Below are 94,339 nucleotides of genomic sequence, written 5' to 3'. Positions count from 1 at the left end.
CATGAGAGGATCCTTTTTAGTGGATTTTGGACAGTAACTACCTGACCATTCCATTATAAAGGATTTTTTTTGTTGTCTCTTAAATCTCAATATTCTGAATTTATTTATGCAACGCTAGTGATAGTGATATAGGAAACGACGACAACCTCCCGCTTCACCGGCTATAGCCGGGGAGCGGGAGGTTTTTTGGTCATATATAACAAGTTATATCTCGCCAGGGCTCGATCCCGTAATCATACCCATTCCCTCACCGCGCCCCAACGTATGGGCTGGCACGCAGAGATCTTAAAGGACGCGGACGGGCGTTTTTCTTATGTCCTGTGGAAGGCGTCGCGGAGGAAGGGGCTCCCTGCGGCGGGCCATGCCGGGCGTGACGCTGCCGCGATCCGCTCAATATTCCGTCGTAATCACCGGCGTACCGAGCGTCAGCCGGCGTTCGCCGGTCTCCGAGCTGCGGTGCACCGCGGCCTGCAGGTTCAGCCGCCGGCCGCCGCTCTGAACCGAAGCCTCGATCAGCGGCGAAGCATAGGATACGCTGACGCTTGCGCCGTCGTCATAGCGCTCTACTTCCTGGGCTTCGAGCTGCTCCCGCAGCCAGACGTTCACCTTCTCCGCCGATGCGTAGCTCTCCTTCAGCTTGCCTTGGAGTATCACGTTCCAGTGCGGCTTGACGCCCATGCCTTCGAGTACGCGGGACAGCTTCGTCTGCGCTTCCTCTATACGGGAGGCGGTGTCTTCGCCGCCAGCAGCGGACTCCGGCGTCTCGGCGGAGACGATCAGCTCGGTCGAGCCGTCAGGGAACAGGACCCAGAGCAGCGTGCGCCGGATGCCGCCGGAATCGGGACCGGACGCCTTGTAGAGGATATGGTCGCCGCCGCTGCGCAGTTCTGCGGGAGGAAGCCCGAAGCGCTCGCTGAGCTGGCGGCCGGTCGCAAGGAACGCCTCTTCGCCGGCGTGGGGCTTGTAAGGGCTGATATGTTTGACGACGACCCGGACGGGGCCGTCGATGACTTCGGAGGAGAGAGGCAGCAGCCGCTCCAGGTCGCGGTTCGCGCCGGCGCCGGACGCCAGGGCTCCCCAGAGGCAGAGCAGGGTAACGGTAAGCAGAAGGAAAAAGGACGCGGTACGTTTCATAAGATAAGCCCCCTCGAATCTATCAATCTGACAACTACTACAAAGCATAGTCAGAGAGCGGGGGAAATATACCTGCGGTATTTTGTGCAGAGAGAAAAGGGGGAGAGAAAGAGGAAGAGAGGGAGAGAGAGAAGAGGAAGAGAGGAAGAGAGAGAAGAGGAAGAGAGGAAGAGAGAGAAGAGGAAGAGAGGAAGAGAGGAAGAGAGGAAGAGAGAGTTGGGAGGATAGCGTGGCGGACTGAAGGGAGGTTACAAGCGGCGCAGAGCGAGCGAAGGAGACACCAGAGAGCACCATGGAGCACCATGGAACAGCGGTGCGGGGAAAAGAGTGCCAGCCCCTTGTCCTCGGCAAGAAGGAGAGGTACAGCCGGACTCCCCCGGTCTTCCTCCAAAAACACCTAAAAAAATTACAAAAGATCCTAAAACCAACCTCGTTCAAGGGCGTTCAGAAATCGCTTACAATAAAACTATAAAACGCTTACAAGTAAGCTGCAAAGAAGAGGTGACTCCCATGCTGCACCAATTGAAGCGCGCCGCCCTATGGCTCGACTCCCTTCTGGAGACGCTGGCGCAGATTGCGCTGCTGTCCATGATCGTGATCGTTACCGTACAGGTGATGACGCGCAAGCTGTTCAACTACGTACTGCCCTGGTCCGAGGAGGTCACGCTGCTGCTGCTCGTCTGGTTCGCTTTCATCGGTATTGCCATCGGGTTCCGGGAGAAGCTGCACCTGGCGATCGATTCCTTCACGACGAAGCTGCCTCCTGTCGCCAATAAGGTGCTCGACAAAGTGATCTATGCGGTCACGCTGGCCTTCGGCTTCTACCTGGTCGTCTCGGGATCCGAATTCACGCAGCTCATGCACGAGAGCAGGCTGGCGGCTACCGGTCTGCCGAACTCGGTGATTTATGTGATCATGCCGATCACCGGCGTGCTCATCTGCATCTACTCCTTCCTGCAGCTCATCGGGGTCGATACGGTAAGGCACAAGGGCATGGACGAAGGAGGGGGCCACTAACATGGAAGAAACCACAATCGCCGTACTCGTGCTTTCCATCTCATTCGTTGTCATGCTGCTGCTCCGCTTCCCGGTCTCGCTGACGCTCGCGGTATCCACGCTGCTCACCGTGATGTATCTCGAGATTCCGCTCGCGGTCGTAGGCCAGCGGATGATCCAGGGGATGTCGTCGTACTCGCTGCTCACGATCCCGTTCTTCATCCTCGCCGGGCACATCATGAGCGAGGGGAACCTCGCGCTGCGGATCGTCAACCTCGCCCAGCTGTTCGTCGGGCGGATTCGCGGGGGACTGGCCATGGTGAACTCGGTAGCCTGCATGTTCTTCGGCAACATCTCGGGCTCCGCGGTCGCCGACGTCTCGTCGATCGGTTCGGTCATGATCCCGATGATGAAGAAGAAAGGCTACGACACCGACTACGCCGTAGGTGTCACCGTGTCCTCCGCCATCCAGGGCGTCGTCGTACCGCCGAGCCACAATCTCGTGCTGTACTCGCTGGCCGCCGGCGGTGGGATCTCCATCACGTCGCTGTTCCTTGCAGGTATCGTGCCGGGCATCATCCTGTGTCTGTCGCTCATGCTGACGAGCTACGTGTTCGCGGTGAAGCGGGGCTACGCCAAGGGCGATCCCATCGACCGCAAGGATGTGCCGAAGATTCTGCTCGACGGCTTCATGTCGATCCTGACGGCCGTCATTATTCTCGGCGGGATTTTCTCCGGCTGGTTCACGGCTACGGAATCCGGCGCGCTGGCCTGCTTGTACGCTTTTATCCTGACGTTCGTGATCTACAAGGATATTCCGTACAGCCGCATGTGGCTCATCTTGAAGAAAACGTTCCGCACCGTCTCCATGGTCCTGTTCCTCATCGCCGCTTCCGACGCGTTCTCCTGGCTGCTGGCATTCCTGAAGATTCCGGCGATGGTGACCGATGCGATGATCTCGATCTCGGACAGCCCGTTCGTGATTCTGCTTATCATTAATGTGCTGCTCCTGCTGCTTGGGGCTCCGATGGATATGGCGCCGCTCATTCTGATCATGACGCCGATCCTGCTCCCCGTCGTCACCCATCTCGGGATGGACCCCGTGCACTTCGGCATTATCATGATGCTCAACCTCGGGATCGGGCTGCTGACGCCGCCGGTGGGTACCGTCCTCTTCGTCGGCTGTGCGATAGGCAAGATCTCGATCAGCGAAGGGACGAAGGCCATGATGCCGTTCTTCTACGTGCTCTGCCTGGTGCTGCTCGTGCTTACCTACCTGCCGGGACTTGTGATGTGGCTGCCGCATCTGGTGCAGGGCACCGGATAGACAATAGATGGCAGTGGATCGAAGGGAAGGCCGGAAGTACAATATCCATAAGAAGAAAAGGGGTAGTTCTCACATGAAAACACTCAAGAAAACGGTTACGGTACTCTCCACCCTGGCGATTGCCGGCGGGCTGCTTGCAGGCTGCGGAGCGAAGGAGACGGCGGGCGGGGCCGACGGCGAGAAGAAGGCGGAGGGCAAGAAATACACGTTCCGCCTCGCGGATACCCATCCGGCGGATTACCCGACGGTCATCGGCGACAAAAAGTTCGCGGAGCTCGTCAGCGAGCGCACGAACGGCCGCATCAAGATCGACGTGTTCCCGGGCGCCCAGCTCGGGGAGGAGAAGGCGGTGCTCGAGCAGGTGCAGCTCGGCGCCATTGAGTTCACCCGTGTGTCCTCCGGACCGCTGGGCGAGTTCTCGAAGGGCTTCGGCGTCTTCTCGCTGCCTTATGTCTTTGACAGCGACCAGCATCTGTGGAAGTTCCTCGAGAGCGACGCCGGGAACAAGATGCTCGACAGCCTCGAAGGGGCGAAGATGAAAGGGCTTGCCTACTACAGCTCCGGTGCCCGCAGCTTCTATTCGCGGAAGCCGCTGACCGGCCTTGCGGACCTCAAGGGACAGAAGATCCGCGTCATCCAGAACAAAATCAACATCGACCTCGTGGCGGCCCTTGGGGCAAGCGCGACACCGATGCCGTACGGCGAGGTGTTCTCCTCCCTGCAGACAGGGGTCATTGATGCGGCGGAGAACAACTTCCCGAGCTACCAGTCGTCGAACCACTTCGAAGTGGCGAAGAACATGATCCTCGACGGCCACCAGCGTGTGCCGGAAGTGCTGCTCATCTCCCAGAATGCATGGAACAAGCTCGGCGAAGAGGACCGCAAGCTGCTGAAGCAGGCAGCGCTCGACTCAGTGAAGACACAGCGCGAGGCGTGGGATAAGTATGAGAAGGAAGCGGAAGCTAAGGTCCGTGCGGCTGGCGCCACGATCACGGAAGTGAAGGACCTGAAGCCTTGGCAGGACGCAGTGAAGCCGGTCATCGACAAGTATCGTACAGAGTATAAGGAAGCGCTGGACGCGATCGACGCGGCGCGCAAGTAAGCTAGAAGGGCCTGCGTGCTCTCCGTTCGTCGGAGGGCACGCTTCTTGCGCTTGCGGCCTGTGAAGTTCATCTGGAGTTCCGGTATGCCTGTGGGGACGTACAGCCCTCCCGGGGCGGCAGGCCAGTAGCGGGGTACAGCGCTCCTCGATTGGCCATGAGTTAGCCATGAAGCAGCCCTCTTGATATCGCTTTCATGGTACAATGAGGACAGAGTTGTATATTACGGAAAGGAGGGAAGCGCATGAGGATGCGAATCGAGCTGTGGATGGACCGCCTGCAGCAGTATGCGCTCCTGCGGGATAAGCCGCTGACCCTCCGGTTGTTCATCTTCTCGGCCCTGCTCGTGGCCGTGCCGCTGATTCTGGTCGGTCTGATCTCTTATCAGCGGTCCGCGGATGTCTTGGAGAGCGAGGGACGCAAGTCCAGCCTGCAGATCATCGAGCAGGTCAAAAGCCACATCGAGTATTACGTACGCGACTTCGAGATTACGACGCTCAGCATCGTGAATCATCCCGATGTCACCCGGCTTCTGCGGATGCGGACAGCGGAGGAGATCCAATCGAGCGGCATCCGGTCCGCCGTGGTGCAGATGCTGAAGAATGCGTCCTACTCGCGGTCCGATATCTCGAACATTACGCTCGTGCTCGACGGCAGGCAGACGTTCGATACGGCAGGCGTCCGCAGCCCGTATCCGGCCGATGAGCTTCGTAAGGAATACTGGTACGCGGACGTTCCGACGGACGGTACGCCGAAGCTGATCTCGCGGGTCATCCGCTGGCCGGACGGCCGGCAGGAGCAGGTCTTCTCCATCGTCCGCAGGCTGGTATCCCCGCAGACGCTGCTGCCCGCCGGCATGCTCATCATGGATGTGAACTTCAAGCGGATCCAGGAGATATCGGAGATGGTGTCGATCGGCCGCACAGGCTTCCTGTACGTGGTGGACGGCCAGAACCACTATGTGTATCATCCCGACCTGACGCTGGTCGGTACGCCTGCGGACCCGGAGCGAAGCGGACGGATGACGGAGGACAGCGGGGCGCTGCTCTCCAGCGATAAGCCGAAGCTGTTCCTCACCTACAGCCTCTCGCACTACCTCGGCTGGCGGCTGGTCACGGTGCTGCCGTACAAGGAGCTGACTGGCGGCACCGACTATATCGGCCGGACGATTCTCTGGACACTGGCCATTGCGCTGACGGCTGCTTACCTGCTCGGCATCGGCTTCGCGGCATCCCTTGTGGGGCCGATCCGGCGCCTGCAGGCGTACATGCGCCGGGTGGAGGTCGGTGACTTCAGCGTGAAGCTGGAGGTGCGTTCCAAGGACGAGATCGGCCTGCTCACCCATGGCTTCAACAAGATGGTGGAGCGGCTGGAGAGCCTGCTCGAGGAGATCTACTTCAGCAGACTCAAAGAAACGGAGGCTTCGCTGCGGCAGAAGGAGAGCGAGCTGAAGGTGCTGCAGTCGCAGATGAACCCGCATTTTCTCTATAACTCGCTCGAGACGATCCGGGGGATGGCGCTCGATCAGGATATGGACGACATCGCTTCGATGTCGGGGGCGCTCGCCAAGCTGCTGCGCTACAACCTCAAGAACGACCGGCCGGTCGTTACGCTGCGCGAGGAGCTGCTCTTCTGCCGGATGTATCTGCGGGTGCAGCAGTACCGGTTCGAAGAACGTCTTCACTATGAGTTCGACGTTCCGGAGTGGGCGATGGAGCTCCCTGTCGTGAAGTTCGCGCTGCAGCCCCTCGTGGAGAACGGCATCATTCACGGCATGGAGCCGGGAGCGGCGCCGATGCGGATCCGGGTCAGTGCGCAGCGGGAGAGCGAGCAGGCCTTCACCGTGACCGTGGAGGATACGGGCATCGGGATGCCGAGCGGGGTGCTCGAAGGCATCCGCCGGGATCTGGAGATGAAGGATGTGCTGGCCGGGGGCGACCATATCGGCGTGGCCAACGTGCACCGGCGCATCGTGTATGTCTACGGGGCAGCTTACGGGGCGCGGATTAGGTCCCGCGAAGGGGAAGGCACCACGGTAGAACTCAGGTTTCCTTTGGGCGCGGCTGCCGGCGCGGGGCAGGGGGTAGAAGCAGAGCCGCCGGCCCTGCAGGGAGGTGCGGCCCAGCCCCATCATCAATCGGACAAGGGAGGAAGAGACCGTGTACAGCGTGCTGTTGGTGGATGACGAGAAGTGGGTGCGGACTTCGCTGCGCAAAGTGATTGAGCGTACGGGCCTGCCCTTCGAGGTGGCCCGGGAAGCATCCCACGGCCTGGAAGCGCTCGATGCGCTGAAGGAACACCCGGTTGATATGGTGCTGACCGATGTGCGGATGCCGGTCATGAACGGCATGAGCTTCGTTCAGCAGCTGCGCCAGGCGAACCGGGAACAGAGTGTCGTCGTGGTCAGCGGACATGACGACTTCTCCTATGTGCAGCAGGCGCTGCGGATGGGCGTGACCGACTATCTGCTGAAGCCCGTCGAGGTGGAGGAGATGCACGCCTGCCTCACGGGCTGGCTGCAGGCCCAGGCGGCCCGCGGGCAGGAGGCTGCTTCGCCGGCCGCTTCCTGCGATCCGGCAGACCGCTCGCCGGTAGAGCAGGTGCTGGTGTATATCCGCGAACGCCTCGGCGGTGAGCTGACCCTGACCGAAGCCGCTGCCCGGGTGCATCTCAACCCGAGCTACCTCAGCCAGCTGTTCAAGCAGCAGCTTGGACGGGGCTTCGTCGAGCATATCGTGGAGATGCGCATGGAGGAAGCGAAGCGGCTGCTCGCCGCAACATCCCTGCGGATCAGCGAAGTGGCGTCCAGGGTCGGTTATACCGATGTCGCTTACTTCAGCAATACCTTCAAGCGGAGCGCCGGCTGCACGCCGACGGAATACCGGCGTTGCCCTCCGGTATAGAGTGGCAGGCGGGGAGGGGCGCTGCAGCTCCGGTCCGCAGGCCGGCAAGGAATGAAGGCGCCCGGGATGCCGGGCGTCTTCGTCTTTGTTGTGCGGGAAGGGGATACCGCCGTGATCCAGCCTCCAAGCGAGAACACGACGAACCAAGAGATCCGGGATTCTGGCAGACCCCAATTCCTGAATTTAACAGGATGGGTTTCAGTATACGCCGTATGTAAGGTATACTTGAAGGATACAACCGCATCTTAGAACAGCACAATGGGCAGGTTCCGGTTTCCGGAGGGAGGGCAAGGAAGGATGCATACAGGCTTCACCGAGCACCGTATCCAAGCCGCATCGGCGTGCGAGGTACTGATCGTCGAGGATGATAACATCAGCCGGCGGGTGTTGAGTACGATTCTGGCGCAGCTTGGCTTCAGCCGTATCGATATGGAAGAGAACGGGGAAGCCGCAGCGCAGGCGGCCGCAGGCAAGAGGTACGATCTCATCTTCATGGACCTCCGGCTGCCGGTTATGGATGGATTAACCGCCGCCCGGCAGATCATGAAGGTCCGTGCGGACGACCCGCCTGTGATGATCGCCGTTACCACCAATACGCTGCCCGAGATCAAAGAGCAGTGTCTGGCGGCAGGGATGGCGGGCTACATTGTCAAGCCTTATTACAAAGCCACTCTTGTCGAAGAATTACAACCCTTTTTGCCGGTAACCATGTAAGAACCAACGGGGGAGGCTGCTGCCTGATGCAGCCTTTCCTGCGTGTTACGCTTATATAGTCTATTTCTATGAGAAACGGCGTGCTGCGGAAGCGGCACTGTACTTGAGCGTTCTATGGCGGTTCACCTGGGGGGAGAGACCATGTCAGTCCATCCGAATGCCGGCCAGCAGCTGCTGGACGAAGCGGAACGGCTCTCGTAGCGAGTGACCGAGAGACAGTACCGTCTGCAGCCGGAGCTTATCTCGCGTTTCGGTCCTGCAGGCTGGGAGCGGACGAAGCAGGATACGCTGTACACGCTGAGGTATTTGGCCGAGAGCCTGATGATGGACAGTCCTTCGCTCTTCGTGCACTACATGACCTGGCTCAAGGCGCTGCTCGAGGGATACCGGGTCACCGCGGAGGAGATCAGAATTAATCTGGCCTGTCTGCGGGAAGAAGTGGGCCGTACGTTCCCCGGAGAGAGCGGCGAGCGGATGGCGATGTTCTTGGACTTGGGGCTTCATCAGCTGTCGCAGCCCGCTGAAGTGCCTACCTTCCTGCCCGCGGATGCGCCATACGCTGCCGAGGCGGGGGAGTATCTGCGCATCCTGCTGGAGGGCAAGCGCCAGGAGGCAAGCCGGCTGATCATGGGGCTGGTGGAGCGGCAGACGCCGCTGGCGCAGATCTACCTTCACATCTTCCAGCCGGTGCAGTACGAGATCGGCCGGCTCTGGCAGACCGGAGGGATCAACGTGGCGCAAGAGCACTTCTGTACCGCGGTCACGCAGCTGATTATGTCCCAGCTGTATCCCTACTTGTTCGGTACGGAGCGCAAGGAACGCCGTCTGGTCGCTACCTGTGTCGGGGAAGAGATTCATGAAGTGGGCCTGCGGATGGTATCCGATCTGCTCGAAGCCGAAGGGTGGGACACGTACTATCTCGGCGCCAATGTGCCGAGCCGCAGCATTATCCAGACGATCGTCTCGCATCAGGCCCATGTGGTGGCGATCTCGGCCACGATGACGTATCACGTTCACTTGGTCCAAGAGCTGATCGGGCAGATCCGGGCCGAGGAGGCCTGCCGGGGGGTCAAAATCCTCGTCGGCGGTATGCCCTTCAACATCGACCCGCAGCTGTGGATTCAGGTAGGCGCAGACGGATACAGCAGGGATGCGGGCGATGCGATCCGCAAGGCCGGAGAGCTCACAGGGTCTGTGCCCACATCTTAAGGAGGCTATGGGAACCGATGATAACTGGAAGCGGGCCGGATCCCTCCCACGGGCCCGGGGAAACCGAGCGGCTCCGGGAGACGATCGCCGGGCTGTCGGACGAGCTCATCCGTTACAAGCAGCGGGAAGATGCGGCGCTCACCGAATTCTCCGCGATGAATAATGAGCTGATCACGCTGCAGCGGCTGCTGGCGAAGACGAACAGCCGGCTCCAGGCCGCCAAAGAAGAAGCGGAGAGGGCGAATGCGGCGAAGAGCGATCTGCTCGCCATGATCTCCCACGAAATCCGTACGCCGCTGAGCGGCATTATGGGCATGTCGGAGCTGCTCTCGCTGTCCGGCAAGGCGGAGGATGTGCAGCAGGAGCTGGGACTGATCCGATCGTCGGCTGCGCTGCTGCTCACGATCGCCCACGATCTGCTCGATCTCTCGCGGATGGAAGCGGGCAAGCTGGCCCTGGTGTCCCGTCCCTTCAGGGTGCGGGAAGTGCTGGCCCATGTCGTAGAGCTGCTGAACCCGTCCGCCGTCTCGAACGGGACCGCCCTGCTCCTGCGGGTGGACAGCGGTGTGGCTCCGGTCCTGACGGGAGATGCCGACCGGATCCGCCAGGTTCTGATCAACCTGGCGGGCAACGCCGTCAAGTTCACGCCGGGCGGCACGGTCGTGATCCAAGTGGAACGGGCTGGAGAGGAGTCCGGCATCCAGCGGGTCGCCATGCAAATCCGGGATACCGGCAGAGGGATTCCGCAGGACAAGCTGGCGGAACTATTCCAGCCGTTCTACCAGGCCCATGATCCGTCCTCGGCTGATACCCCCAAAGGCACCGGGCTCGGCCTCTCCATTACCCGCATGCTGGTGGAGCTTATGGGCGGAACCATTGCCGTGCAGAGTGCGATCGGCGAAGGATCGACGTTTCGTGTAGAGCTGCCCCTCGCCCCGGCGGAGGAGGGGGGAGGGGCAGGAGAGGAAGGAGAGGAAGCGTTCCGCCACGGAGGGACTTGGTTCCCTACGGCGGGGAGGCCGGACACCGCTGTCCTCCTGGTAGAGGACGATGCGATATCCCGCCAGGTGATCCTGATGCAGCTGCAGAAGCTGGGTCTTACCCGCATCACGGCCGCTGTCAGCGGGGCGGAGGCCGTGGAGGCCTGCGCCCGCCAAAGGTTCGATCTCATCCTCATGGACCATCATATGCCGGGAATGAACGGAAGCGGGGCCGTCCGTGCGATCCACCGCCATGAAGCGGCGGCCGGCGCCGCCCGGACCCCGATCCTGTCGCTGTCGGGTTCCTCGCTCGGCAGATCCGGGGAAGACCGGATGCTCGGCACGGAGCTCGACGGCGTCCTGAACAAGCCGTTCACGCTGAGGGCGCTCCGGGAGGCGCTCCAGAAATGGCTGCCGTCCTTCCGTCCGTATGAACTGCAGGGACTCACCGAGCAGGAGGAGATGGCGGAGCTGATTGCGCTCGATCCGTCCCGGACTCTGCTCTATCAGCTCGTCGCGGATTATTTGAACAACACGCCGATCCACCTCGAGCGTCTCCGGGCCGCGGCGGCGCGCGGCGGCCGGATGGATATGGCCGAGCTCGCCCACGGGCTCAAATCCAGCAGCGTGACCTTGGGCCTGCGTCCTCTGGCCGCTCTGCTGCACACGCTGGAGGAAGAGGCCCGGGAGGGACGGCCGGCAGAGCGGCTGGCCTCTCTCGTAGGCGGGATCCTCGACGAATACGAGAGGACGAGCGCTGCCCTTCGGCAGCTCGAATAGCCGCCACGGATCCGATGCGGCTTGTGGCTCTCCTCTATAAGAACCCCCCCGAAAGTAGTGAGCCCGAAAGAAAGAAAGTAAGAAAGTAAGAAAGAAACAGCCCGCGGAGCAAGGGGCTCCGCGGGCTGCTTGGCATGGGAATGACGGGCATTGCGTACGAAGAACCTAGTACTTCGTGTTGCCGGATTGGGACGTGTTGCCGGAAGAGAACCCTTTGAACAGCGTCGGCACATTGTGGTAGCGGGTGTTGGTGATTCTACCTGTCGAGGTCGAGCTGTCCGTACGCAGGATGGAATCCTTCACGTTGGAGATATCGCTCGAGTCTACGTTCATGACCACTTTATAGGACGTACCGCCATTCTGGCGCAGGAGCTTGCCGATATCGTCGGCACGGAAGTTCTTGATGTTGAACGTACCCGCGGCATTGGCTTGGAACACTTTATCGTAAGCTTTGAAAGCGGAACCGCCCGTAATGTTGACGGTACCGGATTTCTTCAAGGTCAGGGCGTCTTCGCCCACGTCTTTCCAGTTCACGTTCGTGATGTTGCAGCTGCCGTAGCAGTGTACGCCGTCGGCTGCGGGAGCGCCGAGGGTCACGTTCTTGAGCGTGCCGCCCGCTTCTACGCGGAAGACGGGCTTCTGGTTCTCGGCCTGGCTGCCGTCTCCGAGCGTGCTGGAGTTAGCTACGTATGTGTTGCCGCCGCCGTCGAAGGTTTTACCGGCCTCTACAATAATCGTAGAGTTAACGGTAACCGTAGCCGCTTGTGCGGGAAGAGCCGCGAATACCGAAGAAATCAAACCGAACGACAGCATCAGGCTTCCGACTTTTTTCATCTTCATCAAATAACGCCTCCATTTTGTTGTGAATTGGTTTACACAAGTTTGTGGCTTGCACCTGTAGGTGTTTCGCACCTCCTCGTCTTGTGCCCCTCACTAACCTACCAGAATTTCCTGATACCGGAAATAATCAGAAGCTTAGCTTGAATGCGTTTTCAAATAAAGGTTGAGAACAGCGCATGAAATTGATTGGAGCATACCGTGGGGGAGCGGGAAGTTGAAATTGCGCTATGGATGAAACGGGGCGGAAGGGGGTTCAGCGGAGGTGGCCCGGGGATGCGGGAGACCGGGAGCATGGCGTGTCTCCCGCTGCTGCCGCTGAAACCGCGTAAGCTAAGAGCAGCCCTTGGGAGACGGCGGGGGAACCCCGGATATGCCGGATTCAAGAACTGTGCCTATCGGATGAATCCGGCGGATCAGGGGAGGAAAGCCCCCTGTTGTCAGGCGATCATCCATGGGAGGGCTTTGTGCGGACGAAGCGGTTGTTTGACGCTCTCCCCAAACAGGTAAATAAGAGTATCCACACATGGGAAGGGAGAGTGCGATCCATGGAACCCCCGAAGAATACGGAACGCCTGCGGGAGCGGGTGAACCGCGACCATCCGGAGCAGTATCCGACGGACAAGCCGAGCTTGTTCGATCTCTATGAGAGCGAGCAGACCGTAGACGCGATTCCAGTGGAGGATTTGACCTTGGAGCAGCAGGAAGAGAAGAATGGGGAAGAGACGAAGCACCGCTCATCGAGCGAACGCAAGTATCATCCGTAACTGCGCGGCAGCGGAAGAGGCATAAGCAGCAGAAGGGGACGCCGGAGATGATCCGGCGTTCTTTTTTGCCGCGTTGCCCGCCAAGTCTCTCTGGCTCGGTTAGCTGTGATCTGGTTCACATCCTCCCCTGCGGGGATGGTGCTATAGTAAAGACATGAAAGAGAGCAGCAGTGCACAACAGCAGGAGGACAGCCAAAACGAAGCGCTCCAGGAAGGGATGAGAAAGTGATGAGTCCGCCGCAGAGTAGCAAACCGCCGAACAGCGTTCCGGATATTCGATATAGCTAGCAGCTTTGTGCAGACTATATTGTGAATAGTTTCACATGAATGAATGACAGCAGCCGCATGGCATGCAGGTCTCAACCTTACCTATTATGAAGGAGATGTTCTCTCATGATGACCCGATTCTTAAAAGAAAATGTGTATGGAGCAGCACTGATGCTCGTGCTTCGTCTGGTTCTCGGTTATGCGTGGCTCACGGCCGGAATTCACAAGCTGACCGGCGGATTCGACGCGGCGGGATTCCTGAAGGGTGCCTTGGCGAAGCCGGTGATGGACAAAGCGACGAATGAACTGGTGTATCCGACCTTTACGGCGTTCCTGCAGCACTTCGCGCTGCCGAACGTGAAGCTGATTAACTTCATGGTCCCGGTCGGTGAAACGCTGATCGGCCTGGGGCTGATCCTCGGGGCGCTGACGACAGCCGCGGCTTTCTTCGGCCTCCTGATGAACTTCATGTTCCTCTTCGCCGGTACCGTAAGCACGAACCCGTGGCTGCTGCTGCTCGGCTTCGTCGTCTTCACGGCAGCAGGGAATGCAGGCCGGTTCGGCGTCGATGCCTACCTGCTGCCGGCTCTCCGCAAGCTTCGCCGCCAAGGCCGGGATGCCGCTGCCCGGCGTAAGGGAACGGCTGCGAAGGTATAATAGCCGCAGCGCGTGCGCAGCCGTCTTCATAAGAAAAAGACCGGGAAGCTTTGGCTTCCCCGGTCTTTTTGGCATTCCGCATGCGGGGCGAGGGGAACGGATTCCCTTAGCCTGTCTGCGGATGGTGGCCGCCCTGCTTCTTCTTGGCGGCATAGCCGGCCAACAGGACAAGGGCGATGATGGCGATGATGATGCCCCACTTCAGGACGTCGTTGCCGCCGATGAACCCTTTGAGCATCGGTTCGTCGGTAATCATCTTGCCGGCCGTCATGGCGAGTACGGCGGTACCGAAATAGATGATGACCGGGAAGCGCTCGATGAGTCTCAAGATGACCGTGCTGCCCCATACCACGATCGGAACGGAGATCAGCAGGCCGAGGACGACGAGGAGAAAATCCCCATGGGCTGCGCCGGCTACGGCGAGCACGTTGTCGATACCCATCACGGCATCGGCGATAATAATCGTACGGATGGCTTCTTTGAGCGACGTAGTGGCTTTAATCCCATCATGCTTCTTATCGTCGGCGAGCAGCTTGTACGCAATCCATACGAGCAGTACGCCGCCGATCAGCATCAGGCCCGGAATCTTGAGCAGCCATACCGCGACGAGAGTGAAGAGAATCCGGATGATGATGGCACCGGCTGTCCCCCAGTAGATCGCTTTCTTCTGATGCTCCTTAGGCAAATCCTTGGAGGCCAAACCGATCACGATCGCATTATCCCCTGCCAGTACCAGATCGATAATGATGATGGCGCCCAGCGCGGACCAGAATTCAGGTGTGAACAGTTCCATAATTAAAGCATCTCCCCTTTACTCTGTAATCATGTAAATCCGTTTCGCGAGCAACGGCAAGCGTATACCCGATGGGTCGTAACGCTTTGCTTATACGAAGCACGAACCGAATCGTTTCATTTCATTTTGCATAGTATCTCCCGGTTCCCGATCATTCGACATCTAGTATTGCCCGAATTCGAGGGAGACACAGATACGATTCGTTTCCCCCTCCGGCACATGTTGCTGCCTCTGGCTGTACATATCGTTTCAGTGCACCGGGTGCAGGGTAAATACATTGGATATGGACATAGATCAATGGGAACGGGAGACCACGGAAGATGGGGACGGAGAAGGAAGCGGGTTTGTATCAAAGCTTGGACGAGGCGGCGGACAGTATTCTACGGATGATCAGCGAACTGATTCAAGTGGATACCTTTTTTGTCGCGAGCAATGATAAGTTATCCAATACGATTGTCAAAGCATTCAACCGGCATGAGCCGCTAATTGAAGAGGGCGTGTCCCTGCCGTACGAGCAGACTTACTGCTCGCTCGTGATCGAGGCAGAGGCGCGGGCTCTGGTCATTGAGGACACCGCCGCTCACCCCGTAACGTGCGGGATGGGCGTCACGGCTGCGCTCGGCGGATGCTCGTTCATCGGCGTGCCGATTTCGCTCAGGGGCGGCCGGATCTACGGAACGATCTGCGCGATGAACCGGGAGCCGTACCGGTACAGCGAGCGGGATATCCATCTTTTGAGTTCGATGGCGGCTTTCCTGACCTATGTGATCGAACTGGAGAATTCGGTCGAAGCGCTGAAGCGGTCCAAGGAGGAGACGCTCCAGGCCAAGGAGGCCGCCGAGCGGGCCACGAAGACCAAAGCCGAATTCTTAGCGATGATGAGCCACGAAATCCGCACACCGATGAATGGAATTATGGGGATGACCTCGCTTCTGCAGACGACCGAGCTGACGGACGAGCAGCAGGAGTATACGGAAGTCATCCGCTCCAGCAATGAGTCCTTGCTCTCGATTCTCAACGATATCCTCGATTTCTCCAAGATGGAATCCGGCAAAATGATGCTCGACAACCAGCCCTTCGACCTCCGCTCCTGCGTCGAGGATATCCTCGATCTGTTCGCTTCCCGAACTCTGGAGAAAGAGATTGAGCTCGTCTCGTATGTCGACCCGGAGATCCCGCCCTTTATCGTGGGGGATGCGACGCGGACCCGCCAGGTATTGGCCAATCTTGTCGGCAATGCCGTGAAGTTCACGTCCTGCGGCGAAATCTTCGTCTCGGTTACGAAGCAGTCCTCCGAGGATCCCGGCATGCTGAAGCTGTATGTGACGGTGCAGGATACGGGGATCGGGATTGCTCCGGGCAATATGGGTGCGCTGTTCCAATCGTTCTCGCAGGCCCATACGCCGGAGACGAACCGCCAATACGGAGGGACAGGCCTCGGACTTGCGATCTGCAAGCAGCTCGTCGAACTGATGGGCGGCGAGATCTGGGTCGACAGTACGGAAGGGGAAGGAACGACCTTCCACTTCACGATGGTCACCGGATGCAGCGGGCTGTTCTTCGACAACGCGTGCCACGAGCAGCTTCTGCGCCACAAGCGCGTCCTTGTCGTCGATGATTCGAGTACGAATCTGCGCATTCTGAAGACGACGCTAGAGAAGAAGGGGATGTTCGTCCGGGCTACCGTGTCCGCTTACGAGGCCCTTCACTGGCTGCGGCAGGGCGAGATCTTCGACCTGGCCGTGATTGATATGCGCATGCGGGAAATGAACGGCGTGCAGCTCGGACGCCAGATCCGCAAGCACCGCACGGTGGAGAGCCTGCCGATGATTATGCTGTCCTCGGTCGGCATGGATCAGCGGGAGACGGTGCCCCATCTGCTGTTCCATGCCGTCATCACGAAGCCGGTCCGGGAGAACCAGCTCCTCGAAGTCGTCAAGGCCTGCCTGCTCGAAGTGCCGCCTGCCCCGGCCCGAGCCAAGCTCCAGCCGGTACTGGACGACTCGATGGCGGACCGCTATCCGCTTCGAATTCTGGTGGCGGAGGATAACGCGATCAACCAGAAGCTCTTCCTCCGGATTCTGGAGAAGATGGGCTACGACGCCGATGTGGTGGCGAACGGGATGGAAGCGGTCGGCGCCCTCTCCCGCCTGCACTACGACATCGTCTTCATGGATGTTCAGATGCCGGTGATGGACGGATTGGAAGCGGCGAAGTGGATCGCCGGACATGTGGACGCCGCCAGGAAGCCGGTGGTCATCGCCGTCACCGCCAATGCGCGGCAGGAGGACCGGGAGCAGTGCCTGGCCTCCGGGATGGACGATTACCTGAGCAAGCCGCTGCGGATCGACGAAGTGCGGCGGATGCTGGAATTCTGGGCGAAGGGGATCCGCAGCGGCAAGCATGCGGCCGGGCCGAACAGGGATGGAATCATCGACCGGGACATGATCGAGGAGGTCCGGGGGCTCGGGGACGGAAGTCCGGCCTTCCTGGATGAAGTGTTCGAGATGTTCGTCTCGGATGCGGACACATACATCACGGAGATCCGCCAGTTGTGGGAGCGCAGAGAGCTGTCCCAGATCGCGTCGAAGCTTCATATGCTCAAGGGGATCTGCCTGAACATCGGCGCCGCCCGGCTGGCAGAGGTATGCGTTCAGCTCGAAGGGGAGCTGAAGCAGCTCGATGCCTTGGAAGCCCGGATGGAGGACCTCGCCCACGTGTTCGAAGAGACGAAGCATCGCCTCGGGGAGCTGGCGGGAGCCGAGGCGAACCCAAGGCCGGGCAGATAAAGCCGGCTCCCTTGTCTTGGCCGGCCGCCGGATAGCGGAGCTTCTCCCGCCTAGTTATCATTGGACGAGCTTGCAAGCCAAAAAGGCGCTTTCCCTCTGCCGTGCAGAGAGAAAGCGCCTTTTTGGCTGTTCATGAGAAGAGCGGATGGCATGCGGCTTAATAGCTCGTCTTCAGCCAGTTGTCCTTGGACCAGGTCAGCGTGCCGGCTCCGGAACCGTTCGATGCCGTTAAGCGGGCTTTCAGTGTGGCCGGGTCTTCGGCGCTGTAGCTGTAAGGCAGCGAAGAGAAGCCGTTCCACGAGAAGGCGATCACCGGAGCAGGTACTGGCGCGAGCGGCGAGCCGGACGTGTCGCTGCCGCCGCGGAAGGAGGTGCCGTTCAGCGAGTAGAGCGTATCGAGCACACGGATCTTGCCGGTGTAGCTGCTGTCGGCGGGATCCGTCTGGTTGTTGCGGACCGGACTTGCGACGTCGATGATCTGCGACTTCTCGAGGAGCACGGCGCCGCCTTCGGTAGAGATCGCCCCGTTGCTGGTCACGCCGAACTTGTAGCCCTTGCCCTTCAGGGCAGTCTCCATCGCCGGAGTGATCTTCTTCTTGGCGCTCCAGGCGGAGGCGTTGTCCATTACGATGTTGTAGGCATGGGCATTCCCGCCACGCAGCCTTGGCATCCGGTCCTGGATGTCCTTGTAATAGTTGTGGTGCAGCGTCACCTGCAGGTTCGGGTTCTTGGAGTCGAACTCCGTGGCGCCGACGAGATGGCCCTTCTTCTGCGAGGCCGCGACGGCGATGATGTCTTCCTTGGTCAGGCCGATCGCGCTGCTGCGCAGGTAGTTGTACATCGGGTAAGCGGAGGGGTTCGCCTCGAGGGCATCCACCTGTTTGCGCACCCAGCTGTTCGCACTGCCGTCATCCCCCTTGAAGGTGGACCAGGAGATCGTGACGCCGCTGCTGCCTTTCTTCACGTCGACGAGCCCGTCATAAGCCTTATGGAAGGTACAATGGTCGATCCACACCTTGCTGTCTTCCTCCAGGGTGACATAGTCCCAGTCGTTTTTGTCGTAATCGCCTTTGCTCGATTCGTCCCACTCCCACAGCTCATCGAATTCCAGATTGCGGATGATGACATTCGAGCTGCGTTTGAAGGTGAAGGCGGCATGCTTGATCTTCGCGCCATTCGCGGAGAAGATGGTCAGGCCGTTGAAGCCGTCGACATTGAGTTTGCTGACGCCGGTCGTCTTGAGTACCGGGTGGGTCAGCGGCGTATTATGGGCAGAAAAAGGAGATACCTTGGCCGCCGCGGGAAGCTCATTCCAGCCGAGATTCAGGTCATTCATGATCTCGATGACCTTGACGCCGGAGCCCTTCTTCAGAGCCAAGGCAAGATCGGCCCCGGTATATACTTTTTTATAGCGGGCGGTATCGGTCTCCGGTATGCTTCCGCCTCCCGTGTTGCCGGCGGAGAAGCCGGTCAGGTTGTAGGGGGCGAGAGACGGATCTGCCGCGCTGGCCGTCAAGGCCGGCAGGGCGGAGACGATGAGCGATGCGGCAGCGAGTACGTTCAGTAAGCGTTTGCTTTTCATTATGAGAGTTCCTCCATTCGAATTGGACCCGGGGGTCGATCAGGATTAAGGTGCGGCGCTCAGAGCGCTTGCGGACTTATCGGGCATCGCCTCCCTTCTTCGGATGCCACCAAGCGTAGCACCGGCAGAGCATTACAGCAATGCGCCGATTTCAACCTGATGATTGCTGCCGATGTGGAGCGGATTGTGAACAAAGAGAACATTAGGAATAAATGGATCATCATTCCAATATCTAATCGGCGGATTATTGCCGTTATTCCCCGGCTCTTCCATACTGGGGCTACACCCGGAGGCGGCAGCCCCAAGTCCGGGGACGTTCCGAAGGAAAGGCAGGTGAGGGGAAGTACCGCTGATGTGCATATCGTTCCCGGAGGACGAAAGCTCCGGGGGCACGAAGGACCTATCCTAATCCCATCTCCAAGGAGGAGTAACGTAACGTGAAAACCAAATCCGGATCCAAACGCATGAACAAGCCTGCAGCACTTCTGTTGTCTTCCGCCCTGGCCCTCTCCGTGCTGGGTGCAGCGCCGGCCGCTGCCGCTCCCGAGCCGATCTACGCCGCACCGAACGGGTCCGCGAGCAATCCGGGAACGCTGAGCTCGCCAACTACGCTGGCCGCCGCACTCACCAAGGTCGCTTCCGGCGGCACCATCTATCTGCGGGGCGGTACGTACAGCTTCAGCTCTACGGTGACGATCGACCGCACGAACAGCGGCGCCTCGGGCGCACGCAAGAATATCGTCGCTTACGGCACCGAGAAGCCGGTGCTCGACTTCTCCGCCCAGACGTTCGACTCCGCGAACCGGGGGCTGCAGATCAACGGCCACTATTGGCTGGTGAAGGGGCTCGAAGTCAAAGGAGCCGGGGACAACGGCATCTATATCGCCGGCAATTACAACCGTCTCGAGAACGTCGAGGCGCATCATAACCGTGATACGGGCATCCAGCTCGGCCGGTATGCCTCTACCGCAGCGAAGAGCGAGTGGCCGAGCTACAACGAGGTCGTGAATTCGTACTCCCACGACAACTTCGACCCAGATAACGGCGAGGATGCGGACGGCTTCGCAGCCAAGCTGACGGTCGGGCCGGGCAACGTCTTCGACGGCTGCATCGCGTCCTACAATGTGGATGACGGCTGGGATCTCTACACGAAGACGGACACGGGGGCCATCTCCCCGGTGACGATCCGCAACAGCGTCGCCCACCATAACGGCAGCACGTCGGACGGCACCTCCACGAGCAGCAGCGACGGCAACGGCTTCAAGCTCGGGGGCGATAAGATTGCCGTGAACCATATCGTGGAGAACTCGGTGGCTTACCAGAACAAGAAGCACGGCTTCACCTACAACAGCAATCCGGGCTCGATCCAGTTCAAGAACAATACGTCCTGGAGCAACGGACAGAGCAACTTTGCCTTCGATACCGGCACGCATGTGTTCACGAATAACCTGAGTTACAAAGGCAGCTCGAGCGACAAGACGAGCGGGACCGACGTATCGAGCACCAATGTATGGTGGAAGGACAAGAAGACGGTCAATGCCAAGGGGCTTGCGGCCAGCGATGCTGACTTCGTCTCCTTGACGCCGTCGATCTCCCGCAACGCGGACGGCTCGCCGAACCTCGGCAATTTCCTGAAGCTCGCCACGGGGAGCGATCTCAAGGGAGCCGGCACGCCAAGCGGCACGGATATCGGATACCGTCGGTAAGATCAGGATAGGAAGGGCGCCTAGCGATAGGCGTTCTTTTGTTCGTGTATGCGGGGATAGGCGACGACATGGCGTCCCGGAGAAGGGGCGACGATGGTGAGAATTGGTTCGGAACACGTGAACAATCTCTGGTATAATAGGGAGCAAAGACACGGATCGGGAAAAGGGGAAAATGCGATGCTCCGTATCATCTTGTTCTACGTGCCGATGGGAACCTCGGCCCTGCTGGCGGCCTTGACCCACGTCATCATCAATGGCGTGCTGGCCCGTTCGGCGAATGCCGACGTGACGATCTCCGCCTACGCCGTGGCGCTCAGTCTGTCCTTCCTGCTCGATCTGCCGATGAACATCATCCGCCAGACATCCAGCAAGTATGCACGGGACCGGATCTCCTTCCGCTCCGTAGCCCGGCTGACAGCGGTCATCGCCGGCGCGCTGCTGGCTATCAGCGTGCTCATCGGCTGGACGCCGCTCGGTGCGCTGCTGTTCCGGTATGTGTTCGGCGTGAAGGAGTCGCTCGTCGGAGCGACGGTGGGCGTGTACCAAGTGCTGGCCTTCATGTACCTGTTCACAGCCTTCCGCAGTCTGTTCCAAGGCGTCATCATCAACCAGCTGCGTACCGGGTGGATGACGGCTGGGATGGCGGTCCGGGTAGCGGTCATGTTCGGCATGTCCTGGTTCTTCATCCGCCAGGGCTGGACGGATGACGGCCGGATCGGAGCCTGGATCTTCGTCGTCGGACTCGTCATCGAGTGCATCGTCGCCGTGTGGGAGGGGCTGGCGCTCCGCCGGAGCCTGCCGCCGGAGCGGGAAGAGCAGACGGTGCAGCGGGTGGACCAGCTGCTGCCGTTCTACCTCCCGCTCTTATATTCCTCGATGGTGCTCGTGCTGCTGAGCCCGGCGGTCCAGGCCGCGCTGAACCTGAGCACGAACCCCACGCTCGCCGTGGCCGCCTATGCCGTGGCGATCCAGCTGGCGAATACCGTCGCCTGGTTCTGCGCCTCCGTGCACCAGATCGTTATCCAGTTCTACGAGAGCGAACGCCGGAGTGTGCTCATTGTCGTCGCCTGTCTCTCAGTCCTCTCGCCGTCTCTGCTGCTCGCCGTATCGTCGCCGCTCGGGAGCGGGCTGCTCGAAGGCTTGCTCGGTCTGCACGGCCCGCTGCTGGCGGAAGTGCGTCACCTGCTCCTCTTCCTGTCCGTCCAGGCGCTGCTCTTCCCGTGGATCGACTTCGTAGCAGGCAAGTGCATGCTGCTCGGCAGGACGAAGGCCATCATGACGAGCAAGATGGTCTCCGTTGGGCTGTCCCTCGGGCTCTTGGTCCTGCTCGTCTACGCGGCACCGGGGCTCAACGGCATGCTGGCGGGCCTGGTGACCGCCATCGCCGCGCCGCTGGAGCTGCTGGCGATCTGGACGGTGCTGAAGCGGATGGAGCGCCTGAACGCCGCCGTGCCGCTGCAGGAGACGAAGCCGGCCTAAGGTTGCAAGGGCAGCGGGGGCGGGTTATGATGAAGGAGGGATATCCATAAAAAGGAATTTTGCAAAAGGATATGGGTATTGTCCACCGCTCTTCCCGTGGTGACTCATGCCGCGGTGTGGAGGGGATCTGTATAAGTAAATGGACGGGGCTGCCCGTATGGCTGCCCTATCTCCATGAACGGGGGTAGCTGCCGTGTATTGCCACTGGCTGCGGCAGCGCTGCAGAGATGGAAGGCGTCGGAGGAGGCCCTTTCCAAGACTTCTTAGTGACCGTGCATCCCGGGTGCAGCGGTCCTTTTATTTGGGGATGATGAGGTGGGTTATGAATACATCTTACGTACTGCGTCAGGCCATTCAGGAGATGTCCGAGCAGGAGGCCAAATCGATGTTATCGCTGCTGCTGGCTCACGACGATGATCTGGCAGAGACACACGAGAGCTTGAAGAAGTCTCTGCTGGAGATGGCGAAGCGGCGTTCGGAGACAGACTACGGGACGATCCGGCATGTACATATTGCCTTGGGTGACTCGCCGGGGGGATCGCTGAGGATGGCGCTGCGGCCACCGGAGGGGAGCGAGCCGGAGCACCGGGTGCTGGTTCTCCGTGACGCGATTCCGTTCTCCGTCGGCCCCTTATGGAAGCTGGAGAAGGAAGAGGGGCGGGAAGAGCGGCGGCGGTGGTGCATGCTCCACATCAACATGGATGACAGGGATGAATACCTGTTCCGTGGCGAGGAATATTTTCGGGAGATGAAGGGCGGACTGGAGGGTGTACCTCCATCACTGCCGATCACGATCTGGGCCGGCGCCAATGCACATGAACAGGCGGGGCTGCGCTTCGCCTTGTATCTGCTCAGGGGGAGGGGCAGTCCGGTTTCCGTTATCGATACGACCGCAGCTTATGCCAGGCTGTATCACTCGGCCCCCGGGTGCGGAAGGCGGCGGACCGGAGAAATCAATTCCGAGGACCTGAAGGCAATCTGGAACGCCCAGACAGCCGGCAGAGAGCTCACCGCTGAGGAGAAGAACAGGATGGCGTCCGAGTGGCTGGAGCTCTCCGGGCGGAAGACGGCGCTGCGCATTTGGCAGGAGGGCCGCATGATGGAGGTGCGGGAGGATTACTACGATCGTGTGCTGACCGCCGTGGTAGAGTCTATCCACAGGGACCGGGGGAATCAGGATTGGATCAAGTCGGCCCGGGTGGTTGGAGAGATGATAGGCCACCTGGAGCAGGATATCGGCGATGACTACCCCGAATACCGGCTGCGGCATCTGATCTATAACGGCACGCTGGAGATCGAAGGGGTGCCTCGGGGCATGCGTTATTATAGTGTGAGGTTGAAAGAACCGTTTGAATATGGGGAGCAGCGAGGGGGAGCCGGAGAAATTGAAAAATATGCTTAAGATTGAGAACGACCCGAAGGGAGAGGCCTACCGGAGGCTGATCGACTATGCGATGGAACATGCGGCTATGTTCGCGCTGGCCGATGGACGCATCCCGCCGGACGAAGACGAACCGGTGGTCCCGGGGGGAGGACGGACCGGGGCGCTGCTGCGCAGGCTGCAGCCGTATCTACTCCGGACTTATACTATGGATGAAGTCCGGCGCAGGAATGCCATCGGGTATGGCATGGAGGGAACCGTCTATGTGTACCGCTGCTGCACGGAAGCGGCGGAAGTGCTCAAGAAGGCTGCCTCTTCCATGTATGCCTGGCAGTGCCCCGATCTGCCGGAGGACCTGAGCTTCTGGGATGCGGATGAGGAGGACTTCCTCTCGAATACGGCGCACGAGGAGATGCTGTATATCCGGCTCTCCGAAGAAGAAGGCCGGGCACTCGCGGAAGCCATCCCGGGGGTCTTCGTCCGGGGGACATTCAACCGGGAGCTGGACGCCTACTTGGACGATGCTCTCCGGCATGGAGCCGAGAAGGTGTACCTGATGAGGAACGGACTGCAGGAGATTCCGGAGAAGCTGCTGGCGATCCGGACGCTGACCCACCTGACGATCTTCGAGCAGGACATCCGGCGGCTGCCTCCGGGGTTATTCGAGCTTCACCGCTTGGAGAGTCTTACGGTCAATACCGCGGACCTGGAGGCGATCCCTCCGGAGATCGGCAGGCTGGAGAACCTCGAGTACCTGTCGATCGGCTGCTGCAGCTATGACCGCCCCGATCAGGCGGAGCATATGATCGGTATCGGGGAGGTGACGCTCCGCGAACTGCCGCCGGAGATCGGGCAGTTGACGAAGCTGCAGTGTCTGCATATTAACGCCACGGGTCTTCGGCAGATCCCTGCGGAGCTGGCCCAGCTGAAGGAGCTGCAGGTGCTCGATCTGAGCCGCAACCGGCTGGAGGAGGTGCCGGGCAGGCTGCTGAAGAAGCTGCCTAACCTGAAGTACAGCACCTTCGAGGGCAATCCGCTGGCGGGTCCCTAACGGGGCCGGAGGCCAATTCACCGTAGTAGAAAGGGGATGATGGAACGGATGGTACAACGAAGCGCAGCACGTCCCGTGTTGTTCCTGGTCTTGGCTGCATTGATTCTGCTGGTAGACGGCACCCTCTCCAGGCTGCCCGATACGTCTTCGGAGGACCGGCTGCTGGCCTATGCGGTATTGTTCGACTTGATGCTGGCGGTGCCCCTCCTGTACTGGCTGCTGGTGGCCCGTCCGGCAGGGAAGCCGGTCTTCAAGGTTCTTTCGCTCGCTGCTCTGGGGGCGCTCGTGGCCTGGCTCGTGCTGCCCGCCGCTCTGAAGGCGACGGCGTGGAGGGCCTTCTGGCCCCTGGAGCTGCTGCTCATCGCGGCGGAGGCGTTCGTTCTCTTCTACGAGGCGAGGCTGTTGTACCGGGCAGCCCGGCGCTTCCGCGAACTGTCCGGGGAGGAGCCGGACACGGGAGAGAGACTCCGCAGAGCCATCAGGGATGTGCTGGGCGAGGGGATGCTGTCCTCGGTTCTGCAGCATGACGCTGCGATGCTGTATTATGCCTTCTTCTCTTGGAAGGGGAAGAGGGAGACGGTACAACCGGGTGCCCCCGGCTGGTTCACCTATCATCGGAGCAGCAACCAGATCCTGTATGCCGCCATGCTGACCAAGATCCTCCTGATCGAGACCGCCGCCGTTCATCTGCTTGTACAGCAGTGGTCTTCCATCGCTGCCTGGCTCCTGACGGCGGCGGATCTCTGGCTGCTGCTGCTGGTCTGGGCGGACTGCCGGGCAGCGGTCCTGCAGCCGGTCCGGCTGGATGCGGCGGGGCTCCGTCTCCGGTACGGACTGCGGATCCAGGCGGATCTGCCGCTGCACCGCATTGATTCTGTCACAAGCGTGCAGGGGGATGAGCTCTCCGCGGAAGAGAGGAAGACGTCGGCCATGCCGGTGGTCGGGACGCCGAACGTATGCCTGAAGCTGAGGAGCCCGGTCCGGGTACAAGGGCTGCTGTTCCTGCCCCGGGAGGTCACGGCGGTCTATCTGGCGCTGGATGAGCCGGAAGCCTTCATACGGCAATGGAGCCGGGCCGCCTGCCGCCACGGAGATGAACCGGCGTGATTTGCCTCTGGCTGCGGCGACGCGTATCCCATAGCAAAGGGGCTGTCCCACAAGGTCTACTGTATTGTGACCTTGAGGGACAGCCCCTTTTGTACCTTACTCTTATGCTACCGTCAAAATGACGGGCGCCCCCCCGAGTAATCAGGATCGTATGCTCATGCTGCGCGGCGAAGCTGCCGTCCGGCAGACTCAGCGTCCATCCGTCCGCTTCCTCCATTACTTAGTCCGCGCCCGTGGACAGGAACGCCTCAATGGGAGAGCCGGAGTACGGCAGGGCATATGAAGCCAGGCCGCAGAGCCGGAGGGTTCCCCCGTTACCGGACGTGTCGCAGCTTCTCCGGGTTGATGACGATATAGATCGCATGGATTTGGCCGCCTGCGGCATCGAAGGAAACGACCGAGGATGGCTGCCCGTGCACGTAGGTCACGAGGCCAGGGCCGCCGCCCACCAGGGCAGGTCGGAACGTGAAGCCTGCGGGCGACTTCTGCTGCAGCCCGGCGAGGAAGCGCACGATCCGGTCCGCGCCGAGAATAGGCCGGATGGCTGCCGTGACCCTGCCGCCCCCGTCGGAGAAGAGGGAGGCGTCTTCGGCGAGGGCCGAGAGCAGCGCCGCCACGTCTCCGCGGGCCAGGGCCTGGGAGAATCCCTCGATAAGCATCCGCGTCTCCCGGCATGCCGCAGGCCGGGAGGCGGCAAGACATGGCGCGCTGCCGCTGCCTGCCGCAGCGGGTCTTCCGATGCTGCGCTTCGCCCGGTGGAAGATCTGCCGGCAGTTGGTCGGGCTCTTGCCTACGATGGAAGCAATCTCGTCGTAGTCGTAGAGCAGCACCTCCCGGAGCAGGAACACGGCCCGCTCCGTCGAGGAGAGCTGCTGCAGCAGCAGCAGGTAAGCCGTGGACACCGACTCCTGCTGAATATAGACCTCGGCGGGATTGCCGGCGGGGTCCCCCTCGGTAAGCAGAGGCTCGGGCAGCCAAGGCCCTACATAGACCTCGCGCTGCTTCTGGGATGAGCGGAGCCGGTCGATGCAGCGGTTCGTGACGACCCGGCACAGGTAGGCTTTCGGGCTGCGGATCGGTTCGGATCCTGCCGCGCCGAGTGAGAGGAATGCATCCTGGACGATGTCCTCCGCGTCCATGACGCTTCCCAGCATGCGGTAAGCGAGGGAGAACAACAGCGGTTTATAAGACGTATATGCCTGTTCGGCGACCATGCCGTTTTCCATGCGACACCCCTTTCCTGTTCCGGGCCGCGAGCCAAGCTGCGGTGCCCGGTATGCCTATCACAGATGTGCTGATTAGCCGCCAATCCCCCTATGGCGATTGCGGCCAGGCTTCAGACGAGTGCGCTGGCGGGTACGCCAGCTATGCGGCTGCGGTCCTGCAGCAGCCGGCTTACGGCCCGCCCCGCGCTGGCTGCTGCCGCATCGGCGAGCATCTCTCCATGGCTGACCCAATCGCCGGCGACGTACAGCCCGCAGAGCCCGGGTACGTCAGGACCGGGGTAAGGGCCGGTCTGTCCGAGATGCACGGCATCGTGAACCACCGTGATGTTCGGCAGGAACTGCCGGGCGGCCGTTTCGCTTTGCCAACCGGGATGGAGGAGGCTCATGGTATTCTCCAGCAGCTCCTCGTCCGCCTGGGGATCGCTCTCTTCCGGGCCGCCGTATTTAATGAGATGTACCACCAGTGTACCATTACTGCTCAGTTTTGCCACCCTGGTATGGTGGGAGAAGAAGACGGGCTGATCGAGCCCCAGGGCAAAATGGCGGTCCGGTACGGGCAGCCGGCGCAGCGCGAGGTCGAGACATGCAGCCTTGACCGGACGGGCTTCCGCCTTCCAGCGGCGAAGGACTGTCTCTTCCGCTCCGTCCACCAGATGGAACAGGGAGGCGGGGGACGTCGTCGCTATCACGCTCGGGGCATGGATCGTCTCGCCGTCCTTAAGCCGCAGTCCCCGCACCTGTCCCTCGCTGTGCAGAATGGCGGCCGCGCTGCGGTTCTCGGCGATCGTAACGCCGGCCTTCAACGCCAGGGCGCGGAGCTGGTCGATGATCGTCTGCCAGCCGCCGTCGAGGTACAGGACGCCTCCCTTCAGAGCCCGCTGCAGCTGCCGCAGGGCGATACCGGCTGGCTGATGGTCGAGATCCCTGGAGTAGGTGGAGGTGCGGCACAGCGCATAGAAGATGTGGCGGACCATTGGGTCCTTCACTTCCTGCTCCGCCCACTCCCGCAGGGAGAGGCGGGGGAGCGAAAGGGCATCGATCTTACCGAGGCCCGTCATCAGCCGAGCCAGCTCTATCTTGCCGGACCAGGACAGCAGCCCCGTGGAGAGCAGCCTCAGTGGACTGCCGGGCAGCGGCACCACTTCGCCCTGCCAGAGCGCCGATCCGCCGGTCGGCGGCGAGCCTCCCGGCAGGCGGAGGCCCAGCTCCTGCAGCATCGCGTAGGCTTCGCCGCTCCGGTACAGCGCATGCCCGCCGAGATTGAGCAAGGCCCCGCTGCGCTCCATGCTCATCGCGCGCCCCCCAAGCCTCGTCGATTGTTCGAGCAGGATGACCTTCTGCCCTGCTTGAGCCAGCTTTACGGCCGACAGCAGCCCGGACAGCCCTCCTCCGATTACGGCTGTATCGTACTTGATTTTCTTCTCCATTCTCCATCATCCCTTCGCAGTAATCTTCCTTCTGCTGATATGACGGGGAGAGGCGAGGTTCTGTGACAAGGATATGCAGGAAAGGTCCAGGATATGGACGGGTATGCAAGATTTTATAATGAACCCCGGGAATATAGAAAAAAGGACCCGTCATGGATCCTTTCAGGCAGGTTTGAATCGTTTCCCGTGTACACCGGCCCGCTCTCATCCACATACATATCTCCCGGCATGTGATCATAGAGCTTCCGTGCGTCCTGCTGTGGCTCGCCCATTCCGAACAAATCGCTGAAAGCCCTGACCCACAGCCTTCCGTTCCGGCTCTTCAGCACCTCAATATTTGGGGCCACAGCTCTACATAGACAAAAAAGAAAACCGCCCCCCAATCGGCGGTTTTTTATTTTCACTCCACATTTTAGGAGAAGCGCCCGAGGCAGAAGGAGAGAGACCTAAGACAGCCCACGGCTGTTTTTTCTTGCTCCGTGGGTGAATAACAGGGGGAGAGGAAGGTTAATGGATAGAAACTGACATGGAGGATGTAGAATGCGCTTTTTACACCCGTAATGGAGGATTGGGGAGCTTTTCCCTCCTTTTCCGCCGTTTACACCCATGCCGGGAAACCGTAGTATTTAGTCTTGCAAGCCATGATATTTCTATCATGATATTTCAATCGCTGAACTTTCCTTAGGGAAAGCCGGGGGAACCAGCGTGAGCAGCGGATCGCATGACGGCCCGTCGAACTCGCATGGGGTGAATCTGTGCGCCTTCAGGCGGCAGTAGGGTGACTCTCACCACCCGAATCCGACAGCTAACCTCGTAAGCGTTGATGGAGAGAGGATGATGAACCCGTGGTAACGTAGAACTTTTGGCGGAACCTGCGCTTTTTGTGCGAGACAGAACCGAACAGCTCGCTTTCCTTTTATTTATCGAACGAGGAGATAGGTGTAACTTGAATAGAGTGTCTTCCAAGGAATCTTTATATGGTAAAAAAAGCAATTTCATAGGAGAGAAAAGGAGTGGAGCAGGCATGATGTCCGCCGTCAAACGGTTTTTGATTGGGCGTCCCTTAAAATCCGAAGGCATTGCCGACGAAAAGCTAAGCAAATTCAAGGCGCTTGCGATTCTCTCCTCCGATGCGCTGTCCTCCGTGGCTTACGGGACGGAGCAAATTCTTCTGGTGCTCATGACGATCGGCGCTGTCGCCTTATGGTATTCCATCCCCATATCGATCGCCGTGCTGGGGCTGCTGACGGTATTGATCCTCTCCTACCGGCAGACGATCTTCGCTTATCCGACCGGAGGCGGGGCTTACATCGTATCCAAGGAGAATCTGGGCGTGCCTATGGGGCTGCTGGCCGGAGGCTCCCTGCTGGTGGATTATATCTTGACCGTAGCCGTAAGCGTCTCGGCCGGCACGGAAGCCATCACCTCAGCCTTCCCCGAGCTGCATGATCACCGTGTGCTTCTGGGGACGGTCATGATCCTGTTCCTGACGATCATGAATCTGCGCGGCATCACGGAGAGTGCGACTTTTCTTGCCTATCCGGTCTATATCTTTGTCGGATTCATGTTTATTCTGATTGTCTGCGGCCTGTACAAATGGGCAGTCGGAGGCATTCCCCCGGAGCCTACGGTTCACCAGGGGGCGATGACGGGCATCTCGCTCTTCCTGCTGCTTCGGGCGTTCAGCTCAGGGTGCTCCGCGCTCACCGGCGTGGAGGCCGTATCCAATGCGATCCCGAACTTCAAGGCGCCTGCGGAGAAGAATGCGGCTCACACGCTGATGATGATGGGGATCATTCTCGGCAGCTTGTTTATGGGCACGAGCTTCCTGGCTTATCTCTACGGGATCGTTCCGAATGCGGAGGAGACCGTCGTCTCGCAGATCGCAGAGTCGACCTTCGGGCGCGGGCTGCTCTATTATGCGATTCAAGCCTCTACGGCGCTCATCTTGTTCCTTGCCGCCAATACGGCTTATGCGGCGTTCCCTCTGCTGGCTTCCATGATGTCCAAGGACAAATACATGCCGCGCATGTTCAACGTCCGGGGAGACCGGCTTGGTTTCTCTAACGGGATCATTGTGCTCGGAGTGCTGTCCGCTGTGCTTATCATGATCTTCCAGGGGGATACGGAAGGGTTAATCCCGTTATACGCGCTCGGGGTGTTCGTTCCCTTCACCTTGTCCCAGACGGGGATGATGCGGCGCTGGGTCAGGCTGAAGCCAAGAGGGTGGATGATCAGCTTCTCCATCAATACGGTGGGGATGCTGACGACGCTCTCGATCTGCCTCATCTTTCTGTTCACGAAGTTCTCGCAGGTATGGATGATCTTCCTCTTCCTTCCGGTTGTGATGTATATCTTTATTCGGATTCATCGTCATTACACGGCGATCGCGGATGAACTGAGGATCGATCCACTGGCCGATGTGCCGGTGACCAAAGGCAACGTAATCGTTGTTCCGGTCGCAGGGGTGAACCGGGTCGTTCTCAATACGATCAGTTATGCCAAGTCGATATCCGAGAATGTGCTTGCCGTATATGTGGCTTTCGACGATGCAGATGCGGAGCGGATGGAGCAGAAGTGGGAGGAGTGGAACTCGGGCGTCCGGCTCGTGGTGCTGAGGTCCAGATACCGGAGTTTGCTCAGGCCTTTGATTAAGTTTATTGAGACGGTGGAATGGAAGACAGCTGCCACGGATTATGTCACTGTGATGATCCCCCAGTTCATTACCAAGAGCTGGTGGCACAACCTGCTGCACAATCAGTCCAGTCTGCTCATCCGGGCCTATTTGTTCAAGCAGAAAGACGTGACGATCTCGACGGTTCCCTATCATTTGAAGCATTAACGGAATCTTATCGGGAGAACCGCTGTATTTCATCTGGGGATGCTGGTATGATAAATGCAGGTTTATCGTGGAGGTGTTACCCGTGGGCGCTCTGTCCCCTATGCACTTGATTTTGATTGTCGTGGCGATCTTACTGCTGTTCGGACCGAGCAAGCTGCCTGAACTTGGACGCAGCTTCGGGAGAATGCTCCGTGAGTTCAAGGATTCGACCAAAGGTTCCGGTTCGGGAGAGGCCGATTCTCTGGAGAAGGAAGCTTCGAGAAGAGATGAGCCGGACTCCAAAAAATAAGGGCTGCGGGATGTATTCCTGCCTGCGTCCGGTGCCGCGTCCATAAAATGGAGCAATAGCCTTCCTCCCTGTACGGGGGGAAGGCTATTGGCGCTTCAAGCGAGATACCGTCTCCCTGTTAGAGGACCCACTTCACGACACTGTCTTGGCTCTGCCGCGTTTTGGGGCGCGGCTCGTTCTTGCGGTAGCCGAAGGCGGCCATGACGGAGAGGGCGAAGCGCCCGTCTTCCAGGATTCCTTCTTCCGCGAGAATCTGGCTCACGGCTTCCGGATCGAAGCCTTCGATCGGACAGGAGTCGATGCCGATCTGGGCGGCGGCTGTCATCATGTTGCCGAGGGCAATATACGTTTGTTTGCCCGCCCAGTCCAAGAGATAGCGCTCGTCGTCCAGAAGTTTGCAGGTATTCTCCTGGAAGTTCTTGTAGAAGCCGGTCAGCATGGCGACGACGTCGTCCGGCATCTGGTGTACATTCTCCATGAGGTTCTGCAGGTAAGCGGAATTCGCAAGCAGATCTTCCTTCGTGCGGGTGAGCAGCAGCACAAAATGGCTGGCCGTCGGAAGCTGGCCTTGGGCGCCCCAGGAGACCGGAAGCAGCTTCCCGCGCAGCTCGGGATTCTGAACCACGACGAACCTCCATGGCTCGAAACCAAATGAGCTTGGCGACAGGCGTCCGGTCTCCAGGATGAACTCGAAGTCCTCATCGGCAATCTTGCGGGAAGCGTCGAACTCCTTGCAGGCGTGACGGAATTGATAAGCCTTCAGAATCTCTTCTTTCACGTTGGCTTGAACGGTCATATGTATCATTCCTTCCCAGGATATAAAGGCTGGGCATGTATGCAGGATAACGGGATCTTAGATGTGCCTTTTGTAATTATTTAGTTACAGTTATGGGCTTTGTCAAGCCCTTCCCGGGAAGGGCCCAGAGGTTAGGCGGTCGGGTTCGGTCCAGGGAAGTGCGGCCCGCTCTTGGCTGTTTTGGCCAGCTTCCTGCGGCGCAGGCCCCGGGCGATGATCGGCTGCAAGTAATGATCAATGCCGAAGCGGCCCGCATTGGCACCGGCGAGGATGATCACAGAGCCGAGCAGGATGAACCAGGGATTGGAGCTCACGGAGCCCGAGAGCAGGAACATGAAATTCATGAGGACGGCGAAGAAAGCGGCGGAGGTGGTAAGTGCGCCGAGAATGAGTCCGAGGCCGACGAGCGTTTCGCCAGCGGGAATCAGGAAGTTGATCAGCTTCACATTCGGCAGGGCCCCATGCTGGATGAATGCCGTATAAGTAGGATAGAGGAGTTCCCCGGAGGCCTTGTCCGTCAGCGGCTTGGTGACGGCATTGGTCAGGAAGCCCGAGGCATCGAACCCGCCCGTCAGCTTGTGGATTCCTGCCGAGATCCATTGGTAGCCCAGGTAGAGGCGGAGCAGCAGCAGCGCACCGGCGGCATAGACATTATCTTGAAGCAGTCGGATCATCGTGGAACATCTCCTTTGGTGTGGTGGGATGGATAAGTGCGTTAGAGCGGTACCCGGATGACGTCACAGCCGGGAGCACCCCCGCCGGGCCTGTGAATCACAGCCCGGCATCGGGAGCGGCTATATCAGTTCCTTACTTTACTTGAGGCTCCACAGAGCGGGGACATTGGAAGGCTCCCAGCCCTGCAGGGAGGTATGGTTCTGGCGGCATACATACACGGACCCGCCATAGGTTACTTCGTCGCCGGGCTTGTAGGCCACGCCAGCGGCCCAGGCCTTGGCGCCTGCAGCATCGGTGGATGCGGTGACGGTGGAGGCTGCCGATACGTTGCCGGCGGCATCCTTGGCTGTGACCGAGAACGTATAGGAGGTGCCGGCGGCGAGGCCGCTCACCGTCGCGGAAGTGCCCGTTACGTCTACCTTCGAGGCGCCGTAAGCTACGGTATAGCCGGTGACGCCCACGTTGTCGGTCGATGCGCTCCAGCTCAGGGAGACGGAGGAAGAGGTCTTCGCTGTAACTTGAAGGCTTCCCGGAGCGGAAGGCGCGGTCTGATCCGAGGTGCCGTCCGGCGTCGTTACGCTGAGCGTATTGCTGGCGGCGGAGAGATTGCCTGCGGCGTCCTTCGCCTTGACGGTGAACGTGTAAGCGGTCTTCGGCTGCAGGCCCGCTGCCGTGAACGAAGTGCCTGCGGCCGTTCCTACCTTGGCCGTCCCCTGGTACACTTCATAGCCGGTCACGCCGACGTTATCCGTAGAAGCGTTCCAGGCCAGGGCGGCGCTGGAAGCCGTGACGGCCGTTGTCCGCAGCGAGGCGGGGGCGGATGGGGCCGTGGTGTCCGGCTGCGGCGTCGCGAAGCTGTCGAGGAACGCGCGGTGCTTCGACGAGAATTCGAAGTTATTGAATTGGTCCCAGTTGACCGACCAGGTCATGAGGCCGCCGAGGCCCGGATAGCCTGCCGCATTACGCAGCTTGTAACGGCCGCCGAAGGACTGGCCTTTCATCAGGTAGTTCAGCGCCTTCTGCACCTCCGCTACGGGTGTGAAGCCTCCGCCTGCATTGGCGTTGGCCGGGAGGCCGACCAGCACTTGATCCGGACGCAGGCCCGGGAAGAAGTGGTTCGGGTTCTTCGCGACGGGGAAGCCCGCGAGCACCATATCGGCCATGGCCACGTGGAAGTCGGCGTCGCCCATGTTGTAGTAGGTGTCGTCGAGCGCGGTGATCGGGCCCGAGTTATACTGCTGCACCTGCAGCCAGTCGAGAATGTCGCGCAGACCGTGGATGACCGGCAGATAAGCGCCGGCCCGGTTATCGCTGCCGTTGCCGTTATCGCCGTAGAACGTATAGCCGAGCTGTACGAAGAACGTCTCGGGTGCCATCGTGACCATGAATTTGTCGCCGAAGGCGCTGTGCAGCGTCCGTACGGCGGAGATCAGGTTGGTGACGACGGGGGTTTTCGGATTGCGGAAGTCCGAGTCGCCTTTGTCGAGGTAGAGGGAGTGCCCTTCGAAGTCGATATCGAGTCCGTCGAAGCCGTAGGTGGAGATAATCCCTTGGAGGGAGCTTACGAACAGGTCTCGGGCGCTCGTGCTCACGAGCTGGACTTGCCCGTTGGCGCCGCCGATCGAGATCAGGACCTTCTTGCCTTTGCTCTGCAGGTAAGCGACATCGGCTTTGAAGTCGGCTTCCGTGTAGTTGTACGGCTTGAAGCCGATCGTGCCGTTCTGCGGGCCGCTGACCGGCTCGGCGAAGGAGACGTTGATCACGTCGAAGTTCGGCGATACGTCGCGCAGGCGGATGAAGCCGGAACCGTTGTCGAAGTTGTGCCAGTAACCGACGATGATCTTGCTTCCGGCGGCCGAAGCAGAGGGCACGCGGGATGCGAGCAGCGGCAGCAGCGAGAGCAGCAGGGTCAGGATCAGGATCAGGACGAGCGGGCGCTGCAGGGGCGGTCGCGGGGTACGGGATGATGGCATCACAATGAATCCTCCTCAATGGGTGATGGGTTGCCGTGCGGGACCCCAGCGGCACGGGAAGTGCCTGCAGGGAAAAGGCAGGTCGGAAGAATGAAGGGCGAATCACCTCCAGATGAGATTGGGCTTCCTCCGGCCGGGAGGATAGCGGATATGGGGCATAGGGCGGCATAAGGCAGGAACGGGGCGCCGAAGCGGTTCCTTGGCGGCGAGGGTGCTCCGCGTCCAGGTGGATGGAGCCGGACCGAGGATCACGGCCGGTTCCGGGCCGCTTCTTCTTTCTCATTATGTTGGAGTGCGGGATATTGCAAAAGGGGAAATTTCCCATCATTTGGGGAGAACTTTCTCTTTCTTCCATGAGGGAGGGAGGAAGGGGCGGAGCGGGTTATTCATAATCCGGCAGCGTTTTCATAGGAATCCATATCCGGTTAAGCCCTGTGGTATACTGAAGGGGAGCAGGCCGAGTAAAGCATTCATGGCGAAAGAGCCGCAAGCGGATGAGGAGGAAAGCGAATGCAGTACCACCGGATTACCGATATCAACGATGAACATTTTCGGGCGATGCACGGCCTGATGGGACGGGTGTTCCCGCCGGAGGAAGTACTGGAATACGATCTATGGGCCGAACCGCTTCAGGACCCGGGCATCCGGGTATTCGTCGCTGTACTGGGCGGCGAAGTAGTGGGGGCAACGGAGTACCGGTATTATGAAGATCTCGGCGTGGCGATGACCGACTTTACGATCATCGGGCGGGATGGCCTGGGCATAGGCCCCTTCCTGGCGGAACGCCGGATGGAGGATCTGCGCGCCGTGGTGGCGGAGAAGGGCGGGGAGCTGCGGGGCATGTTCGCGGAGATCTATAACCCCGGTCTCGCGGAGAATCTGGCATTCGGCGGCGTCAAGGCGATGAACCCGTTCGTGCGCCGCGAAGTGCTGGCGCATCTCGGCTACCGCAAGCTGGATTTGGACTATGTCCATCCTTCTTGGCACAATGACGGGGAAGCAGTGCATGGACTCGATCTCTGCTTCATGCCGCTGGCGGACGGGAAGCCGTCCGCCGTGCCGTCCTCGCTCGTCAGCACGTTCCTGGAGCGGTACTATGCTGTGCTTCCGCAGAAGCCGGGTGCCTGGTATGACATGGTGAAGGGGCTGAAGGGACGGGAAACCGTCGAACTGAAGGCGATCTGACCTCCGTGAACGGACGAAGAGCCTCAGGTGCGAAAGGCGGCTTGCTGCTCTTTCGCACCTGAGGCTCTTCGTCATATAAGGGAGCAATGGAATGAGGGACTTCCCCCCTCAGCCCCTCTGCCGGATGGTCCTGGGATGTCCGTTAGGGGGACATCGGGGCAGCTTCTCATCCCCGGGACGGGATACCGCCGCTCCTCACCGGATGTTATTCCTGCGCGTTCAACCGCAGGAATTCGGCTTCTTCCAGCTCATCCAGCGCCTTCTCCAGGCCATAATTCAACAGCAGCGTCTTGAAGCCTTTGCCGCGGTTCTCCGAGACGGCTTCAAGACGTTCTTTGAGGTCCCTGCGGAGGAAGACGCGGTCCTTCTCGTGCGTTTCCCTGCGCTCCTTCTTCTTGAGCCGGGACTCGAGCATCTGCAGCAGGGCTTCCGGCGCCTCCGTGACGCCGCCGGCCGAGGCGATCAGCGCGGCGGTCTCCGCCGGCGCATCCGATGCCGCGACGGCCAAGGCCGCGCGCGCTTCTTCCGCCGGCGTGTCGGCTCCGGCAGAGGCGCCCGCGGCGGGAGCCATCGCGGCCGCTTCTGCCGGGGCGTCGGGCGCGCTGGCTGCCGCCAGTGCGTCAGCGGGCGCGCTATCGCCGTGCGCCGGCTCGCCGGCCGGCTCGTCGTCTTCCGCGGTGCGGATGCCTGCGGCTGCGGCCAGCAGGGCGGCCTCCGCAGGCTCGTCGGAAGCGGCTACCGCGCGTGCGGCGGCCTCCACCGCCTGTGGCGATGCGTTCCGGCGCGCCCGCTGGCTCTTCGAAGCCGGAGCCGGAGCTGGAGCCCCGCCAGCGGCATCGGCTGCAGGCACGGCAGGCGGGTCGAAGCTAACGAGCAGTTCTTTTTTTCGGGACGGCATGGGCAAGAACCTCCTTGGTTAAGTCAAAATAGGGAGCGACTGCCGGATGGGAAGGATCCGACCATACGGCGGGACGGCCATCGTATGCGGCCGCATTCGCATAACGGATCGAGCGGGGGATGACGGTCGCAAGCAGGGGGAAGCCGCGGGAGGCGCAGTAAGCCCTCGCGGAGGCCAGCAGTTCCCCATGCAGCGTGGAGCGCGAGTCCACCATGGTAGCGGCTACCCCAACAATCCGCGGGAGAGGCGATCCCTCTTCCCGCAGCCCTTCGATGGTCTGCACGACGCGCTGCAGCCCTTTGACGGAGAAGGCCTCCGGCACGAAAGGGACGAGCACGCCGTCTGCCGCCTTGATGGCACTTGCAGTCAGCAGTCCCAGCGAGGGCGGACAGTCGATCAGAATCCAGTCATACTTCTTCTTTACCCGATCGACGGCCGCTTTCAACAGTTGGAGGGGGCCTGGGGCTCCGGCAGCCCTTCCGTACACCATCATCTCGAGCCCGTTCAGCTCGTCCGAAGCCGGCGCCAGATCAAGATGGGGCGTCACGGGCACCGCCACATCCGCAAGCGCTGCGCCGTGCAGCAGTACATCCGCCGTCGAACCGCCCGGTTCCCCGTCCGGGTCCCGGCCGAAGACGACGGCTGCGTTGCCCTGTGGATCCAGATCGATGATTAGCACCTTGGCTGGTTTAGCACCCGAGGCCAGAATGGCCGCGGTGTGGGTGACCAGCGTCGTTTTGCCTACCCCGCCTTTATTCATACACACTGCAATGACATTCCCCATGCTTCTCTCCCGCCTATCGGCCGCACCCTGTGTCCGCGCGATACAAATTTCTCCCATTATACCATAGAAGAGAGGGGAAATAGTGGAAAACCGTGTCGGTTCCTGTCCGGAGAAGCGGCCCGAACGGAGCTGGTGGCGGGGGAGGACGGGGGTAAGTCAAGGAAGAATCCATCTTACGCGCGCACGGGTTCCATCCATTGTATGCCTGCTTCAGGCAAAGAAGAGCAGGAAATCGCCGCCTCTGACATCCGCTCTGCTTCCTGCTATAATAGGAGCATACGAATCCTATGGAAAAAAAGGTGAGACATAATGAAACAGACGGCAGCGGTGATGGGTGTAACGTTCTCCAGGGATACGCTGGCAGGGACGCTGCAGACGATAACCGGTCATTTGGATAAGAAGGACGGAGGGTACATGCAGATCATTACCTGCAATCCCGAGATAGTCATGGCTTCAGGGCAGGATGAGGAGCTTCGGGCGATTCTGCAGGGGGCGGGGCTGGTGACCGCCGACGGGATTGGTATCGTGCTCGCTTCCCGGTGGCTCGGGGATCCTCTTCCGGAGCGGGTGACGGGGTTCGATATCCTGATGGGTCTGCTCGAGGAAGGCAACCGCAAGGGATACTCTTTCTATCTGTTCGGTGCGGACCCCGCAACGAACGACAAGGCGGCGGAGGTGATCTCCGGCCGGTACCCGGGCCTGCGGATTGCAGGAAGGAAGCACGGCTATTACAAGCCGGAAGAAGAAGCGGGGATCCTCGCCGATATCGCGGCGGCGAAGCCGGATATTCTCGTGGTGGCCCTGGGTGCGCCCCGGGCGGAACGATGGATCTACCGCAACCGCGCGAAGCTGCCGGTCCGGGCGGCCATGGGCGTGGGAGGCAGTCTGGACGTGATCGCCGGCAAGGTGAAGCGGGCGCCGGTGGTCTGGCAGAAGCTGAATCTCGAATGGCTCTACCGCCTGCTCTCCGAGCCTTCCCGTTGGCGCCGGCAACTCGTGCTGCCGAAGTTCGCGGTGCGGGCGCTGTTCAGCCGGGGCCGGTCTTAGGCCGCAATGCGCAGGGACGGTGCTCCTGAGACAGGACGCAGGCGTCTAAGCTCAAGCCGTGCCTCACGGTGGAACCGATAGGCTTCTGTCCCGGAAGCGGCCCGCGCCTTAGCCTTAGGCGCCCGGCTGCTTCCGGGGACGGAGGCCTGTTTGGAATGGCCGTGAGAGTCATCCGGCGGAGGCCCGCTCCCGGTTCGGCCACTTCACTCCGGTCGCTCCTCCTCCTTGGGAACGGAGGCTATGGGCTAGGCGGGCTGGCCCGGACGGAACAAGCGCATATAGCCGAAGCCGTAGACGGAGCCGACAGTCATGAGCACGGTCCACAGCACGAGGGAGATTGTCATCCAGAGCATGACCCAGCGCCTGGAGGAACCAAAGGTGAGCGCCACGAGAGCAGCCAGGTCCGTGCCCAGCAGCACGGGAGCGACGAGGGCCAGGCCCGGCACGCCGTATTTCTCCCAGATGCGCCTCGCCCGGGCATACCGCTTGGAAGTGCCCAGAGCGGCTTCTTCCGAATCTGCCCCGGCAGCCGTTACACCGGCTGCCGTTTCATTCGAAGCGGTGCTTCCCTCCAAGGGAGGTTCGCCCCCATAAGGCTCTGCCCGGACCGGTCCGCCGCTTCCGCCCTCCGGCTGAGGGCCGGGGGATCCGCTCACGGTGGTCCGCTGATTTCTCTTACGGGCTTTGCGGCGTGCCCTCCAGGCGCTGAACTCGCGGAAGAAGAGGGCGAGCAGCAGCAGCGGAATCCAGTTGCCGATAAACGCCAGGACGGCCGTGGCGATGGGATTCAGCCCCCAGGCGATGCCGAGCGGGATAACGACGAACACGTCAACCCAGGGCGTGGCGGCCATCAGAAGCATGGCGGCGTAGGACAGGAAGGAGCCGCCGCCGGTGTGGAGCATCTCAGTCATGCGTTACCTCCTCTTACGAATCAATCCAAAGGCCGGCATGCGGCTGCTTTGGTTATGCATATTATGGTAATTCATTCTGCGGAGAATCACAACGAATGCACAGCCGGATCCAATGGGAAAGACTGTGAAGCCGTTTACCCTTGCGGGTTTTTTCGGTATAGTGGAGAGGAGCCTGAAGTTTGGCGGGAGGAGATTCAGCAAAGGTATGTCTAACAAAAATGATTGGGATGAATGGATCAACGACATAGACAAGGAACTCAGCGGTAAAAAGCAGCGCGAGGGCAGCGGCGATCCGGGCCCGGGCGATCCCGAATGGCCCTCTTGGGAGCCCGATCCGCGGGACGGCGGCTTCTGGGACGACCCCCGGGGAACCGGGGGCAGCGGCGCGCCGGCCGAGGAAAGCGATCCGCGCGAAGTCTTCGGCGGCGGTTCGTGGGACGAGCCGCCGGCAGGCGGCGCACCGCGCCGGACTCCCCGTGCGATGCAGCCGAGCGCGCCGCTGCGGGCATCCGCCACGATGGAGGATGCGCAGGAGCTTCTGCGCAAGTATTATGGCTACCCGGATTTCCGGGAGGGCCAGAAGAACGTCATTGCCAGCGTCCTCGCCGGTACCGATACCCTCGACATTATGCCGACGGGCGGCGGCAAGTCGATCTGCTACCAGGTACCGGCGATGCTCATGGAGGGGACGACGATCGTCGTCTCGCCGCTGATCTCGCTGATGAAGGACCAAGTCGACGGCCTCGATTCGATCGGCGTGCCGGCGACGTACCTGAACTCGACGCTGTCGTCCTCCGAGGTGACCAAGCGCATCCGTATGGCGGAACGCGGGGAGTACAAGCTGCTCTACGTGGCCCCCGAGCGGCTGGAGTCCGAACGCTTCCTGGAGCTGCTCTCCGGGCTCGTCGTGCCGATGATCGCAGTCGATGAAGCGCACTGCGTCTCGCAGTGGGGGCATGACTTCCGTCCGAGCTACATGCGCGTGAACGAGCTCGTGAACCACCTGCCGAACCGTCCGATTCTCGCAGCATTCACGGCAACGGCGACCGACCAGGTGCGCGAGGATATCGTGAAGCACCTGAAGCTCGAAGAGCCGCAGGTGTTCGTTACGGGCTTCGCGCGCACGAACCTCTCGCTCTCCGTCGTGAAGGGCGAGAACAAGCGCGACGTGCTCATGGGCTATATTCGCGAGCACGCGGACGAGGCGGGCATTATCTATGCGGCCACCCGCAAGGAAGTGGACCAGCTCTGCGAATATTTGCTGCGGCAGGGCGTGGCGGCGGGCAAGTACCATGCCGGGCTCACGGATACCGAGCGGGCCGACATGCAGGAGAAATTCCTGTACGACGAAGTCCGCGTCATGGTGGCGAGCAACGCCTTCGGGATGGGGATCGACAAGTCGAACGTGCGGTACGTTATCCATTACAACATGCCGAAGAACATGGAAGCCTACTACCAGGAGGCAGGGCGTGCCGGACGGGACGGGGAGCCGAGCGATTGTACGCTCTTGTTCTCCCCGCAGGATATCCATATCCAGAAGTTCCTCATCGAGCAGTCCGTCTCCGACCCGCAGCGCCAGGCGCAGGAGTACCGGCGGCTGCAGCAGATGGCGGATTACTGCCATACGCCGCAGTGCCTGCAGCGCTATATTGTGCGCTACTTCGGCGGGGAGATGGAGAAGGACTGCGGGCAGTGCTCCAACTGCGCGAGTCCCGACCTTGAGATGACCGACATTACGCTTGAGGCGCAGCAGATCTTCTCCTGCGTGCGGCGGATGCGCGAGCGCTTCGGCATGACGCTGGTGGCTTCGGTGCTCAAGGGATCCCGGGCGAAGAAAGTGCTCGACATGCGCTTCGACCAGCTCAGCACCTACGGGCTGATGAAGAACCGCTCGGAGAAGGACATCGTCGACCGGATCCAGCTGCTCGTGGCGGAAGGCTATCTGCAGTTCACGGAAGGCCAGTATCCCGTACTGAAGCTGACGCCGAAGGCGGGCGAGGTGCTGGCCGGAGAAGAACGCGTCGTGCAGCGGGTCCGGGTGAAGCCGGCGGCCGCGCCGGTCAAGGAAATCGAGAACGAGCTGTTCGACGAGCTGCGCCGGCTGCGATCGGAGATTGCGAAGCGGGAGGGGATCCCGCCCTACATCGTGTTCCCGGACAGCACGCTGCGCGAGATGTGCGGCGTGAAGCCGACGAACCCGGCTGCGATGCTGAAGATCAAGGGCGTCGGGGAAGCGAAGTTCTTCAAGTACGGCGCTTATTTCATCGAGTTTTTCAAAGGGCTGTCGGGGTGACGGGGAAGCAGGCTTCCCCGGTGCGGCATGCTGCTTAGAGATAGAGGAGGAACGGCGTGGCAAAGTCCAAATGGTATGTAGTGTGGGAAGGGCGGCAGCCCGGCGTGTACAAAACGTGGGCGGAGTGCCAGGCGCAGACGAGCGGCTTCCCCCAGGCCAAATTCAAAGCCTACGAGAGCGAGTCCGAGGCGAAGGCCATGCTGGCCGCCGGATGGAAGAAGGCCTTCTCCGCCGCGCAGAAGGCCGGTACGGGCGGAGGCGGAGGGGCTTCCGGCACGCGGAGCGGCGGAGCGCGCGCGGCTGCCGCGGCGGCGAACGCATCGGGAGCGGAAGCGGACCTGGACAGCCTCTCCGTCGATGTAGGCTGCAGCGGGAACCCGGGCATCGTGGAGTACAAGGGTGTGTATACCCGGACAGGCGAGGTGCTCTTCGAGCATGCGCCGATCTCCAAGGGCACGAACAATATGGGCGAATTCCTGGCGATCGTCCACGGCCTGGCTTATCTCAAGAACAAGGGAAGCGCCATGACCGTCTACAGCGATTCGATGACGGCCATCGCCTGGGTCCGCAACAAGAAGGTGGCATCGACTTTGGTGCGCGACGCTTCCACCCAAGAGATTTGGACGCTGGTCGACCGTGCCGAGGAATGGATCCGCCGCCATACGTGGCCTAACAAAATCCTGAAGTGGAATACGAAGGCGTGGGGCGAAATCAAGGCGGATTACGGTCGAAAATAGGCCTATACCCCTATAGGACCTCAGCGAACCAAACGGGACTGTAAAATATTTCACACTATGCATACGACAAAGTTCGACATTATTCTTGGTTCCTCTATGGTATGATCGGTTTATACATATCACATGGGAGCTATGACTTTGAATCCGTATCTGGGCACTTGGATTCAAACGAGCTAGTAGTGCAACCGACCATCTTCCCCTGCCCGGGGAAGGTGGTTTTTCTATATCTGTCCTTCGTCCCTTTCCCTACCGATAAACCACACATCCAGGAGGAATATGATGAATACGTTGAAGCTGGAAGAACTCATCCGACAGCTGGGCATCAGTAAGGAACGGTTCCTTCTCTGGTGCGAGGAGAATGCCATCGAGCATGGCATGGCCGGCGAACAGAGCGATCAGGCGGACGAGTAGCCGCAGAAGCGGTCATCCGTTCCATAAGATAAGTGTACACAAGAAAAGGCAGCCGCTCCTGAACTGCACCTCCATATTGTTAGATAATGTCTAACAATTGGGGTGCAGTTCATCCTTGCAGGCTGCCTTTCTTGATAGATAAGAATGGATATCTCGCCAGGACTCGATCCTGTAATCTTATATATCTTAGTATCGACAGACGGTGCTCCCGAAGGCCGCTGCCGTCGGCCCGTCGGGTTACCTCTGTCAGGGGAAGGCTCTATCCACGCTCTTTATACCGGGCGCTCGATCTCGAACAAAGGGCCGAGCGAGCTGTAGAAATTCCCCGCCATCCGGGCGACCGGCCGGAGCTTCTCGGGAGGAATGGAACCTCCGTCATAGAGCTCCTCGTCGATATGAAAGCGGACCACGCGCCCGATCAGCAGATCGCAAGCTGGCGCGTCCGGTGTCCCCCCAAGCTCGATCGCCTGCTCCAGAAGGCACTCCATCCGGATGCGCGCTTCCTGAAGTCCGGGAACCGGGATGCAGTCGCTGGGGATAGGCGTCAATCCCGCACGCGCCACTTTGCTCTCCTCTGGAGGCAGGGCGGCAGCGGTTGCATTCGCCTTGGCGACCAAGGCTTCATCCGTGATATGGATGACCAGCGAGCCGGTGTCGACGGCATTCCTGGCTGTATCCTTGCGGACGCCGCTCTTGCGCTGGACCGAGACGGACAGCATCGGAGGCTGGCTTGCCACGATCGAGAAGTAGGAGAAGGGGGCCGCATTCAGCACCCCCTCCTTCGACAGCGTGGTCACCAGCGCGACGGGGCGCGGGATGACGCTGCCGATGAGCAGTTTGTAATTCTCGCGGTCGGTCTGGCCGGCCGGATCGATAGAGATCATAGGGTGCCTCCGCTGAAGTTCGTCTGGAACCAGGCGGCGGCCGCGGCGGCTTCCGAAGCGGTCAGCTGGTGGCCATGCGTTTCCCAGTGCAGCGTGACTTCGGCACCGGCGCCGGTGAGCAGCGCCGTCAGCTCTTCGGTCTCCTGCGGCGAGCAGATGGGATCGTTCTTCCCGGCGCCGATGAAGACCGGCAGGCCGGAGGCGTCCGGCAGCTCGATCCCCCGGCGGGGCACCATCGGATGGTGGAGGACCGCGCCCCGGAAGGCACGGGCGTAGTGGAAGAGCAGGGAGCCGATGATATTGGCTCCGTTCGAATAGCCGACCGCGACCAGGCTGCCGCGGTCGAAGCCGTACTGGCCTGCCGCCTCCTCCAGGAAGTCGTACACTTCCTTCGTACGGAAGATGAGGTCCTCTTCGTCGAAGACGCCCTCCGCCAGACGGCGGAAGAAGCGGGGCATCCCGTTCTCCAGTACATTGCCTCTAAGGCTCAGGACGGCGGAACCGGGCGCGATACGCGCCGCGAGTCCGAGCAGGTCGTGCTCCGTTCCGCCGGTGCCGTGGAAGAGCACCAGGGTCGGCGCTTCCAGGTTGCTGCCTTGCTCATAGATATGTTTCATGACTTCGATCCCTCCAATACGCGTACTTCGATAGGAAGCAGGTTCGCTTCGATTTGGGCCCGGTGCGGTTCGAACCACTCGGGCAGCATGACTTTCTCGCCCAGGGCTTCGGGCGCTTCGTCTTTGGCGAAGCCTGGAGGATCGGTGGCAATCTCGAAGAGGATGCCGCCCGCCTCGCGGAAGTAGAGCGCATTGAAGTATTGGCGGTCGACGACCGGCGTCGGCTGGTAGCCGTAGTGCTGGACCTCGGTGCGCCACGCTTCGTGCTGCTCGAAGTCTGCGGCCCGCCAGGCGATGTGGTGCACGGTCCCCGCGCCGTCGCTGCCGCGCTCCATCGCGGCAAGCGGCACGTCGATCACGCTGCCGATGCCGCCTGCGGAGCGGAAGCGGGCATAGTCTGCATCCTCGCCGGCTTGGGCGAAGCCGAGCAGATGCTCAAGGGCATGCGCGGTACGCTCCGGTTTCGTGCTGAACAGCACGGCACCGGCGAAGCCTTTGATCGCATGCTCTGCGGGCACGCCGCCGAACGACCACTGGCTGTCTGCGCCTTCTTCTCTTTCGACGAGCTCGAGGCGCAGTCCTTCATTGTCAGTGAACTGCAGATACGTCTCGGAGAAGCGCGTCACTTGAACGGTCTCGATGCCGAAGCCGGCGAGGCGCTGCTCCCAGAAGGAGAGGGATCCTGTCGGTACGGCATACGAAGTGATTCCCACCTGCCCGCCCCCGATCCGCCCTTTGCGCGAGCCCGGCCAAGGGAAGAAGGTGATGATCGTGCCGGGGCTTCCGGCTTCGTTGCCGAAGTACAGGTGGTATACTTCCGGAGCGTCGAAGTTGATGGTTTTTTTGACGAGCCGGAGGCCGAGGATGCCGGCGTAGAAGTCAACGTTGGCTTGCGGGTCTCTGGCGAAAGCGGTGATATGGTGAATGCCTTGGGTCTTCATGGACATGGGAAGTCCTCCTTCAGGTGATTGGATTGACGTTCGTTCATCGCTTTGCGGTATATCCTGCCGATACTCCTTACCCCGGAATGCGGGCGTCATTCGTTACGGTTCCCTATTCGATCCAGGGCATTCGATCCAGTGCATTCGATTCGAGGCATATCCGATGGGCTTATTTCAATAAGGCATCGAGCGACAGGGCGCCTGCACCGGTCAAGGCGACGCCGGCCACGACAGCAATCAGAACAAGCGGATACTCGTAGCCGTTCGCGGTGGACCAGATGCCGTTCGCCGCGTGAACCTTGACGATCGCCCCCAGCATGGTGGCCGCGAGCAGCACGGCCGCGAGAGGTGTCAGCAGGCCGAGCAGGAAGAGCGCGCCTCCGGCCAGTTCCATGAGTCCGGCTGCGACAGCCATCAGCACGCCGGGTTTGATGCCGACCGATTCCATCCAGCCGCCGGTGCCTTTGGGGCCGTAGCCGCCGAACCAGCCGAACAATTTCTGGGAGCCGTGCCCGATGAACAGAAGACCTACCACGACACGAACCAGAACCAAACCTACCGCTGAGAGAGTTACCATTTGACATCATCCTCCATTATTTGTTTGAGTTCAATAATCTTTAATTCAAGGTATAGGTTAAAATGAAAGCCGTGCACCGGCTAGCGGTCCTCGGCTCCTTTCCCGAGCTTCTTGAGCAGTGCTACCGCCGATTCCTTCTCTTCGAGCGTCAGCCCGTGCATCAAGCTGTGAATCGTCTCGGCATGGTCCGGAAAAATCCGGTCGAAGAGCTCGCTGCCTGCAGCCGTCATCTCCGCATAGACGACCCTGCGGTCATCCTTGCAAGGAACACGCTTCAGCAGGGCTTTCTTCTCCAGCTTGTCGATATTGTAAGTAATCGTGCCGGAGGTGATCAGAATCTTCTCCCCGATCTGCTGCAGAGGAATTCTGCCCTTGGTATAGAGCACTTCCAGGATGGTGAATTCGGAAGGGGAAAGATCGTACTGCTTCATATCTTTCACGGCCCGGTCCATGATCGTCTTGTAGGCCTTGGACAGCACCACGAGCAGCTTCAGGGAGGCGGAACGCGCTTCGTCGACCGAGTGTGGCATGGGGGTCAACCTCCTTTCGTTGTTTTATCACGACTTGAAGTATCTTGAATTAAAGATACATCATTCTCCTTGCCATGTCAAGAGGTTAAGCGGGATAGATTACAGCGCCCCTGCCGTAGCCTCTCCCAAGAGAGGTACGGCACGCAGGCCGGTAAGCGTCATATGCTTATCGTGAGCTCCCGTAAGGCAGTTTATACAGGGGAATTCACCGGGTTGTACAGGTGGACGATCTCCTGCGCCTTCCGCCTCAGGGTCTCCGCTGCCGAGAGGGGCTCGAGCACCCGGACGTCCGTGCCGAAGCTCATCAGCTGGCCGTAGAGCCATGGTTCGTCGGGGCGTATCGCCCTGACCAGGAGCGAACCGTCCGTGAGCCTCTCCACTTCGTCCTCTGGAAAGGCATCCTTTACCTTGGCTTTCGCCCGGGGATGGAACTGCAGCAGGAGCTTGAGCAGAGGTCTTTCGGCGCTGTTGTCTCTGTGCCAGCCGAGGCGCACCTCTTCGAACGCTTCCGCCCGCCGCTCGAAGGTTCCCCCGGGCAGGGTGAGGGAGGCAATGCGGGAGAGGCGGAAGACCCGGCAGGCTTGACGCAGCCGACAATAGCCGTATAGATACCAGATATAGCCTTTGAGCACGACGCCTATGGGTTCGCAGAGCCGCAAGGAGTCTTCTCCCTGGGAATTCGTATACCCGAAAGAGACGAGTTGACGGGCTCGGATTGCCTGTCTCAGCAAGTTGAGCTTGGCCTTCTCCTCCTGTCCCCCTTGCCACGGATTGAAATCGACAATAATCTCCCGGCTCAGGTCGGGGGCTGTACTGGAGGAAGAGCGGGCGACCAATGAGCCTACTTTATCGAGCAGCGATCCGATGTCGATATCGGGATCCGAGAGGGAAGATTGGATCCCGCGCAGAGCCACGATAATGGACTGCAGCTCTTCGAGGGACAAGTATTGGCGTTCGATGCGGTAGGTTTCCATAATTTCGTACCCTCCGGACGCCCCGGCATAAGAGGCGACGGGGATGCCCGCGGCGTTAATCGCTTCAAGATCGCGGTAGATGGTGCGAAGCGATACCTCGAACCGCTCCGACAGCTCCTTGGCGCTGACTCTTCTGCGGTTGAGCAGCAGCATCGTAATGGCGAGCAGACGATCCAGCTTCAGATGACACCCCTCCTTGATGTACCCTTTTCTTCCACGATACCAAAAATTCCCTTGCCCGCCTACCCGTGATGGGAGAAAACCCCCTGGTCTATCCGCCGGGACTCCCATTCTTCGTGAAAAAGAGCCCGGAAGGGCGCGAAGCGCCGGACCGAGCTCAGTGTCATCTGTGGTGCCGTGTAACCCAAGGTGTGCGCAAGCTTAAGCGGCCCAGTATGCCGCTTCCAGCAGCAGGCGACATTAGAACGCCCAGTTGCCGCCGCGGAAGAGGGGAACCCGGGATCCGTCCTCGGCGATGCCGTCGATGTCCATCTCGGCGGAGCCGATCATGAAGTCGACATGCGTGATGCTCGTATTGAGACCGCGCGCCTTCAGCTCCTCCTGCGACAAGCCCTTGCCCCCTTGCAGGTTGAAGGCATAGGCGCTGCCGATCGCCAGATGGTTGGAGGCATTCTCGTCGAACAGCGTATTGTAGAAGAGCAGGTTCGTCTGCGAGATCGGGGACTGATGCGGCACCAGGGCCACTTCGCCCAGATAGCGTGCGCCTTCGTCCATATCGATCAGGGTACGCAGCGTATCCTCCCCCTGCTCGGCGGAGACGTCAATGATCTTCCCGTTCTCGAACGTAAGCTTGAAGTTGTCGATGAGATTGCCCCCATAGCTGAGCGGCTTCGTGCTGGACACGGTGCCGTTCACCCCATCCCAGCGGGGGGCCGTGAAGACTTCTTCGGTCGGCATGTTCGCGAGGAACGAGATGCCCTGCTCGTTGGTGCTGTCCGCGGCCACCCACAGGTGCCCTTCCGGCAGCTCGATCGTAAGGTCGGTTCCCGGAGCCGTATAATGCAGCTTCTTGAACCTGCGGCTGTTGAGGTAGTCGGACTTGGCGTTCAGGGTAGAGATATGCTCGTTCCAGGCGGCTACCGGGTCTTCTTGGTCGACGCGTACGGTCTTGAAGATCGCATCCCAAAGCTTAGCTACCTGCTCCTCTTCGGGGAGATCCGGGAACACCTTGGCAGCCCAAGCCTTGGAAGGCGCCGCGGCCACGCACCAGCTGAATTTGTCGGACTGCATGTACTGCCGGTATTGATGCATCGCTTTGCCGTACGTCTTCTGGTGATTCATAATCCGTGCCTGCGCCACGCCCTTCAGCAGGTCGGGGTCGGAGGAGGTGATGGCGATGACCGCTGCGCCCTGCTCGGCGAGTTCGAGCATCTCGCCGGCATACCACTTCGGCTCTTCGAGGAAGGATTCTTCAGGGGCCAGATCGTACCGCAGGCGGGAGATCGTATCGTCGGCCCAGTTCACCTTCACCAGGTAAGCGCCTTCTTCATAGGCATGCTTTGCGATCAGACGGATCAGATCCGCCGCATCGATGGAACCGTTGATGACAAGCTTCTGCCCTTTCTGGATCTTGACGCCGGTCTTGACGAGGAGTTCGGCATAACGGTTCAACAGCGCTTGGAATTCGGACATGGTTATTCCTCCATTTAGGATGAGTTAATTAGGGATATGTACGGTCTTGGTGTCGCCGGTGATGCTCTTCTATTGTACAACATTCCATCCGCAAAACGAAAAAAAGGGAAGCCCGGGGAGTACCCGGGCTTCCGGCAGTAAACGAGTTATTCGCCGAGTCCCATCCACTTCAGCGCGCCTGCCGAGTAGAGCAGGATCGCTACGACGAGGATTGGAGCCACGAAGCGCAGTACGAACATCCAAAGACGCAGCCAGAGCGGCGTCAAGCCGGCTTCTTCCATGGCGGCAGACCACTTGTATCCGGCGAACAGCGTCACGACAAGACCGCCTACCGGCAGCAGAATGTTCGAGGCCAGGAAGTCTACCGTGTCGAAGAAGCCCTTGCCGTCGTAGATCTTGATGTCGCTGAGTACGCCGCTGACGGAGAGGGCGGAAGGAATCCCGAGCACGAAGGCAGCAATGCCGACCAGGACGGTTGCTTTGTTGCGGGTCCAGTTCCACTTGTCCATGGCATAAGCAACCGGCACTTCCAGGATGGAAACGGACGATGTCAGCGCCGCAATCGCCAGCAGGATGAAGAACAGGCCTCCAAAGAAGGCGCCTAGCGGCATGGCGGCGAAGGCCGCGGGCAGCGCCATGAAGACGAGTCCGGCCCCTTGGGAAGGCTCGATCCCGAAGGAGAACGACGTCGGGAAGATAATCAGGCCGGCCACCAGCGCGTACAAGAGATCTCCCGCGCCTACGGCGAGGGTAGCCGCGCCCAAGGATTGGCGCTTGTCGATATAGCTGCCGTAAGTGATCATGATGCCCATCCCGAGGGAGAGCGAGAAGAAGGCGTGTCCGAGCGCTACAAGCGCGGATTCGGCCGTCAGCTTGGAGAAATCCGGTTTCAGGAAGAATTCGACACCCTGCATGGCCCCCGGGAGCGTAAGCGAGCGGATCATGAGAATGATCAGGAGAATCAGCAACCCTGGAATCAGGATCTTGTTGAATTTCTCGATCCCGCCGGAGATGCCGCGGGCGACGATCCAGATGTTGAGCGCAATAACGACGAGCTGCCAGAAGACCGGCCAGACGCCGCCGGCGAAGTCAAGGAACTGCTTCGTATAGTCGGCGCTCTCAAACAAAGAGCCGCTGAATGACATTGCCGCATAATGCAGCGTCCACCCGGCAACAACCGAGTAGAAAGTCATGATCAGGAAAGCTGCAATGACCGACAGGAAGCCGAGTGCCCCCCAGCGCCTGGAGCCCGACAGGTTGACGAAGGAGGTATAGGCATTGCCCCGTCCTCCGCGGCCGATGGACAATTCGGCGAGAAGCACCGGCAGTCCGACAGCGAGCAGGCAGATCGTGAAGAGGAGGAAGAAAGCCGCTCCGCCGTATTTCCCGGTGATGTAAGGGAACTTCCACATGTTCCCAAGCCCCACGGCGCTTCCGATGGCCGTGAGGATGAACCCGGATGTACTGAACTTCTCGGTAAGAGAACGTTCGCTTGGATCAAGTTTTTGTTGTGCCATTAGGTTCATAACCCTCCGCTTTCTGTCAATATCATACAAGTATTTTATGTGTATGTTATATGAAAACCCTTGATGTTGTCCATGTATTTAATTGGAAAAGGAAGTCGAATTTGCACGAAACTTATTATCCAATGACAAATAAATTACCGCATCCGTAACATGTATGGTCAGCCATGGCGTGCTCTCTCTTCTTTTCCTATAATACCCTAACGTTTCCTGGCTGAGTCAGCCGCCCAAAAGAAGGAATCAGCGGGGGGAACAGCGAACCAATACAAAAACAAACGAATCGCTTCGCGAGACCGACTCGGGAGGACAGCATGAGCAACCAGACAGGAAGAGAACCGTGGGAAATCGAACGCAGCAGCCTGCTGCAGCGTATCCGTGAGCTCGAGCGGCGGGAGCGGGAACTCCTGCAGCGGCTGGAGACGCAGGAGAAGCTGAGCGGCAAAATTCTGGATGCCCTCCCGATGGATATCTTCATGGAAGATGCGGAGGGCCGCACGATCTATGCCAACCAGGCTACATACAAACGCAACGCCCTGACCGAAGAGGAACTTGTCGGCCGGACACTGTACGATTTTTTTCCATTTGAGGTGGCGGACCGGTTCCGGCAGGAGAATCTGGAGGTATGGCGGACCGGTGAGCTGCTCACCAGTGAAGGCACGTCCCTCGTCGGAGGCAGCGAGGTCTATCTCTACACGGGCAAGACGCTGATCTGTCCGGATGAGCAGAAGGGCGGGAAGGTGCTGCTCGGCTTTGCCCTCGATATTACGGACCGGGTGCTCGCGGAGAAGTCGCTGCGGGAGAGCGAAGAGCTGTTCCGCAAGCTGGTGGACCAGGCGGCCGACTCCTTCTTCCTGACCGACGGCAGCGGAAGGTTCATCGATGTGAACCGGCAGGCCTGCGACTCGCTCGGGTATTCGGAGGAAGAGCTGCTGTCGATGCAGGCGGAGCAGATCTCCTCCCTGCCGGCGTCAGAGTTCCTGCGGCTGCACCAGCGGGTTATAGCCGAAGGAACGCTTCATTATGAAGATGAATTGGTGCGCAAGGACGGTTCCAGGCTTCCCATGGACATTCAGCTGGGTGTGGTCGATGTGGGCGACAGCCGGCTGGTCCTGGCTCTCTGCCGCGATATGACGGAGCGCCGGCGGGCAGCCGAGAAGATCGAGCACATGGCGTACCACGATGCGCTGACCGGGCTGCCGAACCGCTGGTACGTCCACAAGCGGGTGACCGAATGCATCGCCAAGGGGCGAGGCGGGGAGCCGCTGGCGGTAGTGATGTTCGATCTTGACCACTTCAAGGTCATCAACGACTCGCTGGGCCATGAGGCCGGGGACCGGCTGCTGCAGCAGGTAGCGGAGCGCTTGCGGCAGGGACTCCCCTTCGCCGATACGATCGCGAGGCTCGGCGGGGATGAGTTCCTGCTCCTGGTGCCGGGGGTGCATGGGGCGCAGGAGGCGCTTGCCGCAGGCAGGCTGATCACGGAGCTGCTCAAGGAGCCGTTCACGCTCGACGGGCAGAAGATGAGCATGACAGCAAGCGTAGGCATCTCGCTGTATCCCCGGGATGGAGGGAGTATCGACACGCTGGTGCGCAATGCGGACATCGCGATGTACCGCTCGAAGGAGCTCGGGAGGAACGCCTGCCAGCTGTTCACCCCGTCGATGAAGGATTCGGCGAAGGAGCGCCTGCAGATGGAAGTGCTCCTGCGTCAGGCCCTGGAGCAGGAGGAGCTCGTGCTGCATTATCAGCCGAAGCTCGATCTGGCAACGGGCCGTATCTACGGAGCCGAGGCGCTGGTGCGCTGGAACAGCCGGGAGCAGGGGCTCGTCTACCCGGGAGCCTTCATCGGCATTGCCGAGGAGACGGGGCTCATCGTGCCGATGGGCGAGTGGATCGTCCGGGAAGCGTGCCGGCAGTGCAGGGCGTGGCTGGATGCGGGACTCGGCCCGCTCGCCGTCAGCGTGAACCTGTCTCCCCGCCAGTTCCACAAGGCGGACCTGGAGAAGGTGATCGCGCAGGTGCTCCGCGACACGGGGCTACCCCCGGAGGCGCTGGAGCTGGAGCTGACCGAGAGCACCGTCATGGAGAACCCGGGAGAGGCCGCGCGGACGCTCCAGCATCTGAAGGAGCTCGGCATCTGTATCTCCATCGACGATTTCGGCACGGGCTTCTCGTCGCTGAGCTATCTCACCCGCTTCCCCATTGATACGCTGAAGATCGACAAGTCCTTCATTTCGCGGCTGGAGGAGGAGCAGGCGAACGGCGCTATTGCGGCCGGCATCGTGTCGTTGGCGCACACCCTGAACCTTAAGGTGGTGGCCGAAGGCGTGGAGACGGGGCGGCAGCTCGAGTTCCTCGCGGCGAAGGGGTGCGACGCGGTGCAGGGCTTCTATGTCAGCCGGGCACTCGAGCCCGGGGCGTTGGCTGCTTTCCTGCAGGCGCACGGAGGCCGGGAGTAAGCTGTACTTGCAGCATAGGGCCTGCCGCATAACCGCTGGCCACAGGATTAGCGTTCTGCTTCTATAGGCGGCATTTTTGGTTGCTTTTCCAGACATTTCCGTTTATGCTGGGTAAGGAATAATTTCATATTGTGATGCACGGGAGCTTGGGAGACCGCCAGGCTGAGAGGAAGGCCGCTGCCTTCGACCGTTAGACCTGAACTGGATAATGCCAGCGGAGGAACGAGACCCCACACCAACAGCGTGCAGCGATGCAGCGGCCCGGATGTCTATGGACACCGGCGCCCTGTGTGCTATGCTGCGCTTTCAACCGTGGACCGCTTGCGATACATCGAGCGGTCCTTTTTGTCGTGCTTGTCCCCCATGATTATCCACTTCGGGGCCGGAAGCGGTGCGGGTATACCGCGCGTCCAAGAGCCTAGGGGAGGTTACAGGAAAGATGACGAACGAACAGAAGAATGCAGGAAACGGAACCGGTATGGGAATGGAAGAGAGGGCCGGGGCGAAGATCGCCGGGGCATTCCCGGGCAGCCGCAAGGTCCATGTGGAGGGGACGCGTCCCGACCTGCGCGTGGCGATGCGCGAGATCGAGCTCAGTCCGTCCACCGGCAGGTACGGGGAAGAGCCGAATGCTCCCGTGCGGGTGTACGACACGAGCGGACCGTACACGGATGCCGAGGCTGTCACCGATATCCGGCAGGGGCTGCAGCCGGGGCGGCTATCTTGGATTCTGGACCGGGGCGATGTGGAAGCATATCCCGGGCGGGAGATCAAGCCGGAGGACAACGGATACTTGGATGCGGAGTCGGTCAAGGAGGAGCTGCTCTTCCCGGGATTGAAGCGCCAACCGCTGCGGGCCCAATCGGGGGCCAATGTGACCCAGCTGCATTATGCCCGCAAGGGGATCATCACGCCGGAGATGGAGTACATTGCAATCCGGGAGAATGTCGAGCCGGAGTTCGTGCGCAGCGAGGTGGCACTCGGCCGGGCGATTATCCCGTCGAATATCAACCACCCGGAGAGCGAGCCGATGATCATCGGGCGCAACTTCCTTGTGAAGGTGAATGCGAATATCGGCAACTCGGCCGTCGCTTCCTCGATCGACGAGGAAGTGGAGAAGATGACATGGGCGATCCGCTGGGGCGCCGACAATATCATGGACCTGTCGACGGGCAAGAACATCCATATGACCCGCGAGTGGATCATCCGCAACTCGCCGGTGCCGGTCGGTACGGTGCCGATCTACCAGGCGCTGGAGAAGGTGAACGGCAAGGCGGAAGACCTCACGTGGGAAGTATACCGCGATACGCTGATCGAGCAGGCGGAGCAGGGCGTCGACTATTTCACGATCCATGCGGGCGTGCTGCTCCGCTACATTCCAATGACAGCGAAGCGGGTGACGGGCATCGTCTCCCGGGGCGGGTCGATCATGGCGGCATGGTGTCTAGCGCATCATAAGGAGAACTTCCTCTATACGCATTTTGACGAGATCTGCGAGATCATGAAGACGTACGACGTGGCATTCTCCCTCGGGGACGGCCTGCGTCCGGGCTCGATTGCCGATGCCAACGACGAGGCCCAGTTCGCGGAGCTCGATACGCTCGGCGAGCTGACCCACCGCGCCTGGAAGCACGATGTGCAGGTCATGATCGAAGGGCCGGGACACGTGCCGATGCATCTCATCAAAGAGAACGTCGACCGCCAGCTCGAAGTGTGCGACGAAGCGCCGTTCTACACGCTCGGGCCGCTGACGACGGACATCGCGCCGGGCTACGACCATATCACCTCGGCGATCGGGGCGGCGATGATCGGCTGGTTCGGCACGGCGATGCTCTGCTACGTGACGCCGAAGGAGCATCTCGGCCTGCCGAACAAGAACGACGTCCGCGAAGGCGTCATCGCCTACAAGATCGCTGCCCATGCGGCCGATCTGGCGAAGGGGCACCCGGGCGCGCAGGAGCGCGACAATGCGCTGTCGAAGGCCCGCTTCGAGTTCCGCTGGCGCGACCAGTTCCATCTTGCCCTCGATCCCGAGCGGGCGATGGAGTATCACGACGAGACGCTGCCGGCCGAAGGGGCGAAGACGGCACACTTCTGCTCGATGTGCGGGCCGAAGTTCTGCTCGATGCGCATCACGCAGGACATCCGCGAGTATGCGCGCGAGCATGGCCTGGAGGAAGAGGAAGCGCTGCACGCAGGAATGGAGGAGAAGTCGAAGGAATATGCGCAGACCGGCAGCGGCGTGTATAGGTAATCGGGTCTAATGGTGATCGGAGTCTAATAGCACTAAAGGAAGGAAGATGACGGAACTCACGGTTCCTCATTGCGCTTAGGCGTCCTCTGAAGAGAGGCGGGCCCGGGGCAATGGGGGGCGGAGTTCCGTTTTTTTGTTAGCAGCGGGCTGGGAAAGGGCGGTTTTATACTTTTTTTAGAATTGGTTTAGAAGGAGGTAAGAGTCGGGGGTTATTCTGATCACAAGAAGGAAACCTGAGGCGCACGAAGCGCAGCACCTAAGAGAGGGCCCGCAGCAAGGGGGCGGAGAGCGGCAGGAGGACTTCACAATCCGAACTTACCGAATGGAGGAAATTCAAATGAAGATGAGCAAACAGGTATGGAAAGCAGCAGTACCCTTGGCGGTGGGGGGCGTGCTCCTGGCGACCAGCGGCATGTCGGCGATGGCGGGGACATCGGGCTATGAGGCGTACAAAGCGGCTCTCAAGCAGCAGCATACAGTGCAGAGCGTAACGGCCGATGTGCAGGTGACCCTCACCGATAACGGCAAGCCGGTATGGAAAGCGGCGCCGCTCGTCAAGATCGACCGCGAGGGAGGGCAGGCCAGCGGGGAAGTGGGGATCGAGAGCGGGTCGAAGTCGGAGCGGGTCGCCTTCTTCACCCAGCCGGGCGGAGGAGTGGTGCTTAAGCATGCCGCCGATGATACGTATTACGCGGTCGGGGATCATGGCGATGAGAAGAAGCACAGCCACAGCTGGAAGACGGAGGAAGGGGAAGGGCCGGATGCCGGAGAGCTGGAGGGCCTCGTCGATGCGCTGGCCGGCAGCCTCAAGCAGCAGATGACGCTGGAGGCGCAGCCGGACGGAAGCCAGCGGGTGGAGCTGCAGCTGTCGGCGGCACAGATCCCGCCTGCGGTGCAGGCGCTCGGATCGCTGGCGGTGAAGCATGCGTCAGACCCGGAGCATAGACACCCGTCGTCCCAGGAGGGGGAGGGGTTGCCGCCGTGGATGAAAGACGGCGAAGCGCTGCAGCTCCCGCGGTTGACCCGGGACATCCGGATCGAATCATTCCATCTCACGGCGGACATTGCGCCGGACGGTACGCTGAAGGGGCAGGTCCTGGAGCTGGCAGCTGACGGTAAGGATGCGGAGGGCGTGGAGCATGACCTGGCCTTATCCGCTCAGTTGAAGCTGTCCGGGCAGAATGCCACGACGGCGGATACGGTGGACCTTACCGGCAAGCCGGTCGTCACGCTGCATAAGGAAGAGGAGCACCGGTAGAACAGAGTGACGGCGGCCTTGGCCGCAAGGCCTGTCGACCCGGGGAAGCGAGCTGCCTGCATGCCGTTCGCTTCCCCGGCGATGGCCGGCAGAACGAACGGCATGAGCAGGAGAGCAGTAAGGAGGCGTATTAATGATGAGGGAAGAACCGGTGCTGAAGGTAAGCGGACTGACGAAGACATACCGGAATGGAAGGGGCCTCCATGAGGTGAATCTGGAGATACACCGGGGAGAGATCTACGGCCTGTTCGGCCCGAACGGAGCGGGGAAGACGACGCTGCTCAAGCTCATTACCGGCTTGATCCCGGCCGCCGGGGGGGAGATCCGCTGGTTCGGGCACAGCCTCACGGCGTCTTATGAGAAGGCGATGGAGCGGGTCGGCTGCGTGATCGAGGCGGGGAGTACCTACGGGTACATGACAGCCCGCAGCCAGCTGGAGCAGGTGCGGCGCCACTACCCGGGGATTCCGGCCGCCCGTACCGAGGAGGTGCTGGAGCTGACGGGGCTTGGGCCCTATGCCCGGGAGAAGACCAAGGGCTTCTCGCTCGGGATGAAGCAGCGGCTGGCCTTGGCCGCCGCGCTGCTGCCTGCCCCGGCCTGTATTGTGATGGACGAACCGACCAACGGGCTCGATCTGGACGGCATCTTGGATATCCGCGGGCTGATTGGGCGGCTGGCTGCGGACGAAGGGGTGACCTTCCTGATCGCCTCCCATCACATCGGGGAGATGGAGCAGGTCTGCAGCCGGGCTGGCGTGATCCGGGGCGGCACTCTCGTACTCGAGGGCCGCGTCCCCGATCTGCTGCAGGCTTATGGTACGCTGGAGGCCATGTATGTTATTGCGGCCGGCCGGCAGAGGGAGGGAGCCTGAGATGCGGCGCTTCGCTGCAAGTCTGCACAATGAGCTCGCCAAACTGGCGGCTCAGCCGAGAACCCGCGGCTTCCTCCTGGCTGCGCTCCTGCTGCCGCTCGGCTTCATGCTGCTGTCGGCCCGCCTGAGCAGCGGCACGGGCCTGGCCTCGCTCCTGGGCGGCGATCCTTATCTTACGCTGCTCGGCGGATACACGGCCGTCGTCCTGCCGCTCTTCCTCTGCCTCACGGCCGCCGAGCAGTTCGCCGGCGAAGGCGAAGCGGGCACGATCCGGCTCTCGCTGGTCCGCCCGGTATCGCGGGGCAAGATCTATGGCGCCAAGGTGCTGGCCGCCGCGCTCTATACCGGCCTGCAGCTGCTGCTCGTGGCGGCGGTCTGCCTGCTCTGCGGCTGGCTGCTTCCCGGAAGCTCCCCTGCCGGCGCGCTGGGTGCCGCCCCTGCCGCCAAGGCCGCGCTGGCCGCATGGGCGGCTATGCTGACCGTTGGCGTCGTCTATGCGGCACTTGCGCAGCTCGCCGGCCGTACCGCGACGGCCATTGCGCTGTGCCTGCTGGTGTACGGCGGCGCCAAGCTGCTCCCGCTCCTGCTGCCGGAGCTGTCGGTCTGGTCCCTCTTCTCCTACACGGGCTGGCACACCCTCTGGCTCGGGGACGGACTGCCGGGTGCCCGGCTGTGGAATCTCTCTGCACTGCTCCTGTCGTATTGTATAATAGCTTATACAAGCGGTCTGGTTGTCTTTTCCAAAAAATCATTCTAGGAGCAGGGAGCGGAAAGTCATTGTCTATCCGAATGAAGCTCATACTCTCGAACATCGCCATGGTCGTCGTTCCTCTCGTGCTGTTCGTCCTTACGGCTGCGCTGTTCGCCTCGCTGTTTCTGCACGACGTCTTCGGACTGAAATCCTTGATCTTGCCGGACGGAGGCGGAGGGAAGGCGGTGGAGGAGAGGTTCGAGCGCAAGAACGAGTGGTATACAGTGCTGGAATACTTCGCCCGGGAAGAGCCGGAACGGTTCAGGGACACAGCCTTCCTGAAGGAGGCGGAAGCGAAGCTCGCGGAGCTGCAATCGGGTATTGTGGTGCTGCGGGAGGGGAAGGTCGCCTTCTCGTCTTCATGGATCGGGCCTGTAGAGGACCCGGCTGTGCTCACGGCTCTTCCGCAGAAGAAGGAGGGCGACAATGCGCATGAGCAGGAAGTGGTGTTGAACGGAACGGCCTACTACGCCTTCAAGCAGGAGATACAGTGGGAGGGGGGCGGCAGCGGCGAGGTGGTGCTGCTCGAAGATCAACGGCTGTTCAGCATGATGGCTCGCAGGGTGTTCCCTCTCCTATTGGGAACGGTGCTGCTTGTACACGCGGTTACGAACGGCGGGCTGACTTATCTCGTCTCCCGGAGCATCATCCGGCCGCTGCGCGAGCTGAAGCGGGCCGCCGAGCGGATCAAGGACGGGCAGCTGGAGCAGGAGCTGCGCATCGCGCGCAGGGATGAGATCGGCGAGGTGGGCGCAGCGTTCGAGGAGATGCGGCAGCGCCTGCTGGCTTCGATCCGCACGCAGCTGCAATACGAGGAGAACCGCAAAGAGCTGCTCACGAGCATTTCGCACGATCTGAAGACGCCGCTGACAGCCATCCAGAGCTGTGCGGAAGGGCTGCGGGACGGGATCGCCGATACGCCGGAGAAGCGGGAGAGATACGTGGGGATGATTCACAGCAAGGCGCTCCACTTGAACCGTCTGATCGATGAGCTGTTCTTGTTCTCGAAGCTTGATTTGAAGCGGCTTCCGTTTCACTTTGAGCGTCTGGACCTGCGCGGGTATGTCACGGAATATGCCGAGGAGCTGCGCCATGACCCGAGGATGCGGGAGATGGAACTCCGCTGCGATATTCCGCCCGGAGGGCCGCCCCTCTGGGTGAGTGCGGACCGGGAGAAGCTCGGCAGGGTGCTCATGAACATCGTAGACAACTCGCTGAAGCATAGGAAGGGAAAGGCCGACGGGCTGTCCATCTCCCTTCGCGTGGCAGGTGGGGAGGCCGAGCTGACGCTCGAGGATAACGGACCCGGGATCGAGGTGCAGGCGCTGCCGTGGGTATTCGACCGGTTCTACCGGGGAGACCCGGCCCGTGCCGCAGATTCAGGGGGCAGCGGGCTCGGGCTGGCTATCGTCAAAGGCATCGTGGAGGAGCATGGAGGGCGCGTCCGCGCCCGGAGCGGTCCGGGGCAGGGGACGGCGATCATCGTGACGCTGCCTCTGGTACAAGGAGAAGGCGGGGGAGAGCGGGAGACATGAAGCGGATTCTGATTATCGAAGACGAGAGCGTGATCGCGGAGGTCCAGCGGGATTACCTGGAAGCGTCGGGGTATGCGGTGGAGATTGCCGCCAGCGGGGATGCCGGGCTGGATCAGGCGCTGCGGGAGCCTTATGACCTGATCCTGCTGGATCTGATGCTGCCGGGGGTAGACGGCTACGAGATCTGCCGGCAGGTCCGGGCGGTGAAGAACATACCGATCCTGATGGTCTCGGCCCGCAGGGAAGAGGTCGACAAAATCCGGGGTCTGGGCCTGGGCGCGGACGATTATATCATCAAGCCCTTCAGCGTCGGCGAGCTTGTTGCCCGGGTGAGGGCGCATCTGGCCCGGTTCGAGCGGCTCACCGGCTCCGGGAACGGCGGGGATCTGCGGGAACAGGGCAGCCTGCAGGTCGGCGGCCTGACGATCGACGTTCCGGCGCGCAAGGTTCTTGTGAGGGGGCGGGAAGTTGCGTTCACCTCGAAGGAGTACGATCTGCTCCTCTTCCTGGTGCAGCATCCGAACCGGGTGTTCGGCAAGGAGCATCTCTTCGAGCGGATCTGGGGGCTGGAGGCCATGGGCGACAATGCCACGGTGACCGTACATATCTCGAAGCTGCGGGAGAAGATCGAGAGCGATCCGTCCAAGCCGCAGTACATCGAGACGATCTGGGGTGTGGGATACCGGTTCAACGTGTAATCTGCATAAGGGGGAGATCTTATGAAACCGCTGGCGATGACGCCGCGCCGATGGCTGCTGACGGTCCATCTCGTCTTGGCTTCGATCATGCTCGGCGGGGCGGTCCTCTTCCTGGTACTGAGCATCACGGCTGCCGGGACGGACGACCCGGTTCTTCTGCACGCCTGCTATACCGTGATGCTGGCCTTGTCCCGAACCTCGGTGCGGGCCTCCACGATAGGAACCGTAGTGACGGGGGTGCTGCTCTCTGTGTTCACGCACTGGGGGCTGCTGAAGTATTACTGGATTATCGCCAAAGAGGTGCTGACCCTGGCGGCCGCCGCTCTCGGTGTCGCCGGTATGTACATCTGGTCGGGCCGCGCGGCGGCGGTGACGGCGGCGGAGGGGATGGGGGCGTGGTCATATCCGGCTTTCACGGCGAATCATACGGTGCTGATGGCCGGCATCGTGCTGCAGCTAGTGTCGCTTATCGCTCTATTCGCCTTGTCGGTGTTCAAGCCGTGGGGGCCCCGCCGCAGCCGGAAGAGTGGCGGGAGGGTTTAAATAGATGGATCGCTATAAGGGGGACCGCCGGGGGACCGGGGGTTCTTTTTGTTTTTGGCATAGCCTGGGCTCAGGTCATGAAAAGGAGGAGGGGCTACTTCAGCGGCGCTTCCCGTTCCTTCAGATACCGGGACGGCGGAGCTCCGGTCAGGCGTTTGAACGTGCGGTGAAAAAACGAAGGATCGCAGTAGCCGAGCTGCTCAGCAATGTCGGCCACGGTCAGGTCGGAATGGCGCAGCAGGTAGACGGCGGTCTTGATCCGCAGCCCGTGCGCATATTCGGAGATCGTCTGCCCCGTGGCCTCGCGGAAGAGTACGGCGGCATGGCCGGGACTGCGGCCGATCACGGTGCCCAGATCCTCCTTCGTGACCTTCTCGCGGTAATGGTTGCGCAGGTAGGCGGTCATGAGCTCCGCCTGCCCGTGACGCAGTCCGGTACGCTGTCCCTTGTCATACTCCCGGTTCAGGCGGGTGAGCGACTCGAGCAGCAGCGCGCCGCACAAGACGTCCTTATACGGAGAAGCTTCCTTCCACTCCTCCTCCATGGCCCGGGCGCGGCCGAGGAGGAGCTCCCATCCGGCGCAGCGCCAACGCAGCGGCTGATCCGAACTCAGCAGAGGCAGCGGGGGGGCGCCGCACTCCCCGGCACCGAACGTGGTCACGTATTTCTCGTGCGAGAGGGAGGGGATGCTTTTGCCGTAATAGATGACGCCGGGGGGCAGGAGCAGGACATCGCCTTTCTCCAGCAGAAGCTTCTCGCCCCGCACCCAGTAGATGCATTTGCCGTAGCCCATGAGGATGAAGGACCAGGATTCCGCCTCCCGCTCGACCTCCTCGTACCAGGGCATCGTACCGGCATCGCGCCGGATGTTCTCGATTAGAAGCATAGCAATCCTCCTTAGGCTGCCGTATTCGTCTCATTATCGGACTATAGTACATCTATCATACTATAATTCATGGAAGAATGGGGAAAAGGAGATTACAATAACGGGAGACAATTCGACAAGAATCGAGTTAAGGGAGAGAGTTAACGATGCGTAAAACAAAAATTATCTGTACCTTGGGTCCGGCTTGCGACTCCGTGGATGTGCTGAAGGATATGATCCGGGCAGGGATGAACGTCGCCCGACTGAATATGGCACACGGCGATCTGGAAGAGCAGCGGGCCCGAATCCAGCGCGTACGGCAGGCGGCGGGCGAGCTGGGTGCAGCCGTGGCGGTGCTGCTCGACATCAAAGGGCCGGAGGTTCGCATCGGCAAGCTGCAGATGAGCTCGTACGAGCTCAAGACGGACGGGATGCTGACGCTTACGACGGAGATCGTCGAAGGGACCGGGGAGCGCATCTCCGTGTCGTATGCCGGATTGCCCCAGGATGTGCATCCGGGCAGCCGCATCCTCATCGACGACGGCTTGATCGAGCTGCGGGTGGAGGAAGTGGCGGGGACGGAGATTCACTGCCGCATCCTGAACGGCGGGGTAATCAAGCCGCGCAAAGGGGTTAACCTGCCGGGCGTGAAGACCTCGCTGCCGGGTGTGACGGAGCGGGATGTGCAGCATATCCACTTCGCGGCAGAAGAGGACCTCGACATTATCGCCGTTTCGTTCGTCCGCAAGGCGGAGGATATTCTGGAAGTGCGCGAGCTGCTGGAGCGGCTCGGAGCCGGACACATCCAGATTATCTCGAAGATCGAGAACGAAGAAGGCGTGGATGGGCTGGACGCGATCCTGGAAGTATCGGACGGGCTGATGGTAGCGCGGGGGGACCTCGGAGTTGAGATTCCGGTGGAGGACGTGCCGATTCTGCAGAAGCTCATGATCCGCAAGTGCAACCAGGCCGGCAAGCCGGTCATCACGGCCACGCATATGCTCGATTCGATGCAGGTGAACCCTCGTCCGACTCGGGCGGAAGCGAGCGACGTGGCGAATGCCGTGCTGGACGGGACGGATGTGCTCATGCTGTCAGGCGAAAGCGCGGCGGGCAAGTATCCGATGGAATCCGTCGAGACGATGGCGGCCATCGCAGAGCGGACCGAAGCGACGCTGCCGTACTGGGATGCCTACGTGAAGCGTGCAGCGGAGCAGACGCCGAACGTGACCGAAGTGATCTCGCAGGCCGTCGTCGGCTCCTCGCTGGAGCTCGGTGCCAAAGCGATTCTGACGCCGACGGAGACGGGCTTCACCGCACGGATGGTGTCCAAGTACCGCCCGAAGGCGCCGATCGTGGCGATAGCGCCAAGCGAGCGGATCCGCCGCCGGATGAGCCTTGTATGGGGCGTGACGCCGGTGCTGGGCGAACCGGTCTCTTCTACAGACGAGATGTTCCTCTCGGCTGCTGACGGAGGCAAGAAGAGCGGGCTGGTAGAGACGGGAGACCTTGTGATCGTCTCGGCAGGGGTTCCGATCGGCGGAGCCGGTTCGACGAACCTGATCAAGATCATGAACGTGGAATAAGAAGTGGGCATGACAAGCTCCAAAAGCGCCCGTTTGCAGCAGCTGCGCAAACGGGCGCTTTTGGCGTTGAGGAGAGTGGTTAGGCTTTGTCTTCTTTCCCCAACGGGTCCGCGCCAAAATCATGGTCGAAATGCGACCGCTTCTTCGTATTGCCTGTCGTATCTTTATAGAATTCTTCCTCCTGGCTCTCCAGCGGCAGGGAGACCAGCTTCCATTCCGTCTGGCCGAGGACCGGGTCGGCAGGGAATTCATCGCCGCGCTTCAGCTTCTCTTCACGGCCCCATTCGTTGCTATACACGCCGTCGGTTTCGACTTCTTCGCCCGACATTGGATTCATGTCCTTGTCATTTGCCATGGCTGCCATAACCCTCCTTATGGTCGAATCGATCGTTAGTATGCCCCCCTTCATTGAAAAAATGCCGTTCCCGCGGTATGATGTTCGGGTTAACGAAAGGGATGCGGTGGATATGACAGAAGCATTATGGGGGAGCGCCGTCAACGCGGCGGCCATTGTGGCCGGCGGGCTGGCGGGGCTCTTGCTGCAGCGGATGAGCGACGGCATGCGGCGGACGGTCATGCAGGGAATCGGCCTGGCGCTGATCGCGCTTGGCGTGTCGATGGCGCTGAAGTCGGATCAATTCCTGCTGATTGCAGCTTGTCTCACGCTTGGCGGCATAGCGGGAGAATTGGCAGGCATCGAGCGGCGGCTCGAGGGGTTCGGCGCGCTGCTGGAGCGGGGCGTGAACACGCTGGACCGCCGGTTCAGGCGCCGGAGCGGCGGCAGTCCGCGGCAGGAAGGCCGTCTGGCCGCAGGCTTCGTGAATGCGACGCTCGTCTTCTGCATCGGGGCGATGGCGGTGCTGGGGGCGCTGGACAGCGGACTGCGCGGGGATCACGTGGTGCTCTACACGAAGTCGCTGCTCGACGGGTTTCTCTCCATTATTTTCGCTTCGACCATGGGCGTGGGGGTGGCCTTCTCGGCGCTCCCGGTTTTCCTGTATCAAGGACTCATCGCGCTGGCTTCGTCCTGGATCGCAGCAGGTCTGGACCCGGGGCTGCTGGACGCGATGATCGTACAGATTACGGCCGTGGGCGGCGTGCTCATCATCGGGGTGGGGATCAACCTGCTCGAACTGCGCCGGATTCATGTGGCGAACCTGCTGCCGGCGCTGGTGTTCGCGGCGCTGGCCGTACCTTTGGCCGCATGGATGTCAGCCTGGTGGACGGGCCTGTAAGAGCAGAAGCCCATGGGCAGGAACGTAAACCAAGCCAAAGAAAGCCGGTCCGCAGGGGACTGGCTTCTTTGGCTCTTCTTACTATAGAAGAATAGATATCTCGCCATGGCTTGACCCTGTCTTCCATCCTACAGCTGCGGCACCCTCCCGCTGTCTCCCTCTCGGTGATGAAGTGATTGTCATTCCTGCGGAGCCGGAGGATCGAGCTGCTCAAGTCCCTGCATATAAGGACGCAAGGCCTTGGGAATGCGGATCGAGCCGTCCACCTGCTGGTGATTTTCGAGCAGCGGAATGAGGATTCTCGGCGAAGCTACCGCCGTGTTGTTCAGCGTGTAGCAGTACCGCAGCTTGCCGTCCGGACCGCGGTAACGTATGCCGGCGCGCCGGGCCTGGAAGTCGAGGAGGCTCGACGACGAGTGGGTCTCCCCGTAGGCTCCTCGGCTCGGCATCCACGTCTCGAGATCGTACTGCTTGTAGGTCTTCTGCGACATATCGCCGGTGCAGACGGCGACGGTCCGGTGTGGCAGCTCCAGAAGGCGGAGCAGGGTCTGGGCATGGCCTGTGATTTCGTGAAGCAGCCTCTCGGCCGTGCCCGGATCCGCCTCGCAGAGCACCACCTGCTCCACCTTGGCGAATTGGTGTACCCGGTAGAGGCCTTGCACGTCCCGGCCGGCCGAACCGACTTCGCTTCGGAAGCAGCTCGACACGGCGGCGAGGCGGATCGGCTGCGCCACGTCGACGGTTTCTCCGCTGTAATAATGCACCAGCGGCACCTCCGAGGTGCCGACCAGGTACAGGTCTTCGCCTTCGAGCCGGTACACCTGGTCTTCGCCCAGCGGGAAGAATCCTGCGTGTGTCAGCGCCTCCGGCCGTACGGCGAGCGGCACCTCCAGCAGAGTGAAGCCGCGGCCGAGCAGCAGGTCCACGGCCAGCTGCTGCACCGCCCGGTGGAGCAGGGCGCCGGCTCCGCGCAGGTAATAGCCGCGGGCGCCGGCCGCTTTGACGCCGCGCGGCACGTCGATGATGCGGTGCAGCTCTCCAAGCGCGACATGGTTCAGCGGCTCGAAGGGGAAGCGTGGGGGCTCGCCCCACCGGGCGGTCTCCACATTGTCCGCGTCCGACCGGCCGCGGGGCGTATCCGCCGAGGGCACGTTCGGCACGCGGAGCAGCAGCGCAGCTCGCTCCTGCTCTACCGCCGACAGGCCCGCCTCCAATACCGACAGCTCCGCGTTAATCTCCTGCACGTTCCGCTTAGCCTCCTCGGCTTCGCTCCGGAGGCCCGCGCGCAGCTGCTGCGCAATCTCCTGCGAGCTGTGGTTGCGGAGGCCGCGCAGCCGCTCCACATCCTGCATCAGGAACCGCCACCGCTCATCGGCCGCGAGCAGCTCCTCCACGTCGAAGGGCAGTCCTTTCAGGTCCGCCGCCTCTTGTACCTTGTCTTTGTTTTCCCGAATCCAGCGAATGTCCAGCATCGTTACCGCGCTCCTTTTGAGTGGGGAATGTCCAAAAAAACACAAAAAGCGCCCTCATCCGTATGGGACGAGGAGCGCTTGGACTCGCGGTGCCACCCAACTTGACCGGACTCCAGGGTCCGATCCATCTTGGTTCCGCGGTAACGGGCGGGTCCGGTTCACTTAGGGGATCGCTCAGGAGCTGAGCTGAGGTCCCTTGACGAGAACGCCTCCGAGTTGGATGCTCTTCATCGGCATAATGGCGGGAATTCATTTGTTGTAGTATACGCTTTTCTCCGGCATTCATCAAGAGGCTTTCACCCGGCGGCGGCGGTGAACCCAGGACATCGGGGGAGGGAGCCGGGACTGCGGGAAAACATCGTTTCAGCAATATTTTCTGGTGGCAGTCCTATCCAAATATGGTATGGTAGACTGGTGATCTTACCCGGCATAGGAGGCACTTGTACTGGAGTTGGAAACACAGCGTAAGCAAAGAAAGATGCAAAGAGGTGAATGTCCCGTGACCTTTGTTAACCGTCTGGCCTGGTTCTTCCGTGAACGGTGGGTATGGTACGCCTGTGCGGTGCTGATGATGGCGCTGGTCAACGTGCTGGGGATTGTGCCGCCCCGCATGATCGGCAGCGTGATCGACCAGATCCGTACGGGCTCGCTGACCGGCGGAGAACTGCAGCGCAGCGTCCTGCTGCTTGCCGGCCTGGCCTGTACTACGTTCGTGATCACCTATCTTTGGGTGACCACCCTGTTCGGCAACTCCCTGCTGCTCGAGCGGATGCTGAGAAGCCGGCTCGTATCGCATTTTATGCGGATGTCGCCTTCCTTCTTCCACCGCAATACGACGGGAGAGCTGATGGCGCTGGCCACCAATGACATTCCGTCGATCGGGCAGACGGCGGGGTATGGGGTGATGACGCTCGTCAATACGATCGTCGGCACTTCGGTCGTGCTCGTGACGATGATCTCCCTGATCTCGTGGAAGCTTATGCTCGCCGCGCTCATTCCGCTCCCGCTGCTTACGCTGCTGATCAGCGTGCTCGGCAAGCAGACAAGGGCCCGGTTCATCGCGGCGCAGGCGGCGTTCGGCCGGATGAACGACCAGGCGCTGGAGTCGATCTCGGGGATGCGGGTCATCCGCTCTTACGTACAGGAAGAACACGATCTGGCTTCCTTCGACCGAGTGACCCAAGACGTCATGCGTCTGAACATCCGGGTGGCGGCGATTCAAGTCCTGTTCCATCCGGCAATCTCGCTCATTGTGGGCATGAGCTTCATCATCGGGATCGGCTATGGGGCCTATCTCGTATTCCATAACGAGATTACGCTCGGTCAGCTCGTCTCGTTCAATATTTATCTCGGCATGCTCATCTGGCCGATGATTGCCTTCGGCGAGTTCATCAACGTGCTGCAGCGCGGCACGGCTTCGGTAGACCGGGTATCGGCGAGCTTCGCCCAGCCTCCCGAAGTGCAGGATCCGGACGTGCCCGCACAGGTGGAACGGCCGGATACCATCGAGCTGCGCAGCCTGACTTTCCGCTATCCCGGCGCGGCGCAGGACAGCCTGAGCGGCGTGTCGCTCCGGCTGGAGCGGGGGCAGACGCTAGGGCTCGTCGGGCGTACCGGCAGCGGCAAGAGTACGCTGCTGAAGCAGCTGCTCCGGTTCTACCCGGTTGATCCGGGTACGGTGCTGTTCTCCGGCGCGGGGATCGAGACGCTGCCGGTCGCACGCATCCGGGGTTGGATCGGGTATGTGCCGCAGGAGCATCTGCTGCTCTCGAAGACCGTACGCGAGAATATCGCCATGGCCCGCCCCGATGCGACACCGGAGGAGGTGGCTCGAGCGATTGCCATGGCTTCGTTCACAGCCGACGTGGAGATGCTTCCCCAGGGTCTGGACACGATCGTCGGCGAGAACGGCGTGATGCTCTCCGGCGGCCAGAAGCAGCGCGTGAGCATCGCGCGGGCGCTGCTTGCCGATCCGGAGATTCTCATTCTCGACGATTCGTTGTCTGCCGTGGATGCGAGGACAGAAAGTGCGATTCTGGAAGCGCTGCGTTCGGAGCGGGCCGGCCGGACGACGCTTATCGCGACCCACCGGCTGTCCGCCGTCATGCACGCGGACCGGATTCTGGTTCTGGATGACGGTCGTATCATCCAAGAAGGGACGCACGAGGAGTTGATGCGGCACGGTGGCTGGTATAAGGAACAGTTCGAGCGCCAGCAGCTCGAAGCCCATCTGCTCGAAACCTAGTCCTCTCCGCCAAGCGGAGGAAGCTACGAGGAAGGAAGTGCCAAGATCACCATGGAACCGCAACCCAATACGGGAGAAACAAGAATCCCGGTGTTCCGCAGGCTGCTGGCCTACGCGCTCCTGTTCAAATACCGGATTGCCGCCGCGCTGCTGGTACTCTGCTGTGCGGTCGGCGCCGAGCTTGCCGGACCGTTTATCGCGAAGACGATCATCGACCGCCACATCGGCGGCATCGCCCAGCCCTGGTACGAATGGACCGGGAAGGATAGAGCCGCGCCGGGCGGCATCGCTCAGGTGGAACTGGACGGAACGGCTTACGTCCGCAAGGATTGGCTGGAAGAAGGCCGTGCGGCGGGAGGATCGGCAGCCGGTCCGGAGTTCTGGAAGGAGGCCCGCATCCTACAACTCAGCAGCGGCATGTATCTGGTCCGCGGCGTGGAGGGAGCCGCGGATGGCTCCTGGTCCGTCACACGGGAGGGGGAAGGAGCGGAAGGCTCGGAGCTTCTCTGGAAGAGCAGGGACGGCGAAGGCCGCGTGTTCCCGGCCCGTAAGCTGACCACGGCAGAGACCGTAGCCTTCTACCGGTACGATATCCCGGCCGTGATTCGGTGGCTGGCGGCTTTCTTCGGTCTGCTGGTGCTCGGCAGCGTGCTCCACTACATCCAGGGCTTTACGCTGCAGTCGACGGCTCTCCGGATTATCCAGCGGATGCGGATGGACCTTATGAATCATATCCAGCGCATGCCGATCCGGTATTTCGATGCGACGCCGATCGGGCAGGTCGTCTCGCGGATCGCGAACGATACGGAGGCGGTCCGGGACTTATTCATGAGCTTCATGGCCACCTTCGTGGTCAGCTCCATTAATATTGTGGGCATCTATATCGCACTGTTCCTGCTGGATTACCGGCTGGCGCTGGTGACGCTGGTGTTCATGCCGTTGTTCGCCGTCGTGATGTACGTGCATCTGAAGTATTCCAAAAAATACATTACGATCATGCGGGCCAGGCTCAGTGACATGAACGCGATGCTGAACGAATCCATTAACGTCATGCCGATTCTACAGGCATTCCGTCAAGAGAAGAGCCGGATGGGCGAGTTCAATGCACTCAATGAAGATCGCTACCGGGCGAATATTAAGCAGATCCGCCTGTTCTCCCTGTCTTCGCGCAACTTCACGGGCCTAGTCGGTTCGCTCTTCACGGCGGGGGCCATCTGGTACTTCGGCGGCCAGTCGCTGCAGACGGCGATCTCGTTCGGGGTGTTCTATGCGTTCATCGATTATACGGGACGGTTCTTCCAGCCGATCATCGGTATCTTCGACCAACTGATGAATGCCCAGCGTGCGGTCGTCTCGGCCGAGAAGGTATTTCATCTGATGGATATGGAAGGCACCGAGGTAGCGAAGAGCGATGAAGTGCCAAGACCGCAGGGACACGTGAAGTTCGACAACGTGACGTTCGCCTACAAAGAGGGCGAGCCGGTGCTGCGGGGCATTACGTTCGAGGCGAACAAAGGGGAGACAGTGGCGCTCGTGGGCCATACCGGATCGGGCAAAAGCTCGATCATGAACCTGCTCCTCGGCTTCTATGAGCCGACGGACGGCGCGATTACGATCGATGGCGAAGAGATCCGCCGGATCTCGAAACAGGCCCTGCGCAAGCATATGGGGATCGTCCTGCAGGATCCGTTCCTGTTCTCCGGCGACATCAAATTCAACGTGTCGCTGTATAACGGGAGCATCGGTCCGGAGCAGGTGCGCAAAGCGCTGGCGGACGTCGGGGCGGCGGACTTCGTGGAGCGGCTGCCGGGCGGCTATGACGAACGCGTGGTGGAGCGGGGCAGTACGCTGTCTGCGGGACAGCGGCAGCTGATCTCCTTCGCGAGGGCGCTTGCCTTCGACCCGGCCATCCTGATCCTCGATGAGGCGACCGCTTCCATCGACAGCGAGACCGAAGGGTTGATCCAGGAGGCGCTGCGTGTGGTCAGTGCCGGCCGCACGACCTTCGTGATCGCCCACCGGCTGTCCACGATCCGCGAGGCGGACCAGATCCTCGTGCTGCACCGCGGCGAGATCGTCGAGCGCGGTACGCATGAGACGCTGATGGCGCTGCAGGGCCGGTACTACCGGATGTATCAGCTGCAGTCCGGGGGCACCGTACAGACGACATCGGCATAGCCTGGCGAGAGGGCATACATGCGATAGGAGAACGAAAAGGACCGCAGCCCGGAGCATGCTCCCCGGCGGCGGTCCTTTTTCGTACGCGGAGCGGATTCAGGCAAGGGATGATCTGCTTGGTTGGTGCCCTTCATTGAATTCAGGCCCGGATCCCTGAGGCGACTGCCGCGGGAATTAGAGCAGGGAGGCCCCGGGTTCCGGGTCGCAGCTGCGGATGACGAGCAGGAGGCCCTCCCGGATGCGTACTGTTCCGGTCTCTTCCACAAGTACGTTGGAGATGCCGAGGGACTGTCCGATGGTTAGCGAAGCTTCGTGGAGCGGATAACGGAAACCTTCGAGGGTGATTCCGTGCACATCGAGGCTCAGCGGCAGCAGCGACACATGGGCGTGCGGGCTTCTGCGCAGCTCGAGCGGCGCGCGGGCGTCCATGAGCTGCAGCTCGTTGAACTCGTCGACGATCCGGCAGGGAATCCCTGCCGCCAGACCGCGGCGAAGCAGATGCACATTCGCCAGGGAATGATCCCATCGGCTGCCGAGTACGCCGGTCATGACAATCTCGCACGCCCCCTGCTCCAGTGCCCAAGTGAAGGCCATCTCCGTGTCGGTCCAATCTTTCATGACCGGATCACAGGAGAGGAAGCGGATGCTGCGTTCCCGTACCCGCTCGCGTTCCTCCCCGCTTACGGAATCGAAGTCGCCGAGCGCCATATCGGGGCGCAGTCCCTGTTCGGTGAGGAAGAGGGCGCCGCGGTCCGCGCCGATCAGCTGGTCCCCTTCCTGAAGAATCCGGAGGGCCCAGGGGCCGAGCGTCCCTCCGGAGAAGATGACATAACGCGCCGGAGCGCTCATATAAGGGATCTGTCCTTTCCTATATGGCTGTTATCGATCATCTGCTCATTGTACCACACTCGCTTGGGAAGGATAGAGGTAGGTGCTGCAGCTGCGGGATCAGCCGGTAAGGTGTGATAGAATCCGGCCGGCAGGACGGGTCTCGGGACGCATACAAGGCGGGCTGCCGGGGTAATAAGTAGAGAAACCGGATCCGCAGAGGATCCCGGACGAAGGAGGCGGACGCTGTGAAAATCAAAGGTCGGTATGTAAATCTGGATGGCATCCGGTTGCGTAAAAAGCTGCCTTTTATACAGAAGTGGCGCAAGGAACGTAAGAAAATCAAGCTGAAAGACCGGAGTTATGTGGTGCCCCAATGCGAGCAAAAACAGGTCGAATTCCTGAAGACGAACCATACGGAACCGACGATGACCTGGATCGGCCACTCTTCTTTCCTGCTGCAGATGGAGGGCAAGAACCTGCTCACCGACCCGGTATGGGCGCAGCGGATGGGGCTGGAGAAACGTCTGGCACCGCCCGGACTGCTCCCGGAGGATCTGCCCCGGATCGATGCCGTCCTGCTGTCGCACAGCCACTACGACCATATGGATACCGCTTCGCTGCGGACGGTTCATCGGCATAACCCGGGCGTTCAGATGCTGGTGCCGGCGGGGCTCGGGAAGAAGCTGCGGAGCATGGGGATTCAGCGGATTACGGAAGTGAACTGGTGGGATACGGTGAGACTGGACAGCTTGGAGCTGCACTTTGTACCGGCGCAGCATTGGACGCGGAGGACGCTGTTCGATACGAACGCATCTCATTGGGGAGGCTGGGTGCTGCGGCCTGTGACGCATCACGGGGAGCGGCTGGCGGTTTATTTTGTGGGGGACAGTGCTTATTTTGGAGGGTTCAAAACGATAGGCGAGCGCTTTCGGATTCAGTGGGCGCTGATGCCGATCGGGGCCTACGACCCCGAGTGGTATACCGGCAAACAGCATGTGAATCCGGAGGAAGCGGTACAGGCCTTCATCGATTGCGGAGCTCAGGTGTGCGTGCCGATGCACTACGGCACCTTTCGGCTGGCGGACGACACCCCGCGCGAAGCGCTCGACCGGCTTCACGCGGAGTGGACGCGCCAAGGTCTGCCGCCTGAGCGGCTGAGAGTGCTCACCTTCGGCGAGACGATCCGGCCGCTGGCCGAAGTCGCGAGTGGCGGCTTGCGCTAGCTAGGAGCGTTCGCGGCGGGCCATCTGCTGCCAGACCGAACCCGCGGCTTCCTCGCCGCCTTCGATCCGCTCCAGCGCCATGCGGATCTGCATACGGACTTCGAATTCAGGCTCGTCTTCGGCCGCCTGGAGCGCAGGAAGCGCCTGCTCGTCTCCAACCTCATAGAGGAAGCGAGCGGCCCGCCAGCGTACCAGCTTGTTGGGGTCGGAGAGTGCCCCGATCATCGCTTCCTGCGCTGCAGGGTCGCCGAGGTCGGACAGCGTGTCTCCCGCCGTCCGGCGGACAGAAGGGGAGGGATCCTTCAAGGCACGGTAGAGGTGCGGCAGCACGGAGGGATCCTTCAGATCGCCGAGATAGACGGAAGCGAGGCGCCGGACTGCGGCCTGTTCGTCGTCCAATGCCGTCAGAAGCAGCGGCAGCGTTTCGGCGGACGGTTGAATCTGGCGGAGCGCCGCATAGCGCTCTTTCCACTCAGGCGAACGCAGCAGCGCTTCAGCCTCCGCGTAAGAGAGTACCCTGCGTGTCTTCGCGGCGCGCTGCTGGGCGTCTCCCGTTCCGGCACCGGCCGCAGCCTCGGCCGCCAGCTCTTCGAGCTGGGCATCGGAATAGGCAGCATCCAGTTCCTGGAGCACCTCGTCCAGCACTTCCTGCAGCGAGCCGTAGCGGGTATCCCACTCCTCCAAGGTGCGTTCCTTGATGAGGTTGGGGGAAGCTGAGGCCGCCCGGATGGCCGTATCGCTGAAGCGGGCAGGGAGCGCGGCACGCTGTTCTTCATCGCCGCTCGCCACGCGCACTTGCAGTGGAATGCCGCGGAAGTGCTGCAGGTAGACATGCACTTCGCCATAGGAGGTTCCTGCGATTACCGCCTCTCCGTCTTGGGCATTTGATGCCTGGGGAGAGGTTGTTGTGCTGCCCTGGGCCGATCCGGCCACAGCTGTGGTACCGAGCACTTCCCTGACGGCTGCAAGGATTTGGCCCCAGTCTCCTTTGGGGAGCCGGTCTACAGCAATGAAATCCGCCGCGCGGTAGAATGCCTTCACGCCATCGATCGCGAGCAGGCGCTGCAGTTCGGGCGTGGGGGCTTCCGCGGCCTGTTCCCGGTTGTAGGTCTCGCGGATACCGCCCGGCAGCGACTCGCTCATATTGATCTTCATGGTATTGGGACTGGGTGTCGGTTCAATGGATACGATGGGCATCGTGAAAAAACTCCTTCTATTATATATAACGTTCCTGGAGGATCCGCAGATGGTGCAGTTCGTGACCGGCAATAATGTGAGCCAGCGCACGGGCCGTAATTGGAAAGCCGCTTAACGAACCTTCGCGGAGCCAGTCGTCCGGACGGAGGCCGGCTATCAAACTTAGCGTAGCCTGTCGAACAAGGGTTAATTCATCGGCGAGCTGACCGACAGACCAATCGTCGAAAGATGCGCCGCGATTGAACAGATCCTGGTCGAATCCCGGCAGGGGGGTGGTATCGCCCCTGGCAATCCGCAGCAGCCGGTAGCTCATGATCCGCTCCGTATCGGCCATGTGGCCGAGCAGCTCTTTGACACTCCATTTGTCTTCCGCGTACCGGTGGAGAGCTTGTTCTTCGGACAGCCCCCGTACGAGGGCGGCGGTTTGGTGTAACTGCTCCTGGAGATGGCCGGAGAGATTCTCTTTGGGCGCCTGAGCGATATATCCTGCGTAGAACTCATTGTACTCGGTTGGTGCGGGCAAGGTTAAAGCCATAGGTATTCCTCCTGAAAGGTCTGAATTTTGTTGAAAAAGGACCATCGGCCTCGCGAGAGGCCTTCGGTCCTTGGTTGTCTGAATGTATTCCTATCGTAATTTGTATCGCATGCGTATACCGTATACCCTAGGACAGCTGCGATCAGTCGAGATCCAGCAAGTTCCGGTGAAGGTATGTATCATCCAACGCTTTTGTCAGATCAAATACCGTATGGGCGAGATCGAGATTCTCGAACACATGCTCACAGGAATCTTTGTAGGCCATTTCTTCCTCATAATGGGACATATAGCGCTCAATGAGTTCCGGAGTGTCGCCCCGTGCCTGCTCCCGCTTCAGCACCGTATCGCGGTCGGCATAGATGAAGATCCGCACGACCCGGTCACCATAGACCTTCTTCAGAGCTTCCGCCCCGAAGCGGTTTAATACCAGGAAGACCGCACCTAATGATTGGAGCTGCGAAGCGACATCGGCTTCTTTGATGCCGTAGCAGTTTCCGTCGATCTCAATGACTTCGATAAATTCTTGTTTCTCCTCGGCCGCTTTGAATTCTTCTTGGGAAACAAAGTGATAGTCCTGCCCGTCAACTTCGGATGAGCGCGGAGGGCGTGTCGTATACGATATAACCTGCTTTACGCCTAACGTACTTCCGGACATCTGGGCGACCGTTCGGCGTCCTGCGCCGTTCGGACCGGTGAATACAAAAATCAGCTCTTTGTCTTTTAGTTCGTACATGGAAACCCTCCTTCGTATTTGAAGTGCAGTTCCTTGCCGGGTGGGCCTACCTTTATTTTACATGGTTTCGCAGATGAGGTAAAGGGATCGCTTTCATGGCCTATCTGCCGCGCTTGCGCCCGACCGGTGCTCCGCTGCGCCCGGCCGGCTTGGATCCGCGCCCTGCGCCGCCCTGCGGTGCTCCGCCGCCCGGCCGTCCGCCCCGCGCTCCGCGCTCGCCGCCTGGCCGCGGGCTGCTGCTCCAGCGCTCGCCGCCGCCTGCGCGCGCTCCACCAGCTGCGCCGCGACCGCCCGCCGTGCTGCGTCCCGCGCCGCGGCTCTCGCCATCACGCTCGCCGCTGCCCTGCGTGCCGTTCCACGGCAGCGCGCCGCCGCCGCTGCGCGTGCCCGCTGCCGGGCGTCCGCCAGCTGCGCTGCTGCGCCCGCCGACCGGTGCTCCGCCCCAGCGCTCCGCCGAGTCGCCGCCGCGTCCAGCTGCACCGCGCCCGCCAGCTGCGCTGCTGCGCCCGCCGCTTGGTGCTCCGCCCCAGCGCTCCGCCGAGTCGCCGCCGCGTCCAGCTGCACCGCGCCCGCCAGCTGCGCTGCTGCGCCCGCCGCTTGGTGCTCCGCTGCGCCCGCCGCCCGGTGCTCCGCCCCAGCGCTCCGCCGAGTCGCCACCGCGTCCAGCTGCACCGCGACCGCCAGCCGCACCACGTGCCCCGGCGCCGCGCCCTGCAGCGCCCCGCGCTCCGCGACCGCCCGCCGTGCGGGCTTCGCCCCGGCGTCCGCCGCGTTCCCCGCGCTCATCCGCGCGCGTCTCGGCCAGCGCGCTTGCGCTGCGGCCTGTCCGCTTTACGAGCGACATCTTGATGCCCTTCTCGATGGCCTCCAGGTGGAAGGCGTCCCGCGGTGAGACGAAGGTAATCGCCTTGCCGGTCTGTCCTGCGCGTCCGGTCCGGCCGATCCGGTGAATGTATCCTTCCGCATCATGCGGAATGTCGTAGTTGTACACGTGGGTGATGCCCTCGACATCCAGACCCCTGGCTGCAATATCGGTAGCCACCAGGAACTGGAGTTTGGCATCGCGGAACCGTTTCATCACCTGCTCGCGCTTCGCTTGAGAGAGGTCCCCGTGGAGCTCGTCCACCGCGTAGCCGCGCTCGTCCAGTTCTTCGCGCAGCTTCGTCGCACGCAGCTTGGTGCGGCAGAAGATCATGCCGAGGAAGGGAGGATCTTCTTCCATCGCTTTGCAGAGGGCGTCTAGCTTGCCGCGGTCTGTCGTCTGCACAACGATCTGTTCGATTTCATCGAGCGTCACGCGCTTAGCCTTCACTTCGATTTCAACCGGCGGCTTCATATACTCCTTGGCCAGCTGGCGTACCCGCTGGGGCATGGTAGCTGAGAAGAGCAGCGTCTGACGGCGGGTCGGCGTGACCGAGATGATCTCGACGACCTCGGGCAGGAAGCCCATGTGGAGCATTTGGTCGGCTTCGTCGAGGACCAAGGTAGAGAGCTTGTGCAGCTGCACCGTTTCGCGGCGGATGTGATCGAGCAGGCGTCCAGGTGTCGCCACGATGATATGAATCGCGCCTTCGAGCTTGCGGATCTGCCGTTCGACATCCTGGCCGCCGTAGGCCGACAGCACCCGGATCTCCTTCAGGGGAGCCCAGCGTGCGACTTCTTCCGTAATCTGAATGGCAAGCTCCCGGGTAGGGGTCACGATAAGTGCCTGTACATGCGGGCGGTTCGGATCGATGCTCTCGAGAATCGGCAGGACGAATGCCAGTGTCTTCCCGGTGCCCGTCTGGGCCTGGGCTATGACATCATGCCCGGCGAGAACCGAGGGGATCGCTTCCCGCTGAATCGGCGTGGGTTCGTTGTACCCGTGTTTGTGCAATGCTTCGGCGAGCTCTTGGCTGACGCCTAGGGCTTGAAATTCGTTTTTCTTCATTAAATAAGTCTCCCCGCTGTTTTAAGTATCTTCGACTATTTTCAACTTCCCGGCGGTTGTACATACCTATATATAGGAAGCTTCTTGGTGGGATTCGTACGGAGTGGGTTCCTTTGCTTCGTTAACATCTTCATAGCCGCCCGTGGGCCTGATGGATGAGGCTTGGCGGTGTGTAGGGTCAGGAGCAGAACAATCCAATTCTATCCACATTATCTTACACATTCTACAGGATGCCGGTATAAAAAGAAACAGCACAAGGCCAAATGGCAGCCCTGTGCAGGAAGCAGTATGCTTCAGTATTCGCGTCCGTTCGTTTCCGATTGATTCGGGATTGTCGGATCTGTACCGAAAGTACGTTCCATGGATCGCACGAAATCCGGTATGAACGGGCTGAGGGAGCGTTCGTGCCAGCTCTCTTGCGCCAGTCTGGTGAATTGTTCCACGATGCTGCGGTTGGCTGTAATGTATACGTCTTGGATGGCCGGTTCCACCGTGCGGATTTTCTCCGCGATTTTTTGTTTAAACAAGTGGGAGATATGCTCATGGTGCGTCTCCGTTTGAGCACCGCTCACCCCGTGGATCAGCTGGGTCGGGGCTACGCTGAGATTCCGGAAGTCGGCATCCGGGGCCTCGCCGCGGGAGCGCCCGTCCTTGTTGCTGTCTTCCGAAGGGTTGTCCCCGCCATGAGTTCCGCTGGCTGTGCTGTCCATGGTGATGGCCGTATAGGCTACCCCGTCGCCAACAAGCACGATAGCCGAGTTGACACCGTACATGGCGGCTACCTGATCCGAGAGATTCTGGTTCATTTCCAGTTTGGTTACTTTATGGGATACCGGGGCATACTGCTGCTGAGTCTGATAAGCGCGGGACGTATCTTGTCTCGGCATATCACGCCGGCTGCCGTAATTGTTGGCACTGTTGTAATCGTACCATGAGTAGCAGCCCGTCATGAAGGTAACGGCGTAGAATGAGAAGATCAGACCGGCGAGACGTAGAGAGCGAGCCATGGTTGTTCCTCCTTTGAACCGGATGGTCGTGATTAAGGAATCGGCAGAACGGATGGTATACCGTCGTGGCAAATGCGGAATTCTCCTTAACTAGGATGGGTCGCGGCAGGGCAAATCATGCGGAAGGGAAAGGGGGTCCAGAACATGCATAAAAGCACCGCTTAATGGAAATAACCAAAGAGAGGCAGAACGCTTAAACCCATGAAAAATCTGCACTTCCGAACAATTTGTGAACTCTCTGAGATTCATTGACAAAAAAGAGACACGAATTTATAGTTAATATGGTGATCAGGCGTATTGACAAGATATGACCTTTTTTGTACGAAAAATATTTGCTTTCTAAGGTGGGATTGATAAGATGATTCGATGGCAAAATCTGTGGCGTTTCATCCCTCTTTTCGGGTTGATGATGTTGCTGTTAACGGGGTGCGGCGACGATACGATTTCCGCCTTAAGACCGAGAGGTCCCGTAGCCAGAGACCAGCTCTTCCTCATGAAGCTCAGCTTTGGGATTATGCTGCTGGTTGTCGTGGTCGTATTCGTACTTTACTTGTATGTTCTCGTTCGCTTCAGAAAGAAAAAGAGCGATAAAGACATCATTCCGAAGCAAGTGGAAGGCAGTCATACGCTCGAGATTATTTGGACGGTAGTTCCGATTATCCTTCTCCTGATTCTCGCCGTGCCTACAGTTAAGTACACGTTCCAGGTTCTAGAAGACCACAGAGACAACAAAGACGCGCTGCATGTTAAGGTCACTGCACACGCGTTCTGGTGGCAATTCGAGTATCCAACGCTCGGCATCTCTACGGCCCAAGATCTTGTCATCCCCACCGGTAAGAAGATTGCATTCGAAATTACATCGGCTGACGTGAAGCACTCCTTCTGGGTTCCGTCGCTCGGCGGTAAGATGGACACGAACCCTGGACTGAACAACGTATTTTATCTCCAGGCCGATGATGTAGACACATTCAAAGGCAAGTGTGCTGAGCTTTGCGGTGCATCCCACGCCCTGATGGACTTTAAAGTGAAATCGCTTGATCCAGCGGCATTCGATCAATGGGTTGCTGATCTGAAGACCCCTTCGGTCGTACCTGCGGATGCCAAAGCGGGCGAGACGCTCTTCAAAGACAACTGCCTCTCCTGTCACGCGGTTAACGCAGGGGGACTGGGTGCCGGTCCGAACTTGAACGGCTTCGCTTCCCGCGAGATGGTTGCGGGTATCCTTCCGCACAATGACAAGAGCCTGCACGAGTGGATCTCCGATCCGCAATCCGTTAAGCCGGGCGCAAGAATGCCTGCCTTCGGAGCGAACCCGATCGAGCCGATTCCGGGCAGCAAGCCGCTTCAAGAACAGCAGATCAACGACATTATTAAATATCTGAACACGCTGACTGTGAAGTAAGAGCATCAGGGAATAAAGGAGGTTTCAAACGGTGGCTCACGCACACACGGTAAAACGTCACACCGGGCTAATGGACTGGCTTACCACGGTGGACCATAAAAAGATCGGAATACTTTACCTGCTGGCAGGGGGGATATTCTTCCTGTTTGGTGGTTTGGAAGCGATCTTAATCCGGATTCAACTGGCTTATCCGGACCAAAAAATCTTCATCGGCGATACATTCAATGCGCTTACGACGATGCATGGTACGACGATGATCTTCTTTGCGGCGATGCCTGTTATTTTCGCCTTTATGAATGCGGTTGTGCCGCTGCAGATTGGTGCGCGCGACGTAGCGTTTCCTTTCGTGAACGCACTGGGTTTTTGGTTGTTCTTCTTCGGTGGAGTGCTGCTTAACACCTCCTGGGTCCTCGGAAGCGTGCCGGCAGCAGGCTGGACCGCTTACCCGCCGCTCTCGGGTCTGGTGCATGGTGAAGCCGGCACGTTCCAAGGCGGTATGGACTTCTATGTGCTGGGTCTGCAGATTGCAGGTCTCGGTACGCTGATCGGCGGTATCAACTTCCTGGTTACGATCATTAACATGCGTGCCCCAGGCATGACTTACATGAGAATGCCGATGTTTACCTGGACGGCATTCATCACTTCGCTGCTGATCCTGTTCGCTTTCCCTGCGATCACGGTAGGCTTGGTTGAATTGATGTTTGACCGGATCTTCGGCGGCGGATTCTTTGATGTCAGCAAAGGCGGTAACCCGGTTCTCTGGGAGCATATCTTCTGGATCTTTGGTCACCCTGAGGTTTATATCCTGATTCTGCCGGCCTTCGGTATTATCTCGGATATCGTCTCGACCTTTTCGAGAAAACGCCTCTTCGGTTACAGCTCCATGGTATTTGCAACAGCTTTGATCGGTTTCCTGGGCTTCATGGTCTGGGCGCATCATATGTTTACAACAGGGATCGGCCCTGTCGGGGACGCGATCTTCGGGGTTGCCACAATGGCGATCGCCGTACCTACCGGCGTTAAAATCTTTAACTGGCTGTTCACCCTGTGGGGCGGCCAAATCCGGTTCACTACAGCAAACATTTTCGCTACAGCCTTTATCCCGACGTTTGTTATGGGTGGGGTTACCGGGGTTATGCTTGCGGTTCCTGCGGCAGACTTCCAGTATCACGATACGTATTTCGTAGTAGCTCACTTCCACTATGTTATCGTCGGCGGTCTCGTACTCGGTCTGTTTGCGGCTTCGTACTACTGGTGGCCGAAGATGTTCGGCCGTCTCCTGAACGAGACGCTGGGCAAGATCCACTTCTGGACCTTCTTCATCGGGTTCCACATGACATTCTTCCCGCAGCACTTCCTGGGTCTTATGGGGATGCCGCGCCGGGTATTTACATATCAGCCGGGGGTCGGATTGGAGACCGGTAACATGGTATCCACAATCGGCGCCTTCCTGATGGGTATCGGTACGATCGTATTCCTTATCAACATTATTGCGACAGCAAGCAAACCGGCTAATGCACCGGCTGACCCTTGGGACGGCCGTACGCTGGAGTGGGCGATTCCTTCACCTCCGCCGGAGTATAACTTCAAGCAGACACCTCTTGTTCGCGGCTTTGATGCTTTCTGGAAAGAGAAGATGGCCGGCAACAAAGAGATGACGCCTGCAGAGCCAGTCGGTTCGATTCATATGCCATCGCCTTCCATTCTGCCGTTTGTTATGTCTGTCGGTCTGTTCATCTCGGGGTACGGGTTTATGTACCACCACTACCTCATCAGCATCGCAGGATTGGTGATCACGTTCGTCTGTATGTTCCTGCGTTCCGTTTATGATGATGCAGGTTTCCACATCGAGCCTGAAGAGCTTAACGATAAGGGGGTTAAGGCATGAGTGCACATCATGAAGTAGGCGGCGCCCTGCCACCTCACGCCGAGACGGCAACGCTCGAAGGCAAGAATAAGGTACTCGGCTTCTGGTTGTTCCTTGGCGGCGAGTGCGTACTCTTCGGTACGCTCTTCGCTTCCTTCATCGCCCTCCGGAACCAAGTGCCGGACGGCCCTACGGGACAGCACTTGTTCTCGCTGGATCTCGTTGCGATCTCTACGTTCATTCTCTTGACGAGTTCTTTGACAAGCGTATTCGCTACGATGGCTTTACACCGCGGCGACTTGAAGAAAGTTCAGCTTTGGATGGCCATTACCGTTCTGTTCGGTCTGTCCTTCCTGGGTCTTGAAGTGTATGAGTTCTTCCACTATGTACATGAAGGCCATACATTTACGAAGAGTGCGTTTGCTTCTTCCTTCTATACGCTGGTCGGTTTCCACGGCGGTCACGTTGCCTTCGGCGTATTATGGATTACGCTGCTGATCATCCAGTCGTTCAAGAAGGGCTTGACGGTCGTAACAGCTCCGAAATTCTACGTAGCAGGCCTGTACTGGCACTTTATCGACGTTGTCTGGGTATTTATCTTCACGGTCGTATACCTGATGGGGAAGGTGGGTCCGTAAATGAGCAGCCAACACCACACGTCTTCGCCAACTGAGCGACACCGCTTGGAAGGCCCAAGGAACCACTACTTGTCCTATCTGATTTCAATCATTTTGACCATGATCTCCTTCGCTGTTGTCCTGTATGGAGGTCTGGACCGGTCGTTTATTATCTTCTTTATCGTCGGCATCGGTGTAGTGCAAGTGATATTCCAGCTTGCTTATTGGATGCATATGAAGGAACGGGGCCACATGTTCCCGATTGCCGGACTCGCCTTCGGCGCTTTTGTAGCTCTATCGGCTGTAGCTGCTGCAGTATACTGGGTTTGGTGGTAAGAGTAGGAGAGGTCGCTTACGATAGTAAGGCGCCTCTCCTTTTATCTATTTTGTTGTTGTCGAAAAATTTCGCAAATTAGACAAACCTTATGATCTTCAGGAAAAGGAAGGAGTTGCTGCTGTCATGTCAACTCATGCCTCTCATAGCAGCCATAGTGCGGATCCTTCGTTTGCCGCGCTGTGGAGTCCCGGCCTGCTGTTGTTGTTCATTGTTGCCGGTATCCTGTATACGCTTGCCGTAGGCCGCTGGCGTAAAGATATACCAGACAGTGAGCCGGTGCCGTTCAAACAAAAGATGTGGTTTTGGATAGGGCTGGCTTTGTGGTATGCTGCTGAGGGAAGCCCTCTTTCTTACTATGGGCATCATTTGTACTTCAGCGTCCATATGTTCCAGCAGTCCATTCTGTATCTCATTATGCCGCCAATTCTTCTGTTGGGCACACCCGCATGGCTGCTTCGTTCGGTAATTCGTACGGAAAAAGCCAAGCGTTTTCTCTGGTGGGTTACTTCCCCTGTACTTGCGCTGTTCTTCTTCAATTTCATCTTCTCCATGTACCATATTCCGATGGTGATGGATTGGCTAATGGCTAGACCGGCTGCGCTATTTGCTTACAAGGCCGTATTCCTGGTCTCCGCTTTTCAATTGTGGTTCCCGGTGTTCACGCCGCTTCCGGAACTAGGAAGAATGTCCGAGCTTAAGAAGATGGGGTATATTTTCTTGAACGGCGTGCTATTAACTCCCGCATGCGCTTTGATCATTTTTGCCGGCAAGCCTATGTACGAGATGTATGCGGCCGTTCCGCCGGAGCTCTTGTACCTGCCTATGGTGGACGATCAGCAGCTGGGCGGCGTCATCATGAAGATCGTGCAGGAGATCGTGTACGGATGGGCTCTCTGGTATACCTTCTTCCGCTGGTATCGTACCGAACGCAGGCAGGATGACGAAGAAGAGCTTACGGAACAGGCGTATATCTCTGCTGCCGGATCCATCAACCGTGCATAGACTTACATTATTCAAGCAGCAGGCTGCCCTACAGCCTGCCCTACATAGAAACGGGTGGAATGTATTGTGAATGTACCCATACTGCCGACGATCTCAACCCTGTTTATCGTCATCAGCGCCATCTTCGTAGCCTTCGGGTGGTACCATATCCTACGGGGGAATCGGGAGACGCACCAAAAATTGATGCTGTGGGGAGCCTTTTTTGCTCTTGCTTTCTTCCTCGTGTATGCGAGCCGGACGATCTTCTCAGGCAACACCACGTTCGGAGGACCGGAGGAACTGAAGCTGGCTTACCATTTGTTCCTGTTCTTTCATATCTTGCTCGCGACGTCTGCAGCGGTATTCGGCATCATTACTCTGCTGCACGCCTTTAATAAGCGATTCGCTAAGCACAAGAAGATTGGCCGCTGGACGGCCGTGATCTGGCTGCTGACTGCACCGACCGGTGTGGTGGTCTATATCTTGCTCTATGTCCTATATCCCGGCGGGGAGACCAAGCCGATGATCGATGCCATTCTGGGCACATAAGTGCAGACAAGTATAAGAACGAAACACACACGCAAAAAACCTGTTGAGTCCTCCATTTGGGAATCAGCAGGTTTTTTTGTGATCACAGCTGGTTGGTTTGCGCCAGGTTTCAGAGATAAGATGACACCGGCATGCCTGCCGCCGTTACTCTCCGATTCGGCTGGAGAGCTCTTCCTTCGTAGTCCACCAGAGCCCCGCGCATTCCGGTACGGTAGGGTTGCCGGCGGCAGCTACCCGATCTGCGAGCTCGCCATCGAAAAAGAACCGCGTCAATTCTTCGGCTTCCTGTGGTGAGTCGAACGTGTAATCGGTCCGGATCCAGCGGTGCTGGAATCCGTACCTGTGCTCCAACTGCCCGTAATAGTTCAGCAGTAAAACTGGCGGGTGAGGGGTCTCATATCCGGTTCCCATGGTCTCCAGGAGAATGACCGTACCGCCAGGCCGAAGGACCCGGTACATTTCGTCCATGGCCCTCTCCAGGTTGAGCTCCCAGTCAGGACTATTGCTGCTGGCCAAATAGCATACGCTCCAACCGGAGACGATAAGGTCTACGGATGCGTTACCTAGCGGGAGGGCGCGATGGTCCGCGGCTGCTGTAACCAAGCGCGGATGATATTCCGTGGGTATGCGCTGGGTGAGTAAATCCAGCATGGCGGCAGAGAGATCGGTGGCAGTCAGACTTCGGGCTTCGGGGACAAGAAAAGAACTGAGACGCCCGGTTCCGGCTCCCATATCGAGAATGTCGAGTCCCCGGTAGGGCCGGATCCGGGAGATCACGTCCGACAGATCCGGCTGGGCAGCAATCATCCGGTGATACTGTGCGGCCTGAGAAGCATAGATTACATCATGGTTTGGCATGGCGAAGCCTCCTTGGGTGTGGTAGAACCCAAGCATAAACCTTAACGTAACGGCAAGGTCAAGTGGCCCTCATCCCGAGCAATCCGGCCGTGCGGGCATAGAGTTCCCTCAGTTCTTGAGGGGACAGCGAGGCTGCCTGGTGTTCGAAGGTCACGTGAAACCGGGAATTGCGTGCGGCCAGATAAGCCAGATAGGCGGCTGCATCTCCATAACCTGGATCCTCGTCTTGTGAAGAGAGGACGGGTTGATGATTATAGAAGCGGTCCTCCGCATACTGTACATTGCTGTAGTGTACGAGATACACGGATGAAGCTGCGGCATCAAGCCAGCCATACGGATCGAAGCCGGCGCTAATTCTGGATGCAATATCAAGCCGCGCTGTATCGACTACCAGCTCGATCTCCGGGTACTTATGGAACATGTCGATACCTGAGCCTTCATAGCCGCCGAAGAAGTCATGCTCGAGCACGATGCGCTGGCCGTAGTGATGCTGAAGTTGGCACAACCCGTCGAACAGCCGATGGGACAGCTCGCGAAAAGCTCGTTCGGAGAGACGGTTCGTATCATACCGCTGCCCTGCTACTGGCAGATTGCTGTAATGAATCCGGTCCATGGGGCCGAATAGGGGAAGGAATGGGTAATGGTAGAGGATGTACTCGGCACCGATCTCTGCGGCCAGCCGTACTTCTTGTTCCACTCTCTGCAGCGCTTCGGCCCGTTCTGCTTCATCCGGGGAAGTGAGTCGGGGCAGCGTATAACCCTTGCCGCCAAGAATAGGTCCATGCACTCCGAATGCCAAATGCTCGGCAGTGCAAAAGGAGCTCAGCTCAAGCAGCGCTTCCCTGTCCTGGAACTGGGAAATCTCCATCCCGCTGATCGGTTCCAAGCCATACCGCTGCCAATCTTCCGGGCGGAAGGAATGCCACATCCCGATCTGGAGACGTCTTCGTCTGATGGTCGATCCCTCCTGCTCTATGTTGACTATAATAGAAAAAGAATGTGGTTTTCACAACGAGGTTGATCCACCCTCATTGTATCATCTGGGATTTCTTGTTTTAATCCCATGATCCGTCATTTAACGAAGCATAGAGAGGGCTGGGTCTGACGCATAGTATGAAGAGGGTATAGTGGCAACAGGGCGTCTTTGCGGTATAAAAAAAGGCTGCCATAGGCAGCCTGAAGCTTCGTGCGGGGAGCGGAGGATTAACGCAGGGCACTGCCGCCAAAGATGAAGCGGTATTCCCAGTGTTTGCCGGCGATCGTATCGATACGCACACCTCCGGAATCCTTGGAGTACGTATGAAGCACTTTGCCGTCGCCGAGATAGATGCCGACATGCGTTATGGTTTGGCCGGCCTTGTTGGTGGGATAAACCGATGCGCTGCCGCCCTTGTAGCTCATGAAGAACATGAGATCACCGGCCTTCAGATTATGCCAATCCGTCGTCGTCTTCCCGATCGCCTTGACATAATCGCCTTGCGAGCGGGAGCTGCTCGGCAGTGTTACGCCGAGCGCATCCTTGAACGCTTGGCGCACGAAGTCCGAGCAGTCAAAGGTACGTGTATTGGAACGGTCCGAGCCGTATTCGTACGGTGTACCGAGATACGCTTTGCCCGCGGCGATAACTTTGCTTACGGCCGCACTGGAATACGATCCGGCGGCGGAAGAAGAAGTGACGGCCGGGGTACCCGTCGGGACGGTTCCGCTTGTGCTGATATACTTGCTGCTAGTGGAGATATAGCCTACCTGGCCGCTAGCGCTGCGCACTTGGTACCAGTAAGCATTGACCTTGCTGAGGATTTCGACGGTTTCGCCGGTTTTAATATATCCGTAGCTGCTTGCGCCCGTATCCGGCTGGCTTCGGAAGTTCACACTGCTCACGATCGAGGCACTGGCTGCATGAGCGTCCTGCGCCAAGAAGGCAGTTGATCCAAGCGTTATCGTAGTGGCAAGCATCATGATCGTCAGTTGCTTTTTCATAGTCCGTATTCCCTCCTGAGTTGTCTAAGTTGAGTGCATTAACAATGGGCTTCGGGCAGTACATATGCAGTGTTGACATCGCTTGTCCCTCCCCCCACAATGGAAGCATGGAGCAGGATAGGAGATGGATGGACAACCATGGATAGTTGGGTCTGGGGACCTCTGGTCATACAACACAGTCTGCTAGTTACGCTATTCTCCGCCGCTGCAGGGTACGGGCTCCTCCGATGGAGGTTGCGCGGTACCGGCATGGGGAAGGCTGTAGGAGAGGGGGTACAGACGGCTCTGCTCTTATGGGTGCTGGTGTGGAAGTTCAGCTTCCTCTTATGGGAGGGAGCGAATGTGCTGGAGCAGCCTGCATCTCTCCTGTACTTTAATGGAGGCATCCGAGGCATAGGACTGGCTGCCATTATATCGGGCTTGTACCTGATTTATGCGGTGGAGCGGAAGCGGCTTGACCGCACCCTGTATATCGATTCGCTGCTATTGGCGCTTTTGGGAGGGTACTCTCTCCGTACCGCCCTCATGCTGCTCATCGATTCGGGTGAGATCGGCGTTCGCGGGCCGGTTGTTCTGTTGGCCGCGGCTTCCGCGCTGATATGGTTACGTTATAAGCCGGGCCCGACACTGCTCTCACCCGTAAGGCGGGCTGCGGGACTCCTTGCGGCTTATGCGCTGGTCATCACCTTGACTGGTTACGTGGGAGAGAAGTCGCAGGCCGGTGTATCTGCTTCGGCAGAGGCCGAGGTCGGCTTGAAGGTTGGGCAGCAGGCCCCCGATTGGGCCCTGGAGGCCCTGGACGGCAGCTCCGTCAGCCTGTCCTCTTACCGCGGCCGCACCGTGATTGTGAACTTCTGGGCGACTTGGTGCCCCCCATGCCGCGCCGAAATGCCGCATCTGCAGACATATCATGCGGCACAGGCAGATGACGGGCCGGTCCTGCTTGGTATCAATGCCACTACGACCGAAGCCAGCGTACCGGTGGTCGCCAGTTGGATCGATTCATGGAAGATCACCTTCCCGATCCTCCTCGATAAAGAGGGTACAGTGACGGATAACTACGGTATCCATTCTTATCCGACGACCTACGTTATCGACGGGGACGGAATCATTCGCTTCAAGCAAGCGGGCCCCATGACTGTGGAGATGCTGGAGGACGCTGCGGCCAAGGCCAAGTGAAGCGCCTCTCTGCCTCTCAAACTATAAAGGCTCAGGCGGGCCCGTATCAATGGGAATTGCCCCCTGACGCTGCGGGAGCCGGGTGGAATCCTTGGCACAGCAACCTTCTTCTATAAAATTTCGCTATAAGGCTATCTTTTCTTTTTAATTGGATTAGCATGGCAGGGCGTGGTAACATAGGGTTATTGACAGGTCACATTGAGCTCATTGGTACATCATTTTAGGGCAAAGGGTGGGATTGTGCGTGGCACAGACGAGCATTATCTTGCGGATTGAGTTGGATCATAACCACATTACATTCGGTGAAGTGGCGGCGACCATAGGAAAAGCGGGCGGGGACATTACGTCCATCGACGTTATTCGCCCAGGCAAGGATTCCTCGATTCGGGATATTACCGTGGATGTGGCCGAATCGGCGGAGTCGGTTGTCGTCGAAGCCCTGAGATCTCATGAGGGGATCAAGCTCATCAACGTGTCGGACCGTACGTTCCTTGCCCATCTGGGCGGTAAAATCAACGTACAGCCGAATCTGCCGATCAAGAACCGGGACGACCTGTCCCGTGTCTATACCCCTGGTGTCGCACGCGTCTGCACGTCGATCCATGAAGATCCGAAGAAGGCTTATTCCCTGACGATCAAACGCAATATGGTGGCCGTTGTAACCGATGGTACGGCGGTGCTCGGGCTCGGTGATATCGGACCTCATGCGGCTGCACCCGTTATGGAGGGGAAGGCGATGCTGTTCAAGCAGCTGGCCGGAGTAGATGCCTTCCCGATCTGTCTGGATACGAAGGATACGGAAGAGATTATTCGTACGGTCAAGGCTATCTCGCCGATCTTCGGAGGCATCAATCTGGAGGATATCTCCTCGCCGCGCTGCTTTGAGATTGAGACAAGGCTGGCGGAGGAGCTGGACATTCCCGTATTCCATGACGATCAGCATGGAACGGCCGTTGTGGTGGTGGCGGGACTGCTCAATGCTCTCAAGGTGGTCGGTAAGCGCATCGACAGCGTACGGATCGTCGTCAACGGCATAGGGGCGGCGGGCGTGTCCATCTGCAAAATGCTGCTGGCTGCCGGCGTCACCCGCCTCGTGCCGGTTGACCGCGAAGGAGCTATCGTGCGCGGCGGAAGCTACCCGTACCCGATGTGGCAGTGGCTTGCGGAGCAGCCGCAGGTCGAGGCGGAAGCCGGGACGCTCAAGGAAGTGCTGCGGGATGCGGATGTCTTCATCGGCGTGTCGCGCGGCGGATTGTTGAACGCAGCGGACGTGCAGACGATGGCACCGGAGCGCATTGTCTTCGCGATGGCGAATCCGCAGCCGGAGATCGATCCGGAAGAAGCGCTGCCGCATGTACGCGTTCTGGGTACCGGCCGCAGCGATTACCCGAACCAGATCAATAACGTGCTCGTGTTCCCGGGAATCTTCCGCGGCGCGCTGGACTGCCGGGCCCGCCGGATCAATGAGCCGATGAAGCTGGCCGCGGCCCGGGCGATTGCCTCGGTGGTTACCGAATCGGAGCTTAACGAGCATTATATCATTCCGAGTATCTTTAATGAGCAAGTCGTCAATAAGGTGCGCCGTGCGGTGATCGAGGCTGCGATCCTTACCGGGACGGCCCGCCGGACACCGAAGGATTTCCGCTAGTATCAAACGACAAATAACGCCTGGTTCCCGTGCGCTGCGGAACCAGGCGTTGTTATTTTGTGAGCCGGACGAGTGGGGGAGGATGCGGATACGGCTTCCCTAAGACCGGTCAGCGGGCTCAGGATCTTCCGAATCGATCCAGGCCTGAGACCATTGTTCCATTCCTTTGAGTACCGCTTCCAAGGCCCGCCCCTTATCCGTCAGCGAATATTCTATGCGCACCGGGATTTCCGGGTATACCTCGCGCTTTACGATTCCTTCGGACTCCAAGTCTTTGAGTCTTTCCGAGAGCAGCCTGCCGCTGATGGGCAGGGCGGATTCCATCGTGCAGAAGCGCTGCGGTCCCGTCAACAGCTGATACACAATGAGCGCGGCCCAGCGTTTGCTGATCAGTTTCATGCCCTTCTCTACTCTTGGGCATAGAGAGAATTGTTCCATATTGCAACCACCTCTTCTTTATATTATACCCAAGTGAAGAGGCCGTAACAATTTTTAATGAGATTACTCCAAGTAGGCTAGTAAAATATGTATAGATGCTGACAAAAGGTGTGATCTGTGCGAGTAGGCGTGGCTATCCTGACCCTGCTCGGCGAAAAGAGCCTCCGAAGCAGGAGGACGGGTCGGCGATGCCTCGCCAGCCCGATCGTCCGCTTCTTAGGGCAAATATATGCGGACGGTATCCCCCAGCCTGATCGTACCGGCCCGCTCAACAGAGCATACAATGCCTCTGCGCTTCTTGGCTGCCTTGGTGAACCGGGAGGCGAGCTCTGGACGCTGCAGAGCTGCGGCGATCTCTTGGCCGGGCGCCTTACAGGGGAGATTCTCCCCCTCGCCGATCAGGCCGCAGGCCTCGGGGAAGAGCAGCCGCGCCCCGAGCGGGAGCAGGGTCAGCTCGGGGTATCCTTCGAGCAGCAGATTGGCGCCCAGCCATTCGGGCCGGACTTCGGAGATGCCGAGCGCTTCCGCGATCAGGGCACATTCCTCGGCGGACACAATCGAAATTTGCCGCCGGTTCGCGATGACCGTACCGCGGGGATAGAAGGACTGCCGGCTGTCAGCTTTGCTCGTGAGACCGTAGTGACGGTCCCCGGGGATACCGCCGAGATCTATCGACATCTCGGGTTCCCGGGCTGTAACGAAGGTTTGAGCTTCCCGGGCGGCTAGAACGGCGGAGACCCGGGCTTCAACATAGGATGGGGCCATGGACAGCAAGCCTCCTTCAGGCGATAGAGAATGGATGTTGTCTAGCGGCATAGAACAAACCCGGCAACCGGGCATAGGAGCCTGGGAACCGGGTCTAAGGGCCTGAAGCGGTTGGAGCTTAACCTGAGAGGCAGCCGATTAGTCAGCCGCTCCTGCAGGCATCACTTCCGGAGAAGTCAGCTTATCGTAGAATTCGGTGAACTTGTCCTTATCTTCGCAGGCCCGGGCCGCCATGGCGGCGCGAGGATGATCGTTCAGCACGCCGGCGATCATGTAAGGGATAATGTAGCCCCACTCCCACTTCTCGCGCATGGACACCATATGCTTCTCGATGATACCGAGAACCGGACGCAGGTCGTACTTCGGATTCTTCAGATGGCTGACGAGCAGCTCCGTAGGACAGTTGCCCGCCGCACGGCCCATGCCGTACACGGAAGTATCGAGGAATTCCACGCCGCGGGCTGCACCCATGATCGTGTTCGAGAAAGCGAGCTGCTGATTGTTATGCATATGCAGGCCGAGCTTCTTGTTCGGAAGCAGGCGCTGGAACTTGGATACGAGGTAGTCGATGTCCTTGTAGTCCATGCTGCCGTAAGAGTCAACGATGTAGACGACATCGACCGGGCTCTTCGCGATTTCTTCGAACGCCTCGTTCAGGTCATTCTCCATAACGTGGGAGAGGGCCATGATGTTGATCGTCGTCTCGTAGCCGTAATCATGGAACTTCTGGACGAGATCCAGTGCCTTGTCCGTATCTTTGATATAGCAGGCTACACGGATCAGGTCGAGAAGGCTCTGGTCGCGGGGCAGGATATCCTTCTCGTCGACACGTCCGATATCCACGAGGGCGGACAGCTTCGTATCGGTCTTCTGAGGAAGCACTTCTTTCAGGAAGTCTTCGTTCAGGAAGCGCCACGGACCCGCATCGGCTCCTTTAAGCAGCTTCGCCGAGTTTTTGTATCCGATCTCCATATATTCGACGCCGGCTTCGCTAAGTCCGTAGTACATGTCCTTTACGAATTGGACGCTGAAGTCCCAGTTGTTGACGAGTCCGCCGTCGCGGATCGTGCAGTCCAGAATTTTGTGATGGTCTCTGGTCATAATCATAGGCTCCTCTCCCGAATCGGGCTTACGCTTTGAAGCTTTTATGCTTTTAAGCGATAAAGTGTTTTATTAATTACTATTTTTACATATTCGATTTGCATTTGTCAATGATAACAAATTCCAATGGGTGAATCAATCGAAAAAGCAAGAGATTCGTCGACTCCTGGAAGGAGTAGACGGGTCGTCTGTGGAAGAAGTCTGGAGAGGAATTTGGCCAAATAGGAAGAACCGGAGGGGACGCGCTGTGCTCGAATATAATATTGCTTTCCTGCGCCGGGGAGACCGGATCTTAATGCTCAACCGGAGCAAACCGCCCCTGCTCGGCTTATGGAACGGAGTCGGCGGCAAGCTGGAGCCCGGGGAGACCCCGCTTGCGAGCGTGCGGCGCGAGATCCGGGAGGAAACGGGATTGGCGCTCGAAGAAACGGCCATTCACTTTGGAGGTGTGGTGACGTGGGAGGTAGACGGACGGATGGCCGGAGGGATGTATGCCTATACGGCTGACGCCGGCATGGCAGGGTTGGAACGTATGCCGCTGGAGACGCCGGACGGCGTTCTGTCCTGGAAGCCGGCAGCCTGGGTGCTCCATCCGGATAACCAGGGCATTGCGGGGCACGTCCGTTACTTTTTGCCGCCCCTTCTGGAGAGAGCGGAGCCTGCGGAATACCGGTGCCTGTTCCGAGAAGGACTTCTTCTGACCTGCGAGCGGCTGCCTCTCGATGTGTCTCTTTATACCTAACTCCCAAGGGGAACCGGCCGAAAAATGAGGAAAAGGGTCGTTGTTCGCCTGTTATGGGTGTGGTATAGTTTTCTTTAAAATGATACATAATGTAGCAAAATTCGGGAGGAATTATTGTTGATGAGACGAATCGCTTCTGTAACGCTGGCAACTTTGCTCATGCTTACCCTATCTCCGCTGCTCGCATCCGGAGCGGAGAACGCCAAGCCGAAGGAAAAGGCGGCTGCGCCCGCCTCCGTGTCCGTGCTGACGGATACATACGGAGGCGTCCGGATGGATGTACAACCGGGAGAGGTCAAGAAAGAGACACCGAAAGACGGGAGGCCGGAGAACAAGATTATCCTTGACCGTGCCAAGCTGAAGGAAGCGTTCGGGCGGCTGAAGGACCAAGGTGCGCAGCAGCCTGCGGTGACCGCGGTGATACCCGCTTCCGAAAGCACCGTGAAGATCCATATCGCAGACGCGGTGCTCGAAGAAGCGCGCCAAGCGGCACCGGGCGCCTTCCTGGTTCTGCAGCTTCCGGAAGTCAGCTACAAGCTTCCGGTCGGTATCTCCGCCAAAGCGGCCGAGGAGCTCAAGGTGCCGGCGGCCAACGTGACGGTCGTCGTGACGATCAAAGCCATGCCCGAGTCGGCTCTCGGAACGGCCAGGAACCGCTTAAGCGAGGCCGGCGCGACAGAGGTGCTGCCGGCGCCTGTGGACTTCAAAGTTACCGCACAGCGTACGAACGGCCAGACGGTGGATCTGACCCGTTCGGGTTCGGCCTATGTGGAGCGGGTATTGACCCTGCCTGCTTCCGTAGATTCCTCTACGGTTACAGCGGTAACCTATGCCAATGGGGAGATCAGCTTCGTGCCTGCGGTGTTCAGCTATAACAAAGCAACCGTGCTGTCCCCGGCAGGGGGATGGTTTACGGTCGTCTCGAGCAAGAAAGAGTTCACGGATACGGCGGGACACTGGGCGGAAGCGGACATTCGTCTGCTGGCTTCGAAGCTCTTGGTCAAAGGGACTTCCGCAACCGAGTTTTCACCGGACAAGCCGGTGACCCGTGCCGAATTCGCCGTCATGCTCTCGCGTGCCTTGGGGCTGTCCGACAACCGGGGAGCGGCGGCCAAGTACAGTGATATCGGCAAGTACACCTGGTTTGCGGGTCCGGTAGGCGCCGCTTCGGCAGCAGGCCTGGTAGAAGGCTATGACGACGGCACATTCAAGCCGAATGCGCGGATTTCCCGTGAGCAGATGGCCGTGATGCTGACCAAAGCGCTGAGCTACGGCAGCAAGCTGCGCGGCCTTGAAGAGTCCCCGGGGAGCGCGGAGCCGGCGCCTGCGGTCTACGAGGACAGCGCCAAGATCTCGTCTTGGGCTGCGGCGCCGGTGAACGAAGCGCTGAAGGCCGGTCTGATGCAGGGCTTGACCGAATCAAAGTTCGCGCCGAAGGAGAACGCCACCCGGGCTCAAGCTGTCGCATTGCTGAAGCGGTTGTTAATCAGCCTGCAACTTATCAATTCGAACTAGGTCCGGTGTTTGTTTGCTCCTGGCTGGTAGACTGCATGAATCAAAGGCGCTCTTCCCTGAGGGAGGAGCGCCTTTGGTTGTACGCCCAGCATGGGCGTCATCTCTAGGGTGAAAGTCCCGAACGGGGGCTGGCGAACGCCTACCGTTAGCCAAGAGCAAGGGTGTCCACCGTGAGGTGGAATCTGAAGGAAGCTGGAGGCAA

General features: G+C 59.8%; 83 protein-coding genes and 3 riboswitches. Of the genes, 47 read left to right on the top strand and 36 right to left on the bottom strand.

From position 1 onward, the window contains the following. Positions 1 to 390 precede the first annotated feature (390 nt). Positions 391 to 1,134 (bottom strand): YwmB family TATA-box binding protein, encoded by a 744-nt coding sequence (locus tag O9H32_RS28070; protein WP_269869423.1) that lies wholly within the window; start codon positions 1,132 to 1,134, stop codon positions 391 to 393. Between the two features lie 84 nt (positions 1,135 to 1,218). On the opposite strand from O9H32_RS28070, the gene O9H32_RS28065 reads away from it, so the two are divergent. The 9 genes from O9H32_RS28065 to O9H32_RS28025 all read left to right on the top strand — a co-directional run bounded on the left by O9H32_RS28065 (position 1,219) and on the right by O9H32_RS28025 (position 11,143). Then, positions 1,219 to 1,362, top strand: a complete 144-nt coding sequence (locus O9H32_RS28065; RefSeq protein ID WP_269869422.1) for a hypothetical protein — start codon at positions 1,219 to 1,221, stop codon at positions 1,360 to 1,362. A gap of 282 nt (positions 1,363 to 1,644) precedes the next feature. Beyond that, positions 1,645 to 2,151 carry a TRAP transporter small permease gene (locus O9H32_RS28060; RefSeq protein ID WP_269869421.1) on the top strand — a complete coding sequence of 169 codons (507 nt, stop codon included), beginning with the start codon at positions 1,645 to 1,647 and terminating at the stop codon, positions 2,149 to 2,151. 1 nt (position 2,152) lies between these two features. Beyond that, positions 2,153 to 3,457, top strand: coding sequence for a TRAP transporter large permease (locus O9H32_RS28055; RefSeq protein WP_269869420.1), 1,305 nt, complete (start codon positions 2,153 to 2,155; stop codon positions 3,455 to 3,457). A gap of 73 nt (positions 3,458 to 3,530) precedes the next feature. Continuing rightward, positions 3,531 to 4,559, top strand: a complete 1,029-nt coding sequence (locus O9H32_RS28050) for a TRAP transporter substrate-binding protein (protein WP_269869419.1) — start codon at positions 3,531 to 3,533, stop codon at positions 4,557 to 4,559. 242 nt (positions 4,560 to 4,801) lie between these two features. Next, positions 4,802 to 6,742, top strand: a complete 1,941-nt coding sequence (locus tag O9H32_RS28045; protein ID WP_269869418.1) for a sensor histidine kinase — start codon at positions 4,802 to 4,804, stop codon at positions 6,740 to 6,742. Continuing rightward, positions 6,717 to 7,460: a response regulator transcription factor gene (locus O9H32_RS28040; RefSeq protein WP_269869417.1), complete on the top strand. Its 744-nt coding sequence runs from the start codon at positions 6,717 to 6,719 to the stop codon at positions 7,458 to 7,460. Before O9H32_RS28045 ends, O9H32_RS28040 begins: the two co-directional genes overlap by 26 nt. 297 nt (positions 7,461 to 7,757) lie before the next feature. Further along, positions 7,758 to 8,174: a response regulator gene (locus O9H32_RS28035; protein ID WP_269869416.1), complete on the top strand. Its 417-nt coding sequence runs from the start codon at positions 7,758 to 7,760 to the stop codon at positions 8,172 to 8,174. A gap of 204 nt (positions 8,175 to 8,378) precedes the next feature. Continuing rightward, positions 8,379 to 9,383, top strand: coding sequence for a cobalamin B12-binding domain-containing protein (locus O9H32_RS28030; protein ID WP_269869415.1), 1,005 nt, complete (start codon positions 8,379 to 8,381; stop codon positions 9,381 to 9,383). Between the two features lie 17 nt (positions 9,384 to 9,400). Then, positions 9,401 to 11,143 carry an ATP-binding protein gene (locus O9H32_RS28025; RefSeq protein ID WP_269869414.1) on the top strand — a complete coding sequence of 581 codons (1,743 nt, stop codon included), beginning with the start codon at positions 9,401 to 9,403 and terminating at the stop codon, positions 11,141 to 11,143. Between the two features lie 165 nt (positions 11,144 to 11,308). Here the strand turns inward: O9H32_RS28025 and O9H32_RS28020 are convergent, their stop codons facing one another. Continuing rightward, positions 11,309 to 11,983 (bottom strand): pectate lyase, encoded by a 675-nt coding sequence (locus tag O9H32_RS28020; protein WP_269869413.1) that lies wholly within the window; start codon positions 11,981 to 11,983, stop codon positions 11,309 to 11,311. 545 nt (positions 11,984 to 12,528) lie between these two features. Between O9H32_RS28020 and O9H32_RS28015 the strand changes: the two genes are divergently transcribed. Together O9H32_RS28015 and O9H32_RS28010 are read left to right on the top strand one after the other, a co-directional pair. Further along, the gene (locus O9H32_RS28015; protein WP_269869412.1) at positions 12,529 to 12,747 is read left to right on the top strand and encodes a hypothetical protein; all 219 of its coding nucleotides are present in this window, start codon (positions 12,529 to 12,531) and stop codon (positions 12,745 to 12,747) included. Positions 12,748 to 13,140: 393 nt separating this feature from the next. Further along, positions 13,141 to 13,671 carry a DoxX family protein gene (locus tag O9H32_RS28010; protein ID WP_269869411.1) on the top strand — a complete coding sequence of 177 codons (531 nt, stop codon included), beginning with the start codon at positions 13,141 to 13,143 and terminating at the stop codon, positions 13,669 to 13,671. Positions 13,672 to 13,777: 106 nt separating this feature from the next. Here O9H32_RS28010 and O9H32_RS28005 read toward each other — a convergent pair whose 3' ends face one another. After that, positions 13,778 to 14,464, bottom strand: coding sequence for a TerC family protein (locus O9H32_RS28005; protein ID WP_269869410.1), 687 nt, complete (start codon positions 14,462 to 14,464; stop codon positions 13,778 to 13,780). Between the two features lie 320 nt (positions 14,465 to 14,784). Here O9H32_RS28005 and O9H32_RS28000 point away from each other — a divergent pair, with 320 nt between their 5' ends. After that, on the top strand, positions 14,785 to 17,253 hold the full coding sequence (locus O9H32_RS28000; protein WP_269869409.1) for a response regulator: 2,469 nt from the start codon (positions 14,785 to 14,787) through the stop codon (positions 17,251 to 17,253). Positions 17,254 to 17,410: 157 nt separating this feature from the next. Here O9H32_RS28000 and O9H32_RS27995 read toward each other — a convergent pair whose 3' ends face one another. Together O9H32_RS27995 and O9H32_RS27990 are read right to left on the bottom strand one after the other, a co-directional pair. Beyond that, complete coding sequence (locus O9H32_RS27995) at positions 17,411 to 18,835, bottom strand: pectate lyase family protein (RefSeq protein ID WP_269869408.1); 1,425 nt, start codon at positions 18,833 to 18,835, stop codon at positions 17,411 to 17,413. 132 nt (positions 18,836 to 18,967) lie between these two features. Further along, a complete protein-coding gene (locus tag O9H32_RS27990; RefSeq protein ID WP_269869407.1) occupies positions 18,968 to 19,108 on the bottom strand; it encodes a hypothetical protein in 141 nt (46 codons plus the stop codon). Positions 19,109 to 19,299: 191 nt separating this feature from the next. Between O9H32_RS27990 and O9H32_RS27985 the strand changes: the two genes are divergently transcribed. The 5 genes from O9H32_RS27985 (at position 19,300) to O9H32_RS27965 (ending at position 25,559) form a co-directional block, all read left to right on the top strand. Further along, positions 19,300 to 20,541, top strand: a complete 1,242-nt coding sequence (locus tag O9H32_RS27985) for a right-handed parallel beta-helix repeat-containing protein (RefSeq protein ID WP_269869430.1) — start codon at positions 19,300 to 19,302, stop codon at positions 20,539 to 20,541. 177 nt (positions 20,542 to 20,718) lie between these two features. Continuing rightward, positions 20,719 to 22,020: a hypothetical protein gene (locus tag O9H32_RS27980; RefSeq protein ID WP_269869406.1), complete on the top strand. Its 1,302-nt coding sequence runs from the start codon at positions 20,719 to 20,721 to the stop codon at positions 22,018 to 22,020. Positions 22,021 to 22,342: 322 nt separating this feature from the next. Continuing rightward, positions 22,343 to 23,422: a DUF1835 domain-containing protein gene (locus O9H32_RS27975; RefSeq protein WP_269869405.1), complete on the top strand. Its 1,080-nt coding sequence runs from the start codon at positions 22,343 to 22,345 to the stop codon at positions 23,420 to 23,422. Continuing rightward, positions 23,415 to 24,452, top strand: coding sequence for a leucine-rich repeat domain-containing protein (locus tag O9H32_RS27970; RefSeq protein WP_269869404.1), 1,038 nt, complete (start codon positions 23,415 to 23,417; stop codon positions 24,450 to 24,452). Before O9H32_RS27975 ends, O9H32_RS27970 begins: the two co-directional genes overlap by 8 nt. Before the next feature lie 48 nt (positions 24,453 to 24,500). Further along, complete coding sequence (locus O9H32_RS27965; protein ID WP_269869403.1) at positions 24,501 to 25,559, top strand: hypothetical protein; 1,059 nt, start codon at positions 24,501 to 24,503, stop codon at positions 25,557 to 25,559. 314 nt (positions 25,560 to 25,873) lie between these two features. Here the strand turns inward: O9H32_RS27965 and O9H32_RS27960 are convergent, their stop codons facing one another. Next, positions 25,874 to 26,785, bottom strand: a complete 912-nt coding sequence (locus O9H32_RS27960) for an RNA polymerase sigma-70 factor (RefSeq protein ID WP_269869402.1) — start codon at positions 26,783 to 26,785, stop codon at positions 25,874 to 25,876. Between the two features lie 110 nt (positions 26,786 to 26,895). Further along, entirely contained in the window at positions 26,896 to 28,212 is a 1,317-nt protein-coding gene (locus O9H32_RS27955; RefSeq protein ID WP_269869401.1) for a phytoene desaturase family protein, read from the bottom strand. A gap of 658 nt (positions 28,213 to 28,870) precedes the next feature. Next, positions 28,871 to 29,047, top strand: a riboswitch (cyclic di-AMP (ydaO/yuaA leader). Between the two features lie 189 nt (positions 29,048 to 29,236). On the opposite strand from O9H32_RS27955, the gene O9H32_RS27950 reads away from it, so the two are divergent. Both O9H32_RS27950 and O9H32_RS27945 read left to right on the top strand, forming a co-directional pair. Next, complete coding sequence (locus tag O9H32_RS27950) at positions 29,237 to 31,054, top strand: APC family permease (protein WP_269869400.1); 1,818 nt, start codon at positions 29,237 to 29,239, stop codon at positions 31,052 to 31,054. Between the two features lie 82 nt (positions 31,055 to 31,136). After that, the gene (locus O9H32_RS27945) at positions 31,137 to 31,343 is read left to right on the top strand and encodes a twin-arginine translocase TatA/TatE family subunit (protein ID WP_269869399.1); all 207 of its coding nucleotides are present in this window, start codon (positions 31,137 to 31,139) and stop codon (positions 31,341 to 31,343) included. Positions 31,344 to 31,461: 118 nt separating this feature from the next. Here O9H32_RS27945 and O9H32_RS27940 read toward each other — a convergent pair whose 3' ends face one another. The 3 genes from O9H32_RS27940 to O9H32_RS27930 form a co-directional block, all read right to left on the bottom strand. Next, positions 31,462 to 32,139 (bottom strand): NAD(P)H-dependent oxidoreductase, encoded by a 678-nt coding sequence (locus tag O9H32_RS27940; protein WP_269869398.1) that lies wholly within the window; start codon positions 32,137 to 32,139, stop codon positions 31,462 to 31,464. 131 nt (positions 32,140 to 32,270) lie between these two features. Continuing rightward, on the bottom strand, positions 32,271 to 32,813 hold the full coding sequence (locus tag O9H32_RS27935; RefSeq protein ID WP_269869397.1) for a DoxX family membrane protein: 543 nt from the start codon (positions 32,811 to 32,813) through the stop codon (positions 32,271 to 32,273). A 138-nt stretch (positions 32,814 to 32,951) separates the two neighbouring features. Next, positions 32,952 to 34,787 (bottom strand): fibronectin type III domain-containing protein, encoded by a 1,836-nt coding sequence (locus O9H32_RS27930; protein WP_269869429.1) that lies wholly within the window; start codon positions 34,785 to 34,787, stop codon positions 32,952 to 32,954. A 510-nt stretch (positions 34,788 to 35,297) separates the two neighbouring features. Here O9H32_RS27930 and O9H32_RS27925 point away from each other — a divergent pair. Next, complete coding sequence (locus O9H32_RS27925; RefSeq protein ID WP_269869396.1) at positions 35,298 to 35,972, top strand: GNAT family N-acetyltransferase; 675 nt, start codon at positions 35,298 to 35,300, stop codon at positions 35,970 to 35,972. 205 nt (positions 35,973 to 36,177) lie between these two features. Here the strand turns inward: O9H32_RS27925 and O9H32_RS27920 are convergent, their stop codons facing one another. Further along, positions 36,178 to 36,870 (bottom strand): hypothetical protein, encoded by a 693-nt coding sequence (locus tag O9H32_RS27920; RefSeq protein ID WP_269869395.1) that lies wholly within the window; start codon positions 36,868 to 36,870, stop codon positions 36,178 to 36,180. Continuing rightward, a complete protein-coding gene (locus O9H32_RS27915; RefSeq protein ID WP_269869394.1) occupies positions 36,839 to 37,654 on the bottom strand; it encodes a ParA family protein in 816 nt (271 codons plus the stop codon). Before O9H32_RS27915 ends, O9H32_RS27920 begins: the two co-directional genes overlap by 32 nt. 309 nt (positions 37,655 to 37,963) lie before the next feature. Here O9H32_RS27915 and O9H32_RS27910 point away from each other — a divergent pair, with 309 nt between their 5' ends. Beyond that, complete coding sequence (locus O9H32_RS27910) at positions 37,964 to 38,701, top strand: WecB/TagA/CpsF family glycosyltransferase (RefSeq protein ID WP_269869393.1); 738 nt, start codon at positions 37,964 to 37,966, stop codon at positions 38,699 to 38,701. Between the two features lie 245 nt (positions 38,702 to 38,946). Here O9H32_RS27910 and O9H32_RS27905 read toward each other — a convergent pair whose 3' ends face one another. After that, complete coding sequence (locus tag O9H32_RS27905; RefSeq protein ID WP_269869392.1) at positions 38,947 to 39,612, bottom strand: small multi-drug export protein; 666 nt, start codon at positions 39,610 to 39,612, stop codon at positions 38,947 to 38,949. 481 nt (positions 39,613 to 40,093) lie between these two features. On the opposite strand from O9H32_RS27905, the gene recQ reads away from it, so the two are divergent. The 3 genes from recQ (at position 40,094) to O9H32_RS27890 (ending at position 43,053) form a co-directional block, all read left to right on the top strand. Continuing rightward, complete coding sequence (gene recQ / locus O9H32_RS27900; RefSeq protein ID WP_406627400.1) at positions 40,094 to 41,905, top strand: DNA helicase RecQ; 1,812 nt, start codon at positions 40,094 to 40,096, stop codon at positions 41,903 to 41,905. A 56-nt stretch (positions 41,906 to 41,961) separates the two neighbouring features. Continuing rightward, on the top strand, positions 41,962 to 42,642 hold the full coding sequence (gene rnhA / locus O9H32_RS27895; protein ID WP_269869391.1) for a ribonuclease H: 681 nt from the start codon (positions 41,962 to 41,964) through the stop codon (positions 42,640 to 42,642). 116 nt (positions 42,643 to 42,758) lie between these two features. Continuing rightward, positions 42,759 to 42,842, top strand: a riboswitch (cyclic di-GMP riboswitch). Positions 42,843 to 42,921: 79 nt separating this feature from the next. Then, on the top strand, positions 42,922 to 43,053 hold the full coding sequence (locus tag O9H32_RS27890; protein ID WP_269869390.1) for a hypothetical protein: 132 nt from the start codon (positions 42,922 to 42,924) through the stop codon (positions 43,051 to 43,053). 272 nt (positions 43,054 to 43,325) lie between these two features. On the opposite strand, the gene O9H32_RS27885 is transcribed toward O9H32_RS27890, so the two are convergent. From O9H32_RS27885 to O9H32_RS27850, 8 genes are all read right to left on the bottom strand, one after another. Then, positions 43,326 to 43,937 carry a flavin reductase family protein gene (locus tag O9H32_RS27885; RefSeq protein WP_269869389.1) on the bottom strand — a complete coding sequence of 204 codons (612 nt, stop codon included), beginning with the start codon at positions 43,935 to 43,937 and terminating at the stop codon, positions 43,326 to 43,328. After that, complete coding sequence (locus O9H32_RS27880) at positions 43,934 to 44,554, bottom strand: alpha/beta hydrolase (RefSeq protein WP_269869388.1); 621 nt, start codon at positions 44,552 to 44,554, stop codon at positions 43,934 to 43,936. Before O9H32_RS27880 ends, O9H32_RS27885 begins: the two co-directional genes overlap by 4 nt. Then, positions 44,551 to 45,501 carry a ring-cleaving dioxygenase gene (locus tag O9H32_RS27875; RefSeq protein ID WP_269869387.1) on the bottom strand — a complete coding sequence of 317 codons (951 nt, stop codon included), beginning with the start codon at positions 45,499 to 45,501 and terminating at the stop codon, positions 44,551 to 44,553. Before O9H32_RS27875 ends, O9H32_RS27880 begins: the two co-directional genes overlap by 4 nt. 163 nt (positions 45,502 to 45,664) lie before the next feature. Then, positions 45,665 to 46,072, bottom strand: a complete 408-nt coding sequence (locus O9H32_RS27870) for a DoxX family protein (protein ID WP_269869386.1) — start codon at positions 46,070 to 46,072, stop codon at positions 45,665 to 45,667. An 80-nt stretch (positions 46,073 to 46,152) separates the two neighbouring features. Beyond that, positions 46,153 to 46,602 (bottom strand): MarR family winged helix-turn-helix transcriptional regulator, encoded by a 450-nt coding sequence (locus O9H32_RS27865; protein ID WP_269869385.1) that lies wholly within the window; start codon positions 46,600 to 46,602, stop codon positions 46,153 to 46,155. A 191-nt stretch (positions 46,603 to 46,793) separates the two neighbouring features. Next, positions 46,794 to 47,729, bottom strand: coding sequence for a helix-turn-helix transcriptional regulator (locus tag O9H32_RS27860; RefSeq protein ID WP_269869384.1), 936 nt, complete (start codon positions 47,727 to 47,729; stop codon positions 46,794 to 46,796). 267 nt (positions 47,730 to 47,996) lie between these two features. After that, on the bottom strand, positions 47,997 to 49,229 hold the full coding sequence (locus tag O9H32_RS27855) for an aminopeptidase (RefSeq protein WP_269869383.1): 1,233 nt from the start codon (positions 49,227 to 49,229) through the stop codon (positions 47,997 to 47,999). A gap of 146 nt (positions 49,230 to 49,375) precedes the next feature. Then, the gene (locus tag O9H32_RS27850) at positions 49,376 to 50,746 is read right to left on the bottom strand and encodes a sodium-dependent transporter (protein WP_269869382.1); all 1,371 of its coding nucleotides are present in this window, start codon (positions 50,744 to 50,746) and stop codon (positions 49,376 to 49,378) included. Between the two features lie 317 nt (positions 50,747 to 51,063). On the opposite strand from O9H32_RS27850, the gene O9H32_RS27845 reads away from it, so the two are divergent. From O9H32_RS27845 to O9H32_RS27810, 8 genes are all read left to right on the top strand, one after another. Beyond that, the gene (locus tag O9H32_RS27845) at positions 51,064 to 53,211 is read left to right on the top strand and encodes a sensor domain-containing protein (RefSeq protein WP_269869381.1); all 2,148 of its coding nucleotides are present in this window, start codon (positions 51,064 to 51,066) and stop codon (positions 53,209 to 53,211) included. Between the two features lie 128 nt (positions 53,212 to 53,339). Continuing rightward, a riboswitch (TPP riboswitch) is annotated at positions 53,340 to 53,452 on the top strand. Between the two features lie 237 nt (positions 53,453 to 53,689). Continuing rightward, on the top strand, positions 53,690 to 55,465 hold the full coding sequence (thiC, locus tag O9H32_RS27840) for a phosphomethylpyrimidine synthase ThiC (RefSeq protein WP_269869427.1): 1,776 nt from the start codon (positions 53,690 to 53,692) through the stop codon (positions 55,463 to 55,465). A gap of 337 nt (positions 55,466 to 55,802) precedes the next feature. After that, positions 55,803 to 56,723, top strand: a complete 921-nt coding sequence (locus O9H32_RS27835; RefSeq protein ID WP_269869380.1) for a hypothetical protein — start codon at positions 55,803 to 55,805, stop codon at positions 56,721 to 56,723. A gap of 133 nt (positions 56,724 to 56,856) precedes the next feature. Then, the gene (locus O9H32_RS27830; protein ID WP_269869379.1) at positions 56,857 to 57,594 is read left to right on the top strand and encodes an ATP-binding cassette domain-containing protein; all 738 of its coding nucleotides are present in this window, start codon (positions 56,857 to 56,859) and stop codon (positions 57,592 to 57,594) included. Between the two features lies 1 nt (position 57,595). Further along, entirely contained in the window at positions 57,596 to 58,351 is a 756-nt protein-coding gene (locus O9H32_RS27825; protein WP_269869378.1) for an ABC transporter permease subunit, read from the top strand. A 32-nt stretch (positions 58,352 to 58,383) separates the two neighbouring features. Further along, complete coding sequence (locus O9H32_RS27820; protein WP_269869377.1) at positions 58,384 to 59,880, top strand: sensor histidine kinase; 1,497 nt, start codon at positions 58,384 to 58,386, stop codon at positions 59,878 to 59,880. Continuing rightward, positions 59,877 to 60,578: a response regulator transcription factor gene (locus O9H32_RS27815; RefSeq protein WP_269869376.1), complete on the top strand. Its 702-nt coding sequence runs from the start codon at positions 59,877 to 59,879 to the stop codon at positions 60,576 to 60,578. Before O9H32_RS27820 ends, O9H32_RS27815 begins: the two co-directional genes overlap by 4 nt. A 21-nt stretch (positions 60,579 to 60,599) precedes the next feature. Then, positions 60,600 to 61,121 (top strand): hypothetical protein, encoded by a 522-nt coding sequence (locus O9H32_RS27810; protein ID WP_269869375.1) that lies wholly within the window; start codon positions 60,600 to 60,602, stop codon positions 61,119 to 61,121. 94 nt (positions 61,122 to 61,215) lie between these two features. On the opposite strand, the gene O9H32_RS27805 is transcribed toward O9H32_RS27810, so the two are convergent. Beyond that, positions 61,216 to 62,007 (bottom strand): AraC family transcriptional regulator, encoded by a 792-nt coding sequence (locus O9H32_RS27805; RefSeq protein ID WP_269869374.1) that lies wholly within the window; start codon positions 62,005 to 62,007, stop codon positions 61,216 to 61,218. A gap of 146 nt (positions 62,008 to 62,153) precedes the next feature. Between O9H32_RS27805 and pyk the strand changes: the two genes are divergently transcribed. Further along, positions 62,154 to 63,572, top strand: a complete 1,419-nt coding sequence (gene pyk, locus O9H32_RS27800) for a pyruvate kinase (RefSeq protein WP_269869373.1) — start codon at positions 62,154 to 62,156, stop codon at positions 63,570 to 63,572. Between the two features lie 79 nt (positions 63,573 to 63,651). Here pyk and O9H32_RS27795 read toward each other — a convergent pair whose 3' ends face one another. Next, positions 63,652 to 63,927 (bottom strand): hypothetical protein, encoded by a 276-nt coding sequence (locus O9H32_RS27795; protein WP_269869372.1) that lies wholly within the window; start codon positions 63,925 to 63,927, stop codon positions 63,652 to 63,654. Positions 63,928 to 64,039: 112 nt separating this feature from the next. On the opposite strand from O9H32_RS27795, the gene O9H32_RS27790 reads away from it, so the two are divergent. Continuing rightward, positions 64,040 to 64,807, top strand: coding sequence for a DUF554 domain-containing protein (locus O9H32_RS27790; RefSeq protein ID WP_269869371.1), 768 nt, complete (start codon positions 64,040 to 64,042; stop codon positions 64,805 to 64,807). Positions 64,808 to 64,986: 179 nt separating this feature from the next. Here O9H32_RS27790 and serS read toward each other — a convergent pair whose 3' ends face one another. Then, entirely contained in the window at positions 64,987 to 66,279 is a 1,293-nt protein-coding gene (gene serS / locus O9H32_RS27785; RefSeq protein WP_269869370.1) for a serine--tRNA ligase, read from the bottom strand. Positions 66,280 to 66,778: 499 nt separating this feature from the next. Between serS and O9H32_RS27780 the strand changes: the two genes are divergently transcribed. Then, positions 66,779 to 68,524, top strand: a complete 1,746-nt coding sequence (locus tag O9H32_RS27780; protein ID WP_269869369.1) for an ABC transporter ATP-binding protein — start codon at positions 66,779 to 66,781, stop codon at positions 68,522 to 68,524. 51 nt (positions 68,525 to 68,575) lie between these two features. Continuing rightward, positions 68,576 to 70,702: an ABC transporter ATP-binding protein gene (locus tag O9H32_RS27775; protein WP_269869368.1), complete on the top strand. Its 2,127-nt coding sequence runs from the start codon at positions 68,576 to 68,578 to the stop codon at positions 70,700 to 70,702. Positions 70,703 to 70,876: 174 nt separating this feature from the next. On the opposite strand, the gene O9H32_RS27770 is transcribed toward O9H32_RS27775, so the two are convergent. After that, positions 70,877 to 71,551 (bottom strand): thiamine diphosphokinase, encoded by a 675-nt coding sequence (locus tag O9H32_RS27770; protein WP_269869367.1) that lies wholly within the window; start codon positions 71,549 to 71,551, stop codon positions 70,877 to 70,879. A gap of 227 nt (positions 71,552 to 71,778) precedes the next feature. On the opposite strand from O9H32_RS27770, the gene O9H32_RS27765 reads away from it, so the two are divergent. After that, the gene (locus O9H32_RS27765; RefSeq protein ID WP_269869366.1) at positions 71,779 to 72,756 is read left to right on the top strand and encodes an MBL fold metallo-hydrolase; all 978 of its coding nucleotides are present in this window, start codon (positions 71,779 to 71,781) and stop codon (positions 72,754 to 72,756) included. On the opposite strand, the gene O9H32_RS27760 is transcribed toward O9H32_RS27765, so the two are convergent. The 5 genes from O9H32_RS27760 to O9H32_RS27740 form a co-directional block, all read right to left on the bottom strand. Then, the gene (locus tag O9H32_RS27760) at positions 72,757 to 73,953 is read right to left on the bottom strand and encodes a conserved virulence factor C family protein (protein WP_269869365.1); all 1,197 of its coding nucleotides are present in this window, start codon (positions 73,951 to 73,953) and stop codon (positions 72,757 to 72,759) included. A 19-nt stretch (positions 73,954 to 73,972) separates the two neighbouring features. Beyond that, positions 73,973 to 74,488, bottom strand: a complete 516-nt coding sequence (locus O9H32_RS27755; protein ID WP_269869364.1) for a DinB family protein — start codon at positions 74,486 to 74,488, stop codon at positions 73,973 to 73,975. Between the two features lie 142 nt (positions 74,489 to 74,630). Then, complete coding sequence (locus O9H32_RS27750; protein WP_269869363.1) at positions 74,631 to 75,221, bottom strand: guanylate kinase; 591 nt, start codon at positions 75,219 to 75,221, stop codon at positions 74,631 to 74,633. Positions 75,222 to 75,321: 100 nt separating this feature from the next. After that, positions 75,322 to 77,151, bottom strand: a complete 1,830-nt coding sequence (locus tag O9H32_RS27745; protein ID WP_269869362.1) for a DEAD/DEAH box helicase — start codon at positions 77,149 to 77,151, stop codon at positions 75,322 to 75,324. Positions 77,152 to 77,444: 293 nt separating this feature from the next. Then, positions 77,445 to 78,158, bottom strand: a complete 714-nt coding sequence (locus O9H32_RS27740) for a YhcN/YlaJ family sporulation lipoprotein (protein ID WP_269869361.1) — start codon at positions 78,156 to 78,158, stop codon at positions 77,445 to 77,447. A gap of 358 nt (positions 78,159 to 78,516) precedes the next feature. On the opposite strand from O9H32_RS27740, the gene coxB reads away from it, so the two are divergent. From coxB to O9H32_RS27710, 6 genes are all read left to right on the top strand, one after another. Beyond that, entirely contained in the window at positions 78,517 to 79,560 is a 1,044-nt protein-coding gene (coxB, locus tag O9H32_RS27735; RefSeq protein ID WP_269869360.1) for a cytochrome c oxidase subunit II, read from the top strand. 70 nt (positions 79,561 to 79,630) lie between these two features. Then, positions 79,631 to 81,448 carry a cytochrome c oxidase subunit I gene (gene ctaD, locus O9H32_RS27730; protein ID WP_269869426.1) on the top strand — a complete coding sequence of 606 codons (1,818 nt, stop codon included), beginning with the start codon at positions 79,631 to 79,633 and terminating at the stop codon, positions 81,446 to 81,448. Beyond that, entirely contained in the window at positions 81,445 to 82,065 is a 621-nt protein-coding gene (locus tag O9H32_RS27725) for a cytochrome (ubi)quinol oxidase subunit III (protein ID WP_269869359.1), read from the top strand. Before ctaD ends, O9H32_RS27725 begins: the two co-directional genes overlap by 4 nt. Continuing rightward, entirely contained in the window at positions 82,066 to 82,380 is a 315-nt protein-coding gene (locus O9H32_RS27720; protein ID WP_269869358.1) for a cytochrome C oxidase subunit IV family protein, read from the top strand. It begins immediately after the preceding gene. 124 nt (positions 82,381 to 82,504) lie between these two features. Next, positions 82,505 to 83,383, top strand: a complete 879-nt coding sequence (locus O9H32_RS27715; protein ID WP_269869357.1) for a cytochrome c oxidase assembly protein — start codon at positions 82,505 to 82,507, stop codon at positions 83,381 to 83,383. Between the two features lie 66 nt (positions 83,384 to 83,449). Continuing rightward, positions 83,450 to 83,911 (top strand): DUF420 domain-containing protein, encoded by a 462-nt coding sequence (locus O9H32_RS27710; protein ID WP_269869356.1) that lies wholly within the window; start codon positions 83,450 to 83,452, stop codon positions 83,909 to 83,911. Between the two features lie 144 nt (positions 83,912 to 84,055). Here O9H32_RS27710 and O9H32_RS27705 read toward each other — a convergent pair whose 3' ends face one another. From O9H32_RS27705 to O9H32_RS27695, 3 genes are all read right to left on the bottom strand, one after another. After that, positions 84,056 to 84,769, bottom strand: coding sequence for a class I SAM-dependent methyltransferase (locus O9H32_RS27705; RefSeq protein WP_269869355.1), 714 nt, complete (start codon positions 84,767 to 84,769; stop codon positions 84,056 to 84,058). 58 nt (positions 84,770 to 84,827) lie between these two features. Next, positions 84,828 to 85,697, bottom strand: coding sequence for a TIM barrel protein (locus O9H32_RS27700; RefSeq protein WP_269869354.1), 870 nt, complete (start codon positions 85,695 to 85,697; stop codon positions 84,828 to 84,830). Positions 85,698 to 85,972: 275 nt separating this feature from the next. After that, positions 85,973 to 86,749 (bottom strand): C40 family peptidase, encoded by a 777-nt coding sequence (locus O9H32_RS27695; protein WP_269869353.1) that lies wholly within the window; start codon positions 86,747 to 86,749, stop codon positions 85,973 to 85,975. A gap of 249 nt (positions 86,750 to 86,998) precedes the next feature. On the opposite strand from O9H32_RS27695, the gene O9H32_RS27690 reads away from it, so the two are divergent. Together O9H32_RS27690 and O9H32_RS27685 are read left to right on the top strand one after the other, a co-directional pair. Next, positions 86,999 to 87,928, top strand: coding sequence for a peroxiredoxin family protein (locus O9H32_RS27690; protein WP_269869352.1), 930 nt, complete (start codon positions 86,999 to 87,001; stop codon positions 87,926 to 87,928). A 244-nt stretch (positions 87,929 to 88,172) separates the two neighbouring features. Next, positions 88,173 to 89,576 (top strand): NAD-dependent malic enzyme, encoded by a 1,404-nt coding sequence (locus O9H32_RS27685; RefSeq protein WP_269869351.1) that lies wholly within the window; start codon positions 88,173 to 88,175, stop codon positions 89,574 to 89,576. A 99-nt stretch (positions 89,577 to 89,675) separates the two neighbouring features. On the opposite strand, the gene O9H32_RS27680 is transcribed toward O9H32_RS27685, so the two are convergent. From O9H32_RS27680 to O9H32_RS27670, 3 genes are all read right to left on the bottom strand, one after another. Continuing rightward, a complete protein-coding gene (locus tag O9H32_RS27680) occupies positions 89,676 to 90,014 on the bottom strand; it encodes a winged helix-turn-helix transcriptional regulator (RefSeq protein ID WP_269869350.1) in 339 nt (112 codons plus the stop codon). A 216-nt stretch (positions 90,015 to 90,230) separates the two neighbouring features. Further along, on the bottom strand, positions 90,231 to 90,779 hold the full coding sequence (locus O9H32_RS27675) for an MOSC domain-containing protein (RefSeq protein ID WP_269869349.1): 549 nt from the start codon (positions 90,777 to 90,779) through the stop codon (positions 90,231 to 90,233). Positions 90,780 to 90,917: 138 nt separating this feature from the next. Further along, positions 90,918 to 91,880 (bottom strand): aldolase catalytic domain-containing protein, encoded by a 963-nt coding sequence (locus tag O9H32_RS27670; protein ID WP_269869425.1) that lies wholly within the window; start codon positions 91,878 to 91,880, stop codon positions 90,918 to 90,920. A gap of 247 nt (positions 91,881 to 92,127) precedes the next feature. Between O9H32_RS27670 and O9H32_RS27665 the strand changes: the two genes are divergently transcribed. Together O9H32_RS27665 and O9H32_RS27660 are read left to right on the top strand one after the other, a co-directional pair. Continuing rightward, a complete protein-coding gene (locus O9H32_RS27665) occupies positions 92,128 to 92,622 on the top strand; it encodes an NUDIX hydrolase (protein WP_269869348.1) in 495 nt (164 codons plus the stop codon). 120 nt (positions 92,623 to 92,742) lie between these two features. Then, positions 92,743 to 94,137: an S-layer homology domain-containing protein gene (locus O9H32_RS27660; RefSeq protein WP_269869424.1), complete on the top strand. Its 1,395-nt coding sequence runs from the start codon at positions 92,743 to 92,745 to the stop codon at positions 94,135 to 94,137. The last annotated feature ends 202 nt before the right edge of the window (positions 94,138 to 94,339 follow it).

Source organism: Paenibacillus caseinilyticus, from assembly GCF_027533645.1.
In the GTDB taxonomy this organism is placed as follows: domain Bacteria; phylum Bacillota; class Bacilli; order Paenibacillales; family NBRC-103111; genus Paenibacillus_G; species Paenibacillus_G caseinilyticus.
This window is presented reverse-complemented; position numbering and strand designations above follow the sequence as displayed.

Coding starts and splice junctions, on each gene's coding strand:
- pyk (WP_269869373.1), top strand. CDS start 62,154: ATGCGTAAAACAAAAATTATCTGTACCTTGGGTCCGGCTTGCGACTCC.
- O9H32_RS27760 (WP_269869365.1), bottom strand. CDS start 73,953: ATGCCCATCGTATCCATTGAACCGACACCCAGTCCCAATACCATGAAG.
- O9H32_RS27810 (WP_269869375.1), top strand. CDS start 60,600: ATGAAACCGCTGGCGATGACGCCGCGCCGATGGCTGCTGACGGTCCAT.
- O9H32_RS27995 (WP_269869408.1), bottom strand. CDS start 18,835: ATGAAAAGCAAACGCTTACTGAACGTACTCGCTGCCGCATCGCTCATC.
- O9H32_RS27790 (WP_269869371.1), top strand. CDS start 64,040: ATGACAGAAGCATTATGGGGGAGCGCCGTCAACGCGGCGGCCATTGTG.
- O9H32_RS27960 (WP_269869402.1), bottom strand. CDS start 26,785: ATGGAAAACGGCATGGTCGCCGAACAGGCATATACGTCTTATAAACCG.
- O9H32_RS28035 (WP_269869416.1), top strand. CDS start 7,758: ATGCATACAGGCTTCACCGAGCACCGTATCCAAGCCGCATCGGCGTGC.
- O9H32_RS27675 (WP_269869349.1), bottom strand. CDS start 90,779: ATGGCCCCATCCTATGTTGAAGCCCGGGTCTCCGCCGTTCTAGCCGCC.
- O9H32_RS27690 (WP_269869352.1), top strand. CDS start 86,999: ATGGGGAAGGCTGTAGGAGAGGGGGTACAGACGGCTCTGCTCTTATGG.
- O9H32_RS27725 (WP_269869359.1), top strand. CDS start 81,445: ATGAGTGCACATCATGAAGTAGGCGGCGCCCTGCCACCTCACGCCGAG.
- O9H32_RS28015 (WP_269869412.1), top strand. CDS start 12,529: ATGGAACCCCCGAAGAATACGGAACGCCTGCGGGAGCGGGTGAACCGC.
- O9H32_RS27795 (WP_269869372.1), bottom strand. CDS start 63,927: ATGGCAAATGACAAGGACATGAATCCAATGTCGGGCGAAGAAGTCGAA.
- O9H32_RS27920 (WP_269869395.1), bottom strand. CDS start 36,870: ATGCCGTCCCGAAAAAAAGAACTGCTCGTTAGCTTCGACCCGCCTGCC.
- O9H32_RS27815 (WP_269869376.1), top strand. CDS start 59,877: ATGAAGCGGATTCTGATTATCGAAGACGAGAGCGTGATCGCGGAGGTC.
- recQ (WP_406627400.1), top strand. CDS start 40,094: ATGCAGCCGAGCGCGCCGCTGCGGGCATCCGCCACGATGGAGGATGCG.
- O9H32_RS28045 (WP_269869418.1), top strand. CDS start 4,802: ATGAGGATGCGAATCGAGCTGTGGATGGACCGCCTGCAGCAGTATGCG.
- O9H32_RS27990 (WP_269869407.1), bottom strand. CDS start 19,108: ATGGAAGAGCCGGGGAATAACGGCAATAATCCGCCGATTAGATATTGG.
- O9H32_RS28010 (WP_269869411.1), top strand. CDS start 13,141: ATGATGACCCGATTCTTAAAAGAAAATGTGTATGGAGCAGCACTGATG.
- O9H32_RS27955 (WP_269869401.1), bottom strand. CDS start 28,212: ATGGAGAAGAAAATCAAGTACGATACAGCCGTAATCGGAGGAGGGCTG.
- O9H32_RS27865 (WP_269869385.1), bottom strand. CDS start 46,602: ATGCCACACTCGGTCGACGAAGCGCGTTCCGCCTCCCTGAAGCTGCTC.
- O9H32_RS27700 (WP_269869354.1), bottom strand. CDS start 85,697: ATGTGGCATTCCTTCCGCCCGGAAGATTGGCAGCGGTATGGCTTGGAA.
- O9H32_RS27830 (WP_269869379.1), top strand. CDS start 56,857: ATGATGAGGGAAGAACCGGTGCTGAAGGTAAGCGGACTGACGAAGACA.
- O9H32_RS28005 (WP_269869410.1), bottom strand. CDS start 14,464: ATGGAACTGTTCACACCTGAATTCTGGTCCGCGCTGGGCGCCATCATC.
- O9H32_RS27860 (WP_269869384.1), bottom strand. CDS start 47,729: ATGCTGCTGCTCAACCGCAGAAGAGTCAGCGCCAAGGAGCTGTCGGAG.
- O9H32_RS28050 (WP_269869419.1), top strand. CDS start 3,531: ATGAAAACACTCAAGAAAACGGTTACGGTACTCTCCACCCTGGCGATT.
- O9H32_RS27985 (WP_269869430.1), top strand. CDS start 19,300: ATGAACAAGCCTGCAGCACTTCTGTTGTCTTCCGCCCTGGCCCTCTCC.
- O9H32_RS27740 (WP_269869361.1), bottom strand. CDS start 78,158: ATGGCTCGCTCTCTACGTCTCGCCGGTCTGATCTTCTCATTCTACGCC.
- O9H32_RS27875 (WP_269869387.1), bottom strand. CDS start 45,501: ATGTCCATGAAGACCCAAGGCATTCACCATATCACCGCTTTCGCCAGA.
- O9H32_RS27660 (WP_269869424.1), top strand. CDS start 92,743: ATGAGACGAATCGCTTCTGTAACGCTGGCAACTTTGCTCATGCTTACC.
- O9H32_RS27850 (WP_269869382.1), bottom strand. CDS start 50,746: ATGGCACAACAAAAACTTGATCCAAGCGAACGTTCTCTTACCGAGAAG.
- thiC (WP_269869427.1), top strand. CDS start 53,690: ATGGGAATGGAAGAGAGGGCCGGGGCGAAGATCGCCGGGGCATTCCCG.
- O9H32_RS27950 (WP_269869400.1), top strand. CDS start 29,237: ATGATGTCCGCCGTCAAACGGTTTTTGATTGGGCGTCCCTTAAAATCC.
- O9H32_RS27930 (WP_269869429.1), bottom strand. CDS start 34,787: ATGCCATCATCCCGTACCCCGCGACCGCCCCTGCAGCGCCCGCTCGTC.
- O9H32_RS27970 (WP_269869404.1), top strand. CDS start 23,415: ATGCTTAAGATTGAGAACGACCCGAAGGGAGAGGCCTACCGGAGGCTG.
- O9H32_RS28025 (WP_269869414.1), top strand. CDS start 9,401: ATGATAACTGGAAGCGGGCCGGATCCCTCCCACGGGCCCGGGGAAACC.
- O9H32_RS28060 (WP_269869421.1), top strand. CDS start 1,645: ATGCTGCACCAATTGAAGCGCGCCGCCCTATGGCTCGACTCCCTTCTG.
- O9H32_RS27870 (WP_269869386.1), bottom strand. CDS start 46,072: ATGGTAACTCTCTCAGCGGTAGGTTTGGTTCTGGTTCGTGTCGTGGTA.
- O9H32_RS27695 (WP_269869353.1), bottom strand. CDS start 86,749: ATGAAAAAGCAACTGACGATCATGATGCTTGCCACTACGATAACGCTT.
- O9H32_RS27880 (WP_269869388.1), bottom strand. CDS start 44,554: ATGAAACATATCTATGAGCAAGGCAGCAACCTGGAAGCGCCGACCCTG.
- O9H32_RS27845 (WP_269869381.1), top strand. CDS start 51,064: ATGAGCAACCAGACAGGAAGAGAACCGTGGGAAATCGAACGCAGCAGC.
- O9H32_RS27935 (WP_269869397.1), bottom strand. CDS start 32,813: ATGATCCGACTGCTTCAAGATAATGTCTATGCCGCCGGTGCGCTGCTG.
- O9H32_RS27705 (WP_269869355.1), bottom strand. CDS start 84,769: ATGCCAAACCATGATGTAATCTATGCTTCTCAGGCCGCACAGTATCAC.
- O9H32_RS27940 (WP_269869398.1), bottom strand. CDS start 32,139: ATGACCGTTCAAGCCAACGTGAAAGAAGAGATTCTGAAGGCTTATCAA.
- O9H32_RS27910 (WP_269869393.1), top strand. CDS start 37,964: ATGAAACAGACGGCAGCGGTGATGGGTGTAACGTTCTCCAGGGATACG.
- O9H32_RS27670 (WP_269869425.1), bottom strand. CDS start 91,880: ATGACCAGAGACCATCACAAAATTCTGGACTGCACGATCCGCGACGGC.
- O9H32_RS27925 (WP_269869396.1), top strand. CDS start 35,298: ATGCAGTACCACCGGATTACCGATATCAACGATGAACATTTTCGGGCG.
- O9H32_RS27885 (WP_269869389.1), bottom strand. CDS start 43,937: ATGATCTCTATCGATCCGGCCGGCCAGACCGACCGCGAGAATTACAAA.
- O9H32_RS27745 (WP_269869362.1), bottom strand. CDS start 77,151: ATGAAGAAAAACGAATTTCAAGCCCTAGGCGTCAGCCAAGAGCTCGCC.
- O9H32_RS28070 (WP_269869423.1), bottom strand. CDS start 1,134: ATGAAACGTACCGCGTCCTTTTTCCTTCTGCTTACCGTTACCCTGCTC.
- O9H32_RS27770 (WP_269869367.1), bottom strand. CDS start 71,551: ATGAGCGCTCCGGCGCGTTATGTCATCTTCTCCGGAGGGACGCTCGGC.
- O9H32_RS27905 (WP_269869392.1), bottom strand. CDS start 39,612: ATGACTGAGATGCTCCACACCGGCGGCGGCTCCTTCCTGTCCTACGCC.
- O9H32_RS27775 (WP_269869368.1), top strand. CDS start 68,576: ATGGAACCGCAACCCAATACGGGAGAAACAAGAATCCCGGTGTTCCGC.
- O9H32_RS27720 (WP_269869358.1), top strand. CDS start 82,066: ATGAGCAGCCAACACCACACGTCTTCGCCAACTGAGCGACACCGCTTG.
- O9H32_RS27805 (WP_269869374.1), bottom strand. CDS start 62,007: ATGCTTCTAATCGAGAACATCCGGCGCGATGCCGGTACGATGCCCTGG.
- coxB (WP_269869360.1), top strand. CDS start 78,517: ATGATTCGATGGCAAAATCTGTGGCGTTTCATCCCTCTTTTCGGGTTG.
- O9H32_RS27835 (WP_269869380.1), top strand. CDS start 55,803: ATGAAGATGAGCAAACAGGTATGGAAAGCAGCAGTACCCTTGGCGGTG.
- ctaD (WP_269869426.1), top strand. CDS start 79,631: ATGGACTGGCTTACCACGGTGGACCATAAAAAGATCGGAATACTTTAC.
- O9H32_RS28055 (WP_269869420.1), top strand. CDS start 2,153: ATGGAAGAAACCACAATCGCCGTACTCGTGCTTTCCATCTCATTCGTT.
- O9H32_RS27755 (WP_269869364.1), bottom strand. CDS start 74,488: ATGGCTTTAACCTTGCCCGCACCAACCGAGTACAATGAGTTCTACGCA.
- O9H32_RS27890 (WP_269869390.1), top strand. CDS start 42,922: ATGAATACGTTGAAGCTGGAAGAACTCATCCGACAGCTGGGCATCAGT.
- O9H32_RS28000 (WP_269869409.1), top strand. CDS start 14,785: ATGGGGACGGAGAAGGAAGCGGGTTTGTATCAAAGCTTGGACGAGGCG.
- O9H32_RS27820 (WP_269869377.1), top strand. CDS start 58,384: ATGAAGCTCATACTCTCGAACATCGCCATGGTCGTCGTTCCTCTCGTG.
- O9H32_RS27715 (WP_269869357.1), top strand. CDS start 82,505: ATGTCAACTCATGCCTCTCATAGCAGCCATAGTGCGGATCCTTCGTTT.
- O9H32_RS27750 (WP_269869363.1), bottom strand. CDS start 75,221: ATGTACGAACTAAAAGACAAAGAGCTGATTTTTGTATTCACCGGTCCG.
- O9H32_RS27825 (WP_269869378.1), top strand. CDS start 57,596: ATGCGGCGCTTCGCTGCAAGTCTGCACAATGAGCTCGCCAAACTGGCG.
- serS (WP_269869370.1), bottom strand. CDS start 66,279: ATGCTGGACATTCGCTGGATTCGGGAAAACAAAGACAAGGTACAAGAG.
- O9H32_RS27915 (WP_269869394.1), bottom strand. CDS start 37,654: ATGGGGAATGTCATTGCAGTGTGTATGAATAAAGGCGGGGTAGGCAAA.
- O9H32_RS27975 (WP_269869405.1), top strand. CDS start 22,343: ATGAATACATCTTACGTACTGCGTCAGGCCATTCAGGAGATGTCCGAG.
- O9H32_RS28020 (WP_269869413.1), bottom strand. CDS start 11,983: ATGAAGATGAAAAAAGTCGGAAGCCTGATGCTGTCGTTCGGTTTGATT.
- O9H32_RS27855 (WP_269869383.1), bottom strand. CDS start 49,229: ATGTCCGAATTCCAAGCGCTGTTGAACCGTTATGCCGAACTCCTCGTC.
- O9H32_RS27680 (WP_269869350.1), bottom strand. CDS start 90,014: ATGGAACAATTCTCTCTATGCCCAAGAGTAGAGAAGGGCATGAAACTG.
- O9H32_RS27980 (WP_269869406.1), top strand. CDS start 20,719: ATGCTCCGTATCATCTTGTTCTACGTGCCGATGGGAACCTCGGCCCTG.
- O9H32_RS27965 (WP_269869403.1), top strand. CDS start 24,501: ATGGTACAACGAAGCGCAGCACGTCCCGTGTTGTTCCTGGTCTTGGCT.